General features: G+C 71.5%; 81 protein-coding genes and 3 tRNA genes (1 of these 84 running past the window's edge). 21 read left to right on the plus strand and 63 right to left on the minus strand.

Annotated elements, in window-relative coordinates:
* Window positions 1–449, minus strand: the 5' portion of a protein-coding gene (locus tag D0T12_RS12385; RefSeq protein ID WP_117399793.1) for an NAD(P)H-dependent glycerol-3-phosphate dehydrogenase. Its footprint begins 541 nt before the window's first position; the window shows 449 of its 990 coding nt (coding positions 1–449); its start codon is at window positions 447–449; its stop codon lies beyond the left edge, outside the window.
* Between the two features lie 17 nt (window positions 450–466).
* Window positions 467–1,330: a lysophospholipid acyltransferase family protein gene (locus D0T12_RS12390; protein WP_117399628.1), complete on the minus strand. Its 864-nt coding sequence runs from the start codon at window positions 1,328–1,330 to the stop codon at window positions 467–469.
* 84 nt (window positions 1,331–1,414) lie between these two features.
* Here D0T12_RS12390 and cofC point away from each other — a divergent pair, with 84 nt between their 5' ends.
* Window positions 1,415–2,065 carry a 2-phospho-L-lactate guanylyltransferase gene (gene cofC, locus D0T12_RS12395; RefSeq protein ID WP_117399629.1) on the plus strand — a complete coding sequence of 217 codons (651 nt, stop codon included), beginning with the start codon at window positions 1,415–1,417 and terminating at the stop codon, window positions 2,063–2,065.
* A 9-nt stretch (window positions 2,066–2,074) separates the two neighbouring features.
* Complete coding sequence (locus D0T12_RS12400; protein ID WP_117399630.1) at window positions 2,075–2,293, plus strand: hypothetical protein; 219 nt, start codon at window positions 2,075–2,077, stop codon at window positions 2,291–2,293.
* A 124-nt stretch (window positions 2,294–2,417) separates the two neighbouring features.
* Here D0T12_RS12400 and D0T12_RS12405 read toward each other — a convergent pair whose 3' ends face one another.
* The 4 genes from D0T12_RS12405 to leuC form a co-directional block, all read right to left on the minus strand.
* On the minus strand, window positions 2,418–2,696 hold the full coding sequence (locus D0T12_RS12405; protein ID WP_117399631.1) for an HU family DNA-binding protein: 279 nt from the start codon (window positions 2,694–2,696) through the stop codon (window positions 2,418–2,420).
* Between the two features lie 157 nt (window positions 2,697–2,853).
* Window positions 2,854–3,081 (minus strand): SCO5555 family protein, encoded by a 228-nt coding sequence (locus D0T12_RS12410; RefSeq protein ID WP_117399632.1) that lies wholly within the window; start codon window positions 3,079–3,081, stop codon window positions 2,854–2,856.
* 124 nt (window positions 3,082–3,205) lie between these two features.
* Window positions 3,206–3,793, minus strand: coding sequence for a 3-isopropylmalate dehydratase small subunit (gene leuD / locus D0T12_RS12415; protein ID WP_117399633.1), 588 nt, complete (start codon window positions 3,791–3,793; stop codon window positions 3,206–3,208).
* Window positions 3,794–3,801: 8 nt separating this feature from the next.
* A complete protein-coding gene (gene leuC, locus D0T12_RS12420; protein WP_117399634.1) occupies window positions 3,802–5,199 on the minus strand; it encodes a 3-isopropylmalate dehydratase large subunit in 1,398 nt (465 codons plus the stop codon).
* Between the two features lie 77 nt (window positions 5,200–5,276).
* On the opposite strand from leuC, the gene D0T12_RS12425 reads away from it, so the two are divergent.
* The 3 genes from D0T12_RS12425 to D0T12_RS12435 all read left to right on the plus strand — a co-directional run bounded on the left by D0T12_RS12425 (window position 5,277) and on the right by D0T12_RS12435 (window position 7,314).
* Window positions 5,277–5,996, plus strand: a complete 720-nt coding sequence (locus D0T12_RS12425) for an IclR family transcriptional regulator (RefSeq protein ID WP_117399635.1) — start codon at window positions 5,277–5,279, stop codon at window positions 5,994–5,996.
* A gap of 119 nt (window positions 5,997–6,115) precedes the next feature.
* Window positions 6,116–6,745, plus strand: a complete 630-nt coding sequence (locus tag D0T12_RS35320) for a MerR family transcriptional regulator (RefSeq protein WP_158581479.1) — start codon at window positions 6,116–6,118, stop codon at window positions 6,743–6,745.
* Between the two features lie 170 nt (window positions 6,746–6,915).
* Window positions 6,916–7,314 (plus strand): RidA family protein, encoded by a 399-nt coding sequence (locus D0T12_RS12435; protein WP_117399636.1) that lies wholly within the window; start codon window positions 6,916–6,918, stop codon window positions 7,312–7,314.
* Here the strand turns inward: D0T12_RS12435 and D0T12_RS12440 are convergent.
* On the minus strand, window positions 7,311–8,234 hold the full coding sequence (locus tag D0T12_RS12440) for a LysR family transcriptional regulator (RefSeq protein WP_199487410.1): 924 nt from the start codon (window positions 8,232–8,234) through the stop codon (window positions 7,311–7,313). The genes D0T12_RS12435 and D0T12_RS12440 overlap by 4 nt on opposite strands.
* A gap of 222 nt (window positions 8,235–8,456) precedes the next feature.
* On the opposite strand from D0T12_RS12440, the gene D0T12_RS12445 reads away from it, so the two are divergent.
* Together D0T12_RS12445 and D0T12_RS12450 are read left to right on the plus strand one after the other, a co-directional pair.
* Window positions 8,457–9,269 carry an SAM hydrolase/SAM-dependent halogenase family protein gene (locus tag D0T12_RS12445; protein ID WP_117399637.1) on the plus strand — a complete coding sequence of 271 codons (813 nt, stop codon included), beginning with the start codon at window positions 8,457–8,459 and terminating at the stop codon, window positions 9,267–9,269.
* A 99-nt stretch (window positions 9,270–9,368) separates the two neighbouring features.
* The gene (locus tag D0T12_RS12450; RefSeq protein ID WP_117399638.1) at window positions 9,369–10,238 is read left to right on the plus strand and encodes an MHYT domain-containing protein; all 870 of its coding nucleotides are present in this window, start codon (window positions 9,369–9,371) and stop codon (window positions 10,236–10,238) included.
* Window positions 10,239–10,249: 11 nt separating this feature from the next.
* Here D0T12_RS12450 and D0T12_RS12455 read toward each other — a convergent pair whose 3' ends face one another.
* From D0T12_RS12455 to D0T12_RS12495, 9 genes are all read right to left on the minus strand, one after another.
* Entirely contained in the window at window positions 10,250–11,626 is a 1,377-nt protein-coding gene (locus D0T12_RS12455; protein ID WP_117399639.1) for an NADH-quinone oxidoreductase subunit N, read from the minus strand.
* Window positions 11,626–13,113, minus strand: a complete 1,488-nt coding sequence (locus D0T12_RS12460) for a complex I subunit 4 family protein (RefSeq protein WP_117399640.1) — start codon at window positions 13,111–13,113, stop codon at window positions 11,626–11,628. Before D0T12_RS12460 ends, D0T12_RS12455 begins: the two co-directional genes overlap by 1 nt.
* A gap of 4 nt (window positions 13,114–13,117) precedes the next feature.
* Window positions 13,118–14,671, minus strand: a complete 1,554-nt coding sequence (locus tag D0T12_RS12465) for a proton-conducting transporter transmembrane domain-containing protein (protein ID WP_233525995.1) — start codon at window positions 14,669–14,671, stop codon at window positions 13,118–13,120.
* Window positions 14,672–14,721: 50 nt separating this feature from the next.
* Complete coding sequence (gene nuoK, locus D0T12_RS12470) at window positions 14,722–15,027, minus strand: NADH-quinone oxidoreductase subunit NuoK (RefSeq protein ID WP_117399795.1); 306 nt, start codon at window positions 15,025–15,027, stop codon at window positions 14,722–14,724.
* Window positions 15,017–15,532 carry an NADH-quinone oxidoreductase subunit J gene (locus D0T12_RS12475; RefSeq protein WP_117399642.1) on the minus strand — a complete coding sequence of 172 codons (516 nt, stop codon included), beginning with the start codon at window positions 15,530–15,532 and terminating at the stop codon, window positions 15,017–15,019. The genes nuoK and D0T12_RS12475 overlap by 11 nt, the downstream gene beginning before the upstream one ends.
* Before the next feature lie 15 nt (window positions 15,533–15,547).
* Window positions 15,548–16,411 carry a complex I subunit 1 family protein gene (locus D0T12_RS12480; protein WP_117399643.1) on the minus strand — a complete coding sequence of 288 codons (864 nt, stop codon included), beginning with the start codon at window positions 16,409–16,411 and terminating at the stop codon, window positions 15,548–15,550.
* The gene (locus D0T12_RS12485; protein WP_117399644.1) at window positions 16,404–17,252 is read right to left on the minus strand and encodes a hypothetical protein; all 849 of its coding nucleotides are present in this window, start codon (window positions 17,250–17,252) and stop codon (window positions 16,404–16,406) included. The genes D0T12_RS12480 and D0T12_RS12485 overlap by 8 nt, the downstream gene beginning before the upstream one ends.
* Window positions 17,243–17,590 (minus strand): NADH-quinone oxidoreductase subunit A, encoded by a 348-nt coding sequence (locus D0T12_RS12490; protein ID WP_117399645.1) that lies wholly within the window; start codon window positions 17,588–17,590, stop codon window positions 17,243–17,245. The genes D0T12_RS12485 and D0T12_RS12490 overlap by 10 nt, the downstream gene beginning before the upstream one ends.
* Before the next feature lie 79 nt (window positions 17,591–17,669).
* The gene (locus tag D0T12_RS12495; protein ID WP_147339486.1) at window positions 17,670–18,128 is read right to left on the minus strand and encodes an XRE family transcriptional regulator; all 459 of its coding nucleotides are present in this window, start codon (window positions 18,126–18,128) and stop codon (window positions 17,670–17,672) included.
* 193 nt (window positions 18,129–18,321) lie between these two features.
* Here D0T12_RS12495 and D0T12_RS12500 point away from each other — a divergent pair, with 193 nt between their 5' ends.
* On the plus strand, window positions 18,322–18,882 hold the full coding sequence (locus D0T12_RS12500) for an ArsR/SmtB family transcription factor (protein ID WP_117399647.1): 561 nt from the start codon (window positions 18,322–18,324) through the stop codon (window positions 18,880–18,882).
* A gap of 110 nt (window positions 18,883–18,992) precedes the next feature.
* Complete coding sequence (locus D0T12_RS12505) at window positions 18,993–21,062, plus strand: MMPL family transporter (protein ID WP_117399648.1); 2,070 nt, start codon at window positions 18,993–18,995, stop codon at window positions 21,060–21,062.
* Window positions 21,063–21,103: 41 nt separating this feature from the next.
* On the opposite strand, the gene D0T12_RS12510 is transcribed toward D0T12_RS12505, so the two are convergent.
* Complete coding sequence (locus D0T12_RS12510; protein ID WP_117399649.1) at window positions 21,104–21,502, minus strand: VOC family protein; 399 nt, start codon at window positions 21,500–21,502, stop codon at window positions 21,104–21,106.
* Window positions 21,503–21,606: 104 nt separating this feature from the next.
* Window positions 21,607–22,083: a MerR family transcriptional regulator gene (locus tag D0T12_RS12515; protein ID WP_117399650.1), complete on the minus strand. Its 477-nt coding sequence runs from the start codon at window positions 22,081–22,083 to the stop codon at window positions 21,607–21,609.
* A gap of 161 nt (window positions 22,084–22,244) precedes the next feature.
* On the opposite strand from D0T12_RS12515, the gene D0T12_RS12520 reads away from it, so the two are divergent.
* A complete protein-coding gene (locus tag D0T12_RS12520) occupies window positions 22,245–23,003 on the plus strand; it encodes a hypothetical protein (protein WP_117399651.1) in 759 nt (252 codons plus the stop codon).
* 17 nt (window positions 23,004–23,020) lie between these two features.
* On the opposite strand, the gene D0T12_RS12525 is transcribed toward D0T12_RS12520, so the two are convergent.
* From D0T12_RS12525 to D0T12_RS12630, 22 genes are all read right to left on the minus strand, one after another.
* Window positions 23,021–23,093: transfer RNA gene (locus tag D0T12_RS12525), tRNA-Glu, on the minus strand.
* A gap of 353 nt (window positions 23,094–23,446) precedes the next feature.
* Window positions 23,447–23,519, minus strand: a tRNA-Glu gene (locus D0T12_RS12530).
* A 24-nt stretch (window positions 23,520–23,543) separates the two neighbouring features.
* Window positions 23,544–23,615, minus strand: a tRNA-Gln gene (locus tag D0T12_RS12535).
* Between the two features lie 114 nt (window positions 23,616–23,729).
* A complete protein-coding gene (locus D0T12_RS12540) occupies window positions 23,730–24,365 on the minus strand; it encodes a DUF2461 domain-containing protein (RefSeq protein WP_117399652.1) in 636 nt (211 codons plus the stop codon).
* Between the two features lie 12 nt (window positions 24,366–24,377).
* A complete protein-coding gene (locus D0T12_RS12545; RefSeq protein ID WP_117399653.1) occupies window positions 24,378–25,145 on the minus strand; it encodes a fumarylacetoacetate hydrolase family protein in 768 nt (255 codons plus the stop codon).
* Between the two features lie 64 nt (window positions 25,146–25,209).
* Window positions 25,210–26,385: a cellulose binding domain-containing protein gene (locus tag D0T12_RS37005; protein WP_117399654.1), complete on the minus strand. Its 1,176-nt coding sequence runs from the start codon at window positions 26,383–26,385 to the stop codon at window positions 25,210–25,212.
* 79 nt (window positions 26,386–26,464) lie between these two features.
* Entirely contained in the window at window positions 26,465–26,836 is a 372-nt protein-coding gene (locus D0T12_RS12555; RefSeq protein WP_117399655.1) for a tetratricopeptide repeat protein, read from the minus strand.
* Between the two features lie 166 nt (window positions 26,837–27,002).
* A complete protein-coding gene (locus D0T12_RS12560) occupies window positions 27,003–27,284 on the minus strand; it encodes a GNAT family N-acetyltransferase (RefSeq protein WP_117399656.1) in 282 nt (93 codons plus the stop codon).
* Between the two features lie 43 nt (window positions 27,285–27,327).
* A complete protein-coding gene (cimA, locus tag D0T12_RS12565) occupies window positions 27,328–28,905 on the minus strand; it encodes a citramalate synthase (RefSeq protein ID WP_117399657.1) in 1,578 nt (525 codons plus the stop codon).
* Between the two features lie 241 nt (window positions 28,906–29,146).
* Entirely contained in the window at window positions 29,147–30,250 is a 1,104-nt protein-coding gene (locus D0T12_RS12570; RefSeq protein WP_117399658.1) for a branched-chain amino acid aminotransferase, read from the minus strand.
* Window positions 30,251–30,426: 176 nt separating this feature from the next.
* Complete coding sequence (locus D0T12_RS12575; RefSeq protein WP_117399659.1) at window positions 30,427–31,476, minus strand: 3-isopropylmalate dehydrogenase; 1,050 nt, start codon at window positions 31,474–31,476, stop codon at window positions 30,427–30,429.
* A 43-nt stretch (window positions 31,477–31,519) separates the two neighbouring features.
* Entirely contained in the window at window positions 31,520–32,194 is a 675-nt protein-coding gene (locus tag D0T12_RS12580) for a (2Fe-2S)-binding protein (RefSeq protein WP_117399660.1), read from the minus strand.
* Window positions 32,195–32,728: 534 nt separating this feature from the next.
* A complete protein-coding gene (gene serA / locus D0T12_RS12585; RefSeq protein WP_117399661.1) occupies window positions 32,729–34,315 on the minus strand; it encodes a phosphoglycerate dehydrogenase in 1,587 nt (528 codons plus the stop codon).
* Between the two features lie 271 nt (window positions 34,316–34,586).
* A complete protein-coding gene (locus D0T12_RS12590; protein ID WP_117399662.1) occupies window positions 34,587–35,225 on the minus strand; it encodes a thymidylate synthase family protein in 639 nt (212 codons plus the stop codon).
* Window positions 35,226–35,591: 366 nt separating this feature from the next.
* Window positions 35,592–37,118: a DUF2079 domain-containing protein gene (locus D0T12_RS12595; RefSeq protein ID WP_147339487.1), complete on the minus strand. Its 1,527-nt coding sequence runs from the start codon at window positions 37,116–37,118 to the stop codon at window positions 35,592–35,594.
* Window positions 37,119–37,216: 98 nt separating this feature from the next.
* Entirely contained in the window at window positions 37,217–39,199 is a 1,983-nt protein-coding gene (locus tag D0T12_RS12600; protein ID WP_117399664.1) for an FtsX-like permease family protein, read from the minus strand.
* A complete protein-coding gene (locus tag D0T12_RS12605) occupies window positions 39,196–39,912 on the minus strand; it encodes an ABC transporter ATP-binding protein (RefSeq protein ID WP_117399665.1) in 717 nt (238 codons plus the stop codon). The genes D0T12_RS12600 and D0T12_RS12605 overlap by 4 nt, the downstream gene beginning before the upstream one ends.
* Window positions 39,909–40,520 (minus strand): PadR family transcriptional regulator, encoded by a 612-nt coding sequence (locus D0T12_RS12610; protein ID WP_117399666.1) that lies wholly within the window; start codon window positions 40,518–40,520, stop codon window positions 39,909–39,911. Before D0T12_RS12610 ends, D0T12_RS12605 begins: the two co-directional genes overlap by 4 nt.
* Before the next feature lie 129 nt (window positions 40,521–40,649).
* On the minus strand, window positions 40,650–41,633 hold the full coding sequence (ilvC, locus tag D0T12_RS12615) for a ketol-acid reductoisomerase (RefSeq protein WP_117399667.1): 984 nt from the start codon (window positions 41,631–41,633) through the stop codon (window positions 40,650–40,652).
* A 52-nt stretch (window positions 41,634–41,685) separates the two neighbouring features.
* Entirely contained in the window at window positions 41,686–42,210 is a 525-nt protein-coding gene (ilvN, locus tag D0T12_RS12620) for an acetolactate synthase small subunit (protein ID WP_117399668.1), read from the minus strand.
* Between the two features lie 6 nt (window positions 42,211–42,216).
* Window positions 42,217–44,103 (minus strand): acetolactate synthase large subunit, encoded by a 1,887-nt coding sequence (locus D0T12_RS12625; RefSeq protein ID WP_267900396.1) that lies wholly within the window; start codon window positions 44,101–44,103, stop codon window positions 42,217–42,219.
* 115 nt (window positions 44,104–44,218) lie between these two features.
* Entirely contained in the window at window positions 44,219–47,083 is a 2,865-nt protein-coding gene (locus D0T12_RS12630; protein ID WP_117399670.1) for a putative bifunctional diguanylate cyclase/phosphodiesterase, read from the minus strand.
* Window positions 47,084–47,514: 431 nt separating this feature from the next.
* Between D0T12_RS12630 and D0T12_RS12635 the strand changes: the two genes are divergently transcribed.
* The gene (locus tag D0T12_RS12635) at window positions 47,515–48,612 is read left to right on the plus strand and encodes a PQQ-dependent sugar dehydrogenase (protein ID WP_117399671.1); all 1,098 of its coding nucleotides are present in this window, start codon (window positions 47,515–47,517) and stop codon (window positions 48,610–48,612) included.
* A gap of 4 nt (window positions 48,613–48,616) precedes the next feature.
* Here the strand turns inward: D0T12_RS12635 and gatB are convergent, their stop codons facing one another.
* From gatB to gatC, 5 genes are read right to left on the minus strand one after another with little or no spacing between them, the layout of a single operon-like run.
* Entirely contained in the window at window positions 48,617–50,101 is a 1,485-nt protein-coding gene (gene gatB / locus D0T12_RS12640; RefSeq protein WP_117399672.1) for an Asp-tRNA(Asn)/Glu-tRNA(Gln) amidotransferase subunit GatB, read from the minus strand.
* A 14-nt stretch (window positions 50,102–50,115) separates the two neighbouring features.
* On the minus strand, window positions 50,116–50,703 hold the full coding sequence (locus tag D0T12_RS12645) for a DUF4276 family protein (RefSeq protein ID WP_158581480.1): 588 nt from the start codon (window positions 50,701–50,703) through the stop codon (window positions 50,116–50,118).
* On the minus strand, window positions 50,700–51,929 hold the full coding sequence (locus D0T12_RS12650) for an AAA family ATPase (protein ID WP_117399674.1): 1,230 nt from the start codon (window positions 51,927–51,929) through the stop codon (window positions 50,700–50,702). Before D0T12_RS12650 ends, D0T12_RS12645 begins: the two co-directional genes overlap by 4 nt.
* 24 nt (window positions 51,930–51,953) lie before the next feature.
* Window positions 51,954–53,438: an Asp-tRNA(Asn)/Glu-tRNA(Gln) amidotransferase subunit GatA gene (gene gatA, locus D0T12_RS12655; protein WP_199487411.1), complete on the minus strand. Its 1,485-nt coding sequence runs from the start codon at window positions 53,436–53,438 to the stop codon at window positions 51,954–51,956.
* Window positions 53,438–53,737: an Asp-tRNA(Asn)/Glu-tRNA(Gln) amidotransferase subunit GatC gene (gene gatC / locus D0T12_RS12660; protein WP_117399675.1), complete on the minus strand. Its 300-nt coding sequence runs from the start codon at window positions 53,735–53,737 to the stop codon at window positions 53,438–53,440. The genes gatA and gatC overlap by 1 nt, the downstream gene beginning before the upstream one ends.
* A 154-nt stretch (window positions 53,738–53,891) precedes the next feature.
* On the opposite strand from gatC, the gene D0T12_RS12665 reads away from it, so the two are divergent.
* On the plus strand, window positions 53,892–54,134 hold the full coding sequence (locus D0T12_RS12665) for a DUF6458 family protein (RefSeq protein WP_117399676.1): 243 nt from the start codon (window positions 53,892–53,894) through the stop codon (window positions 54,132–54,134).
* A gap of 6 nt (window positions 54,135–54,140) precedes the next feature.
* On the opposite strand, the gene D0T12_RS12670 is transcribed toward D0T12_RS12665, so the two are convergent.
* The 5 genes from D0T12_RS12670 to mnmA form a co-directional block, all read right to left on the minus strand.
* A complete protein-coding gene (locus D0T12_RS12670; protein ID WP_147339488.1) occupies window positions 54,141–54,491 on the minus strand; it encodes a hypothetical protein in 351 nt (116 codons plus the stop codon).
* Window positions 54,492–54,537: 46 nt separating this feature from the next.
* Window positions 54,538–56,670 (minus strand): putative bifunctional diguanylate cyclase/phosphodiesterase, encoded by a 2,133-nt coding sequence (locus D0T12_RS12675; protein WP_117399678.1) that lies wholly within the window; start codon window positions 56,668–56,670, stop codon window positions 54,538–54,540.
* 257 nt (window positions 56,671–56,927) lie between these two features.
* A complete protein-coding gene (gene ligA / locus D0T12_RS12680; RefSeq protein ID WP_117399679.1) occupies window positions 56,928–59,096 on the minus strand; it encodes an NAD-dependent DNA ligase LigA in 2,169 nt (722 codons plus the stop codon).
* 51 nt (window positions 59,097–59,147) lie between these two features.
* Window positions 59,148–60,161 carry a methionine synthase gene (locus D0T12_RS12685; RefSeq protein ID WP_117399680.1) on the minus strand — a complete coding sequence of 338 codons (1,014 nt, stop codon included), beginning with the start codon at window positions 60,159–60,161 and terminating at the stop codon, window positions 59,148–59,150.
* 40 nt (window positions 60,162–60,201) lie between these two features.
* Window positions 60,202–61,278, minus strand: a complete 1,077-nt coding sequence (gene mnmA, locus D0T12_RS12690; RefSeq protein ID WP_117399681.1) for a tRNA 2-thiouridine(34) synthase MnmA — start codon at window positions 61,276–61,278, stop codon at window positions 60,202–60,204.
* A 230-nt stretch (window positions 61,279–61,508) separates the two neighbouring features.
* Between mnmA and D0T12_RS12695 the strand changes: the two genes are divergently transcribed.
* Window positions 61,509–62,660 carry a DUF695 domain-containing protein gene (locus D0T12_RS12695; RefSeq protein ID WP_233525996.1) on the plus strand — a complete coding sequence of 384 codons (1,152 nt, stop codon included), beginning with the start codon at window positions 61,509–61,511 and terminating at the stop codon, window positions 62,658–62,660.
* Window positions 62,661–62,690: 30 nt separating this feature from the next.
* Here the strand turns inward: D0T12_RS12695 and D0T12_RS12700 are convergent, their stop codons facing one another.
* Together D0T12_RS12700 and D0T12_RS12705 are read right to left on the minus strand one after the other, a co-directional pair.
* Window positions 62,691–63,455 carry a DUF1206 domain-containing protein gene (locus D0T12_RS12700; protein ID WP_233525997.1) on the minus strand — a complete coding sequence of 255 codons (765 nt, stop codon included), beginning with the start codon at window positions 63,453–63,455 and terminating at the stop codon, window positions 62,691–62,693.
* A 124-nt stretch (window positions 63,456–63,579) separates the two neighbouring features.
* A complete protein-coding gene (locus D0T12_RS12705) occupies window positions 63,580–64,749 on the minus strand; it encodes a cysteine desulfurase family protein (RefSeq protein WP_117399797.1) in 1,170 nt (389 codons plus the stop codon).
* A gap of 114 nt (window positions 64,750–64,863) precedes the next feature.
* On the opposite strand from D0T12_RS12705, the gene D0T12_RS12710 reads away from it, so the two are divergent.
* Window positions 64,864–65,397: a TetR/AcrR family transcriptional regulator gene (locus D0T12_RS12710; RefSeq protein ID WP_117399684.1), complete on the plus strand. Its 534-nt coding sequence runs from the start codon at window positions 64,864–64,866 to the stop codon at window positions 65,395–65,397.
* Window positions 65,398–65,473: 76 nt separating this feature from the next.
* Window positions 65,474–66,667, plus strand: a complete 1,194-nt coding sequence (locus D0T12_RS12715; protein ID WP_117399685.1) for an MFS transporter — start codon at window positions 65,474–65,476, stop codon at window positions 66,665–66,667.
* Window positions 66,668–66,707: 40 nt separating this feature from the next.
* Here D0T12_RS12715 and D0T12_RS12720 read toward each other — a convergent pair whose 3' ends face one another.
* The 8 genes from D0T12_RS12720 to D0T12_RS12755 all read right to left on the minus strand — a co-directional run bounded on the left by D0T12_RS12720 (window position 66,708) and on the right by D0T12_RS12755 (window position 75,553).
* The gene (locus D0T12_RS12720) at window positions 66,708–67,658 is read right to left on the minus strand and encodes an electron transfer flavoprotein subunit alpha/FixB family protein (protein ID WP_117399686.1); all 951 of its coding nucleotides are present in this window, start codon (window positions 67,656–67,658) and stop codon (window positions 66,708–66,710) included.
* A 23-nt stretch (window positions 67,659–67,681) separates the two neighbouring features.
* Window positions 67,682–68,461: an electron transfer flavoprotein subunit beta/FixA family protein gene (locus D0T12_RS12725; RefSeq protein ID WP_117399687.1), complete on the minus strand. Its 780-nt coding sequence runs from the start codon at window positions 68,459–68,461 to the stop codon at window positions 67,682–67,684.
* A 160-nt stretch (window positions 68,462–68,621) separates the two neighbouring features.
* Window positions 68,622–69,983 carry a protein kinase domain-containing protein gene (locus D0T12_RS12730; RefSeq protein ID WP_117399688.1) on the minus strand — a complete coding sequence of 454 codons (1,362 nt, stop codon included), beginning with the start codon at window positions 69,981–69,983 and terminating at the stop codon, window positions 68,622–68,624.
* Window positions 69,984–70,032: 49 nt separating this feature from the next.
* Window positions 70,033–71,946, minus strand: a complete 1,914-nt coding sequence (locus D0T12_RS12735) for a serine/threonine-protein kinase (RefSeq protein ID WP_158581481.1) — start codon at window positions 71,944–71,946, stop codon at window positions 70,033–70,035.
* Between the two features lie 64 nt (window positions 71,947–72,010).
* Window positions 72,011–72,835, minus strand: a complete 825-nt coding sequence (locus tag D0T12_RS12740) for a serine/threonine-protein kinase (protein WP_117399690.1) — start codon at window positions 72,833–72,835, stop codon at window positions 72,011–72,013.
* Between the two features lie 42 nt (window positions 72,836–72,877).
* The gene (locus D0T12_RS12745; protein ID WP_117399691.1) at window positions 72,878–73,828 is read right to left on the minus strand and encodes an acyl-ACP desaturase; all 951 of its coding nucleotides are present in this window, start codon (window positions 73,826–73,828) and stop codon (window positions 72,878–72,880) included.
* 207 nt (window positions 73,829–74,035) lie between these two features.
* Complete coding sequence (locus D0T12_RS12750; RefSeq protein ID WP_117399692.1) at window positions 74,036–74,803, minus strand: SDR family NAD(P)-dependent oxidoreductase; 768 nt, start codon at window positions 74,801–74,803, stop codon at window positions 74,036–74,038.
* A gap of 93 nt (window positions 74,804–74,896) precedes the next feature.
* Window positions 74,897–75,553 carry an NADPH-dependent F420 reductase gene (locus D0T12_RS12755; RefSeq protein WP_117399693.1) on the minus strand — a complete coding sequence of 219 codons (657 nt, stop codon included), beginning with the start codon at window positions 75,551–75,553 and terminating at the stop codon, window positions 74,897–74,899.
* Window positions 75,554–75,652: 99 nt separating this feature from the next.
* On the opposite strand from D0T12_RS12755, the gene D0T12_RS12760 reads away from it, so the two are divergent.
* Window positions 75,653–76,003: a winged helix-turn-helix transcriptional regulator gene (locus D0T12_RS12760; protein WP_117399694.1), complete on the plus strand. Its 351-nt coding sequence runs from the start codon at window positions 75,653–75,655 to the stop codon at window positions 76,001–76,003.
* Here D0T12_RS12760 and D0T12_RS12765 read toward each other — a convergent pair.
* Entirely contained in the window at window positions 75,990–76,772 is a 783-nt protein-coding gene (locus D0T12_RS12765) for an enoyl-CoA hydratase/isomerase family protein (protein ID WP_117399798.1), read from the minus strand. The two genes, D0T12_RS12760 and D0T12_RS12765, sit on opposite strands and share 14 nt — an antisense overlap.
* A 121-nt stretch (window positions 76,773–76,893) precedes the next feature.
* Here D0T12_RS12765 and D0T12_RS12770 point away from each other — a divergent pair, with 121 nt between their 5' ends.
* Together D0T12_RS12770 and D0T12_RS12775 are read left to right on the plus strand one after the other, a co-directional pair.
* Window positions 76,894–79,881 carry a DEAD/DEAH box helicase gene (locus D0T12_RS12770; protein ID WP_117399695.1) on the plus strand — a complete coding sequence of 996 codons (2,988 nt, stop codon included), beginning with the start codon at window positions 76,894–76,896 and terminating at the stop codon, window positions 79,879–79,881.
* A complete protein-coding gene (locus D0T12_RS12775) occupies window positions 79,881–80,660 on the plus strand; it encodes an SWIM zinc finger family protein (protein WP_117399696.1) in 780 nt (259 codons plus the stop codon). The genes D0T12_RS12770 and D0T12_RS12775 overlap by 1 nt, the downstream gene beginning before the upstream one ends.
* Before the next feature lie 15 nt (window positions 80,661–80,675).
* On the opposite strand, the gene D0T12_RS12780 is transcribed toward D0T12_RS12775, so the two are convergent.
* Window positions 80,676–83,246 carry a DUF4132 domain-containing protein gene (locus D0T12_RS12780; RefSeq protein ID WP_117399697.1) on the minus strand — a complete coding sequence of 857 codons (2,571 nt, stop codon included), beginning with the start codon at window positions 83,244–83,246 and terminating at the stop codon, window positions 80,676–80,678.
* A gap of 501 nt (window positions 83,247–83,747) precedes the next feature.
* Between D0T12_RS12780 and D0T12_RS12785 the strand changes: the two genes are divergently transcribed.
* Both D0T12_RS12785 and D0T12_RS12790 read left to right on the plus strand, forming a co-directional pair.
* Window positions 83,748–87,470 carry an ALF repeat-containing protein gene (locus D0T12_RS12785; RefSeq protein WP_117399698.1) on the plus strand — a complete coding sequence of 1,241 codons (3,723 nt, stop codon included), beginning with the start codon at window positions 83,748–83,750 and terminating at the stop codon, window positions 87,468–87,470.
* 18 nt (window positions 87,471–87,488) lie between these two features.
* Window positions 87,489–88,310: a hypothetical protein gene (locus tag D0T12_RS12790; protein ID WP_117399699.1), complete on the plus strand. Its 822-nt coding sequence runs from the start codon at window positions 87,489–87,491 to the stop codon at window positions 88,308–88,310.
* Window positions 88,311–88,390: 80 nt separating this feature from the next.
* On the opposite strand, the gene glgP is transcribed toward D0T12_RS12790, so the two are convergent.
* The gene (glgP, locus tag D0T12_RS12795; protein WP_117399700.1) at window positions 88,391–90,973 is read right to left on the minus strand and encodes an alpha-glucan family phosphorylase; all 2,583 of its coding nucleotides are present in this window, start codon (window positions 90,971–90,973) and stop codon (window positions 88,391–88,393) included.
* Between the two features lie 116 nt (window positions 90,974–91,089).
* On the opposite strand from glgP, the gene D0T12_RS12800 reads away from it, so the two are divergent.
* Window positions 91,090–91,815: maltotransferase domain-containing protein (locus tag D0T12_RS12800; RefSeq protein WP_117399799.1), on the plus strand; the 726-nt coding region annotated here is incomplete at its 3' end.

A 91,815-nucleotide genomic window follows, 5' to 3' on the forward strand; every position in this document is an offset into this window, starting at 1 on the left:
GCGCAGGCCGCGACGGCCGCGCCGGGCTCCCCGCCCGCGATCTCGCGGGCGAGGTTCGGCCCGCAGAACACGCCGACGCGGCCCTCGGGGACGTCCGCGACCTCCCGGACGACCTCCGACATCCGCCGGGACGTGCCGAGTTCCACGCCCTTCATCAGGCTGACGAGCACCGCGTCCGGCGGCAGCAGCGGCACCCACGCGGCGAGGTTCGTCCGGAGGGTCTGCGCCGGGACGGCCAGCGCGACGAAGTCGGCGCCCTTGAGCGCCTCGGCCGGGTCCAGGGTCGCGCGGAGCCCGTCGGGCAGGGGGACGCCGGGCAGGTAGTCGGGATTCTCGTGCCGCTCGTTGACCGCCTCGACGATCTCGGGGCGGCGGCCCCACAGGACGACGTCGCCGCCGGCGTCGTGCAGCAGTCTGCTGAACGTCGTCCCCCAGGACCCGGCACCCATCACCGCGGTGCGGTACGTCACGAGCCGTCCGCCTTCGGTTCGCGGGCCGTGGTTCGGGCCTCCGCCGGGGCCGAGGCGGCGCGGCGGCGCTCCTCCAGGACGCGGTGGTGGTCGTACCGTTCCCTCGGCGGCTCCTGGCCGCGCAGGTCCGCGAGCAGGCCGGTGATCGCGGCCATGATGTCGTCGGTGGCGGAGCGCAGGGTCTCCCGGCCGAGCGGGCGGCCCGCGTACCTCGACAGGTCGACGGGCGGCCCGGCGGCCACCCTCATCGTCTTGCGCGGGAACGGATGGAACCCCCTCTTCAGGGTGCCCGCGAGGCCCGTCGCCTCGCCCTTGCGGTACGGCATCAGCTCGTGCGCCCCCCAGTTCGCGACCGGGACGACCTTCGCGCCGGTCTTCAACGCCATCCGCGCCACGCCCGTCTGCCCGGTCATGGGCCACAGCTCGGGGTCGCGGGTGCAACTGCCCTCCGGGTAGAAGATCAGGCATTCGCCGTCCAGGAGGGCCCGCTCCGCGTCGTCCAGGGCGAGGGCCGCGTCGGCGCTGTCGCGGTGGACGGGGATCTGGCCGGTGCCGCGCACCACCCTCCCGACGAACCTGGCCTGGAAGAGCGTCGACTTGGCCAGGAAGACCGGATAGCGGCCGGACTCACACACGAAATGGGCGAGCGCGAGCGGGTCGGCCTCGGAGATGTGGTTCGCGGCGATGATGACGCCGCCCTCCGCGGGGACGTTCTCGCCGCCGCGCCAGTCGCGTTTCAGCAGGCCGGACAGGAGCGGGCGAAGGACGACGGTCGTGAACCTCCGCCAGCCCGGCGAATGACCGTGGCCCGTGCGGGCGCCCTGCGGGCCTCCCCCCGGCCCCCGGTTCGCTTCGCTCATGCCGGTCTCCCCCCGCCCTTTCCCCTGGGTGAACGCAAGGTGTCCCCAAGTGTCGCGGTTGCGTGCGCATAGTGTCGAGTTGCCATGTCTACCGCAGAGCACGTCTCCTGGTCGCTCGTCGTGCCGGTCAAGCCGCTGGCCCGGGCGAAGTCCCGCATGTCACCGCACGCGGGCCCGCACCGCGAGTCGCTCGCGCTCGCGGTGGCGACCGACACGGTCGCCGCCGCGTTGCGCTGTGACCGGGTTCGCACCGTGATCGTCGTCACCGACGACCCCCTTCCCGCCGCCGACCTGGCCGCGCTCGGCGCCCGGGTCGTGCCCGACGTCCCGGACGCGGGACTGAACCCGGCCCTGGTCTACGGCGCCGGCCGAAGCCGTGAATTCGCCGCCGACATGGGCGTGGGCGCACTTTCAGCCGATTTGCCCGCTTTGCGTCCTCTTGAACTCGCCCGGGTCCTCGACGCGGCCGCCGCGTCGCCCGAGGCGTTCGTCCCGGACGCGGCGGGCACCGGGACGACCCTGTACACGGCCCGTCCGGGCGTCCCGTTCGCCCCGGCGTTCGGCCCCGACTCCCGGGCCGCCCACCGGGCCCGTGGCGCCCGTGAGCTGCTGCTCCCCGGGACCGACTCCGTCCGGCGGGACGTCGACACCCTCGACGACCTCCGAACGGCCCTCGCGCTGGGCACCGGACCCCGCACCGCCGCCGTCGCGACCCGGCTGCCCGCGCTCGCCTAGAGTTCGGGTATGCAGGCGACGGTCAAGGAGTTCGACGCGGCGACCCGCGCGGGCAGCGTGCTGCTCGACGACGGAACGGAGCTGCCCTTCGACGCCGAGGCGTTCGCGGCCGGGGGGCTGCGGCTGCTGCGGTTCGGGCAGCGGGTGAACCTCGCTCTGGACGGCGACCGGATCTCGGTGGTGACGCTCTCGACGTTCCCGCTGCCCGACCCGCAGCGGCCGTCCTGAGCGTCCGCGAACATACCGGCCCAGCGAACATATCGGCCCAGCGAACGTACCGACACGGCGAGCGTGCCGACGCGAACAGCGCCCGGACCCGAGTCGCCGGGTCCGGGCGCTGTTCGTGGTGAGGCTACTTCTTGCCGGCCACCAGGTTCTTGAAGTCCGCGCCCGCCTTGAACTTCGGCACCGAGGTCGCGGGAACCTCGATGGTCTTGCCCGTTGCGGGGTTGCGGGCCGTGCGGGCAGGCCGGTCGGCCTTCTCGAACGAACCGAACCCGGTGATCGCGACCTTGTCGCCCTTGGCGACGGCGTTCTGGATCGCGTCCAGGATGGCGTCGACGGCCTCGGCTGCGGCCTTCTTGCTGCCCAGCCGGTCAGAGATGGCGTCGACCAGCTCACGCTTGTTCATGGGTTACTCCTCTAGTTCCCCCCTTGCCCGAACGAAACTAAGGGACCCTCAGCGTGGACACAATCACCTGCACGCACGAGTTGGCGTGTCGCTGGCGTTTTGTCGGCCTCGCCCCCGTCTCGACGGGTGACCGGACCTGATCCGGCCACTGCGCACGCTAACCGACGTCGGGCGTCTCGGAGAAATCGGCGAGGAAGGCTTCCAACCTGCGGGCGGCCAGTTCCGGGTCCCGTTTCGCCAGATCGGTGATCGCCAGGAGCTGGCGGATGAGCCGCCGCCGGGTCGACGGCGGCAGCGGCGCGACGGCCCGATGGGCGTCACGCAACTGCCGTGCGAGCTGGGTCAACGCGGGGTCGTCCCACTCCGGGCCGGTCCACTGGACCATGGCCAAGGCATGCCTCCGAACGGTCGAACGGGTCTTCGCACTAACGCGATTGTCCCCGCCGACCGTTCCAAGGCGTCCACCCGGGTACGGGATAGACCGGTCTTCCCCGCCGAACCGGCGGGCCTTACACCGTCGTGGGCAGCCAGTCGCGGCGGGCGGCCTCGTACTCGCTGACGGCGTCGGCGTGCCGGAGGGTGAGGCCGATGTCGTCCAGGCCCTCCATGAGACGCCAGCGCGTGTAGTCGTCGATCTCGAACGAGGCGGTGCCGCCGTCCCAGCGGACCTCGCGGCTCGCCAGATCGACGGTGATCTCCAGCGTGGGGTCCTTCTCGATCCGCGTCTGGAGCTCGTCGACCTGCTCCCCGGGGATGACGACGGGCAGCAGGCCCATCTTCGTGGAGTTGTTGCGGAAGATGTCCCCGAAGCGCGGCGCGATGACGACCCGGAAGCCGTACTGCTGGAGGGCCCACACGGCGTGCTCGCGGGACGATCCGGTGCCGAAGTCGGGCCCGGCTACGAGGATGCCCGCGCCGTCGTACCGCGGCTGGTTCAGGACGAACTCGGGGTCCTCTCGCCAGGCGGAGAACAGGCCCTTGTCGAACCCGGTGCGGCTGACCTGCTTCAGCCAGACGGCGGGGATGATCTGGTCGGTGTCGACGTTGCTGCGGCGCAGCGGCACGGCGCGCCCGGTGTAGGTGGTGAACGCTTCCATGACTTTCCTTACAGGTCGGCGGGGGCGGCGAGGCGGCCGGTGACTGCGGTGGCGGCGGCGACGGCGGGCGACACCAGGTGGGTGCGGCCGCCGGGGCCCTGCCTGCCCTCGAAGTTGCGGTTGGACGTGGACGCGCTGCGCTCGCCGGGCGTGAGCTTGTCGGGGTTCATCGCCAGGCACATGGAGCAGCCCGCCTCCCGCCACTCGGCCCCGGCGGCGGAGATGACCTCGTCCAGCCCCTCCTCCTCGGCCTGCTTCTTGACCTTCATGGAGCCGGGCACGACCAGCATCCGGACACCGTCCGCGACCTTCCGGTCGCGCAGGACCCCGGCGACGGCGCGCAGGTCCTCGATGCGGCCGTTGGTGCAGGAGCCGACGAAGACGGTGTCGACCGCGATGTCGCGCAGCGGCGTCCCGGCGGTGAGGCCCATGTACTCCAGGGCGCGTTCGGCGCTCTGCCGCTCGACCGGGTCGTCGAAGGACGCGGGGTCGGGCACGGAGTCGCCGAGCGGCAGGCCCTGGCCCGGGTTGGTGCCCCAGGTGACGAACGGGGTCAGCTCGGCCGCGTCGATCACGACCTCCTTGTCGAAGACCGCGTCGTCGTCGGTGCGCAGGGACGTCCAGTACTCGACGGCACGGTCCCAGTCGGCCCCGGACGGGGCGTGCGGGCGCCCCTTGAGGTAGGCGAACGTGGTCTCGTCCGGGGCGATCATCCCGGCGCGGGCCCCGGCCTCGATGGACATGTTGCAGACCGTCATGCGGCCCTCCATCGAAAGTGACCGGACGGCCTCACCCCGGTACTCGATGATGTGGCCCTGCCCGCCGCCGGTGCCGATCCGAGCGATCACCGCGAGGATGAGGTCCTTGGCGGTGACGCCCTCGGGCAGCGCGCCCTCGACGGTGACGGCCATCGTCTTCGGCTTCGTCTGCGGCAGCGTCTGCGTGGCGAGGACGTGCTCGACCTCACTGGTGCCGATGCCGAACGCGAGCGCGCCGAACGCGCCGTGCGTGGAGGTGTGCGAGTCGCCGCACACGACCGTCATGCCGGGCTGGGTCAGGCCGAGCTGCGGCCCGATGACGTGGACGATGCCCTGCCCGTCGTCGCCCATCGGGTGCAGGCGGATCCCGAAGTCGGAGCAGTTCTTGCGCAGGGTCTCGACCTGGGTGCGCGACACCGGGTCGGCGATGGGCTTGAGCAGGTCCGTGGTCGGGACGTTGTGGTCCTCGGTGGCGATGGTCAGGTCGGGACGGCGGACGGGACGGCCCGCCATGCGCAGCCCGTCGAACGCCTGGGGGCTGGTGACCTCGTGGACGAGGTGGAGATCGATGTAGAGCAGGTCCGGCTCACCCTCGGCACGCCGGACCACGTGCGCGTCGTACACCTTCTCGGCCAGTGTTCGGCCCATCACTCCCACCTCGTATGTTGGACGGCTCTGTTCGGACCCGACTTGCATCTCAAAATCCGAGACGGCAATATCAAGACATGGACAACTCTAGCGGAGTCGGCGTACTTGACAAAGCCGTTCTTGTTCTGAACGCCCTGGAGGCCGGTCCGGCTTCGCTCGCGCAGCTCGTCCAGGCGACCGGTCTGGCCCGTCCCACGGCGCACCGGCTGGCCGTCGCGCTGGAACACCACCGCCTCGTCCACCGCGACACGCAGGGGCGGTTCATTCTCGGCCCGCGGCTCGCCGAACTCGCCATCGCGGCCGGCGAGGACCGTCTCCTCGCGATCGCGCAGCCCATCCTCGCCCAGCTCCGCGACCACACCGGCGAGAGCGCCTCGCTGTTCCGCCGCCAGGGCGACGTGCGGGTGTGCGTGGCGGCGGCGGAGCGCGCCAGCGGCCTGCGCGACACCATCCCGGTCGGCGCGGCGCTCCCGATGACGGCGGGTTCGGCCGCGCAGATCCTGCTGGCCTGGGAGGAGCCGGACCGGCTGCACCGCGGGCTGCGCGGCGCCAAGTTCGAGGCCGCCACCCTGGCGTCGGTGCGCCGCCGCGGCTGGGCGCAGAGCGTCGGCGAGCGGGAGCAGGGCGTCGGCTCGGTCTCCGCCCCGGTCCGCGGCGCGGGCGGACGGGTGATCGCCGCCGTCTCGGTGTCCGGACCGCTGGAACGGCTGACCCGCTCCCCCGGCCGCCTGCACGCCGGACCGGTCGCGGCGGCCGCCGAAAAGATCACCGAGGGAATGCGCCGGACCGCGTCCTGACCCGGACCCGCGCCCTACTGGTCCCCCCTTACCCCCATAACTCGGACACCCTTTGGATAGTGCCGGTATCTAATCGGTCCCCCCGGATACCGTTAACCAACGGTAAAGGGGGTGCGACGGTGCAGATCTCCGAACTCAGTGATCGGAGCGGCCTGACGGTCCAGACGATCAAGTTCTATATCCGCGAGGGCCTGCTCCCCAAGGGCTCGGCGGTCAGCGCGACACGGTCCGAGTACGACGGGCGCCATCTGGAGCGGCTCCGGCTCATCAGCGCCCTCCGCGAGGTCGGCGACCTGCCCGTGTCGGCCATCCAACAGATCATCGCCGCCATCGAGGACGACCGGGTCAGCCTGCACGCGCTGTTCGCCACCACGCAGCACGCGATCGGCCCGCACGTCGCCGCGCCGCACGACCCCCACTGGCGGGCCGCCCGCGAGGACGTGGACGCCCTCGTCCGCGAACTCGGCTGGGACGTCGGCGACCGCGCGCCCGCCCGCGACCTGCTCGCGCACACGTTCGTGGCGTTGCGCCGCCTCGGCTTCCCGATCACCCTGCGCGACCTGCGGCCCTACGTGAAGGCGGCGACCGAGGTGGCCGACCACGAGATCGGCCGGGTCGCCGCCGGGACGCCGCGCGCCAGAACGGTCCACTCGCTGCTGGTCTCGACCGTCCTGTACGAGCAGGTCCTGACGGCCCTGCACCGGTTGGCGCAGGAGGACGCCTCGTCCCGCCGCTTCGGCAAGTCCTGACCTGCGCGTCCCCTACGGGCGGGCCGGCCGTTCCCTCCGCGCCGCGTAGATCACAGTCATGTCATGGACGCATGGCTGCCATGCGTAGTCTTCGCTGGTGTCATGGCACGGTCGCCGCATAGCGTTTCGTCACGCCAGCCAATGCAGGCCCTGTCAGGAGGAATCCAAGGATGCGCGTCACTTTCGGCAACCCCGAGACCGTCCCCCCGCCGCCGCGGCCCGTCTACTCCCACACCGCGCTGGTGACGGCGGGACCGCTCCTGTTCGTGTCGGGCCAGGTCGCCCTGGACGAGAACGGGAACATCGACGCGCCGGGCGACATGGCGCGCCAGACCGAGGTCACCTTCGGCTACATCGAGAAGATCCTCGCGGCGCACGGCGCCGGTTTCGCCGACGTCGTCAAGGTGCAGACGTTCCTCACCGACATGGACCTGCTGCCCGAGTACGCGGAGGCCCGCAAGCCGTTCCTGAAGGACAACCGCCCGGTGAGCACGGCCGTCGAGGTGTCGCGGCTGTTCCACCCGGACGCCCTGCTGGAGGTGGAGCTGGTCGCCGTCCCCGGCAGCTAGGCGGGCGGCCGGGGACGGAGTTCTTCGGCCACGTCACGCAGATCCGTCAGGAACGCGGTGACGGCCGGGGACCTGCGGGCGTGCCGTCCCATGGCGGCGTAGACGGTCCTGCGCGGCTGGTCGGGGGCCACGCCGCGCAGGACGACACCGTCCCGCGCCATGGCCGTGGCCGCCAGCGCCGGCACGAGCGCGACGCCGAACCCCTCCGCGACCAGCCCCAGCTTGGAGATCCACTCGGCGGCCCGCAGCGGCGTCTGCGGCACGAACCCGGCGCTCTCGCAGCGGGCCCGCATGGTGGCGATCGCCTCGGGGTTGTCGGCGACGATCCACGGCTCGTCCGCCAGATCGGCGAGGGAGACGCGGTCGTGGCCCGCGAGCCGGTGGGTGCTGGGGAGCGCGACGAGCAGCGCGTCGTCGGCGAGCGTCACCAGCTCGTCGGCGGCGATCGACGGGTGCTTGTGCGTGCTGACCACGGCGATGTCGAGTTCCCCGCCCTCCAGCATCGGCAGCAACCGCTCGGTCATCCCCTCCCGCAGCAACGGCCGGACGCCCGGATGCCGGGCCCGGAATCGGGCGAGGGCGCGCGGGACCAGCGCGGCGTTCGCCGTCGGGAACGCGCCGAGGCGCAGGGTGCCGGTGTCGAGCCTGCGGAGCCCGTCGAGCGCGCGGGCGGTGTCGGCCAGCCGGTCGAGGAGGCCGCGGGCGTGCGGCAGCAGGGACTCGCCGGCCGGTGTCGGGCGGACGCCCCGCGCGCCACGGGCGAACAGTTCGACGCCGCACACGTCCTCCAGCGCCGCGATCTGCCGCGACACGGCCGACTGCGTGTAGCCCTCCGCGGCCGCGGCGGCGGTGAACGAGCCGAGGTCGGCGACGGCGACGAACGTCCGCAGCAGGACGGGATCAAGGGCTTCGGCGCGCACTCCCGCAGCATACGAGCCGCGGGCGAGGTCACCGCCGCCCTGTCCCACCCCGTTCACCGGCTACCGGCCGCGTCCCGAGGAGACCGCCGAGGCCCGGGACGGCGACCGCCCCCAACGGGGCGAACGTGTCACCGCCGTCGTCCCCGGCCCGTCCGGCGTACCGACCGCCCCCATGTTCGAACGCCTTCAGCGGGGTCGCGCGGCGCCGGTAGTGTCGTTCGCATGCCGCAGCGCCGCGCGTTCGTCAGCTTCGCGACCGACTTCGGCTCCGCGTACACCGGCATCTGCGCGGGAGTCGTCCACACGATCGCCTCGGGCGCCACGGTGCTCGTCCTCTCCGACGAGATCACCCCGTACGCGGTCGTCGAGGGCGCGCTGCTGCTCCGGCAGGCGCTGCCGTACCTGCCGGTCGGCGTGCACGTCGGCATCGTCGACCCTGGGGTGGGCACGCCGCGCCGGCCCATCGTGATCGAGACCGGACGCGGGGACGCGCTGGTCGGCCCCGACAACGGTCTTCTGGTCCCGGCCGCGGAAGAACTCGACGGCGTGGTCCGGGCGCATGTGCTGGAGAATCCGGAGTACCGGCTGCCCTCCGTGTCGGCGTCGTTCCACGGACGCGACGTCTTCTCCCCCGCCGCCGCCCACATCGCCACCGGCGTTCCGGTGGCCGATCTCGGCGCGCCGGTCGATCCCGTGCCGCTGAACGTCGCGCCCCCCGTGGCGGGCGACGGCGAGCTGACCGCGCCGATCCTGTACACCGACCGCTTCGGCAGCCTGATCCTGAACGCGGGCCCCGACGATCTCGCCGCCGCGTTCGGCACGGTGGAGCACGGGACCCCGCTGGAGTTGTCCGGTCCCGGCCACGTCTCGCCGGTCACGTTCGAGGAGACGTTCGGCGCCGTCGCGCCCGGCGACCCGCTCCTGTGGGTCGACTCGTCCGGACAGCTGGGCCTCGCGGTCAATCAGGGCTCCGCGGCGGAGCGTTTCGGGCTGCGCGAACCGGCGGTCGTCACCCTCCGCACGGCACACTCCTGAGACGCAACCCGGTGGCCGTTTCCGGCAGCATGCTGGTGGTTTGTATGACTAAGTCGTATATGATCCCGCGCACCGCATCGCATAAGGCCGGGGGGTCGGATGTCAGAGGTCCACCACTTCTCCTATGGGCTGCTGACGCCCGTACTGGCCTACGTCATGTCCGTCATCGGCTCCCTGCTCGGACTGCTGTGCACGGCACGGGCTCGGGGCACGTCGGGCGGCTCCCGCGCGTCATGGCTCGTCCTCGCGGGGACGGCGATCGGCGGAACCGGCATCTGGGTGATGCACTTCATCGCGATGCTCGGCTTCAGCGTGCCGGGCACCGAGATCCGGTACAACGTGCCGCTCACCCTGCTGAGCTGCGCCATCGCCGTCGTCGTGGTGGCGAGCGGGCTGTTCGTCGTCGGCTTCGGCTCCACCGGCCCCATCAAGATCGTTGTGGGCGGCGTCGTCATGGGCGTCGGCGTGGCGAGCATGCACTACATGGGCATGGCGGCCATGAACATGGCCGGAGACGTCTCCTACCGGAGCGTGCTGGTGGCGCTGTCGGTACTGATCGCGGTGGTGGCGTCCTCCGTCGCGCTGCTGTTCGCGCTGAACATCCGCGGCGGGTGGGCCACCGCCGGTGCCGCGCTGATCATGGGCGTGGCGGTGACCGGCATGCACTACACCGGCATGGCGGCGATGCGGGTCACCGCGCACACCGAGCAGGCGACGCCCGCCGGCGCGACCGCCACCGACTTCCTGATGCCGCTCATCGGCGGGATGGGCGTGGTGTCGGTGGTCCTGCTGGCCATCATCGCGATGGCGCCGACCGAGGACGAGATGCGGATCGAAGCCGCCCTACAGGAGCGGGTCCGGGCCCGGCAGGACACGGTCGTGCCCCAGGCGGCGCCTCCGCCGTACGCGCCGACACGGCCGATCGAGCCGCCGCGAACCCGCTCCACCGGCGAGTGGTTCGACGGCTGACCGGGACATGATCAGGACGCGGTGAGAGCGATGCCGCTGCCGACGCCCAGCAGTACGGACAGCACTGCCGCCACGACCGCGACGGTCGAGGCGCCGCGTGCCGGACGGGGTGCCGGGCGGCCGGTTCGCCGTCCGAACAGCGGGATGATCCAGCGCAGATAGTAGAAGACACTCGCGACCGTGTTGACGGCGGCGACCACGGCGAGCCAGGCGTGACCGCCGTCCAGCGCGGCGCCGAACATCAGGACCTTGCCGACGAACACGGCGGTCGGCGGCGTTCCGACGAGGCCGAGCAGGCAGACGACCAGGGAGAGCCCGAGCAGCGGCGAGCGGCGCAGCAGGCCCGTGTATCCGGCGAGATCGTCGCGTCCGGCGGCGAGCACGACGGCGAAGGCGCCCACGTTGGTCACGGCGTAGGCGGCGAGGTAGTAGAGCACGGCGGGCTCCGCGAGGTCCGTCCGTCCGGCCATGGCGACCGGGACGAGCAGGTAGCCCGCCTGGCTGACCGTCGAGTACGCCAGCAGCCGCCGGACGTTGTCCTGCCCGAACGCGGCGAGGTTGCCCAGCGTCATCGTGACGGCGGCGATCACGGCGACGAGCACCGCCCAGCCGCCGGGCGACGTCTCGGCGCCGAACCGGTACAGGGCGGCGAACGCGCCGATCTTCGGGACGGTCGTGACGAAGGCGGCGACGGCCGGGGGCGCGCCCTCCGTGACGTCCGGGACCCAGAAGTGCCCCGGGACGGCGCCCGCCTTGAACAGCGGCCCGGCCAGCAGCGCGACGACGCCGACCGCGACGACCGCCGGCGACGCGTCCGCGAACCCCTCGCGCAGCATCGGATACGCCGTGCCTCGCCCGACCCCGAACAGCAGCGTGACGCCGCCGAGCATCACCACGCCGAGCAGCGCGCCCATCAGGTAGTACTTCAGCGCGGCCTCGGTGCCCGGCGCGTCCTTGCCGAACCCGGCGAGCGCGTACGCGGGGATGCTCGCCAGCAGGTACGCGGCGACCAGCACCAGCAGGTCGGACGTCGCGCCGAGCGCGACGGTCCCGAGCGCCGACAGCAGGATCAGTGTGTAATGCTCGCTCTCCCGCGGATGGTCGCGCACCTGCCCGGCGGCGAGGATCACGACGAGAAGGGTCGAGCCGAACACGACGATCCGGGTGACGTGCGTGACCGGGTCGATCTCGAACGCGTCGAACGCCATCAGGTCGGGGCGGGTCGCGGCGACGCCCGCTACGGCCAGCCCTGCGACGAGCCCGGCCGCGCAGATCACGGCGACCCGCCACTGCCGTGTCCGCGGCAGGAAAAGCCCGTTGACCAGGCCGAGCACGGCGGCGATGAGCACGCACAGCTCGGGCGCGAGGTCGGCGGGGTTCTCGTTCATCAGCGGCCCACGAGCGCGACGACCGCCGCGGACAGCGGTTCGATCGTGTCGAGCAGGACGCGCGGCGCGACACCGATCAGCAGGGACAGCGCGAGCAGCGGGACGAGCGCCGCCAGTTCGGGCCGTCGCACGTCGGTGACGCGCGGCGTCAGCTCGCCGGGCTGTCCGAGCACCACCAGGTGCAGGACGCGCAGGAACAGCGCCGCCGTGACGAGGATCCCCGCGACGGCGAGCGCACCGGTCACCGCCGTCGCCGCGGTGCCGGTCCCGATCGTTCCGGCGAAGATCTGGAACTCGGCGATGAAACCGGACAGGCCCGGCAGCCCCAGCGAGGCGAACGCGGCGACCGCGACGAGACCCGCGAAGACGGGGGCGCGGCGCGCGACGCCGCCGAACCGTCCGATGTCGTAGCTCCCGGCCCGGTCGTGGAGGACCCCGCAGAGCAGGAACAGCGCGCCGGTGACGAGGCCGTGGCTGACCATCTGCGTGACCGCTCCCGTGACCGCGAGCCGCCGGGCGTCGGTGTCACCGGCCGCGTACCCGGCCGCGCCCAGCGCGAGGACGATGTACCCCATGTGGTTGACGGACGTGTACGCGACGAGCCGTTTGACGTTGTCCTGCGCGAGCGCGACGAAGGCCCCGTACAGGACGCTGACGAGCCCGACGACGAGCATCACGAGGGCGTAGCGGCGCCAGGCGTCCGGCAGCAGCGGCATCGCGATCCGCACGAGCCCGTACGTCCCCATCTTCAGCATGACCCCGGCGAGGACCGCCGACCCGGCGGCGGGCGCGTCGGTGTGCGCGGGCGGCAGCCAGGTGTGGAACGGCACGACCGGCGTCTTGATCGCGAGGCCGGCGCCGACCGCGAGGAGCGTCAGCCCGGCGAGCCCGGGAGACCCGGCGAACGGCGGGGTGCGGGTCAGTTCGACCATGTCGAACGTGTGCGGGTCCGCGCCGAGATAGAGACCGATGAACCCGAGCAGCAGGACGAGCGACCCCAGGAACGTGTAGAGGAAGAACTTCAGCGCCGAGCGGGCCCGGTCCTCGTGTCCCCACAGCAGGATCACGAAGTACATGCCGACGATCGACAGGTCGAAGAACACGAAGAACAGCAGAAGGTCGAGCGCCGCGAACAGCCCGAGGCAGACCGTTTCCAGGAACAGGAACAGCATCGCGAACGCCCGCACCCGGTGCGTGTTCCGCAGCGAGTACACCGCGCACGTGGCGAACAGGACGGCCGTCAGCGCCAGGAGCGGCAGCGACAGACCGTCCACACCCACGTGGTACCCGGCTCGGACGGACGGGATCCATCGCGCGTCCGTCTCGAACGACGTCCCGCCGCCCGTCCCGTGCGCGGCCCACATCGCCGCGACGAGCGCCAGCTCGACGACGCTGACGCCGAGCCACGTCCATGGGACGGCGCGGCGCGGCACGCCCGGCAGCGCGAGCGCGACGGCCAGCGGCAGGAAGATGACCAGGGTCAGCATGGGCTCACCCGGCCAGGACGGCGACGAGGACGAGCACCGCGAGCACCACCGCCGCCTGCGCGAAGTACAGATGGACCTGCCCGGTCTGCGGGCGCCGGGCCAGGGCGGCGAGGCCCCGCGCGGCCCGCCCGACCGCACCGACGAGGCCGTCGACACGAAGCTCGACGCGGCGGCGGGCGAGCCCGGCCGTCCACCGTCCGCCCCGCGCGACGCCCTCCACGGCGCCGTCGACCACCCGATCGTCGAACCGCGCGAGGGCCCGCGCCACCGCGAACCCGGGTCGGACCACTCCTGCCAGCGCCGCCCGCTCCAGCCAGAACCACCGCAAGGCCCACGCCGGCTCCGGAACCCGGCGCACGGCCACCACGACCCCCACCGTCAGGACCGCGAACGCTCCGGCCAGCGCCGACTCCCAGGCCACGGGCCCGGCTTCGCCCAGAATTCCGGGCAGCCCGAGCACGCCGAGCCCGGCGCCCGCCACGGCCAGCCCCGCCAGCGGAATCCGCTGCGCCAACGGAACCGGGACCCGCTCGGCCGCCTGGAACAACCGCAGCAGCGCCTTACCGGCGTAGGCCGCCGAGAGCACGGACGCCGCGAACCCCACGGCGAGCAGTGCGGACGACCCGACGCCCGCCAGCACCTCGTCCTTGGTCACCCACAACGACAGCGGCGGAACACCGGCCAGCGCGACCGCGCCGATCCCGAACGCGACATCGACCACTCGGTGGGTGCCGCGCCTGGTCAGCCACACACCCGCGCACAGGAACAGCAGGCTCTTCACCGCGGCGTGCGCGATGAGATGCGCCGTCCCGCCGTCGACCGCTCCGGCTCCGGCGGCCAGCACCATGAAGCCGATCTGCGCGCACGTGGACGCCGCGAGCAGCTGCTTCAGGTCCCGCTGCGCGAGCGCGACCGCGCCGAGCAGCAGCGCGGTCAGCGCACCGGCCCAGCTCACGGTCGTGGCGGCCCATCCGGTGGCGTCCAGCAGCGGACGCAGGCGCAGCAGCAGGTAGGCCCCGGCGACCACCATCGCGGCCGAGTGCAGCAGCGCCGACACCGGGCTCGGGCCCGCCATGGCCCGCGACAGCCAGAACGAGAACGGCAGCTGCGCCGACTTGCCCAGCGCCGCGACCACGACACCGGCCGCGATCAGGTCCCGCCAAGGGGCGTTCGCCGTCGCGAGGTCGTCCAACTTCAGCGAGTGGGCACCGGCGACCGCGAACCCCGCCGCCGCGTAGAGGCCCATGTCGGCTGCCCGGGTCGTGAGGAACGCGACGTCCGCCGACCGGACGCGTTCCGGGTCCGACCAGACGTAGCCGATGAGCGCGTACGACATCGCGCCCATGACCTCCCAGCCCATCAACAGCAGCAGCAGGTCGGACGCGGTGACCGTGACGGCCATCGCCGCCGCGAACAGCAGCATCAACGCGTGGAACCGGACGCCGTAGCCGTCCGCCCAGGCATAGGCGAGCACCGCCACCAGCACCACGGCCAGGGTCACGAGCAGGAAGACGGACAACTCGTCCACCACCAGCCCGCTCCCCCATCCCGGGATCATCCCTGCCTTCTGTGGGGGGACGACCCCCCACACCCCCCGGAGCGCTGCGCTCATCCCTTGAGATCTCCCGCGTCATCCGTGAGATCCACGTCCCGCGCCCGGAACAGCGCGGTGACGACGGCGAAGCCCATCGCCATCTCCAGCGCCATGACGGTGATGGCCACGAGCACCAGGACCTGACCGTCCGCGGACCCCGGCGACACCCAGTGCCAGAACCCCGCCGCGGCGACCACCACACCGTTGATCATGAGTTCGAGGCCCATCATCAGCATCACGATCGACTGCTGGGACAGCGCGCCGAACAACCCGACGCAGAACAGCGCCGCCCCCAGCAGGAGGAAGGTCTCAAGCGTCATCGCGGCCCCGCTCATAGCGTCCACGGCTCGTCGCGAGCACCACGGACGCGATCATGGTGGCCAGGATGGCGACGCCGAGCACCATCATGACCAGCATCTTCGGCCCCATGATCGAGGCTCCGAGCGCGAACGTCGGGTCGGGCGGCGGGCGGCCCGCCCGCTCCGGCCACGGCGCCGCGAAGATCCCCGCCGCAAGCGCGGCGAACGCGCCGGCGGAGATGGCGAGCGCGCCCCGCGCGTTGTGCGTCATCGTCATCGGCATCAGCCCCGCCGGGTTCATCATGTACATGACCATGAACACGACCATCACCAGCATCTCCATGATCATCATCAGGACGATCAGTACGCCGAGGTAGCTCAGGCCGACCAGCAGCAGCTCGCCTCCGACGCAGAGGAAGGACGCGAGCAGCGCGAACGTCGCCCGCGCCATCGAGTCCACGACGAACACCGCGACGCCGAACCCGACGGCGGCGACCGCGAGCACCCAGAACCCGGCGTCCACCACGGCCCCGCTCCTCCCTCAGACCACGACGATTCCGACGACGAGCATCTGCAGCAGCGTGGCGGGGATCAGCACCGTCCACGCCACCGTCATGAACCGGTCCATGCGCAGTACCGGCAGCCGCCGCCGCGTCCAGACCAGGAACGTCAGGACGGCGCAGGTCTTCACCAGCGACCACGCCCACCCGGGCAGCACCGGTCCCGACCCGCCGCCGAGGAACAGCGGGACCGCGGCGCCCGCCGAGACCGTCAGCAGCCCGTACCGTCCCGCCGTGAGGACGAGCCGGTCCGGGCCGGACAGCTCCAGCGCCGCGCCGCCCGCGAGGTCGCCTGCGACCGGATGACCGAACGGCCCCCAGAACGCCATCGCGAGTGCGGAGAGCAGGTACACGACGAACGCGACCGGCATCCACACCGCGTACCAGAGCCCGTCCTGCGCGTCCCCGATGGTCCGCAGGTCGAGGGAGTGCGCGGCCAGCGCCGCCGTGATGAGCGCGAACATGTGCGGCAGCTCGTACGCGAGCCCCTGCGCGACGAACCGGTAGCCGCCGATGAGGGCGTACGCGGAGTTGACTCCCCATCCGGTTAGCCACACCGACGCCCACGCCACCACCTCCATGGCGTTGAACCAGACGACGCCGACCGCCGTGTCCACCGCGACGCGGTCACCGAACGGCACCACCAGCGCCGCGAGCGCCGCAGCCACCGGCAGCGACACGACCCCGATCCGCGTCAGCGGACGGTCGGCCCTGGCCGTGACGCGCCGCTGTGTGGTCAAAAGCCGTGCGACCTCGTGGAACGGTTCTGCGGGACGTCCCGCGAAGGCCCCGTTCAGACATGCGGCGGCGACCGCCAGCCCGCCGAGAACGACCACCTCAACCATCGGCCGACCCGAGGTCCGGATCGAGACCGGCGACGATCAGCCGCGCCTCCCCGAGATCAGCGCCTTCGAGGCGCGGAGGCAGGCCCGCCAAGACCTCCGGCCAGGGCTCACTCGGCCGACCGGCGGCAGGGCGTCCTTCGAGCGCGGCTCCGATGTCCCGCAACCACCCGTCGACGTCGGCCGCGTTCCGGGTCATCCAGCGCAGCACCCGCGACCGCCCGACCCTCCGGGCGAACCGGTGGAACCGCCGCGCCACGTCCGGGACGCCCTCCAGCGCCTCGTCCCTCAACAGGGCCGCCCGCTCGCCCGCCGCGTCCCAGCCCGCGACACGCAGCAACCGCGCCACGCCGTCGAGGCGGCGGGCCGCCCGCCGGCCCTCGTGCCAGAACGTCCCGTCCGCCGTGTCGACCGCGACGACCTCGGCGGCCTGCACGACGTCACCCTGCAAGGTCAGATCGACCCGCAGCCCGGCGGGCCAGTGGGCCAGCACGGGCCCGAGCGGGACATGCAGCACGTCGAGCCGCAGGCCGTCCCGATCGTCCGCCCGGTCGGCCATGCCGACCTCGTCCATCTCCAGCCGGGCCCGCGAATGATCACCGACCGTCACGAGGTCCGCGGACATCCGCGCACGCGGCTCCGGCATGTCCCGCCACACGACGTCGATGGCCCGCGCCAGTTCCGCCCCCGGGTTCCCGCAGACCACGAGCGTCCCCGTCTCCGTGGGGGACGAGGCGGCCCGCCACCCGCGCCGCCGCAGCTCGGCCTCGACCCGCAGCCGCTCGGCCGTCCCGTCCGCCGCCGACACCACGAACGGACGCGCGGCCGCGGCCCTCAGGCCCACCGCAGCGCCCCCTCGCGCCACGCGTACAGGACGCCGACCAGGATCAGCCCGAGGAAGAGGAACATCTCCACGACCGCCTTCACGCCCACGGACGCGACGACGAGCGCCCACGGATACATGAAGATCATCTCCATGTCGAAGGCGAGGAAGATCATCGAGACCGCGTACCAGCGCACGTGGTACCGCGACACCGCGTGCTCGACCGGCCGCGCCCCCGAGAGGAACGGCCCCGCCTCCAGAAGCCCCCGGGGCGCCATCGCCCAGGACGCCGCGTACACGGCGGCGATGAGCGCGCCGACCAGGCCCACCACCGAGAGGACGACGACGAACGGCGCCATTGCCCCTCCCGGGTACGGTTCCCTGACGCCGTGTCCCCTACCTGATCAGGCACCGGCAAAACATGGGGGCGCCGGTGGGCTACCCGTGCCCGCCGTGCCGTTCCCGGTCGGCGGCCGCGGCGCCGAGGATCATCTCGTCCACGACCCAGCGGGCCTCCGGGGACAGGTCGACGAGCGCCCGCAGCACCTCGGGCCGGATGACGCCGTTCTCGACGTCGCGGCGCAGTGCCTTGAGCGTCAGGTCCTCGCCGATCGGGTCCGACTCGCTCGGGAACCCGAAGAAGCCGATCGGGACACCGAAGAAAGTGGCGAGCGCGGTGAGCGTCTTGAGCTGCGGGTTCTCCTGCCGTCCGGTGCGCAGCTTCCACACGGTGGTGGACGAGATGTCCTCGCCGGTGGCGGCCGCGATGGCGGCGGCGGCGTCCACGTTGTTGCGCGGCGGCTCCGCGTCGGCGGGCCACAGGTTCCGGATCAGCCACTCGACCTTCTCGGCCAGCGACGCACCCGGCGACACCTCGTCCAAGCGATCCCGCATCATGCCTCCCACCCCGGATCCCAGTGCTTTTAGTTGACCACAGCGGCGCCCGTCAGCCAAGGACACGTACCCCTCCGGATCCTCGATCAGGAGGGTGAGCCGCCGCCTCCCTCTCAGGTCGCGGCCGCTCCTCCCCTCCGGTGAACTTTGCCAAGAACCCTTGCAAAGGCTCTTTGCAACTCCTACGGTCGCGGACATGAAGGAACAACCGCCGCCCGAGGCGATCACCGATCCGCAGCAGGTGCGCCTTCTGGCGCACCCACTCCGGAGACGGATCGCCGAGATCATGCGGCGCGGTCCGGTCTCGTCCACGAGTCTCGCCCGCGAACTCGGCCAGAGCACCGGCTCGACGAGCTATCACCTGCGGCAGCTCGCCAAGTACGGGTTCGTCGAGGAGGCGCCGGAGCTGGCGCGTGGGCGGGAACGCTGGTGGCGGGCGGTGCCCGGCGACCGCCGTCTCCCGCCGTACAGCCGGCAGTCCCCGGAGATGCGTGAGGCCGTCGAGGAGCTGACCCGCCTGGAGTTCGCGAACGAGCTCGACATGCTCGACCGGTTCCAGCGCGCACGCGACGGGCTGGGCCCGTGGGCGGACGCGCTGCTGTTCTCGTTCTCCACCGTCACGTTGACGCCGGACCAGGTGCGTCCCTTCTTCGAGGAGTACATCGCGCTCCTCTACCGCTACAAACGCGCCGACGACGATCCGCCGCCGGACGCGCGCACCCTCCACACCAGGTTCCTGGCTTTTCCGGAGCCGTAGGGCCCGGGCCGCCGAGTTGCCCCTCGGCGGCCCGGGCGGAGGCCCGCATCACCACGCCGACCGGCGTGTTTCGCACGCGACATCGAGCCCCACGGAAAGGAGAGCACCTCATGCTGCTCTCACGCAAACAGCCGCCCTCACGGGGCCGCCTGTTGAAATGGGCGGTCCTGCTGTTCTGGGTCGCGGTCACGGTCCTGGCCGTCCCGGCGGCGAGCCGCCTCGCGGACGTCGTCGAGGCGAAGGCGTCCGCCGAACTCCCGCGCGGCGCGCAGTCCACGAAGGTCGAGGAGCTGGCGCCGCGCTTCCCCGGCGGCGAACTCGCCCCGGGGATCATCGCCTACGTCCGGCCGTCCGGCGTCACCGCCGCCGACCGGGCGAAGGCGGAGGCCGACCGCCGCGCCCTCGCCGCCGTGGCGACGAAGCCGATCGCGCCGCCGCAGCCGTCCGCCGACGGGAAGGCGCTCATGCTGCACGTGCCGTTGACGGACGACGACACCCTCACCGACAAGGCCGAGAAGCTCCGCGACCAGTCTCAGGCGAACGCACCGGACGGCCTGGAGATTCGCCTCACCGGTCCCGCCGGCGGCGCGCTCGACGTCGGCGACGCCTTCGAGAACGTCGACAAGACGCTGCTCATCATCACGATCCTCGTCGTCACGGCCGTGCTGCTGCTCACCTACCGCAGCCCGGTCCTGTGGCTGCTGCCGATCGCGAGCGCGGCGATCGCGCTCCAGGTGTCGAACGCGGTCGTCTACCTCCTCGCCGAGCACGCCGGCCTGTACGTGGCGGACGGCATGGCGGCGATCCTGAACGCGCTGGTGTTCGGCATCTCGACCGACTACGCGCTGCTGCTTCTCGCCCGCTACCGGGAGGAGCTGCGCCGCCACCCCGACCGCCACCGGGCGATGGGAGTCGCGTTGCGCCGCGCCGCCGCCCCGATCGTCGCGTCCGCCGCGACGGTCTCCCTCGGCCTGCTCTGCCTCCTGGCCGCCGACATGGGCTTCAACTACGCGCTCGGCCCGATCGGCGCCATCGGCGTCCTCGCCGGACTGGTCGTCGTCATGACCTTCCTGCCCGCGCTGCTGGTCATCTTCGGACGCTGGGTGTTCTGGCCGCGCATTCCTCGTCCCGGCGACACGCCACCGGCACGTGGCGCCTGGGACCGCGTCGGCCACCGCGTCGCGGCCCGCCCTCGCCTGGTCTGGCTCGGCGGCCTCGCCGTCCTCGCCGCACTCGCGTCCGCCGCCCTCGGTATCAACACGGGCCTGGACCGCGCGAACTTCCTCACGACCACCCCCTCCTCCACCATCGGTGAACGCCTCCTCGCGGAGCACTACCCCGGCGGCCAGAGCCGCCCCCTCCAGGTCATCACCGACGCACCGGACGCGTCGCGCGTGACAACGGCCCTGCGAGAAGCCCCCGGCGTGGCCCGCGTCCAGGATCCGCAGCCCTCCAAGGACGGCGGCCTCACCCGAGTGGAGGTCGTCCTGGACGATCCGCCCGACAGCGCAGCGGCCAAGCTGACCGTTCGCCAACTACGCAGAACGATCCCCGACGCGACGATCGGAGCGAGCACCGCCAGCAGCATCGACGTGGCGGACGCGCAGGCCCATGATCGCAAGATCGTCATCCCGCTGGTGCTGGGCGTCGTCCTGCTCATCCTGATCGCCCTGCTCCGCGCCCTGATCGCGCCACTCCTGGTGATCGCGACCGTGGTGGCGTCGTACTTCGCGGCCCTCGGCGCGGCCTGGTTGCTGTTCCGCCACGCCTTCGACTTCCCGGCCCTCGACATCCAGGTCGCGCTGATGGGCTTCCTGTTCATGGTGGCGCTCGGCGTGGACTACAACCTGTTCCTCGTCTCCCGCGTCCGCGAGGAGGTGGGACGCGCCGACCACCGCACCGGCGTCCTGCGCGGCCTGGGCGTCACCGGCGGCGTCATCTCCAGCGCCGGCCTCGTCCTCGCCGCGACGTTCGGCGTCCTCGGCGTCATGCCGATCACGATGATGGTGCAGCTCGGAGTCCTGGTGTCTCTGGGCGTGCTCCTGGACACCTTCTTCGTCCGCTCCGTCATCGTCCCCGCCCTGGCCCTGGACCTCGGCCCCCGCTTCTGGTGGCCAGGCCGCCTGTCGACCCCCGAACCCGAGCCGAGCGCCACCCCGGCCGACCACGCCCGAACCTGACACACCCCTGCCGGAGGGACGAGCGGGGGCCGTCCCTCCGGCTACGCCTTCTCGGCCGTCACCATCACCGGATGTCCGTCAGGGTCAGCGACGTAGGCGATGCGTTCACCCCAAGGCGTGTCGGTGGGGGCGACGAGCACCGGATGACCAAGGGCCGCCAGTTCCTCGACCGAGGAGTCGACGTCGTCACAGTAGACGCACAACTCGAAAAAACGACCGGAGATCGGCCGCTGCGCAAGCCCATGAATCCCCGAACCCCCCTCCGGGACCACCCCCAGCCCTATAAGCGACCCTTCACCGAGGCGCAGGGCGACGAACGTCGTCACCCCACCCTCCTCGAACCGATAGGTCTCCTGGAAACCGAGCGCGTCACGGTAGAACTCAAGCGACCGCTGCAGGTCATCGCACGCCAACATGGGAAACGCAGACCGAAAAGCCATACCCCGACGCTACAAGCCACCACCGACGCTTCCCCGCGCCCGCCCGGGCGCCCAGGGGCGGGACGACGAACGCGACTCAGCAGCAGTCGCCGCAGCACGAGCCGTCACATGTCGGGTCCTCGCAGCACTCGCACATTCTTCCTCTCACCTCCTCTCGGGTCCGGAAGGCCGGTCGGGCACCAGGTGCCCGGCACCGGGCCGGGACAGTCGGGGCCGTCCATGCCGGCCAGCATCTCGACCAGCTCGGCGCGCATCGCCGCCAGCCGCGCCATCTCGGCGTCGATCTCGTCGACATGACGGCGAAGCAGCCCTTCGGCGGGCTCGCACGCGCACACGCCGGTCTCCCTGACGGCCACCAGCTCACGGATCTCCACCAGTCGCAGACCGAGACGCTGCGCGCCACGGATGAACAGCAACCGGTCAAGGTCACGCGGCCCGTAGCGCCGATGCTCGCCACCGGTGCGCGCGGGGACGGGCATCAGCCCTTCCCGCTCGTAGTACCGCACCGTGTCGGCGCGCACCCCCGCACGCGCCGCCAACTGCCCCACTGTCAACGCCTCACCGACCTGGCCAACGCTCATACCACAAGGCTAGGACTTGGACCCCACTCCAAATTCAACCCCTGAGGCGAACGAAATCCAGGCTCTGGGGGACGGCGTGATCGTGAAATAAGCTGGTTTCACCTCCACCGGGCCCCGGCCTCTCGCCGCCTCGATCGGCGAGCGACCTTGAGGAAGGACCCATGTCCGCAGTACTGCTCAATGTCCTGATCGGCCTGGTGACCAGCGTCCTGAGCGGCGGGGGCGTCTGGCTGCTGAACCATGTGAAGCAGGCGCGGAAGCTGCATCGCACGGCCGTGTTCTTCGGCCTCGAAGGGGGCGCGCCCTGTGTCGTGGTGATGAACGACAAGGCCGACAAACCCGGCAGCACGGCGCACGACGACGTCCACGCCCTGGTCGAGATCGCGATGCTCGGGCGGGAGCTGGGCAGCCCGGTCGTCATCCGCGGGGCACACGAGTTCCATGAGAGCAACGGCACCAGAACCGAGTTCTGCATCGGCGGACCTGAGGGCGGCTCCAATCCCCGCACCGGCGGTCATCTCGCCGCGCATCTGCCCGGTGTCACCCTCACGCCCTTCTCCGCCGACGTGGACCGCTTGGCCCTCGTGGTAGGCGGCGAAAGGTTCCGGTGCGCACGCGGCCAGCAGGAACGCGCGTTGGTGGCCAAGTTCCGTCCCGACCCCGCTTCGCGACCGGTCTTCCTCATCTGCGGGCATACGTCTCTGGCCAACCGCGCCGCCGTTCACTTCCTGAAAAGCCGACACAACGAACTGGCCGCCTCCGTGGAGAGCCTGGAACAGTTCTGTCTGATCATCAAGGTGGACGCGATCCCGACGTACGGTTTCCAGGCGGCCACCTTGGAACGGGACGTCACCCGCGCCGCGTTCGCCGCGATCGAACCGAGAAGGCCCCTGCCGCAAATACAAGAGCCGCAGACCTGAAGGCCTGCGGCTGCGTGTACCCCCGAGCGGATTCGAACCGCCGTTACCGCCTTGAGAGGGCGGCGTCCTAGGCCACTAGACGACGGGGGCAGGACCACATCCACACGATCTCCGTGCGGACGTCCCCCACCCTACCGGAGTTCGCCCACCACCTCGACCGCTTAACCCCACCCCCACAGCCGATACGCGACGTCACTCCAACAATTCGACTCCGCCCCCAGACCGAACCGCTGGTCACATCTCCCCAACCGACCTGCGAAAAAATGATCGCACCAATGTCCGAACCGGAAGAAGAACCCACCCGCACAAAACCCCAGGGCCTCAGCCACAGGGGGGCGTGGGGGGTGGAGCCCCCCACATCGGGGGTTCCAGGGGGTCGCCCCCTGGATAGACGCGAAAACCGGGCGAAGCCGACCAACGGTCGGCGAGCAGGCGGCGCCGAGTACCCCCGAGCGGATTCGAACCGCCGTTACCGCCTTGAGAGGGCGGCGTCCTAGGCCACTAGACGACGGGGGCGTGTGTCCGCGCTGGCGGACGCAGCTGGGGTACCAGGACTCGAACCTAGACTAAGTGAACCAGAATCACTCGTGCTGCCGATTACACCATACCCCAGTGAGGTACGGGCGCCCGGGCCGTTGGGCCGGGGTCGCTCGCGCCTCGATGAGAATACAGGACCTTGGGACCGCCACCAAAACGTTTGGCGCGGCGGGCCGTCGGGCGGCGTGTTCAGCGGGTGAGGTCGGGTGGGCCGATGTGCCGGTTGCCCCAGTCGACGAGGGGGCGCAGCCGCCGCCATGACGCGCGGACCCGCGTCACCACTTCGGGCGTTTCCATCCACGGGTCGGCGGGCCAGCCTTGGTGGGCGTAGAGGGAGCGGTGGCGAAGCAGTTCGAGTCGTGGGTGGTCGGGGGGCGTGCCGCGCGGCCGGGTCTTGAGCCGGTCTCCGCCGATCTCCAGTCCGGCGGCGCGCAGGTCGTCCACGATGGCCTGGAGTTCCGGGCCGTGGAGGTCGGAGCCGACGCCGTCCCGGTAGCGGCGGAGTTGCTCGGGTGTGGGCGCGTACATGCCACCGGCGACCATGAGCCCGTCCGCGTCGATCTGGAGGTAGAAGCCTTCGCTCGTGTGGCCGCCCTGATGCGTCTTGTAGGGCGACTTGTCCTTGCTGAACCGGACGTCACGGTACGGACGGAAGAGTTTGACCGCGCCGAACTCCTCTTCCAGTTCGGCGCACAGTTCCCTCAGGGGTTCGCGCACATGGCGTTCGTAGGTGTCCTTGTGGGCGGTCCAGTACGACTTGCTGTTGTCGGCCTGAAGCCCCTCGTAGAAGGAGAAGGCCTCGTCGGTGAAGCCGCCGAACGCCATGGCGCTCCCCTTTCAGTCTCGGGCCACGACGCGGTTGGTCAGGGCGCCGACGCCTTCGACGGTGACGGTCACCTCGTCCCCGATCTCCAGCGGTCCGACTCCGGCGGGCGTGCCGGTGAGGATCACGTCGCCGGGCAGCAGCGTCATGACCTGGCTGACGTATTCGACCAGGGTCGGCACGTCGTGCAGCAGCAGCGACGTGCGGGCGTCCTGCCGGACGTCGCCGTTGACGGTCGTGGTGATCGCCAGGTCGGCGGGGTCGGCCTCCGTCTCGATCCATGGGCCGAGGGGGCAGAACGTGTCGAAGCCCTTGGCGCGCGTCCACTGGCCGTCCTTGGCCTGGAGGTCGCGGGCGGTGACGTCGTTGGCGCAGGTGTAGCCGAGGATGACGTCGGCGGCGCGGGACGCGGGGACCTCGCGGCACATCCGGCCGATGACGACGGCCAGTTCGCCTTCGAAGTCGACCCGCTCGGACAGCTTCCGCGGGTAGGCGACGGCCTCTCCCGGGCCGATCACGGCGGTGGACGGCTTGGAGAACACCACCGGCTCGGCGGGCGGCTCGCCGCCGCCCATCTCGCTGACGTGGTCGGCGTAGTTCTTGCCGATCGCGATGACCTTGCTCGGCAGGATCGGCGCGAGCAGCCGAACGTCGGCGAGCGGGAGGCGCAGCCCGGTGAACGTGAGGTCACCGAACGGGTGGGCCGCGATGGCGGCGACGGTGTTCTCCTCCACCACGCCGAAGGACATGCCCTCGTCGGTGGAGAACCTGGCGATACGCATGGTCAAAAGCCTAGCCGTTGCCGGGGACACGCTCCGGATGTCCGTGAGGTCCCCCGACGTCCGGTCAGAAGCCGCAGGGGATGTCGTTGAGCCTGCACGCCTGCGGGGTGGTCGTCGCGCCGGCCGCGCCGAACTGGATCTCCCACGTTCCGCCGGGCGGGATCGCGGGGGCGCCGTCCAGGTTGCCGATCTCGGCGTTCTCACCGCCGCGGACGAGCCGTGCGCCCCAGATGTTCTTCACGTCCGCGCCGGGGACGCGGAAGGTCAGCCGCCAGGTCGGCATCGGACGGTCGGTGCGGTTGGTGATGACCATCCGGCCTTCGAAGTATCCCTCGTCCTGTTGGGCGAGTTGGTAGGTGATGCCGTCGCCCTCCACTACCGGGCCGATCGGCGCGGTCGACACGGCCGGTGCGGGGGACGCGGGCGGCTGAGCGGGTGTCCCGGCGGTCGGTTCTCCGCTGGGCCGCGGAGGCGTCGCGGGCGCTTCGCTGGGATTCGGTCCGCCGGGTGTCGCCGGGGCAGGGGCCTCCGGGGCGGGCGTGGACGCCCGCGGCGGCGATGTCTTCCCCTCCGTCTCGGAGCCGCGGGTGACCAGCAGCATCGCGACCGCGGCGGCGAGGAGCAGCGCCGCGCCGATCACCATGAGCAGCAGCGGACGCCGTGACCTCGACGGCGGTACTCCTCCCGACGGCGACGCGACGGGCGGCATGGCCGGGGCGGTGGCGTCGAACGGCGGCGGCACCGTCCCTTCGGCGGGACGCGGGGACGCTTCGGTTCCGCTGCTCGCCTGTTCGGCTCCGACGCCGAACTGTGCCGTCCAGGGCGCCTCCTCGTGCATGACCGCCTGGCCCGCCTCTTCGGGAATGGTGGCCTCGTCGGGCATGGTGGCCTCGTCGGGCAGCGTGGCCGGGTCGGTGGCGGGTTCCTCCGCGGGGAGGGGCTCGGACGCCGTCGCCTGCGGTGAGACGGCGAGGTCGGCGATGGTCACCGAGGGCCGGTCCTCCGGCTCGTCGCGGTCGTCGACCGGCGGGTCCTGGAGCGTGGCGTCCGGCGGGACGTCCTGGAGCGTCGCGTCGGAGTCGACGAGATCGTCCACGGGCTCGTCGACGACGGTCGACTCCGGTCCGGCTCCGGCGGCCCGCGTCCCGGGATCGGTGATCGTGTCGGGGACGTGGAACTCGGCGGTGGTCCTGTGGTCCGGGGGCGTGTACCCGGGCTCCTCGCGGCTCAACTCGTCCACCTCGCTGTTCGTCGACCTCAGAGAGTCCGACGACGATCGGGGTGGATCGGTTCGTGACGAACCGGGACGTATCAGAGCCTCAGGCGGTGGGCGCGGGTTCCACACCGCGGCGGGCGGCCTGCCGCAACTGCCGGTTGAGCAGGTCGGTGATCAGCTCGATGGCGTCGGGGGTGGTGGCGTCGTGGGCGCCGCTGAGCCAGCGGGTGGCCTCGGCCAGCAGGTCCTCGGCGGTGTCGGCGGCGGAACCCTCGTCCGCCAGCCGGCCGAGGACGTCGCCGAGCCGCATCGCCGCGTCGGCGCGGCCGGACTCGGCGGCCCGCCGGTACCAGTCCGCGGCCTGCTCCAGGTCGCCTTCGCGCTCGTAGGCCTCGCCCAGGACGAACGCCACGTCCGTCCACGTCCCGCCCGTCGGACGCCCCCGGTCCTCGGGGCTCCAGGGTCGGACAGACATGCGATCACTCCGGCGGTTCGGTCAACTGAGAAACGGCGCGGGTGGAACGTCACACGCGCCGTACCGGTCCATGGTGGCCGCTCCACACGAAATCCGCCACCCGTTTCGCAACTTTCAGCGAAAAATCCGCTTAGTCGCACCGTACCGCCGCAAAGACGACCGTTCGTCAGGCCGCGACGACGTCCTGGTAGTCGGGGTGCTTCTCGATCCACCTCTTGATGAACGGGCAGACCGGCACGGCCGACAGGCCCCGGGCGCGGAGGTCGTCCAGCACCCCGCGGGCCAGCGAACCGCCCACGCCCTTGCCCTCGTACGCGGAGTCGACCTCGGTGTGGATGAGGGCGACGGCGCCGTCCCCCGGCTCGTACTCGACGAACCCGGCGACCTCGCCGTCCAGCCTGATCTCGTAACGGTTCTGCTCTGCGACGTCGATGATCTCGGTGCTCATGCCCTCGATAATGCCCGCACGGCCGAGGTCATTCCCGCCGGGGCTAGCCCGCCTCGTATCCGGCGCGGAGCAGGCAGTAGGTGACGGCCTCCTCCAGCGCCTGCCAGGACGCGGCGATGACGTTGTCCTCGACGCCGACCGTCCCCCATTCGCGTTCGCCGTCGCTGGACTCGACGAGCACCCGCGTGCGGGCGTCGGTGCCGTGCGCGCCCTCCAGGATGCGGACCTTGTAGTCGACGAGCTCCAGCCGCGCCAGCTCCGGGTACAGCCGTCCCAGCGCGATGCGCAACGCGTTGTCGAGGGCGTTGACGGGACCGTTCCCCTCCCCCGTGGCGATGATCCGCTCGCCCTTGGCGTGCAGCTTCACGGTGGCCTCGCTGACCATGGAGCCGTCCGGGCGGCGCTCCACGATCGACCGCCACGACTCGACCTCGAAGTGCCGCTGCCGGACGCCGGTCAGCTCCTCGCGCAGCAGCAGCTCGAACGAGGCGTCCGCGGCCTCGAACGTGTAGCCGGTGGACTCCAGCTCCTTGACCCGGTCGACGACGGCCTTGGCCTTCTCGCCGGACAGGTCGTAGCCGAGTTCGCGGCCCTTCAGCTCCACGGACGCGCGCCCGGCCATGCTCGACACCAGCATCCGCATGTCGTTGCCGACGGCCGCCGGGTCGATGTGCTGGTACAGGTCCGGGTCGACCTTGACGGCGGACGCGTGCAGCCCCGCCTTGTGCGCGAACGCCGACACGCCCACGTAGGGCTGCTGCGAGCTGGGCGCGACGTTGGTGACCTCGGAGACGGCGTGCGCGATGCGGGTCATCTCGGCGAGCTGGGCGTCGGAGACCAGCGACATGCCGCGCTTGAGCTGGAGGTTCCCGACGACGGTGAACAGGTTGGCGTTGCCGCTGCGTTCGCCGTACCCGTTGGCGCAGCCCTGCACGTGGGTGGCCCCGGCCTTCACGGCGGCGAGGGTGTTCGCGACGGCGCAGCCGGAGTCGTCGTGGCAGTGGATGCCGACGCGGACGCCGAGGGACACGACGTCGTGGACGATGTCGGCCAGCTCGTCGGGGAGCATGCCGCCGTTGGTGTCGCACAGCGCGACGACGTCCGCGCCCGCCTCGGCGGCGGCGCGGACGGCCTCCAGCGCGTAGGCGCGGTTCGCGTGGTAGCCGTCGAAGAAGTGCTCGGCGTCCAGGAAGACTCGTTGGCCCTCCGCACGCAGGTGGGAGACCGTGTCGCGGATCATCGCGAGGTTCTCCTCCAGGGTGGTGCGGAGGGCCAGCTCGACGTGCCTGTCGTGACTCTTGGCGACAAGGGTCACGACGGACGCGCCGGAGTCGCGCAGCGCGGCAACCTGGGGGTCGTCGGCGGCCCGCACACCGGCCCGGCGGGTCGCGCCGAACGCGGTGAGCTGCGCGTGCGTCAGGTCGAGCTCTGTTCGAGCGCGCCTGAAGAATTCGGTGTCCTTCGGGTTGGCCCCGGGCCAGCCGCCCTCGATGAAGCCCACGCCGAGGTCGTCGAGGTGCCGCGCGATGGCGAGCTTGTCGGGCACGGAGAGGTTGAGCCCCTCCTGCTGCGAACCGTCGCGCAGAGTGGTGTCGTAGACGTGGAAAGCGTCGCCTTGCATGTGCTGGTACCCCCAAGGGCCTGCGCCAGGACACAAAAAAGACCCCTCACGGACGTGAGAGGTCTGCGCGCCGGCGCTGTCCTGTTAGCTGCTGCCGGCGCGCCAGCCGATAATCACGAGGCTGTGGCGCATGACGTACACAGTGTGCCACATGCTTTTCATGCTCGGGACATCCGTCCCGCATCCTGAGACGACGCGGCCCCGGGGCCCGGCGCGCCCGAGGCCCGCGTCGCCACCGCGATCAGACGATCTTGTGGACCCAGCCGTAGGGGTCGGGACGGGTGCCGTACTGGATGCCGACCAGCTCCTGGCGCAGCTTCATCGACACCTCACCGGGCTCGCCGTCACCGATCGTCCACTCGCGGTCGGCGCCCTTGACCCGGCCGACCGGGCTGATGATCGCGGCGGTGCCGCAGCCGAACACCTCGGTGATCTCCCCGGACTCGCACCCGGACTGCCAGTCCTCGATGCTGATCTTCCCTTCCTCGACGGGGATGCCGAGGTCGGGCGCCAGTTTGAGCATCGAGTCGCGGGTGACGCCCGCGAGGAGCGTCCCGGTGAGCGCTGGGGTGAGGAGCCGTGTCCGCGTCCCGGAGCCGTAGACGAACATGAGGTTCATCGACCCGACCTCCTCGACCCAGCGGTGCTCCACGGCGTCCAGCCAGACGACCTGGTCACAGCCCTGAGCGACGGCCTCCGCCTGACCGGCGAACGACGCGGCGTAGTTGCCGCCGGTCTTCGCCTCGCCGGTGCCGCCGGGGGCGGCGCGGGTGTAGTCCTGCGACAGCCACACCGAGACGGGCTTGATGCCCCGCGGGTAGTAGAGCCCGGACGGGGACGCGATGACCATGAAGAGGAACTCGTTCGCCGGGCTGTTGACGCCGAGCGCGCGGGTGGTCGCGAACATGAACGGGCGCAGGTACAGGCTGTGCCCCTCGGTGTCGGGCACCCAGTCCTTGTCGGTGCGGACGAGCAGCTCGATCGCCTCCACGAAGAGTTGCTCGGGGATCTCCGGCATCGCCATCCGCCGCGCCGACCGGTTCATCCGCGCGGCGTTCATGTGCGGCCGGAAGGTCACGATCGACCCGTCGGGCTGCTTGTAGGCCTTGAGGCCCTCGAAGAGCTCCTGCGCGTAGTGGAAGACCTGGCTGGCCGGATCCATCGGGATCGGGCCGTAGGGTTCCAGTCGCGCGTCATGCCATCCCCGGTCCGCCGAGTACCGGATCGTGATCATGTGGTCGGTGAAGTACCGGCCGAAGCCGGGGTCGGCCAGGACGCGCTCACGTTCGGCGGCGGTCGCGGGCCGCTCGGTACGCGTGATCTCGAAATCCAGGGTGCTGCTCATCGCGGTCTCGTCCTCTCGCGGATCGCCGGCGCGGCCTCATCGCCGCTTCGGCTTCCATAGTCCCTATTGTCCTACTTCGTCTAGACCCACTCCTCCGGGGCGCGGCGCACACAAAGAACCGGGCGCGCCGCGAGGGCACGCCCGGAGTTCCCTGGTTTCGGCAGAGAGGCGTGCCCTCAGCCGGATACTCGCTTGGCGATCGCGTCGCCGATCTGGGACGTGGACCGCTCACCGAAGGCGGCCCGTTCCGCGAGGTCGTCGGAGACGGCCCGCTCGACACGGCGGGCGGCGTCGCCCTCGCCGATGTGGTCGAGCAGCATGGCGACGGACAGGATGGTCGCGGTCGGGTCGGCCTTGCGCTGCCCCGCGATGTCGGGGGCGCTGCCGTGCACCGGCTCGAACATCGACGGCGCGGTCCGGTCGGGGTTGACGTTGCCGGACGCGGCGAGCCCGATGCCCCCGGCGACCGCGGCGCCGAGGTCGGTGATGATGTCGCCGAACAGGTTGTCGGTGACGATCACGTCGAACCGCCGCGGCTGCGACACGAAGAACATCGTGGCCGCGTCGACATGGCAGTAGGCGGTCGTGACCTGCGGGTACTCTTCCGCGACCCGCTTGAGGACGCGCTGGTACAGGTCACCCGCGAAGGTGAGGACGTTGTCCTTGTGGACGAGTGTCAGATGCTTGCGGGGCCGCGAGGCGGCGACTTCGAACGCGTACCGGATGACCCGCTCGACGCCGTAGGCGGTGTTGACGCTCTCCTGCGTGGCGACCTCGTGCCGGGTGCCCTTGCGCAGGACACCGCCGACACCGGTGTACGGACCCTCGGTGCCCTCCCGGACGACGACCATGTCGATGTCGTCCGTCGTCACGCCCGCCAGGGGCGTCGCGACGCCCGGAAACAGCTTCACCGGCCGCAGGTTGACGTAGTGGTCGAGCTCGAACCGGGCCCGCAGCAGCAGGCCGCGCTCCAGGGTTCCGCTCGGGACGGTCGGGTCACCAACCGCACCCAGCAGGATGACGTCCTGCTGACGCAGCTCCTCCAGCACCGAGTCGGGCAGCGTCTCACCGGTGCGATGCCAGCGGGCGGCGCCGAGGTCGTACTCGGTCCGCTCGAACGTGAGCTCACCGGACACGGCGTCGAGAACCTTCAGCCCTTCGGCGACGACCTCGGGACCGATCCCGTCACCGGGGATGACGGCCAGACGAACACTGCGGGAAACCATGCGCGCACTCTACTGCAAACGTCTCAGTGCCTGGGCTTTCATCTCACATCCCGGGACGCAGGCCACAATCGCCGCACATGCCCCCACCAGGCACACGGTAGTACAGGCAACAGTTGCGCCGGACGAACCCGTGCGGCCCCCACGTCCCCACCCCCGCCAGGGGCTCACGCGTGAGCAACTCCCGAACAAGACCGCGCCGCACACCGGCGCCCGGCCCGACGTTCAGACTTCCGACAAGCGCCGAGGCCGCGTTGCCCCACACCAACCCGTCCGCGAGGTTCACAAAGGTGAGCATCGACTCATACAACGGCCGAAGCAGCCCGTCCACGACCATGACGTGAAGACGTTCAGCGACCCACGCGAGATCGTCCGCCCGCCATCCCCGCGGCTCAACAAGCCCCACCCCGACCGGCTCGACCCGCCACCGAAGCCCACCCAAATCGGGCACGACTCCCAGAGACGCCGCAGCGACGACCGGCGACCACAAACGCGCCGCGAGCCCCTGGAAGAGCAACGAGGCCGCGACCCGCCGCTCCCCGGTCCCGAGCCGCTCGGCGTAATCACCGGTCAAGGCCGCGAGCCGAGCGGGATCGCCGGGAAACGGCTGCCACCCGCCCCCGCCGACCCCGTCACCCGTAAGGATCTCGAAGTACGGCCCGATCCGAGCGACATCCCGCAACACCCGAGCCACTTCCTCGGAACCGACATCGAGTGGCATACCCCGAGTGTCCCACCAGCCGCAGTGGAGATCCGGTGGAGACTAGTCGGCGCGGCGGTCCAGGGCGGTCTGCAGGGCGCGGGCCGCTTCTTCCTCGGCCTCGTCGGCGGGTGCGTTGGTCCAGGTTTCGTTCATGGGATTACTCCAGTTCGCTGAGCTGGTGGCCGTAGGGCCGCCGGGACGCCGTGGTTCGCACGGTCCGGCGAGGGAGATCGGACTAACGGCCAGGCAGAGCCTCCGCAGCGGGTGCCGGCCTGCCGATGATCAGGCCCCGCTGCGGCAGCGAAGGATTACTACGAAGCGCCGCATGACTATCACTGAGACTACCCAAGCCACGACCAACGTGTCCCGATCCGTGGCCGAATTTCTCACACTATGAGACGCCAGCCGTCACGTGAGCGCGCTACCTGCCCGGGGAGGCGACGCCGAAGGCGAGCCTCCCCGGGCAGATCGCGAAGCGATGTCGCGCTCACACATTCATGGTCAGGGGTGCGAGCCGCCAGGCGAGCACCCCTGGGCCGGGAATGCAATGAATCAGTCCAGGTCGACCCTGCGGCCCATGTCGGCGCCGACCTCGGCGCAGATGGCGTCGACGAGCTGCGGCGGGATGGCCGAGTCGACGGTGAGCGCGATGAGCGCCTTGCCGCCCTTGACGTCGCGGCCGACCTGCATGCCCGCGATGTTGACCTGCTCGTCGCCGAGGATCTTGCCGACGGCGCCGACGATGCCGGGGCGGTCGACGTAGGAGAAGAACGCCATGTGCTCGGTCGGGACGAGCTCCATGTCGTAGCCGTTGATCTCGACGATCCGTTCGGCGTGCTTGGGGCCGGTGAGCGTGCCGGAGACCGAGACGACGGAGCCGTCCGCCATGGTGCCGCGGACCTGCACGACGTTGCGCCAGTCGGGGCTGTCCTCGCTGGTGGTGAGGGTGACCTCGACGCCGCGGTCGCGGGCCAGCAGCGGCGCGTTGACGAAGGTCACGGTCTCTTCGATCACGTCGAGGAAGACGCCCTTGAGGGCGGCGAGTTCCAGGACCTTGACGTCGTGTTCGGCGATCTCGCCGCGGACGACGACGTCGAGGCGGACGGGGACGCCGCCCGCGAGGGAGGTGAAGATGCGGCCGAGCTTCTCGGCGAGCGGGAGGCCGGGCTTGACGTCCTCGGCGACGGCGCCGCCCTGGACGTTGACCGCGTCGGGGACGAACTCGCCGGAGAGCGCCAGCTTCACGGACCGGGCGACCTGCGTGCCCGCCTTCTCCTGGGCCTCGTGGGTGCTGGCGCCGAGGTGGGGGGTGACGACGACGTTGTCGTGGTGGAACAGGGGGCTGTCGGTGCAGGGCTCGGTGCGGAACACGTCGATGCCCGCGCCCGCGACCCGGCCGTCCTTGAGGGCGAGGTCGAGCGCCTCCTCGTCGACGATCCCGCCGCGGGCGGCGTTGACGATCCGGACGGTCGGCTTGACCTGGCGGAGTTCGCGGTCGCCGATGAGGCCGAGGGTCTCGGGGGTCTTCGGCAGGTGGACGGTGATGAAGTCGGACTCGCGGAGCAGTTCGTCCAGCGTGACGAGTTTCACGCCGAGCTGGGCGGCGCGGGCGGCCTGGACGTACGGGTCGTAGGCGATCACGTTCATGTCGAAGGCGGCGAGGCGCTGCGCGACGAGGACGCCGATGCGGCCGAGGCCGAGGACGCCGACGGTCTTGCCCTGGAGTTCGACGCCGGTGTACTTGGACCGTTTCCATTCGCCCTGCTTGAGGGCGGTGTGGCCCTGCGGAACGTTCCGGGCGGTGGCGAGCAGCAGCGCGATCGCGTGCTCGGCGGCGGTGACGATGTTGGAGGTGGGCGCGTTGACGACCATGACGCCGGCCTTGGTGGCGGCCTCGACGTCGACGTTGTCGAGGCCGACGCCCGCGCGGGCGACGACACGGAGCCTGGCGGCGTGGCGGCACACCTCGGCGGTGACCTTGGTGGCGCTGCGGACGATCAGCGCGTCGACGTCTGCCACGGCGGCCAGCAGCTGCTCGCGGTCGGCGCCGTCGACGTGGCGGACCTCGTAGTCGGCTTCCAGCACGGCGATGCCTGCCGGGGACAGTTCTTCTGCGACGAGGACGACGGGCTTGCTCAAGAGGAAACAGTCCTTCGGAGAATGTGGGTTTCGGGTGGTGTGCAGTGAAGTCGCGGGTCACCTCGTCGTGCCCTCGCCCCCGGACGCGAGTCTATCTCCCGGGGCGGGGCACGGCTCGCGGCGGGGAGACTCCGGCCCGGCCCTTTGTGGGGGGACGCCCCCGGCCCTCCCGGAACGGCACGTGATTCATGTTCGTCCGGTGCCGCGCGGGATGGCATCGGCCGCCCGGTTCTGGGCGTGCGGGATCGCCGGATGTCCCCGCCGGGTCCGCTCAGGCCGCGTTGGGCGCGGGCAGCGCGGTGAGGACGGCCGCGACCCGCTCCGCGTCGGCGACGTGGACGTGCGGGACGTCCACGAACAGCCGCAGCGGCCCGGCGGGCAGTCCGAGGTCGTCGGCGACCTGGATCTGCACCTCGCGGAGCGGGATGTAGGTCAGGTAGCCGCGGTGGACGTCCTGCGACCGGAACATCGCCGTCATGATCAGCCGGTAGCCGCGGATGCGGAAGGACAGGGCCGTCAGGGACGGCAGCCCCTCCGCCGGCTCGCCGGGGATCGTGAGCGAGATCCACGCGCTGGTCGTCCACGGCCGGGCCCGCAGCAGGTCGACGACCCAGCGGATCTGGTCGTTGCCCTCCAGGTCGTGCAGCCTCGGCCAGTACCGTCCGCGGACGGCGTGCCGTGTGCGCTCCTGGGCGCGCCGGACGATCCTCGCGTGGTCGCCGTACTCGCGGAGGATCGGGTCCTCCCAACTCAGTGAGGCGACCTCGAACAGCAGTGGCGGTCCCTCGATGATGGGGCCGCCGTCCTCCAAGCCCGCCTCACCGGCGGACCAGACGTGCCGCAGGACGCCGATCCACGCCTGCCCGCACGTGTCCCAGCGCTGAACCTCATTGTCCGCCTTCACCCGCACGGCACGATCTCCCCACCGTAATTCGCCCCGGGGGGCGCTTTGCGAATCCGGGAATTTTGTGCCGCGGGGATTGCCACGCTGAGAATATTCTCCGCTTCGCCTCCGGCCCGTGCCCCTTCGTCGTTTCTGACCAGCATCACACCACTCATGCTCTCCGCCGCCCCTGTGCCGTTCCGGCAGCGGTCGGACGAGTGTGAGCGCGGGGTGCCCGCGCCGGCCACGGCCGTCACGGCTTTCTTCAAGTATCAGGCAAAGACCGCCAAAAAGACAGGGGAATTTAGCCAGAAGGTGCCTTCACCGTGATTTTGACCACGGTCGGGATGATCGGTCACCCCGGCAATCCGCCCAAAGCACCGTGATTATGGCTCACCGCGGGCCCATGGACGTGCGATACAGCACGATGTAGCCGTCCTGACGGAAGACCTCGCGGTACCCCTCCGCCGCCAGCTCCTCGACCCGCCGCCGCTGGTCCGCGACGCTCCCGAACGGGAACTCCAGCCGAGCGACGTAGGCGACGACCCAGGGCGCGCCCCGGGAGCGCTGGTCCCACAGCATGACGCGGGCGCGGTGCGACAGGGCCGGGCCGACACCGTTGGCGGCCTCGACGAGCGCGCCGTCCGGGATCTTCGCGGCCGCCGCGGCCGCCGCGCGGGACCGTTCGTTCGGTTTCCACAGTGCGGGATCGGCCAGATGCCGGTACGCGAAGAACGGAACGCAGATGACCATCGCGGAAAGGATCGCGGCCGCCGGAAGAACGGACGGCGCCCGTTTCAGGGCGGGAACTCTGCCGCGCAGCCGCGCGGCCCCGTCCACCGCCGCCAGCACGAGTACCGCGACAATGAACGCGTTGTAGTGGTAATGCGGCTCCCACCAGTTACTGAAGCGACTGTTGAGCATCCGTTCGGCCAGTAGCGGCAGCGCGGCCAGGGTCAGTGGCGACGCCAGTGGCAGCAACAGCAGCGGCAGGACGACGAGCGCCATCGTCAGGAGCTTTCGCGGCGGGGTGCCGAGGACGGCGACGACGTCCCACGGGTGAGTCAACGCGTGGACGGCGGCGTGCGGCAGATCGGGGCCGAGCGATCCGTACGCCCAGTAGTAGTCGTTGTCACCGCCGAACGCGGCGATGAGCAGGCGGGAGGAAACCCACGTCGCGACCAGGCCGACGACGACATAGGCGAGCCCGGCACGCCGGTCGCCCCTCGGCAGCAGTTCCCGCAGCCGCCGGGGTCTCCCCCCGTCGCGGGCGAGCAGGTACAGGCCGAATCCCGCGAGCAGCAGGCCCATGTCCTCCTTGACCAGCAACAGGACGAACGCCGTGACGGCCGCCTGGCCCCGCCGTCCCGCGTCGTGCCGCTCCACCATCAGCGCCGACAGCGGCGGCACGAACGCGACCTCGTGGAAGTCGAACGCCAGCGCCTCGGCGATCGGCCACGACAGCGCGTAGGCCCCGGCGGCGCAGTACGCGGCGGCGGCGCCGAACCTGCGCTCGGTGAACCGCCAGATCGGGACGATCGCGAGCGCGAACAGCACGGCCTGGGCGAGCAGCAGCGATTCGGGCCCGTCGTGGATCCAGTACAGCGGCGCCAGCAGGGCGAGGATCGGGGAGAAGTGGTCACCCAGGACGGAGAAGTCGGGCCCGAAGCCGTTGTGGACGCCCTTGACCATGGCGACCGGCCGGTCGAACCGGCTGTAGGAGCGGATCGCCTGGTCGAAGATGACCAGGTCGTAGCTGCCGGCCCGGAACGCGCGCAGCCGCATCAGCGAGTACGCCGCGTACAGGACGGCGCTCGCCGCGATCATCGCCGCGATCGCCGTCCATCGGCGTCCGGACCGTTCCCACCGGTCCGCCAGGGGGCGTTCGACGCGCTCCTCCTCCGCCACCGCCTCAGCCACGCGCCGGACGCTACCAGCAGCGTCCGGCGCGTGGCCGGGGCCCCCGGCTCGGAGCCCTCAGGAAGAGTGCCCGAGAAGAGGCCTTTCTCCCGGGTTTCTCACGAGAGGGCGCGGCGGGTCAGAGAGACCCCGCCGCGGGAGAACGTCCCGGCGGCGAGGCCCGCGACGAGGGGGACGGCCACCCCGACGGCGAGCAGCAGCAGCCACGGGACGTCGACGATGGGGCCGTGCTCCGGAACGCCGGCCACTTCCGTCTGGTCGGTGAGCGGTCGCGTCACCGCGAGCCCGGGAACGAGCCCGCCCGCGATGCCGAGCCAGCAGCCGAGGACGGCGACGAACACGGCCTGGCCCATCGTCACCAGCCGCTTGGTGCGCGGCTTGGCGCCGACGCCCTCCAGGGTCGCGAGATCGGGCCGGGCGTCGGCCGCCGCGAGGCTCGTCGCGATCAGCGCGCCACCGAGCGCCAGGATGGCCGCGACCGCCGCCAGCAACAGCGCCGGCCCGCCGAACGACTCGGTGAAGCCCCGCTCCACGTAGACGACGTCGGCCCTGTCCTCGAAGGCGTGCATGGTCTCCTTCAGCCGCGCCTCCTCGGCCCTGGTGACGCGGTGGTCGGCGCGGTCGACGCCGAACGCCTCCGTCCGGACGGGCAGGCCGATCCGCTCGGCGAGCTTCGGCGGGACGATGGCCCGCACGGGCGCAACGGCGCTCGTGGCGGTGGCGGGCAGGTCCGTCACCTGCCTGAGCGTGCGTTCCCGGTCTTGGTCCCACACGACCACCTTGGCGGTCGTCTTCCCGTCCGCGGGCGGAGCCGTCCCGAACAGGACGATCCGGCCCGCGTCCAGGGCGGACGCCACGGCGGGATCGTCACGGCCGAGCAGCATGCGCGCCTCGCGGGAGCCGCCGACCACGTTGTCCGCGACGATGTTCGCGGTGATGTTCGCGGCGTCCCCGCTCTCGGCGGCGAAGGAAACGGAGGGACAGTCCGTCGTCTTCTCGCTCATGCAGACGCTGTCGCGACCGGGCAACGTCCGCAGGGTGAGAACGGGCACACCGGGCAGGTCGCGCCGGACGGCGCGCTCCGCCGCGTCCGCGTTGGCGTACGGCGCGTGGATCAGCGCGCTCCCCATGGGAATCGTCGCCCGATACTCGATCTGGTTCTGCCGGTGGTCGCTGGCGCCCCCGATGGCCAGCGCGGTGATCGCGGCGACGGCCGCCGTGATCGCGGCGATCGCGGGCGCGGTCCGGGCGCGGTTGCGGGCGCCGTCCCGGACGGCCAGGCGCAGCGGCAGCGGCAGGCGGGGCGCGATCCGCCCGGTCGCCCCGACGATCCACGGGCTCGCCAGCACGAGCCCGACGATGATCGCCACCGCGCCGAGCGCGGCCCCGGACTCGCGCAGGGACCGGACACCGACCAGCGACATCGCCGCTCCCCCGAGGACGAGGACGCCGCCGACGACCGGCCAGCCGCGCCGCGACCGGCCGGGCGGGTCGCGGCGCCCGGCGAGCGCGGCGCAGACGTCCATCCGGGCGGCCTGGCTCGCGGGCAGGAGCGCGGCCAGCACGCCGCTGCACGCGCCGAGCAGCGTCGTCAGGAGGACCTGGCCCCACGGCACGGTGAACGGTCCGAGCGGCTCGCCCTCCACGGCCTCGAGGATCGGCAGGGCGGCCGCCGCCGCGAGGACGCCGAGCGTCGCCCCGGCCAGCGCGGCGATCCCGCCGAAGAGCACACCGGAGGCGAGGACGACGGCTCGCAGGTGCCGGTCGCCGCCGCCCGACGCGGCGACGAGCGCGAGGACGCGGCGGCGCCTGCGGGCGTCCACCACGAACGCGGGTCCGGCCAGAAGGACGACCTCCAGCAGGATGAACGTGACCGCCAGGGCGGTCACGGCGTCCGCGGAGGAGTCCATCGCGGCCCCCTCTTCGGCCTGCACGGCCGCCTGGCCCGTCGCCCACAGGACGGCGAGCGCGACGATGACGGCGACCGGAAACCCGATCATGCACAGGAGCAGCGCGGTGCGGCCCTTGGCGCGCCGCGCGTCCTGCCGGGCGATGCGCAGGGCGAAGCGGTAACGGTTCACGGCGCCTCCTGGAGCAGGGCCTCCGGGCCGGAACGCCCTAGGGTGCCGTCCACGATCCGGCCGTCCCGCAGGAAGACGACCCGGTCCGCCCAGGCGGCGTGCCGCGACTCGTGCGTGACCATCAGGCAGGACGCGCCGGCGTCGCAGCGGGCGCGCAGGACGCGCATGACGTCCTCGCCGGTGTGGCTGTCGAGCGCGCCGGTCGGCTCGTCGGCGAGGACGAGACGGCGGTCGCCGACGAGGGCGCGGGCGATCGCGACGCGCTGCTGCTGGCCGCCGGACATCTCGTCGGGGAACCGGTCGGCCAAATCCTCCACGCCGACCTCGGCGAGCGCGTCCCGCGCCTCCCGGCGGGCCCGGCGGGCGCGGACGCCGTCGAGTTCGCGGGGGAGCATGACGTTCTCGGTGGCGGTCAGGCTCGGGATGAGGTTGAGGTCCTGGAACAGGTAGCCGACGAAGCGGCGGCGCAGCGCGGACCGTCCGGCGCGGCCGAGCGCGCCGAGGTCGGTCCCGGCGACGATCACCTGACCGGACGTGGGCGTGTCGAGGCCTCCGGCCAGGGTCAGCATCGTCGACTTGCCGGAGCCGGACGGCCCCATCACGGCGACGAACTCCCCGGCCGCGACGTGCAGGGTCACGCCCCGGAGGGCGTGGACGAGGCCGGGTCCGGCGCCGTGGTCGCGGGAGACGTCCCGCAGGGTCAGCAGGCTCATCGGCGCGCCTCTCCCTCGACCGGCCGGGCGGCCGCCCGGTCGGCCTCGGTCGGGGCGGCCGCCGAGGCGGACGGCGCCGCGTGCTCGGTGCGGGCCATGTAGGACTCGCAGTGGTCGAGCCAGCGGACCTCGGCCTCCGCCCGGAAGATCATGGATTCGAGGACCAGCCGCCACGCGCGGTCGCCCTGCTCGGTCGGGACCGACGGCGCGTCGGCCTTCAGCCGGGTGAGGTCCTGGAGGGAGCGGAGGGTGGCGGTGCGCTGGGTCTGGACGACCTGCGCGACGTCCACACCGGGTGTGGTGACGGCCATCGCCAGCTTGATCGCGAGTTCGTCGCGGGGCCGGTCGGAGCGGATGATCGGGGTGGCGAACCACCGTCGCACGTCCTGCTCGCCGTCCGGGGTGATGCGGTAGACGAAGCGGCCCTCCTCGTCGGCGCCGACCCGCGTGATCAGGTCGTCGCGTTCGAGGCGGGAGAGCGTGGAGTAGACCTGCCCGATGTTGAGCGGCCAGGTCGAGCCGGTGGACGACTCGAACTCGGCGCGGAGTTGGTAGCCGTAGCGGGGCCCCTGGGACAGCAGTGCCAGCAGGCCATGACGGATTGACATGCCTACCAAGTATGCATACGGGGTATGGTTCAGGCAATACCCCGTATGCAAACGGTGGGCATGGGGCACGAGCGAGGCGCGCCGTTCCAGGTCAGGTACCTGATCCAGAACGGCGCGCCGCGGCTGACGTCAGCCGTTGAGCCAGCTCATCATCGGGCGAAGCTCGGCGCCCGTCTTCTCGATCGGGTGCTCGGCGAGCTCCTCGCGGTACCGGCCGAACTGCTTCTGGCCGCCCTCGAACTCGTCCACCAGTTCCTTGGCGTACTGCCCGGACTGGATCTCGCCGAGGATCTTCTTCATCGCGGCCTTGGTCTCCGGCGTGATCACGCGCGGGCCGCGGCTGTAACCGCCGTACTCGGCGTTGTCGGACACCGACCAGTACATCTTCGACACGCCGCCCTCGTACATCAGGTCGACGATCAGCTTCATCTCGTGCAGGACCTCGAAGTAGGCGACCTCCGGCTGGTAGCCGGCCTCGGTCAGCACCTCGAACCCCGTCTTGATCAGCTCGGAGACGCCGCCGCACAGCACCGTCTGCTCACCGAACAGGTCGGTCTCGGTCTCCTCGGTGAACGTCGTCCTGATGCCGCCCGCGCGCAGGCCGCCGATCGCCTTTGCGTAGGAGAGGGCCAGCGGCCAGGCGTTGCCCGACGGGTCCTTCTCCACGGCGACGATCACCGGCACGCCGCGTCCGGCGACGAACTGGCGGCGGACCAGGTGCCCCGGCCCCTTCGGCGCGACCATCGCCACGTCCACGCCCTCCGGCGGCTGGACGAGCCCGTACCGGATGCTGAAGCCGTGGCCGAAGAACAGCGCGTCGCCCTCGACGAGCGCCGGCTTGATGTCCTTCTCGAAGATCTCCCGGTGGTGGTGGTCCGGGGCCAGCAGCATGATCAGGTCGGCCTCCTCGGCCGCCTCCGCCGGGGTGACGACGCGCAGCCCCTCGGCCTCGGCCTTCTCCCTGCTGGCCGACCCCTCGCGGAGCCCGACCCGCACGTCGACCCCGGAGTCGCGCAGCGAGAGCGCGTGCGCGTGTCCCTGGCTGCCGTAACCGATGATCGCCACATGCCGGCCCTGGATCACGCCCAGGTCGGCGGCGTCGTCGTAGAACATCTCAGCCACAGTGCTGTTGCCTTTCGTTGATCTGTTGGTTGAAGTTGCGCGGTCAGGCGCTGCGCTCGATGGCCCGCAGCGAGCGGTCGGTGATGGACCGGGCGCCGCGGCCGATGGCCACCATGCCGGACTGCACCAGCTCCTTGATGCCGAACGGCTCCAGGACCCGGATGAACGCGTCGAGCTTGTCGCGGTTGCCGGTCGCCTCGATGGTGACGGCGTCCGGCGCGACGTCCACCACCTTGGCGCGGAACAGCGTGACGGTCTCCAGCACCTGCGAGCGCGTCTCGGCGTCGGCGCGCACCTTGACCAGCACGAGCTCGCGCTGGACGGACGCCGACGGATCCAGCTCGACGATCTTCAGGACGTTGATCAGCTTGTTGAGCTGTTTCGTGACCTGTTCGAGCGGCAGATCCTCGACGTTCACCACGATCGTCATCCGGGAGATCTCCGGGTGCTCGGTGACGCCGACCGCGAGGGACTCGATGTTGAAGCCGCGCCGGGAGAACAGCGCCGCGACCCGGGCCAGGATGCCGGGCTTGTTCTCCACGAGCACCGACAAAGTGTGCAGGCTCATTGCGGGTCAGTCTCCGTTCTCCCACTCGGGCGCCAGGTCCCGCGCGATCTTGATGTCGTCGTTGGTGGTGCCGGCCGCGACCATCGGCCAGACCATGGCGTCCTTGTGCACCACGAAGTCGATCACGACGGGCGCGTCGTTGATCTCCATGGCCTTGGCGATGATCTCGTCCACGTCCTCGGCCTTCTCGCAGCGCAGGCCGACACAACCGTACGCCTCGGCCAGCTTCACGAAGTCGGGGATGCGCTTGGCGGCGTGCTCGGACTGCGTCTGCAGCGTCGTGTTCGAGTACCGCTCGTTGTAGAACAGGGTCTGCCACTGCCGGACCATGCCCAGGTTCCCGTTGTTGATCACGGCGATCTTGACGGGGATCCCCTCGATCGCGCAGGTCGCGAGCTCCTGGTTGGTCATCTGGAAGCAGCCGTCGCCGTCGATCGCCCAGACCGTCGAGCCGGGCGCGCCGACCTTGGCGCCCATCGCGGCGGGGACGGCGTACCCCATCGTCCCGGCACCGCCGGAGTTCAGGAACGCTCCCGGCCGCTCGTACTTGATGAACTGCGCGGCCCACATCTGGTGCTGGCCGACGCCCGCGACGTAGTAGGAGTCGGGCCCGGCGATCCGGCCGATGCGCTCGATCACGTACTGCGGCGACAGCGAACCGTCGTCGGGGACGTCGTAGCCCAGCGGGTACGTCTCGCGCCACGCGTCGAGCTGCCGCCACCAGGCGGAGTAGTCGCCCTTGCGGCCCGCCGCGTGCTCGTTCTGCACGGCGACGATCAGGTCGGCGATGACCTCGCGGGCGTCGCCGACGATCGGGACGTCGGCGTGCCGGTTCTTGGAGATCTCCGCCGGGTCGATGTCGGCGTGCACGACCTTGGCGCCGGGCGCGAACCCGTCCAGCTTCCCGGTGACGCGGTCGTCGAACCGGGCGCCGAGCGTGACCAGCAGGTCGGCCCGCTGGAGCGCGCCGACCGCGCCGACCGCGCCGTGCATGCCCGGCATGCCCATGTGCAGCGGATGGCTGTCGGGCAGCGCGCCCTTCGCCATCAGCGTGGTCACGACGGGCGCGCCGGTCAGCTCCGCCAGGACCTTCAGCTCGGCGGACGCGCCGGCCTTCAGCACGCCGCCGCCGACGTACAGGACCGGCCGCGCCGCCTGGACGATCAACCGCGCCGCCTCGCGGACCTGCTTGGAGTGCGGGCGGGTCACCGGCCGGTACCCGGGGAGCTGGAGCGGGACGGGCCACTCGAAGTCCACCGTGGCCTGGAGCGCGTCCTTGGCGATGTCGACGAGGACCGGTCCCGGACGGCCGGTGCCCGCGATGTGGAACGCCTCCGCGATCGTCCGGGCGATGTCCCCGGCCTGGGTCACGAGGAAGTTGTGCTTGGTGATGGGCATCGTGATGCCCGCGATGTCGGCCTCCTGGAAGCCGTCCGTGCCGATCAGCGAGGACGCCACCTGCCCGGTGATCGCCACGATCGGCACGGAGTCCATGTAGGCGTCGGAGATCGCCGTGACCAGGTTCGTCGCGCCCGGCCCGCTGGTGGCCATGCACACACCGACCTTGCCGGTCACCATCGCGTAGCCCTGGGCGGCGTGACCGGCGCCCTGCTCGTGCCGGACGAGGATGTGCCGCAGCTTCGCGGAGTCGAAGAGCGGGTCGTAGGCCGGGAGGATCGCACCGCCCGGAATGCCGAACACGGTGTCCACGCCCACGTTCTCCAGGGCGCGGACCAGCGCCTGGGCTCCCGTCATCTGTTCGGTCGTCATGATCTGCGTTCCTTGGGGAGAGGGTGAGGATTCTCGCCGGGCAACAAAAAACCCCCGCCGCCGTGGGGCGATCGAGGGGAGGCGCGCAGGTCGGAGAGCTTGGTCAGCCTGCGCGCCGACCAAGTACTACGAGAATGGCGAAGATGCTCTGCACGAGCCCCACTTTCGCCGATGTCGAGCCCCTGGTCAAATCCGTGGACACTTTGTCTCACTTTCTGAGACCACTCCTGGTCCGCGGTCAGCCCGGGAGCGGCAGCGGGACGTCGCCGGAGAGGTTCCGTCCCTCCAGATTCGTGCGGACCAGCGACTCGACCCGCTCCGCCGCCATCGGCCGCGCCACGAGGAAGCCCTGGCCGCGCGGGCAGCCCATCTCGCGGAGCAGTTGGAGCTGCTCGGGCCGTTCGATGCCCTCCGCCACCACGGTCAGCCCGAGGTCGCTGCCGAGTCGGACGATGGTCCGGGTCAGCAGCGTCAGCGTCTCGTCCGACCCGAGGCCCGCCACGAACGACGGGTCGATCTTGATGATGTCGACGGGCAGTTGGCCGAGGTAGGCGAGCGAGGCGTAACCGGTGCCGAAGTCGTCGATCGCGAGCCTGACGCCGAGGTCCCGCAGCTCCACGAGGCGCTCCACGTTCTGGCCCGCGTCCTCCCCGCCGGGCCTGTCGAGGAGGACCTCCTCCCGCACCTCCAGCGTCAGCGCGTGCGGCGGCAGGCCCGTCTCCTCCAGCGCCGCCGCGACCGACTCCACGAACCGGGGCGCGGCGATCTGCCGGGCGGTGAAGTTCACCGACAGGCCCACCGCCCACGAGTCACGGCGCCACCGGGCGACCTCCCGGCACGCCTCCCGCAGCACCCAGCCGCCGAGCGGGACCATCAGGCCGGACTCCTCCGCCGGGCCGATGAACTCCTCGGGCGGCACCGTCTCGTTCCCCCGCCGCCAGCGCAGCAGCGCCTCCACGCCGGTGACCCGGGACGTCGCGAGGTCCACGACCGGCTGGAACTCGATCGCGAACTGCTCCTCGACCATCGCGCGTTGCAGGTCGCTGCCGAGCTCCAGCCGTCGGACGACGTCGGCGTGCATGTCCGGCGCGTACACCTCGACGCGCCCGCCGCCGAGCTCCTTCGCGCGGGCCATCGCGAGGTCGCCGTTGCGCATCAGGTCGGCGGCGGTACGGCGAAGCCTGCGTCCCGCCTCCGCGTCGTCGCGAGCGCCCCTCGACGGCTCCTCGTCCCCGGCGAACGCGATGCCGACACTCGCCGTCAACACGATCTGTTTGTCACCAACCTGATATGGGTCGGCCGAAAGGACGCGGAGCAGGCGCCCGGCGAGCTCGACTGTGGCGCGTGTCTCACGGTCGTCCGGCGGCGGCTGGACGAGGACGGCGAACTCGTCGCCGCCCCACCGCGCCACCGTGTCCTCGGTGTGGACGTTCGCGCGCAGCCGCCGCGCCGCCTGGGCCAGCACCTGGTCGCCGGCGGCGTGCCCGTCGGAGTCGTTCACCGCGGTGAAGCCGTCCAGGTCGACGAACACGACCGCGACCTCGCCTGCGGACGGGTGCCGCGACAGCAGTTCCCTGGTGCGTTCCTCGAAGTAGGAGCGGTTCGGCAAGCCCGTCAGGCCGTCGTGGAACGTGAGATGGGCGACCTGCCGTTGCAGGGCCGCCTGCTCGCTGAGGTCCCGCGTGGTGACCAGCAGCCGGGCGGGCGCGCCGTCCGAGCCGCTGTAGCGGGAGATCGTGGACTCGGTGGGCAGCCAGGTGCCGTCCGCCGCGCGGACCCGGCACGATACGCGCAGCGCGTCCTGGAAACCGTCGTGGAAGGCGCCGTCCGCCTGGTCGTCGTCGAGGAACTCGGTGAACACGTCCTGGACGCGCGGCAGGTCCTCCGGGTGGATGAGGTCGCTCAGCGGACGTCCGAGGAGTTCGTCCGGCCCGTAGTGGTACGTGTGCAGCGCCCCGGCGCTGGCGTACTGGACGGTCGCGTCCAGGTCGCAGATGAGCACCGCGTCGTTGATGCTCTCCGTCAGGGCACGAAAGTGTTCCTCTCCGGTTCGTACCGCGTGGCGCAGCGACTCGTTCTCCCGCAGCAGGCCCGCCAGTCGCGCGATCAGCACCAGCGCCGCCGAGCCCGCGGTGATCGAGATGGCCGGTTCGAGTCCGTTGTCCCGGGTGAGCGAGTGCCCGGCGATGAACAGCCCGGCCGCGGCGGCGACCGCGGCGGGCGCCAGGCCGGGGCCGATCATGCGGCCGGTCTGCGCGTCCGCCGGAGCGGCGACGATCTCGCCCTCGGGGATGTCGTCGACGGGCTGCTCGGGTTCGGCGGCCGGGCCCGTCCACGGCACCAGCAGCAGGAGCAGGAGCCCGGCGAGGCGCAGGATGTCGGACGGGTCGTCGGCCGACCGGCCGCCGTCCAGCCGGATGAACGTCGTCACGATGTCGGCGACCGCGATGGCCGTCAGCGCGCCATACCCCATCCACGCGAGGCGGCGATGCCCGCGCGCCGCGCCGAGAACGAAGGGCAGCGCGCCGCAGATGAACACGATGTCGATCAGCGGATACAGCAGTTCCAGCAGGAACTCGGTGGGCGTCTCCCCCGACCGGTGGTAGAGCGTGCCGAACAGCGCGACCCAGCCCAGCACGAACAGCGCGGACGCGCAGACGTAGGTGTCGGCGGCGTAGCGCAGCCACGCCCCGGTGTCGCGGGGCAGGCTGATCGGCGCCACCAGGCCGACCACCAGGGCACCCAGGGCGAAAAGGTAGAAAAGGTCGGGTATCGAGAGTGACAGCGCGCTGCGGGCGTGACCGTCGGACAGGGCGCTGCCGAGGGCGCCCAGGAACCAGGACGCGGCGGCGATGCCGTACCACCGCCAGGACGTGCGCCACACGCCGCCCGGTCCGGTGTCGGCGGGAACGCCGTCCGGCAGCCGGGCCGACAGCAGCAGGGAGATCGCGGCGGCGCCCGCGGCGCCGACCTCCGCCCACTCGATGAAGGCGCGCCCGCCCCACCCCAGCAGGGAGCCGGTGGCGTACAGCACACCGACCACCGCGGCCATGGCGACCGGCAGCGCACGCGGCGGCACCCGCCTGGCGTTCTCGCCGCTCATCGCGCCATGTCCCTTCCTGCCCCGGAGTGGAGCGTTCGGTCCCTTCGTGCGCGGCAACGCGCCAGGGGAGATGTCGGGTTCACGACCCTCACCGCTCGGATAACGGTCGGAAGGCCCTGAATCGTGCCCCGCGCAGGGATCGGCGCGGGCCGGTGGCGAGCAACATCGGGCGTCGACCGCCGGGAGATCAGCGACGTTGCCGCACTACGGGATCACCGTGACGCTCAATGTACGTTCGGTAGGTCACGGAGCGATTGAGGCTGAGCGTCCTCCCGGCGACAAACGACCTAGTCGTCTCGCGGATTGGGATGCCCGAAAGCCGGACATCGCCCCAGCTCGACCCTCACCGGCAATACGCTGAGTGACCGAATCCGGAGGCGGCTGCCGGGAACGGCGGGCCCGGCCGGTCCGTACAGATCACGGGAGGCGCTATGAGACTTCACACCATCGCCCTGGCCGCGGCCGCGGTGCTCCTCGCGGCGTGCTCGTCGGACTCCTCCGGCGACGGGGAGGGCGGCGCGCACACCCCGCCGCCCCTGACGACCACCGCCACGTCCGGGTCCACGGCCCCCGGCGAGCCGCGCAAGGTCGCCGGCAACCTGAAGGCCCCGTGGGGGATGGCGTTCCTTCCCGGCGGCGACGCGCTCGTCACCGAACGCGACACGGCCAGGCTCGTGCGCGTCAAACCGTCCGGTGAACAGGAGCAGGTCGGCACGGTGCCGGGCGTGGACCCCGGCGGCGAGGGCGGCCTGATGGGCGTCGCCGTCTCCCCCACCTACGCCACCGACCGCCTCATCTACCTGTACTACACGGCCGAGGACGACAACCGGGTCGTCCGCGCCACCTTCGACCGCACCCTCACCGGCACGCCGCGGCCCATCGTCACCGGCATCCCGAAGGGCGGCATCCACAACGGCGGGCGCCTGAAGTTCGGCCCCGACAGGATGCTCTACATCACCACCGGCGAGACCGGCGAGACCGGCCTGTCGCAGGAGAAGGACTCCCTCGGCGGCAAGATCCTCCGCGTCACGCCCGACGGGAGACCCGCCCCCGGCAACCCGTTCGGCAACCTTGTCTGGTCGTACGGGCACCGCAACGTCCAGGGCCTCGCCTGGGACGACAAGGGCCGCCTCTACGCCACCGAGTTCGGCCAGGACCGCTTCGACGAGATCAACCTCATCGAGAGGGGCAAGAACTACGGCTGGCCCGAGGTGGAGGGCGTCGGTGACCGCGACGGCTTCACCGACCCCCTGCTCACCTGGACGACCAACGAGGCGTCGCCGTCCGGCCTCGCCTACGCGGGCGGCTCCCTGTGGGCCGCCGCCCTCCGCGGCGAACGCCTCTGGCAGATCCCCCTCGACAACGGCAGGACGGGCCGTCCCGTGGCGCGCTTCGACTCCGCCTACGGCCGGCTCCGCGTCGCGGCCACCGCCCCCGACGGCACCCTGTGGATCGCCACCAGCAACCACGACGGCCGGGGCGAGCCCGCCGCGGACGACGACCGCGTCTTCAGCGTCCCCGTCCGCTGACCCGTCAGGACGCGCCCAGCTTCTCCAGGATGAGTTCGCGGGCGCGTCCGGCGTCGGCCTGGCCGCGGGTGGCCTTCATCACGGCGCCGACGAGGGCGCCCGCGGCGGCGACCTTCCCCGCGCGGATCTTGTCGGCCACCGCGGCGTTGTCGGCGATCACCTGGTCCACCACGGACGCGAGCTCGCCCTCGTCGCTGACGACCTTGAGGCCCCGCGCGGCGACGACCTCGTCCGGCGTGCCCTCCCCGGCGAGGACGCCCTCGAAGACCTTGCGGGCCAGCTTGTCGTTCAGCTCACCCGCGACGATCATCGCCTGGACACGGGCGACCTGCTCCGGCGTGACCGGCAGATCCGCCAGCTCGACGCCCTGCTCGGTGGCGCGCCGCGACAGCTCGTTCATCCACCACTTGCGGGCGGCGGGCGCGTCGGCGCCGTGCGCGATCGTCGCCTCGATGAGATCGACGGCACCGGCGTTGACGACGTCCCGCAGCTCCAGGTCGGACAGGCCCCACTCCTGCTGGATGCGGCGGCGCCGGGCGGCCGGAAGCTCCGGCAGGGACGCCCGCAGCTCCTCCACCCACTCCCGCGACGGCGCCATCGGCACCAGGTCGGGTTCGGGGAAGTACCGGTAGTCCTGCGCCTCCTCCTTGCTGCGCCCGCTCGTGGTGCGGCCCGTGTCCTCGTGGAAGTGCCGCGTCTCCTGGACGACGCGTCCCCCGTCCGACAGCACGCCCGCCTGCCGCTCGATCTCCGACCGGACGGCCCGCTCCACCGACCGCAGCGAGTTGACGTTCTTCGTCTCGGTCCGCGTACCCCACTCGGCCGCGCCGCGCGGCATGAGCGACACGTTCACGTCGCAGCGCATCGACCCCTGCTCCATACGCACGTCCGACACGCCCAGCGACCGGACCAGCTCCCGCAGCTCCGTCGCGTACGCACGCGCCACCAGCGGCGCCTTCTCCCCGGTCGCGACGATCGGCTTCGTGACGATCTCGACCAGCGGGATGCCCGCCCGGTTGTAGTCGACCAGCGAGTACTCGGCGCCGTGGATGCGCCCGGTCGAACCGCCGACGTGCAGCGACTTGCCGGTGTCCTCCTCCATGTGCACGCGCTCGATCTCGATCCGGTACGTGTCGCCGTCGACGTCCACTACGAGGTGCCCGTCCACGCACAGCGGCTCGTCGTACTGCGAGATCTGGAAGTTCTTCGGCATGTCCGGGTAGAAGTAGTTCTTCCGGGCGAACCGGCACCAATCCACGATCTCGCAGTTCAACGCGAGGCCGATCTTGATGATCCCCTCGATCGCGGCCCGGTTCGTCACGGGCAACGACCCCGGCAGCCCCAGGCACACCGGACACACCTGCGTGTTCGGCTCCGCCCCGAACCCGGTCGGGCACCCGCAGAACATCTTCGACGCGGTCCCGAGCTCGATGTGCGTCTCGATCCCCAGCACCGGCTCGAACCGCGCCAGCGCCTCGTCATACTTCATCGGCGTTTCCACGCTCACAGGTAATGCAGTCCTTTCAACGCGTCCACCGTCCTGTCGTACCACCGCCTGTATGCGGGCACGGATTTCAGGACGTCCAGGCTGATGTCTTGTCCAAGCAACTCGAAGTAGTCGGCGGGCCTGTCCACCCCGGCCGGGCCCATGACCTTCTTCAGAAGCGCCTTCGGATCGTGTTCCTTCTCGACGTCGTTCGGCAGGCGGTCCGTCTCGGCTCCCCGCACGCGGCGGAAGGCCTCCCGGTCTGCCAGCAGCCAGGCCTCGGTCTCTCGCTTGGGGACCAAAATGACGGCGTGATGCGCGTTCTGCCTAATCGCGGCGGCCATCTCCTCAGCCTCATGGGCTTCGTGGTGATCCGCGTGGACGAAGACGAGCTGGCTTTGGCGGGCGAGCTTCGCGGCCTCCTCCCGGAACCTCTGCTTGCCGTGCTTCTTCACGCATACGGATCTGCGCGTGGGAAAAACGTCGTAGTCGGCCGCTGGGTTGGACAGCAGGATCTCGTTGAGCTGCCGATCGATGACGGGAAGCAGAAAGTCGCAGTCACTGTCACCCTCGGCGACCAGCCCGGGGCGTAGTGGTCGGCTCACGGCTCGCTCCACTGCACCGCCGACAGGAACTCCTCCACATCCCAGGGGCTGGTAAACGTCCCGGGCTCCCCGGTCTCGGCGACGGGGAGCGCCTTGGTGATCTTCGACCGGCGCTGTCGCTCGCCCTCGACGTGCGTGACCGACTCGGTGAACACCAAGCCGTCCGCCTGCTCCGGCCACAGCGCCGAGACCAGCGCGGGCGAGTGGGTGGTCAGCACCACCTGCTTCAGCGACCGAAGCGGCCCGGCCTCTCGGAAGTCCGGCAGGCCGCGGGTCAGCCGCCTCACCAGTTCGGCCACACGGCTCGGGTGGAGACCGTTCTCCACCTCCTCGATCACCAACGTTCCCTGCTGGAGTGGATCGTGGCGGGCCGCCAGCAGACCCATGGCCCGCAACGTCCCGTCCGAGAGCAGGCGGGGTTGAACCCTCCCCGAGCTCGCGAAGACGACGTCGAAGTCGTATTCCTGGCGGCGCTCGTCGAACAGCGGCTTGATCTCGGTCGCACCGGGAATCACGGCCGCGAGGTCGGCTTCGACCCGCCACAGCTCGTCCATCTCACCCAGCCGGTCAAGGACCGCGGCAAGGTTTCGGCCGTCGGCCTCCAGTGGTAGATGGTCCGGACCCGGCGCCGGTCGCCGCATACGTTCGGGCTCCAAGACCAGCGGGCGCCACCAGCGTACTTCGCGGAGAAGGTACTTCTCGAGCAAGGGGTTGCGAGACCCCCTCCTACTCCAGGGGAAACGGGTGCCGGTGGCACCCTCCCCCACGAACGCCGTACGCCCCTGCATCAACTGGCGGAGGGCACCGTCGGAGGCGCCCCATCGCTTCGGCCAGGACACCTCATCGATGTCGCTCACCGAAACGGTGAACTCGGTGACCATGGGCGTCCCCCTGGTCTGTTCCAAGACCACCGTGCAGCGCACCGGCACCGGCACCGGCGCCACCCCGGTCTCCGAGAAATCGATGACCATGTCGACGGTCATGGTCATGCTGCCGACGGAGTTCCCGTCGGCGAATCGATGGAACAGATCCGCGGCGCTCCCACGAGTTTGCCTGAGCAGCGCGCGTTCGGGCCCGTCCTCCACGATGGCGGCGACGAGGCTGAGAGCGTCGAGGAGGTTGGATTTGCCGCTGGCGTTGGGGCCGACGAGGGCGAGGAACGGCGGGACGTCCAGCTCGAAGTCCAGGAAGGACTTGAAGCCGTCGATCTCGATGCGGGTGATCATTGACGTACCGCCGTTCCCGGGCGCCTAGAGGGTGGGGGCCTGGGCCAGGAGGGGGCCGCCCCAGCGGTCTTCGAGGGCGCGTTCGACGGCGGCGCCGACGCGGTAGACGCGGTCGTCGCCGAGGACGGGGGCCATGATCTGGAGGCCGACGGGGAGGCCGTCGGACAGGCCGCACGGGACGGAGATCGCGGCGTTGCCCGTCATGTTGGCCGGGATCGTGCACAGGTCGGCCAGGTACATGGCGATCGGGTCGTCGGCGCGTTCGCCGATCGGGAACGCGGTGGTCGGCGTGGTCGGCGAGACCAGCACGTCCACCTGCTCGAAGGCCGACTCGAAGTCGCGCCTGATGAGGGTGCGGACCTGTTGGGCCTTGCCGTAGTAGGCGTCGTAGTAGCCGGACGACAGCGCGTACGTGCCGAGCATGATGCGCCGCTTGACCTCGGGGCCGAAGCCCTCGGCGCGGGTGAGGGCCATGACCTCCTCGGCGCTGCGGGTGCCGTCGTCACCGACGCGCAGGCCGTAGCGCATGGCGTCGAAGCGGGCCAGGTTGGACGAGCACTCCGACGGCGCGACCAGGTAGTAGGCGGGCAGCGCGTAGGTGAAGTGCGGGCAGGAGACCTCGACGACCTTCGCGCCGAGGGACTCCAGGAGCTCCACCGCCTCGTTGAAGCGGGCGGACACACCGGGCTGGTAGCCCTCGCCCGCGAACTCCTTGACGACGCCGACGCGCAGGCCGTTGACGTCGGCGCGGCGGGCGGCGTCCACGACCGGCGGGACGGGCTCGCCGATCGAGGTGGAGTCCATCGGGTCGTGGCCGCTGAACGCCTCGTGCAGGAGGGCCGCGTCCAGGACGGTGCGGGCGAACGGGCCGGGTGTGTCCAGGGACGAGGCGAACGCGATCACGCCGTAGCGGGACGAGCCGCCGTAGGTGGGCTTCATGCCGACGATGCCGGTGACCGAGGCGGGCTGCCGGATCGAACCGCCGGTGTCGGTGCCGGTGGACAGCGGCGCCTCGTAGGCGGCGACGGCCGCGGAGGAGCCGCCGGACGAGCCGCCGGGGACGCGGTCGAGGTCCCACGGGTTGCGGGTGACGCCGTAGGCGCTGTTCTCCGTGGACGAGCCCATCGCGAACTCGTCCATGTTCGTCTTGCCGAGGATGACCAGCCCCGCCTCGCGGAGCCGGGCCGTCACGGTCGCGTCGTACGGCGGCCGCCACCCCTCCAGGATCTTGGACCCGGCGGTGGTGGGCATGTCGTGGGTGGTGAAGACGTCCTTGTGGGCGATGGGCACCCCGGCGAGCGGGCCGAGGTCCTCGCCCGCGGCGCGGCGCTCGTCCACCCGGCGGGCCTGCGCCAGCGTCGTCTCGGCGTCGACGTGCAGGAACGCGTTCACGCGATCGTCCACGGCGGCGATGCGGTCGAGGTGGGCCCGCGCGACCTCGACGGCGGACGTCTCACCGGCGGCGAGGAGCTCGCCGAGCTCCGCCGCGCTCTTGCCGACCAGCTCCATCAGGCCTCCTCGTCCAGGATCCGCGGGACGCGGAAGCGCTGCTCCTCCGCGGCGGGCGCGCCGGTGAGGGCCTGCTCGGGCGTGAGGCACGGCCGGACCTCGTCGGTCCGGTAGACGTTGGTCAGCGGCAGCGCGTGCGAGGTGGGCGGGATGTCCTCCGCGGCGACCTCCTGCACCCGCGCGACCGCGGAGATGATCTGGTCGAGCTGGGCGGCGAGATGGTCGAGCTCATCGTCGCGGAGCGCCAGCCGGGACAGCCGGGCGAGATGCGACACCTCGGCACGGGTGATGGCGGACATGTGGGAAACCGTTCCTGCGGATCGTGTGGGTTCACGGCCATCCTATGGGCCGCGCCCGCGTCCACCCGAACCGTTTGCCGGGCCCCGGCGTTTCGATTCCTGGTGGGGGGAACGGATGTGTCGTCCACCCCCGGGACGACGAGAGGAGGCCGCCGTGACGATCGGCGGCAGTATCGCCCTCATCATCATCGGCGCGATCCTGGCCTACGCGGTCAACTACGAGTTCAGCGGCATCGACATCCGGCTGGTCGGCGTGATCCTGATGGTCGGCGGGCTGATCGGCTTGGTCGTCGGCCTCGTCCGGATCGCCTCCGCCCGCAGGACGGTCGAGCGCCGCCCGCCGCCGCGCGTGCGGGAGGAGTACTACGACGACTACGAGACCCGCCGCCCGTACTGAGCGACGTCAGGCCTTCGGGGGTTCCTGCGGCGGCGCCTGCTGACCGTACTGGTGAGGGGCGTACTGCTGCGGGACCCCGGGCTGCGGGTACGCCTGGGCCTGCGGCGGCACGGCGCCCGGGTGCGACGGGAACGTGACGGTCCTCGGCGGTTGCGACGAAGGCGTCATCCCTATCAGGGCCGCACCGGCGATGACCGCGCATGACAGCATTGTCAGGCCGAACGCCAGCGTGTTGGCCAGGTCCCAGAGTTTGAAGTCGTCCGATGGCCCGGTGAGTTCGGAGGCCATGGTGACGAACATCAGTCCGGCCCCCATGAGGGCGACGAGCATGATCGCTAAGCGTCCACCGTTGTTCATGGCGACTGATCATAGAGGGCGGGCTGACCGTAGGTCAGACCGTTCGTCAGGCCGCGGGTTCGGGGGCGCGTTGCATGTGGCGGCGGAGCCAGTCGGTGGCGGTGTCGGCGTCCATGGGACGGCCGAAGTGCCAGCCCTGGGCGGCGTCGCAGCCCATCTCGCGGAGCATGCGCGCGGTGGCCGGGTCCTCGACGCCCTCGGCGACCGACCGCAGGCCGAGGGTGCGGACGAGGTCGACGATGGAGCGGACGATGACGGCGTCCTCGGGTGATTCGGTGAGCCGGCCCACGAACGAGGAGTCGATCTTGATCTCCTCGACGGGCAGCCGGTTCAGCCGGACGAGCGAGGAGTAGCCGGTGCCGAAGTCGTCCAGGCTGAGCGGGATGCCGAGTTCGGCGAGCGCGCCGACGGTGTCGGACGCGTAGGCGGGCTCGTTCATCAGGATCCGCTCGGTGATCTCCAGTTGGAGGGCGGCGGCGGGCAGGCCGCGGGCGAGCAGGCCCTCCTCGATCGTCTCGGTGAGGCCGGTGTCGAACAGGTCGCGGCCGGAGGCGTTCACCGCGACCTGGACGGTGAGGTCCTCCCGCCACCAGGCGGCGGCCTGCGCGAGCGCGGCCTCCACGACATGGTGGGTGATGGAGCGCATCAGATACGTCTGCTCGGCGATCGACAGGAAGGCCTCGGGTTCGAGGATGCCCTTCTCTGGGTGACGCCAGCGCAGCAGCGCCTCCATGCCGACGAGCTGACCGTCCCGCAGGGACACCTTCGGCTGGTAGTGCAGCTCCAGTTCGGAGCGGTCGACGGCGCGGCGCAGGTCGCCGAGCATGCGGAGCCGGGCCGGGGAGTTGCGGTCCTTGCGGGAGGAGTAGATCTCGACGCCGGAGCGGGCCTCCTTGGCGTTGTACATGGCGACGTCGGCGCGCTGGAGGAGCAGTTCGAAGTCGGGCGCGTGGTCGGGGAACAGCGCGATGCCGACGCTGCCCTCCAGGTCGAACGACATGCCGTCCAGCCGGACGGGTTCGCTCAGCGCGGCGCGCAGGCGGGCGGCTACCTCGCGGGCGGCGGCCTCGTCGCGGACGGTCGGCAGCAGGACCGCGAACTCGTCGCCGCCGAGCCGCGCCACGAGGTCGCCGGGGCGGACGCTGTGGGTGAGGCGGTGCGCGACGAGCTGGAGGAGACGGTCGCCGGTGGGATGCCCGAGGGTGTCGTTGACCTCCTTGAACCGGTCGAGGTCGAGGAGGAAGAGTCCGGCGCGGTGCTTGGGCGGGTCGGCCTTGCGGCGGCGCGTGCCGAGGGCGGGGCGGGGGCCGCGTTTGTCGGCCTCCGATCGTCCGGCCTCCCGTTTCTCGGCGCTGCGCGCCTCGGCGAGGGCCTCCTCGGTCCGGACGATCAGCAGTTTGCGGTTCGGGAGGCCGGTCAGCCCGTCGTGCAGGGCCTGGTGCTCGCGCCGGACCGACGCCGACGCGTTCAGGTAGACGGCGATGAACGGCAGGACGATGAGCGGGACGAACGCGGCGGAGCGGTCCATGGCCACGACCATCAACGGGGCGAGGCCGAGCAGCGCCAGATGCACCAGGACCTGGTAGCCGAGGTCCCAGCGCAGCGCCTTGATCAGGGAGACCCGCTCGTGCAGCGCGACGGCGGAGCCGACGAGGGTGTCGTTGCAGACGAAGTAGACGGTGCCGGCGAGCGCGATGGCGGGCAGGTCGGTCCCGTCCGGGACCCACAGGTCGGTGGGGGTGGCGCGGGCGCCGAACAGCGCGAGGACGAGCTGCGCGGCGGCGAGGCTGAGGGTGTACTGCGCGACGTTGAAGGCGATGCGGTGCGGGGCGCGGCCCCGGAAGATCCCGCAGGTGATGACGGCGACGGCCTGGAGGGCGGCGGCGACCGGCAACCCCGCGTACAGCAGCGCGGCGAACGAGAACGTGGTGGACATGGTGGCGCCGTTGTTCTCGGTGGAGCCGGGCGTGATGATCGGCCGCAGTTCGCCGAAGATGATGAAGCAGGCGAGGATCCAGAACACGGGCGCCCCGGCGATCGCGTCCAGGTCGGCGCCGGTCAGCCCGGTGAACGTGACGGCGGAGGCGGCGACGCCGAGCAGGATGACGACGACGAAGTAGATCCACAACGGGGAGCCACGGCGTGGCGCCGTGTTCCGCGTGTTGTTCGGGTCCTTCATCACATCCTCGGGGGGTTCGGGGGGCCGTTCCCCCGGCACCGGGCGGCCCCGACCTCGGGGGACGCCCCCCGGGTGTTACGTCCGGAGATTCAGGTGTAGGTCGTGATGAGTGGGAGAGTACGGCCTTCGCTCAACTTCGCGAAACCATTTGGGCACGTTCCGTTATGCCCCGTCCATCCCCCGCCCCTCACCGTTGGGTAGTTGAAGTGTACCCCTGAGTAACGCGAACCTGGTGGTGAGGTTTTGACCACGTGGTGTTATTCGTCGGCGCGCACGGTCACGTTCTTGGCCGCATCCGGCCCCTCGTCCAGCAGAACGCGGAACCCCTCCTCCGCCAGGACAGGTACGCCCAGTTTGACGGCTTTGTCGTACTTAGAGCCTGGACTGTCGCCCACGACGACAAAGCCCGTCTTCTTCGACACCGACCCGGTCACCTTGCCGCCGAGCAGCTGCACCGCCTCGGTCGCCGAGTCCCGGCTGAACCCCTCCAGCGACCCGGTGATCACCACGGTGACGCCCTCCAGCGGCCGGGGACCCGCCGCGCCCTCGTCCTCCATCCGGACGCCCGCGGCCCGCCACTTCGCCACGATCTCGCGATGCCAGTCGACCTCGAACCACGCCCGGATCGAGGCCGCGATCGTCGCCCCGACCCCGTCGACCGCGGCCAGCTCCTCCTCGGACGCGTTCGCGATCGCGTCCATCGACCGCATCTCGCGGGCCAGGTCCTGCGCCGCAGACGGGCCCACATGCCGGATCGACAGCGCAACCAGCACCCGCCACAGCGGCTGCCGCTTCGCCTTCTCCAACTCCTCGAAGAGGACGTCCACGGTCTTCTTCGGCTCGCCCTCCTTGTTGGCGAAGAACGACACGACCTTCGGCTCGCCGGTGGCCGGGTCGATCTTGGGCGTGCCCGTCCGCTGGTCGAGGACGAGGCTTCTGATCGGCAGCAGTTGTTCCACGGTCAGGTGGAACAGGTCGCCCTCGTTCCTGACCGGCGGCTCGGCGGGCTCCAGCGGCTGTGTCAGAGCCGTCGCGCCGACATAGCCGAGCGCCTCGATGTCGAACGCGTTGCGGCTCGCGACGAAGAACAGGCGCTCGCGCAGCTGCCCCGGGCAGTACCGCGCGTTCGGGCACCGGATGTCGGCGGCGCCCTCCTTCTCGTACGCCAGCTCGGTGCCGCACTCCGGGCAGTGCGTGGGCATGACGAACTCGCGCTCGGAGCCGTCCCGCAGCCCGGTGACCGGCGCGACGATCTCGGGGATCACGTCGCCCGCCTTGCGCAGCACGACCGTGTCGCCGATCAGGACGCCCTTGCGCTTCACCTCGCCCTCGTTGTGCAGCGTGGCCCGCTCGACGGTGGATCCGGCGACCTTGACCGGCTCCATCACGCCGTAGGGGGTGACGCGCCCGGTCCGCCCGACGCCGACCTTGATGTCGAGGAGCCTGGTGTTGACCTCCTCCGGCGGGTACTTCCACGCGATCGCCCAGCGCGGCGCCCGGCTCGTGGACCCGAGCCGGCGCTGGAGCGAGAACTGGTCGACCTTGACGACCACCCCGTCGATCTCGTACTCGGTGGCGTGCCGGTTCTCGCCGTACCCGGCGATGTACGCGCGGACGGCGTCCATTCCGTCGAGGACCCTGTACCGGTCGCTGACCGGCAGCCCCCAGCTCCGCATCAGCTCGTAGGCGCCGGACTGGCTCTCCGGCTGCGTGCCGCCGCGCCAGGCGCCGAACCCGTGGACGAGCATGCCGAGCGGCCGCCGCGCGGTGATCCGCGGGTCCTTCTGGCGCAGCGACCCGGCCGCCGCGTTGCGCGGGTTGGCGAACGGCTCCTTGCCGGCCTCCACCTGCGCGGCGTTCACCTGCTCGAACCCCTTGACGGGCAGGAACACCTCGCCGCGGACCTCCAGGACGTCCGGCCAGCCCTCGCCCTCCAGGCGGGTCGGGACGTCGGCGATGGTGCGGACGTTGTTGGTGACGTCCTCGCCGGTGCGCCCGTCGCCGCGCGTGACGCCGCGGACCAGCCGCCCGTTCTCGTAGGTCAGCGCGATCGCCAACCCGTCGATCTTCAGCTCGCACAGGTAGCCGGCGACCTCGCCGACCTCCCGTACGACGCGCTCGTCCCACGCCTGGAGCTCGTCGTCGCTCATCGCGTTGTCGAGGCTCTGCATCCGCTCCAGATGCTGGACGGTGGCGAAGTCGGTGACGATGGGCGCGCCGACCCGCTGCGTCGGCGAGTCGGGGGTGACCAGCTCCGGATGACGCTCCTCCAGATCGCGGATCTCGCGCATCCGGGAGTCGTAGTCGGCGTCGGAGAGCGTCGGCTGATCGAGGACGTAGTAACGGTAGTTGGCCTCGTCGATCTCCTGGCTCAGCTCAAGGTGCCGCTGACGTGCCTCGGCGGGCACCCCGTCGCTCATGCTCATGCCCCTATTGTGGCCGCCGCCTCCGACATTGTGAGCCCGCCGCGCCCCAGGTCACTCGGCATCCTCAAAGATCATCCGGGCCGTTTCGCGGCATCGTCTCAGCGCGGCGCGGACGTGGCGCGGGGACGCCCCGGCCATCCCACAGGCCGGGGTGATCACGACCTGCCGCGCCAGTCGCGCGGGCGGGAAGCCGAGCCGCCGCCACAGCTCCTTCACCGGCTCCGCGGTCGCCCGCGGGGACGGCAGGACGGCGTCGGTCGCGGGCACCGCGCCGAGGAGAAGGCCCGTCCCGGCGTCGATCGTCTCCCCCACCGCGTCGTCGTCGCGCCTGGGGACCATGCGCAGGTCGACCGAGATCGCCTGAGCGCCCGCGCCGCGCAGCAGCGCGTACGGGACGTTCCGCGCGCAGCAGTGGACGATCGGGTACGCCGCGTCGTCCGCGGCGGCCGCGTCGATCACCGTTCGGAGGGTGTCCTCCGCGACGGGCTCCTCGATGGCCCGCAGCCGGGAGAACCCGCTGGCCGTCGGGACCGTCCCGGCGAGCGCGGCGGGCAGGCCCGGCTCGTCGAACTGGACGACGATCCGCGCGGCGGGCAGGCGGCGGCGCACGTCCGCGACATGCGCGGCGACGCCCTCGGCGAGCGAGGCGGCCAGGTCGCGTACGGCCCCGGCGTCCTTCAACGCCCGGTCGCCGTTGCGCAGCTCGATCGTCGCGGCCAGCGTCCACGGCCCGCACACCTGGATCTTGAACGGCCCGTCGTGGCCGCCCGCGATCTCCTCCAGGACGTCCAGGTCGCGTTCCAGGTGGTCGTGGGAGCGGAGCGTGTCACGGCCCGGCCGGTCGGAGAACCGCCACCCGGACGGCTCCACGCGCACCGGCATGTCGACCAGCAGTCCGGCCGTCCGGCCCGTCAGGTCGGCGCCGGGCCCGCGGGCGGGCAGCTCCGGCAGATGCGGCATCTCGGGCAGTTCACCGAGGACGATCCTTAGCGCCTCCGCCGGGTCGTCGCCCGGGTACGACCCGATGCCGGTCGCCGTCCCCTCCTGCCACGGATAACTGGTCACACCGCGAACCCTATCGGCGCGGCGATCACGGCGGTGAACGCTAGGCCAGGGCTTGGGCGGTCTCGGCGATCGTCGCGGACGCCAGGACACGGTCGCCGTCGTAGAGGACGGCGGCCTGCCCCGTGGCGACACCGCGGGCGGGGCTGGACAGGCGGACGCGCAGCACGTCGCCGTCCCGCTCGGCCGTGCAGCCGTAGACCTCCCCGTGCGCGCGGAGCTGGACGTGGCAGCCGAACGGCCCGTCCGGGGCGTCGCTCAGCCACACCGGGCGCTCGCCGACGATCTCGTCGACGTTCAAGGAGTCGCGCGGCCCGACGGTCACCGTGTTCGTCACGGGGGAGATGTCCAGGACGTAGCGCGGGCGGCCGTCCGGCGCGGGCGTGCCGATCCGCAGGCCCTTGCGCTGGCCGATCGTGTAGGCGTAGGCGCCGTCGTGCCGTCCGACCTCGTTGCCGTCGGTGTCGACGATCGGGCCGGGCGCCGTGCCGAGCCGCTCGGCGAGGAAGCCGCGGGTGTCGCCGTCGGCGATGAAGCAGATGTCGTGGCTGTCGGGCTTGTCGGCCACCCGGAGGCCGCGCCGCTCCGCCTCCCGCCGGATGTCGGCCTTGGTGGTGTCGCCGAGCGGGAACAGCGCGTGCGCGAGCTGCTCGGGCGTGCACACGGCCAGCACGTACGACTGGTCCTTGGCCTCGTCGACGCCGCGGCGCAGGACGCCGCCGTCCAGCCGCGCGTAGTGCCCGGTGCAGACGGCGTCGAACCCGAGCGCCATCGCCCGGTCCAGCAGCGCCGCGAACTTGATCTTCTCGTTGCAGCGCAGGCACGGGTTCGGGGTGCGTCCGGCCGCGTACTCGCTGACGAAGTCCTCCACGACGTCCTCGTGGAAGCGCTCGGCGAGATCCCACACGTAGAACGGGATGCCGATCACGTCGGCGGCCCGGCGGGCGTCCCGGGAGTCCTCCAGGGTGCAGCAGCCCCGGGCGCCCGTCCGGTACGACCGCGGATTGCTGGACAGGGCCATGTGAACGCCGGTGACCTCGTGCCCCGCCTCGGCGGCGCGGGCGGCGGCCACGGCGGAGTCGACGCCGCCCGACATGGCGGCAAGTACGCGCAGTGCCATAACCCTTCGAGGGTACGCGCCACGGCCCACTCCCCCGCCACCGTATTTCCCCCGCCGGGGCCGGTGCCGACGGGAAGCGCGGCGCCTCACGTAGGGTTTACCGGGACGGGCATGGCCTCGCCGGACCCGGCGGAGCCCCGCCATGCCGGGAAAAACATCCTCCAGCGACCTCATCGGCCCAGGTCATGAGGCGGTTCGGCCGCTTGACCACGACAAGGAAGAGACGACAGGTGGGAATCTTCCGTCGTCCGCGCGACGCGTCCGCGGTGACGCCGCCCGCGATCAGCGAGTTCTGGGAATGGTGGGCGCAGGCACGCCCGACGATCGAAGCGTCCCTGGCCGCCGGGCCCGACACGCCCGAAGCCGACCCGTCCGGACATGACGCGCACCCTGACGCGCACGGGGCGGACCACGCGGCCGATCCCGACGCCCCCGACCTCGGCCCGCCCGGCGGGGGGCTGTCCGCGGAGACGATGGAGGAGCTGTCGCGGCGCGTCCACAAGATCCATCCGGCACTGCTGTGGGAGATCGGCGGCGCGGAGGACCGGGCCCCGTTCCTCACCGTGACCGGCGGCGGGAACCCCGAGCTGCGCGGTATCACCGAGCGCTGGGTCCGGGCCGCGCCGACCGGGCCGGCGGCGGCCGGGTGGGTGTTCCATCCGGCGCGGCAGCCCGACCCGGAGATGCTCGGCCAGGACCTCATCCTCGGCGACCACGAGTTCGACCTGGAGTACGTCCGGCTCGGGATGCGCGCCGACGCCGACCGCGCCCGCGTGCATCTGACCGCCTACCATCCCGACTTCCTGTTCGTCGCCGAGGAGCAGCGCATCCAGGTCGCGTTGAACGTCCTGCACTGGGCGCTGGGCGAGGACGACGTCGCCCGCTGGGTCGGCGAGGTCTCGATCGCGACGGAGGCGCCGATCGACGCGCTGCCGCCGTCGATGCTGCCCTCGGTCATCGAGCAGATCTCCGAGCCGTTCGCCGAGCCCGCCTGGCTGACCGGCGAGGGCCGCACCCCGCGCGGCCATCCCGCCCGCCTCGGCGCCCGGTTCCCGCTGCACCGCCAGGACTATCCGCTCTGCGACCTGCACGTGGCGATCAGCGTCCCGTACGCCAACAGCAACCCCGACCGGCTGCCCGTGGAGCCGTCGTCGAGCGCGCTGCGCGCCTTCGAGAAGAAGCTCACGAGGCTGGGTGACCGGGCCGTGCTCGCCGTCCGCGAGACCGGCGACGGACTGCGCGTCTTCCACCTGTACGTCGATCCCGACTCGGGTGTCATCTCCGAGCTCGACCAGCTCGCCGCCGGATGGCCCGAGGGCAAGGCCAGGGTCGCCTCCACCAGTGACCCCGGCTGGAAGGCCCTGGCCCCCTACCAGCCCTGACGTCGGGGGCGTCCCGTCATCGCAACGGCCTCAGACGGGCCTCGTCGAGTCGACCTTGCGGTACCGGGCCTCCCCCAGGCTGTACAGGCCGAAGATGAGGACGCCCACGGCGACGGCGACGAGGCCCCAGGCTCCGGCCGGGGTGTCGGCGAACTCGCGGAGGGTGCCGTCCAGGCCCTTGGCCTTGTCGGGTTGGAAGGTGATGGCCGCGTAGGCGAGGAACGCTCCGGCGGCGGCGCCGACGAGCCCGCGGGCGGTGTTGCCGACGATGCCGAACGGCTGGAGGACACGCCGCGCGACCCGGCCCAGCTTCGCGGTTTCGAGGTCGTCCATGAACGTGCGGCGGACCGCCTGGACGACCACGACGACGCCCCAGACCACGAAGCCCGCGGCGATCGCCAGCACGAGCCAGCGCCCGCCGGGCTGGCCCATCAGGCGCGCGGTGAAGCTCTTCGACTGCTGGTCGCTGGACTCGCCCTGATGGCCGAGCATGAACAGCAGGGTGAACGCGCACCCGACCGCGTAGACGACGCCGCGTCCGGCGGAGGAGAGGCGTTTGGTGGGCTTGTCGCCGTCGGGCGTCGGGCGTCCGAACCCGGCTTCGGCGAACTGCCAGAGGGCCAGGGCCGCGAACCCGACGACCATCAGCACGATGACGACCGTGCCGCCGGGTTTGTCGGCGACGATCTGCAACGCTCCCTTGCGGTCGGCCTCCTGCCCGCCCCCGCCGAAGGCGACCTGAAGGGCCAGCCATCCGATGAGGAGGTAGAGGAGGCCGCGCGCCACCAGTCCCACGCGGGACACACCGTGAAACCAAGGGTGCCCCGCCACCCGTTCGAGTCCGTCGCTCACATCCGTCGTCGCCACGGAGACGCCGTCCCCGTTCAAGAGACGGTCAAACACCATCAAAGCCGGTCAGTCACCCGAAACCGGCGCGGCGGGCGCGTTCGACGACGGGGGCGAGCGCGTCGGCGAGCGCCTTGACGTCGTCCTCGGTGGAGGTGTGGCCGAGGGTGAAGCGCAGGGAGCCGCGGGCGTGCTCGGCGCCCATCGCCGTCAGGACGTGGCTCGGCTGCGACACCCCGGCCGAGCACGCCGAGCCGGTGGAGCAGGCGATGCCGCGGGCGTCCAGCAGCATGAGCAGCGCGTCGCCCTCGCAGCCGGGGAAGGAGAAGTGCGCGTTGCCGGGGAGCCGGTCGGCGGGGTCGCCGTTCAGGACCGCGTCCGGCACGGCGGCGCGGACGGCGTCGATCAGCAGGTCGCGCAGCTCGGTGAGACGGCGCGCCTCGGCCTCGCGGCGGGCCGTCGTGGCCTGGACGGCGGCGGCGAACCCGGCGATGGCAGGGGTGTCGAGCGTTCCGGACCGGACGTCGCGTTCCTGGCCGCCACCGTGCAGCAGCGGCACCGGGTCGAGGAAGACGGGCTCCTTGGGCTTGGCCAGCAACAGTGCCCCGACACCGATGGGACCGCCGATCTTGTGGCCGGTGACGGCCAGGGCCTGCGCACCGCTCGCCGCGAACGAGACGGGCAGCGCCCCAGCGGCCTGGACGGCGTCGGTGTGGAGGGGCACACCGCGCTCGCGGGCGACGGCGGCCAGTTCGGCGACCGGCTGGACGGTGCCGACCTCGTTGTTCGCCCACATCACCGTGACAAGGGCGACGTCCTCACCGGCGCCGAGCGCCTCCCGGAGAGCGTCGGGACGGACGCGTCCGGCGGAGTCGACGGGAATCCAGTCGACGCGGGCGCCCTCGTGGTCGGCGAGCCACCGCACGGCGTCCAGGACGGCGTGGTGCTCGACGGCGCCGGCCAGCACCCGGTCGCGGGCGCGATCGGCGGCGCGGCGGGCCCAGTAGAGGCCCTTGACGGCGAGGTTGTCGGCCTCGGTGCCGCCGGAGGTGAACACGACCTCGCTCGGACGGGCGTCGAACGCCTCCGCGATGACCTCGCGGGACTCCTCGACGACGCGGCGGGCGCGGCGCCCGGCCGCGTGCAGGGACGACGGGTTCCCCAGCTCGCGCAGTTCGGCCGTCATCGCCTCGATGGCCTCGGGCAGCATCGGGGTGGTCGCCGCATGGTCGAGGTAGGTCACCACGCGGACAACAGTAGCCGCGCCGCTGATGTTCCCTCCGGGCACCCGGGCGATGGCGGTCGCCGCCCTTCGGGCTGGTGGACTGTACCGTCCAGCCGGTACAGTAGGCGCGTCATGAAGAGAGAAGCCCTTCTGGACGCCGCCGAGACCGTCCTCTTCGAGCAGGGAACGCGGGCGCTGACGCTCACCGCGGTCGCCGAGCAGGCCGGCGTCAGCAAGGGAGGGCTGCTCTACCACTTCCCCACGAAGGAGGCGCTGGTCCGAGCCATGGTGGCGAGGACCATCGACGAGTTCGACGACCTGGTCGCCTCCTACATCGACTCCTACGGGGACGGCACCCCGGACGCCTACACCCGCGCGTACGTCGACGCCACGTTCGAGCTCCTGACCGGTGACGCCCGCACGCACCGGCGCTGGTCGGCCATCACGGCCGCCGCGGCCGACCCCGAGCAGGCGGCGCCGCTGAACGAGGCGATGCGGCGCTGGCACGGCCGTGACCCGGCGGAGGACACCGACCCCTGCACCGCGATGACCGTCCGGCTCGCGGTCGAGGGCCTCTGGGAGGTCATGAGCCACGATCCCGGGCTGTTCGACGAGGAGCAGCTCGCCGCGCTGCGACGGCGGCTCCTGGGGCTGCTGGACGGATGACGCCGGGCGCCCCGCCCACCGCTCCGTACTTGGAGCGTTCCATGACGATCTCGCCGAGCCGAGAGAGAGGTGAACCATGCTGCTTCGCGCCCGTTGGGGGACGTTCCTGACCTTCGCGCTGGCGGGCCTGCTGACCGGGGTGTGGGTGTCACGGATGCCCGCGCTGGTCGACAAGTTCGAGCTCAGCGAGGCCGAGGTCGGCATCGTCGTCCTCGTCTGGGGGCTCGGCGCGATCACCGCCATGCAGGCGCTGCGCGCCGTGATGTCCCGCGCCGGGAGCCGGGCCGCGCTGCGGGTCGCGCTGCCGCTGACGGCGCTCACCTACTCGGCCGTCGCGCTCGCGCCCGGCTACGGCGTGCTGCTCGCCGCCGTCGTGCTGTTCGGCATGGCGTTCGGGATCACCGACATCGCGATGAACGCGCAGGGCACCGCCGTCGAGCGGGCGTACAAGCGGCCCGTGATGAGCGGTCTGCACGCCGGATGGTCCGTCGGCGCGATGAGCGGCGGCATCCTCGGCGTCGTGACCGCGGCGGTCGGGCTCGGATTCACCGAGACGGTCCTCGCCGCCGCCGCGCTGACGCTCCCCGCCGGGCTCGCGCTCGGCCGCACCTACCTGCCCGACCCTCCGGCCGCCGCGTCCGCCGGGACGGGACGCCGGGCCCGCCGCATGCCGCCCGCGGTGTACCTGATCGGCGCCCTCTGCTTCATCGCGTTCATGACCGAGGGGTCGATCGCCGACTGGAGCGGGCTGCTGCTGCACGACGAGATGGACGCGAGCGAGGCCGTGGCCGCGGCCGGGCTCCCCATGTTCGAGGCGGCGATGCTGACCGGCCGGATCTTCGGCGACCGCGTCCGGGCCCATGTGGGCACCCGCAGGTTGCTGGCCGGGGCGGGCGTCGGCACCGCGCTCGGCATGACCGTCGTCGTGCTGTCGCCCGTGCCGGTCCTCGCCCTCGCCGGGTTCTTCGTCACGGGACTGATGGTCTGCACGGTCGTCCCGACGACGATGTCGCTGGCCGGGACCGCCGCGCCGGAGCGTCCGGGCGCGGCCGTCGCGCAGGTCAGCGCGATCGGCTACGGCGGGCTGCTGCTCGGCCCGGTCGTGGTCGGGTTCCTGTCGGACGCCACGTCGCTGCGGCTGGGGGTGGGCACGGTCGTCGTCCTGGCGCTGCTCATCGCCGCCGGTGCCCGGTTCGTCCCGGTGGACGGGGCGGTCGACGCCACGCCCGTCGACGTGACCGACCCCGGCCCCGAACCCGTCGCCGCCTGAGCGGGCCGGCGGCGGGTCCCGGCCGGGGTCCGCCCGCCGGTCACCTCCGCTTGGCGATCTCCTCGGTGAGCTGCGGCGCGACCTGGAACAGGTCGCCCACGACACCGAAGTCGACGAGCTCGAAGATCGGCGCCTCGGGGTCCTTGTTGATGGCGACGATGGTCTTCGACGTCTGCATCCCGGCCCGGTGCTGGATGGCGCCGGAGATGCCGACCGCGATGTACAGCTGCGGCGACACGGTCTTGCCGGTCTGGCCGACCTGGAACGTGTGCGGGTACCAGCCGGCGTCGGTCGCGGCGCGGGACGCGCCGACGGCGCCGCCGAGCGAGTCGGCCAGGCCCTCGATGATCGAGAAGTTCTCCGCCCCGCCGACACCGCGCCCGCCGGACACGACGATCGCGGCCTCGGTCAGGTCCGGGCGCTCGCCCTTCTCCTGCACGACCTTCTCCACGACCTTCGCGGCCCGGTCGGCGTCCGCCAGCTCGACGGTCACCGCCTCCTCCGCCGGGGTCGCCGGAGCGGGCTCGGGGGTCACCGAGTTGGGCCGGACGGCGATGATCGGCGTGCCGGTCCGCACGCGGGCGTGCGCGATGACGCCGCCGCCGAAGACGGAGTGCTCGGCGACGAAGCCGTCGGTGACGTCCACGACGTCGGTGAGCACGCCGGAGCCCGTCCGGACGGCGAGCCGCCCGGCGATCTCCTTGCCCTCGCCGGTCGCGGGTACCAGCACCGCGGCCGGGGACCGGTCGTTCACGAGCTTCGCGAGGAGCGCGGCCTTCGGCGCGACGACATAGGACGTCAGCTCCGGGTCGTCGGCGACGTAGACCTTGCCGGCGCCGTACTCGCCGAGCCTGTCCCTGGCGCCCTCGAAACCGGGGCCGACCCACACCGCCGCGGCCTCGCCGAGCCTGTTCGCCAGCGTCAGCAGTTCGAGCGTGACCTTCTTGACCTCACCGTCGACATGGTCGACGAGGACGAGAATCTCCGCCATGGTTCGCTAATCCCCTTCCCCGGTCAGACGAACTTCTTCGCGGCGAGGAACTCGGCGATCTTCGCGCCGCCGTCGCCCTCGTCGGTGACGATCTGGCCCTTCTCCCGCGGCGGCGCCTCGGCGAAGTCGACCACCTCGGTGGCCGCGTGCGCCAGGCCCACCCGCGCCGCCTCGATGCCCGCGTCGGCGAGGCCGAGCGTCTCCACCGGCTTCTTCTTGGCCGCCATGATCCCCTTGAACGAGGGGTAGCGCGGCTCGTTGATCTTCTCGACGACGCTGACGACCGCGGGCAGGGTCGCCTCCACGCGGTCGAAGCCGTAGTCGGTCTGCCGCTGCGCCTTGATGGACGTCCCGTCGATCTCGATCTTGTTGGCGAGGGACAGCTGCGCGACGCCGAGCCGCTCGGCGAGCATCGCGGCGAGCAGCCCGGTCCGCGCGTCGGTGGACTCCGAGCCGAGGATCACCAGGTCGAACCCGGTGCGGCCGAGGACCTGCTGGATCGCGTAGGACGTCTGGAGCGCGTCGGAACCGGCGAGGCCGTCGTCGACGAGGTGGACGGCCTTGTCGGCGCCCATGGCCAGGGCCTTGCGGATGGAGTCGGTGGCCTTGTCCGGCCCCATGGTCAGGACGGTCACCTCACCGTCGTGGGCCTCCTTGACCCGCAGCGCCTCCTCGATCGCGTACTCGTCGAGTTCGTTGATGACGCCGTCGGCGGCGGCACGGTCCAGCGTGCCGTCATCGGACTTCAGCTTGCGCGGGCTCTCCGTGTCGGGAACCTGCTTCACCAGGACGACGATGTTCATGGTGGGTGGCCGACCTCCCCTGCACTCCGTTGGCCGCTGAGGTCAGCGGCGGACTTCGATGTCACAGCCTGCCAAACACCCGAATGGGCTTCGGAACCGGGTCCCGACTTCGGCTGCGCACCCCTAGGTTACTCGCGGGTAGCGGCGTGGGTGACATTCCTCAGAAGCGGTTGACGCCCGTCTGCCACCGGTCCATCGTGCTCTCCAGCGAACTCTGGAGCCCGTACATGGGCGAGAAGCTCGGCGTCAGCGTCAGCGCGCCGACCACCGCCGCCAGCGCCAGCACACCGAGGACCACTCCCGCGGTCGCGATGCCCCTCGGCCGCCGCGCGACGGACACGAACATCCGCTCCAGCTGCCGTCGCGGGCCGCTGACGCCCGGCGCCGTCCACAGCACCGCCGCCCCGGCCCCGGCGCCGAACGCGCAGGCGCTGAGCGAGTCGATCTCGCCGCCGACCGCGGACACCGCGACGAGCCCGAGCGGCACCGCGACCGTGAACGCCGCCGCGTACGGGACGGTCAGCAGCGTCCGGCCGAAGGCCCACGCCCAGCCGCGCGCCGTCGTCCCCGCGACCCGCAACAGCGTCACCGCGCCCAGCGACACCGCCAGACCCACGATCGGCGCCATGATCACGACACTGACCGCGATGACCACGACCATGGCCGCGAGCAGCCGCGCCCAGCCGCGCGCCACGGCCAGCCCGTGCGCGTTCGCCGCCGACGCGGAGCCGGGCGCGGCCGAGGTGGCGACGGGGGCGGCGGGTGGCACAGCGGCCTGAGGAGCGCGCGGCGCTGGCGGAGCCGCCGGCGCGGGACGCGACTGTGTGGGAGGAGGCGGTATGGGAGGAGGCGGTGTGGGACGCGGTGGGGCGGGCGATTCGGGCAGGGGCAGCCGGGACGTCGCCTCCGCCAGTTCGGTCGCCGAGGGGCGGGCGCCGGGGTCGGGGTGGCAGGCCGCGGCGACCAGCGGGCGCAGCGGGCCGGGCAGGGCGTCGGCGACCACCTCGCCGGCTCCGGTGGCGGCGAACGCCACGGTGGCGGCCCAGGCCCGGACGTCCCCGGCGGCGTCGGCGGCGGTCAGCCCGAAGTCGACGACGATGGGAGCGCCGTCGACGACCAGGACCGTCGCGGGGCCGAGGTCACCGTGCGCGAGGCCGGCCCGGTGGATGGCGGCGAGCGCCTTGGCCAGCCCGAACGCCATGCGGCGCAGCGCGTCGCCCGACATCGGGCCGTGCTCGGCCACCGTCTCCGCCAGCGGCCGCCCCGGCACGAACCGGGACACGACATAGGGCGGGGACGCGGCGGCGCCGTCCAGGACGTCCACCACATAGGGGCTGAGCACCGCGCGCATCCGGGCGATGTCGGGCACCGCGCCCGGCGCGAGCAGCCTGATCGCCACGTCGCGACCATCGGGTCCGGTGGCCCGATGGACGGCTCCGGAGCCCGTGCCGTCGCCGCCGCCCAGCCTGGACAGCAGCCGGTACTGACCGATGTGCGCCTGCCGGTCGATGTCGCCGCTCATATGGCACGCCACCCTACCGATCGGAGGCGCCGCGGAGAGCCGCGTCCGCTCACATGCCCGGCACGTTGGACACGAGGTCGCGGACGTCGGCGCGCAGCGCCTCCAGGTCTCGGCTCATCCCGTCCAGCGGGGCGGTGTCGGGCGGTCGCTCCTGTGCCATCACGACCAGCACGGCGGCGAGCACCCCGACGACCAGCGCGCCCGCCACGGCCGCGCCCGAACGCGGGAACACCGCGCCCCAGATCCGGGCGAGCTGCCGCCGGGGAGCGCCGCTGCCGGGCGCGAGGCAGAGCAGTCCGATCACCGCCATGGCGGAGTAGGCGATGGCGTTCGAGGCGGTCATGCCGGCGGCGGCGAAGATCAGAACGCCGAGAATGATCAGCCCGGCGATCACGCTCAGCGAGGTCCACAGGACGGTGGCCATCAGGGCGCCCGGCAGGTGCAGCGGCGTCCGGAACGCGGCCGCCACGGCGTCACCGGTGCGCGGGCCCCGCCGGGTCTGCCGTCCCTCCATGCCCTTGGCGGCCTTGTCGCCCATCCGCAGGACGAGCACCCCGGCGATGGTGACGCCGACCGCGAACAGCGGCGCGATGTCGGCGAAGCCGAGCAGCGCGACCAGGACGAGGAAGCTGATCAGCCGGTACCAGCCGTAGGGCTTGCGACGGTCGCGTTCGGCGCGGGCGCGGGCGGCCACGTCGGCGCGCGCCCGGTCGGCGCGCTCAAGCTCGCCGCCGCGGGGACCCTCCGGTTCGGGCGGACGGCGCTGCAACGCGCCGCCCCGGCGCGGCTGGTCCTGCGGCTGGTTCGGTGGCGGCCCGTACTGCCGCGGGTCGTAGTACGGCGCGGGCCCCGGCGGCGGGACGGGCGGCGGCGCGGCCGGAGGGAGCTGCCCGACGAAGTCCTTCGGCTGTGCCGGGGCGGGCGCCGGCGCGGGCGGCGGAGGAGGACCTGGCGCCGGGATCGCGGTGGTCCCCGGCGTGCTCGACCGCGGCGGCGCGTCCTGCGGAGACGGCGCGGGCAGCGGCATGGAGAAGTTCCTGGAGTGGTCGGGCGCCGTCTCCTCGACCGGCGGGACCGTACCGGCCGACCGGGACCCGGTCGACCGGGAGGCGGACGACGGGTAGTGCCGGTCGACCATGGTCTGGTCGGTGATGGTGGCTTCGAGGTGGATGCGGCGGGTGAGCTGCACCAGCTTGACCGCGGTGGGACGTTCGGCCGGGTGCCGCGCCATCGCCGACCGCAGCACGGGCAGCAGCGCGTCGGGCACGCCGTCCAGGTCGGGCGTGCCCTGCATGATCTTGTAGAAGATCGACTCGAAGGTGCCGGAGCCGAACGGCGGGCGGCCGGTCGCGGCGTAGGCGACCGTCCCGGCCCAGGCGTGCACGTCCGAGGGCGGGCCCGCGTCCTCGCCCTCGATGAGCTCGGGGGCCAGGTAGCCGGGCGTGCCGATGACCATGCCGGTGGCGGTGAGCCGGGTCGCGTCGGCGGCCTGCGCGATACCGAAGTCGATCACGATGGGCTCGCCGTCCACGAGCATGACGTTGCCGGGTTTGAGGTCCCGGTGCACGATCCCGGCGCCGTGGATCGCCGACAGCGCGGTGCCCAGCCCGACCGCGAGCCGCTGGAGGCCCGGCCCGTAGATCGGCCCCGCCTCTTCGACGATCTCCTCCAGCGTCCGGCCGGGCACGTACTGGGTGACGATGTAGGGCTGGTCGGCGGTCACGTCGGCGTCGAGGATCTCCGCGACGTGCGGGCTGTGCACCCGGCGCATCGAGTCGACCTCGCGGGCCAGCCGGCGACGCGCCGTGGCGTCGCCCGCGACCGCGGGCCGCAGCACCTTGATGGCCACGTTGCGCCCCTCGGGGTCGGCGCCGAGGTAGACGACGCCCATTCCCCCTTCTCCCAGGGTCTGGAGCACGCTGTAGTGGCCGATTCGGTCCCCGGACGTGACAGCTCCCCTCATCGTTTCCGAAACCCTACCCCCGTCGATCGTCCTCGAAGTTCTCCGCATTGTCAGGCCGCCATCGTCAGGCCGCCGTCACACCGGCGCGGCCGATCGCGGTGCCGTCGCATGCCGCGAGCGCCCCGGCGAGCCAGCGGGCCGTCGGCCGGTTCGCCGGGTCGCGGTCGAACGCCCTCCGCAGCAGCGGGGCCAGCGGCTCCGGCACGCCGTCGAGGTCGGCCTGGCCGCGGAGGATCCGGAAGCACACGCCGTGCAGCGAGCCGCGCCCGAAAGGAGGACGTCCCGTCGCGGCGAACGCGACGGTCGCCGCCCACGAGAACACGTCCGAGGCGGGGGTGGCGCGTCCGCCCTCGATCAGTTCGGGCGCCAGGTAGGCGGGCGTCCCCACGACCATCCCGCGCCTGGTGAGCTGCGGGGCGCCGGTCTCGTGCGCGATGCCGAAGTCGATCAGCGTCGGCCGGTCGCCCATCACGATCACGTTGCCGGGCGCGACGTCCCGGTGCAGGACGCCCGCGTCGTGGACGTCCCCGAGCGCGAGCGCCAGCCGCCGCGCGAACCGGGAGAGCCGGTCACGGCGCAGCGGCCCGTACGCCGGGACCAGATCGCCGAGCGGGCAGCCCGGGACGTACTGCATGACCACATACGGCCGGTCCGCCGTGATGGCCCCGTCCACCAGGCGCGCGACGTACCTGCTGCGGACGCGCGACTGCGCGGACATCTCGCGGGCCAACCGGCTGATCGCCTCCGGCTCCCCCGCCACCTCGGGGGCGAGTCGCTTCACCGCGACCTCGCGGCCGCCGGGGTCCATCGCCAGGTACACCATCGCGGTGCTCCCCCGGCCGATCTCCCCCAGCAACCGATACGCCCCCAGTCGCCGATCATTCCCCATAACCCTTTTGACGCCATAAAACGGGCACTCGTTCCCGGCGCTTCACTCCTTCCGGGCGGCCTGGCGGGCGCGGCGCTCCTCGCGACGGGTCTCGAACCTGGTGGCCGCGGCGTCCAGCTGCGCCAGGAACTCGCCGAGTTCGTCCAGCGCCTTCGCGCCGTCGCCGGTCAGATCGGTGCGGTCGAAGACGTTCCACTTGCGCAGGACCGGGACGAGGACGTCGTCGTGGTGCAGCCGCAGGTCGTAGATGCCCGCGTTGGCGATCACGACGGACTTGCGCAGGAAGCCGTCGATGCTGTGCCCGGGCATCTGGAAGCCCTTGACGACGTCGGTGATCGCCCGCATCGTCTCGTTCGGCGCGGCCTCAAGCGCGGCGGCCAGCAGGTTCCGGTAGAAGATCATGTGGAGGTTCTCGTCGGCGGCGACGCGGGACAGCATCTGCTCGCACAGCGGGTCGCCGGACGCCATCCCGGTGTTGCGGTGCGACACCCGGGTCGCGAGTTCCTGGAACGACACGTACGCCGCCCCGTGCAGGAAAGAGTCGCCGTGGTCGGCCTCGTAGCCTGCCTCCATGTGGCGCATGCGGGCACGCTCCAGCGCGACCGGGTCGACCGCGCGGGTGGCGGTCAGGTAGTCGCGGATGACGATGCCGTGCCGGTTCTCCTCGGCCGTCCACCGGTTCACCCAGGTGCCCCAGGCGCCGTCGCGGCTGAACGCCGTGGAGATGGCGTTGTGGTAGCCGGGCAGGTTGTCCTCGGTGAGCAGGTTGACGATGAGCGACTCGCGCGCCTCCAGGCTCAGCTTCGACTGCTCGATCGACCACGGCTCGCCGCCCAGGGGTCCGTCGAAGTCACGGCCCTCACTCCAGGGCACGTACTGGTGGGGGAACCATTCCTTGGCCATCGACAGGTGCCGGTTCAGTTCCTTCTCGACCACCGGCTCGAGGTCGACCAGGAGAGCGGTCTGGAGCTTCTCTTCGGGGGTCACGGACATGCGGTTCCTTCGCTGGACGAGGGCGTTCTGGCCGGACGGTGCCACCGTGCTCGTGGCACCGGAGGGGCTGCCAGCAGGCGATACACAACCTACGCAACCGTAGGTTCGATCGTCGCCATTCCGCGCGCCCGTCGTCAAGCCACCCCCGTGACAAGCGCGGCGTGGCGAGTTTGTAGATCCGAGCAATAAGGCCGAGTGAGGCCTTAGTCACCAGGTGTCCGCCGCCTGGTGCCGCATCCGGTTCACCGCGGCCCGCAGCAGCGGCCTCGGCACGAGCCTCAACGCGGGGAACGCCGCCTTGTACTGCACGCCGGGGACGCACATGGCCCGTCCGGCCGCGACCGCGTCGAGCCCGGCCCGCGCCACGTCGTCCCGGCGCAGCCACAGCGGATGGGACGGCACGTCGTCGCGCGTGCGCGTGAACCCGGGGCAGAGGGCGGTCACATGGACGCCGCTGCCCGCCACCTCCGAGTGCAGGCTCTCCGAGAACGCCGCCACGTACGCCTTCGTCGCCCCGTAGGTGGCGCTGCCTGGCGACGGCGTGAACCCCGACATCGACGCCACGTTCAACACCCCGCCGCGGCCCCGCCCGACCATCCCGGGCAGGGCGGCGCGGGTGAGCCGGACCAGCGCGGTCACGTTCAGCTCGATCTGGGCGAGCTGCTCGTCCAGCGGCGCCTCCGCGAACGGTCCAAAAGCGCCGCGGCCCGCGTTGTTCACCAGAAGTTCCACCGGGTCGGCGCTCAGCCGTCCCTCCACCTCGGCGCGCTGGAAGGGATCGGTCAGATCGGCCGCCAGCACCTCCACGGCGACGCGGTACCGCTCCACCAGCTCGCGGGCCAGGACGTCCAGCCGTTCGGCCCGGCGCGCCACGATCACCAGATCGGTGCCGCGACCGGCGAGCAGCCGGGCGAAGCTCTCGCCGATCCCGCTGGACGCACCCGTCACGAGCGCGGTGCGATACGCGTGTCGCATGGCGCGAGATGCTATCGGCCGATCTTGGTGGGCCCGGGCGGCTCGCCCAAGAAACTCCCGAGATTCATCCGGCCGAGACCTGAGCGCCGGAATTCACGCGGAAGTGGGCAGCGGCTCACCGCCGGCGTGCTCGGGCGGCGGCAGCATGGCGGTCGGGTCCTGGCCCGCGAACCACAGCCCCACCACGAACGCCGCCGTCGCCTCCAGCAGCCCCGCCCGGTCCAGCCCGCCGGCGTCCATCGGCACGCACCCGAGATCGGTCACCAGCGCGCGGACCACCGCCAGCGCCTCCTCGTCGTCGCCGCACAACGGGACGCCGAGCGGCCGCCCGCCGAACACCGGCGGCGTCAGCCGCCACACGCTCTCGTGGCACAGGTTGAACGCCTTGACCACCCGCGCCCCGGTCGCGTCCGCGACCCGCCGCGCCGCCGACGGGCCCGCCCCCGTCTTCAACCCCTCGAACGGCGGCTCCATCGGGTTGGTGCAGTCGATCACCACCCGTCCCGTGAGCGGGCCCGCCTGGCGCAGCACGTCCTGGACGCCCTCGTACCAGACCGCGAGCAGCACCACCTCCCCGAACCGGGCCGCCTCCCGCAGCGTTCCGCCCACCGTCCGGCCACCCACGCGCTCCGCGAGCGCGACCGCCTTCGCGGGCGTCCGCGCCCCGATCCGAACGTCGTGTCCCCCGCGCGCCCACCGCGTGGCCAGCGCGTCCGCCATGTTCCCCGCGCCCAGCACTCCGATCCGCATGACAACCTCCCCGCTCGACTACCGTCGATCGGAAGGTAGAGGGTCCGTTCGGCACCATCCGGTGCGTATCGGGCACGGCAGAATGCGCGGGGAGCGCCCATGGACGACATCCGCTACGCAGCCGACTGCCAGACACGCCTCGCCCTCGACCTGCTGTCAGGAACCTGGACGGGTGTCGTGCTGTGGACGCTGCGGGACGGCCCGCTCCGTCCGCGCGAACTTCGGGATCGGATCGGCGGCATCAGCCACAAGGTGCTGAACCAGACGCTCCGCCGCCTCGAACGGGACGGCCTCGTCACCCGCCGCCGGTACGCCGAGGCGCCGCCGCGTGTCGAGTACGACCTGACCGACCCGGGACGCGGCATGCTGGAACCGCTGTTCGCGCTTGGTCGCTGGACGGAGCGTTATGCCGACGAGGTCCTGAACGCCCAGGCGCTCAGCGGCCGGTGAACTTCGCCTTTCCGGGGCCCTCTTCCATGAAGCTCCTCATGCCCGCCGCCTGGTCTTCGGTGGCGAACAGGGCGGCGAACTGCGTCCGTTCGATCTCCAGGCCGGTCTCCAGGTCGACCTCAAGGCCCGCGTCGATGGCCTGCTTGGCGGCCCGCAACGCGATCGCGGGACCGCCGACGAACGTGGCCGCCCACTCCCTGGCCGCCGTGTAGACGTCGGCGTCGGGGACGACGCGGTCGACGAGCCCGATCACGAGGGCCTCGTCCGCCGCGACATGCCGTCCGGAGAAGATCAGGTCCTTGGCCTTGGTCGGGCCGATCAGCCGGGACAGCCGTTGCGTGCCGCCCGCGCCGGGGATGATGCCGAGCTGGATCTCCGGCTGCCCCACCTTCGCGCCCTCGCCCGCGACGCGGAAGTCGGCCGTCAGCGCCACCTCCAGGCCGCCGCCCAGCGCGTATCCGGTGATCGCGGCGATCACCGGCTTCGGAATTCCGGCGAGGGCCCTGGCGAAGTCCTGGAGCAGCCGCGAGTGGCCCGCCGACATCTGCGCGTACGACATCGGGGCCATCTCCTTGATGTCGGCGCCCGCCGCGAACACCTTCTCGCCGCCGTAGAGGACGACCGCGCCGACCGCGTCGTCCTGCGTGACCTGGCGGGCCGCGTCGATCAGTTCCCGTTGCATCTGGGCGTTCAGGGCGTTCATCTTCGGACGGTCCAGCCTGATCGTCGCGATTCCGTCCTCGACCTCGACCCGTACGAACTCGCCCACGGCGACCCTCCTGTGCGATTCGGTGACGAACGCCACGAGCCTAACCAGATATGGGCCGGACGCGTTCCGGGGCCGCTGTGGCGGCGCGTGACGTCGGAGGCTGCTGGTAGCTTCGGGAACCATGCTCGTCGCCCACGCCACCTGGCATGGTGGTGCGCTCTGCCTGTGGGCCGAACGCACCGGGCCGCACGAACTCTCACCGGACGTCCACCCGTTCGCCACATGCGACTTCACCGGCACGTCGTACGAGCCGCTCGTGCGCACCGGGTTCCGCGTCGAACTGTCGATGTCGTTGCCCACCCTCGGCGACCATCCGCTGCCGTCCGCCGAGCTGGGCCCCGAGCCGGTGTCCGAGGAGCCCGAGCTGCGTCCCTGGCGGGTGCCCGCGCTCGTCCTGGAGCCGTTCCCCGCCATGGCCCTGCTCCAGGCCGCCGAGGACGCCGCCGACGTGATCCCCGGCACCGACCTGCGCTTCCTCTGCATGATCGCGGACGAGGCCGTCCATCTCACCGAGCGCGGCCAGGTGCTGCCCGCGCTGCTGCGCGAGGACGGCGACCTCGTGGCCCGCTGGCGGCCGGTGATCGACGACCCGGCGCGTCACCGGGCGCTGGCCCGCGCCATGCCCGCTGCCTGCCGCGCCGCCGACGGTGGACGGCCCGCCGCCGAGGTGCTGCGGGAGGCGCTGTCCGGTCTGGTCGACACGGCCGTCCGGGGAGTGGTGCCGCATCCGCTGCTGGTGTCGCGGCGCAAGGTCCCGGACCGGCTGCCCCTCGCCGAACGCTGGGTGGCGGCGCTGACCGGCCCGTCCCCGCGGGTGGCGCGGGAGCCCCGCGACGACCCGGACGACCTCATCGCCGAACTGGAGGCGTGGGCCGCCGCCGCGCGCCGCCCGTCGGGGCCCCTCCGCGTCTGCTTCCGCCTCGCCGAACCCGGCGCCTCCGAGGAGGAGGAGAAGACCGACCACGCGTGGCGGGTGGAGTTCGCCCTCCAAGGAACCGAAGACCCGAGTCTCTACGTCCCGGCCGCGCTCGTCTGGGACGGGGAGGCCACCTCGCTCGCGGACGCCGAGGAGACGCTTCTCACCGGGCTCGGCCGCGCGCTGCGCCTGTTCCCCGACCTGGCCCGCGCGCTGGACGGCCCGGAGCCGGCCGAGTTGCTCCTCGACACGGCGGGCGCGTTCCGTTTCCTCCGCGAGGCGGCTCCGATGCTGGCCGCGGCGGGTTTCGGCGTCCTGCTCCCGCAGTGGGCGGGCAGGGCGAAGCTCGGTATGCGGCTGACGACCAGGGACGACGACCCCGAGGCGTCGTCCGGGGCCGCCGCGTCCTCCGGCTTCGACCTGAAGGCCATGGTCGACTTCCGCTGGGACCTCGCGATCGGCGACGACGGCATCGACGAGGCCGAACTGGAGGAACTGGCCCGTCTCAAGACGCCGCTCGTCCGCCTGCGCGGCCGGTGGGTGGAGTTGGACGAGGAACAGTTGCGAGCCGCGCTCGACTTCCTCCGCCGTCCGCGCCAGGGCCGGATGACGGCCGCCGAGGCGATCCGCGCGGTCGTCCACGCGGGCGACGACACCCTTCCCCTCACCGGCGTGGACGCCTCCGGCGCCCTGGGCGATCTCCTCTCCGGCGAGGTCGACCGCCGTCTCACCCCCATGCGCACCCCCGAGGAGCTGGACGCCGAACTGCGCCCCTACCAGGAGCGCGGGCTCGCCTGGCTGACCTTCATGGACGGTCTGGGGCTCGGCGCCCTGCTCGCCGACGACATGGGCCTCGGCAAGACGATCTCCGTGCTGTCCCTGCTCGTCCACGAGCGGGCGAACGGCGCGGCGCCCGGCCCGACCCTGGCGATCCTTCCGATGTCGCTGGTGGGGAGCTGGCAGCGGGAGGCGGCCCGGTTCGCCCCGAAGCTGCGCGTCCACGTCCACCACGGGACGTCCCGGCACCGCGGCGACGATCTCGTCGAGGCCGTCGCGGGCGCCGACCTCGTCCTCACCACCTACGGGACGGCGACGCGGGACGCCGAGACCCTCGCCGGGATCGGCTGGGAACGGGTCGTCTGCGACGAGGCGCAGGCGCTCAAGAACAGCGGGACCCGGCAGGCCAGGGCGGTGCGGAGCATCCCGGCCCGCGCCCGCATCGCGCTCACCGGAACGCCGGTGGAGAACCATCTGACCGAACTCTGGTCGATCATGGAGTTCGCGAACCCCGGGCTGCTCGGCCCGCGCGCCGAGTTCCGGCGACGGTTCGCGATCCCGATCGAGCGGGAGGGCGACGAGCAGGCGGCGCTGGCGCTGCGGCGGGCGACCCAGCCGTTCGTCCTCCGCCGCCTCAAAACCGACAAGTCGATTATTTCGGACTTGCCGGAGAAGCAGGAGATCAAGGTCTACTGCAACCTCACCACCGAGCAGGCCTCCCTCTACCAGGCCACCGTGGAGGACATGCTCGCCCAGATCGCCGAGGCGGACGAGACGCAGCGCCGCGGGCTCGTCCTGGCGACCATGGCGAAGCTGAAACAGGTCTGCAACCATCCGGCGCAGCTGCTCAAGGACGGCTCGCGCCTCCCCGGCCGCTCCGGGAAGCTGGAGCGGCTTGAGGAGATCTGCGCCGAAGTCCTGGAGCAGGACGAGAAGGCGCTCGTCTTCACCCAGTACGCCGAGTTCGGCTCGATGCTCCAGCCCTACCTCGCGGCCCGTCTCGAACGACCCGTCCTGTGGCTGCACGGCGGCACGTCGAAACAGGCGCGCGACGATCTCGTCCAGCGCTTCCAGGACGACGCCGAGCCCGCGATCTTCCTGCTGTCCCTCAAGGCCGCCGGGACGGGCCTCACCCTCACGGCCGCCAACCACGTCGTGCACGTCGACCGCTGGTGGAACCCCGCCGTCGAGGACCAGGCCACCGACCGCGCGTTCCGGATCGGGCAGACCCGCAACGTCCAGGTCCGCAAGTTCATCTGCGTCGGGACGATGGAGGAGCGCGTCGACGAGATGATCGAACGCAAGAAGGCCCTCGCCGACTCCATCGTCGGCACCGGCGAGGAGTGGCTGACCGAACTGTCCGTCGCGGAACTGCGCGACGTCCTGCGCCTGTCCCCCGAGGCGGTGAGCGACTGATGGACGACGAGGGCTTCGAGGGCATCAGGGCCCGCACGAAACGCGGCTCGATCGGCTCCCAGTGGTGGTCGCGCCGCTTCATCGACCTGGTCGAGTCGTTCGCCGACAAGGGCCGACTCCAACGCGGCCGCGCCTACGCCCGCAAGGGCCACGTGTTCGACCTGAAGGTCGCCCCCTACGAGGTCACCGCGCGGGTTCACGGGTCGGCTCCCGACCCGTACGAGGTGGCGCTCGGCATCGAGGCGATCGACGCGGACGGCTGGCGCGCGGCGGAGCGGGAGCTGGCGTCCCGGGCCGTGTTCCGCGCCCGGCTGCTCGCCGGGGAGATGCCGCCGGAGATCGAATGGGTCTTCGCCGAACTGGGCCTCTCCCTGTTCCCCTACTCGGCCGAAGACCTGCACCTGATGTGCGACTGCCCCGACTGGGGCGACCCGTGCAAGCACGCCGCCGCCGTCCTGTACCTCCTGGCCGAGGCGTTCGACGACGACCCGTTCCTCATCCTCCAGTGGAACGGCCGAGGCAGACGGCAACTGCTGGCGGCACTGCGGCGCGGCGCGGAGACCGAACCCGACCCCTTCGATATGGAAGACGAGCCGCTCACCGCCTCCGGCTTCTGGACACCCCCGTCAGGCCTGGCCCGCCTCCGCGACCGTCCGGCGACCCCGCCCGTCCCGCCCGGCTTCGTCCTCCGGGTGGCCCCACCTCCCCCCATCAAGATCCGCCGCCGCCCGCTCACGGACGTCCTGACCCCCGTCTACGAGGCCCTCACCCCCGAATAGCGCGGCCACGCCCCATCAGTACGCGCTGCGCACGAGGTCGTGGACGGCCTCGCTCATCGTGACGGGGTCGACGTTCCCGAGCGGCACGGTGTCCTTCGGCGGACGCGCCGGGGCCGGTCCCGCCCACAGGGCGGTGATCTTCTGGTCGTGCCCCTCGCCGTACATGTAGTGGTCGATGCCGGGGGTCAGCTCCGCCACGACGTACAGGCCCGCCGGGTCGCGCCGGGCGAGCCAGGCGCCCGAGAACCTGCCGTCCGCGTCCACCGATTCCCAGCGCCCCTGGGAGTGGCCCATGGCCTTGCCGTAGGGCAGCGCGAGCCCCTCCACGCGGGTGAGCCGGCGCGCGGCGCGCTCGTCGCCGGTGAGGCGGTAGACGGGCCGTCCGAGTTGCTCGAACGGCTGAAGGATCTCGTAGTCGGCGAACACTTCGGCCCAGGCCTCAAGATCGTCCAACAGCACCGGATGAGCGATGGCGACCCGGGCGTCTGATGCAGGAGTGAACGGATCGTCGTCGACGTCGGCGTAGGTGCGGTCCTCGGCGACGCGGAAGGCGGTGCCGCCGTCGGTGATCCACACCAGGCGGCGGACGATGTGCCCCATCAGCGGGTGGGTGACGAACAGGGAGTGGAAGTCGTCCGGCGTCCAGGTCCGTCGGGTCGTCATGGCCAGTTCGAGGCGTTTGATCTCCCGGTCGGCGATCGTGCGCAGGTCCTTCTTGAGGCCGGTGAACAGGGCGTGCGCGGCCGGGTCTTCCCGCGGCCCTGGTTTCGGCGCGCTCTTGCGGACCCGCCCGTTCGGTTCCACGACCAGCGGGACGAGCCGCTCGTCGAACGTCACGGTGAACCGCCGCGGGCCGTAGTCGAGGACGAGCGTGCCCCGGGCGTCCAGACCGAAGTCGGGAACGGCACGGTCGGCGAGATCGTCCGCCGTGATGCCACGCGCGGCGGCGATCTCGTCGATCTTCCGGGCCGCCGTGGCCTTGAGCCCCTTGTACTTTCCCCTGCGGGTCAGTTCGAACAGGTGGGTGAGCGCGACGTCGGAGCCGATCCGGGCGAGGACGTCCAGCGCCGCCTTGGCCCGCGCGGTGCGCCCCTCGCCCGGCCACCGCCGGATCAGGGCGCTGAGCCGCCGCACCGTCGTGTCGTCGCCGATCAGGCCGAGCTGCGTGAGCGCCCATCTGTGCCGGGTGGACGCGCCGAGCGCGAACCACCGCTGGAAGAGCGCCCAGGAGAACTCGGCCAGCGAATGCCGGTCGCAGTGCTCGCGGACGTCCGCGACCTCGGGGGCGTCCTTGGCGAGCAGGGCCAGGAGGCACCGGGTCGCCCGCGCGGACAGCGCCCGGTCGCGGCCCCGCGTGAGGATCTGCGGAAGCAGCGTCGGGTCGGCCCAGTCGACCTTCGCGCCGCGCGGCGGCCTGCCGGTGAGCGCGCCGGGCAGGTCGTCGGCGTCCGGGACCGGTGGCCGCGGCCCCTCGAAGGCCGCCCCCGACGGCAGTTCCGCGACGAGGTCGGGCTCGGCGAACAGCAGCCCGCGCAGCAGCCCGGCCGCAACCATGCCCCGGGTCGTGTCGTCCCCGGCCGACGGTGCCAGCGCCCGAACGGCCTGCGCCGGGTACCGTTCGGTCGCCTCCTCCAACGCGGCGGGCACGTCCTTGCCGCCCACATGGTCGAGCAGGACGGGGAAGATCGCTTCGTCGGGGATCGCGAGAAGCCCCCGCAGCACGATCGGACGGTTCTCCTCGTCGTAGCCGAGTTGCCTGCGGAGCAGCGGAAGAGCGTCCGCGCCCAACCCGTCGAGCAACGTCCCGACCACGGCGGGCGTCACCACCATCCCGCCCACCTGGTCGATGTGCGCGGCCCTGGACAGCGAACAGAGCCGGTGTTCGTAGTCGAGAACTCCCGTGTACTCGTCGAGGCTCTCGTCCGCCCAGGCCTTCTCGGTGGGCACGAGATAGGTGGCCGTGGCGCGCCTGGCGCCGTCGCCGCGGTGCTCCGACAACCGCGCGACGGCGTCGCGGTACTCGGCCTCCGGAGCCGCCGCCAGCAGCGCGCGGAGCCGCTTGACCACCGAGTCCTCGGCGACCCACCGACCCGCGATCCGGTAGTCCCCGCGGGTCGGGCGCCGGATCTCCCCACGCCACCCCTTCGGCCCTTCTCCGACGTAGGCGATGAGGTGGACGACGTCGTTGGCATCTGTTCTCCGCGGGTGCGGCACCGGGCCCAGCTCGATGGCGGACGCCTCGGTGACCGCGCACGCGGCGAACGCCAGCCCGCGGTGGAGTACCCAGGCGTCCAGGAACGCCGCACCGTCGACGTCCCGGACGTATTGCACCGCGATCGAGGCGACGGCCGCCGCACCGACGGGGTCGGGTTCTCCGGCCAGCCATGCCCGAACGGCCTTGCCCAGCTCCGGGTCGGTGCGCTCGTGCTCCGCCATGTCCTCGGCGATCGGCCGCGCCGCACGCCACCACTCCCGCGCCCGCTCCGCCGCGTCCCCGTCCACCACGACCGTGGGCCCGGGAACACCACCGCGCCGGGGATGGATGTGCTCGCGCCACTCAGCCGGAACGTCCACCATCTTCACCATGCCCCGGAAACCTAACCCCCACCTCTGACACTTCCCCCGACCCCAGTCAGCGCGGGAGGCACCTCAACGTCGACGCGGTCGGCGGAATGCGCGCGGTGTTCCCAATTCCGGTGGCACAGAGTGCAGAGGTCAGCGCACTGTCCGCTAGGCGTACCTCGCAATGTCCGTTGTCACCCGAATACGCACGGCGATCTTTTTCCTCGCTGAGCGGCTTTTATCTGACACAGCACAGATCATCGATCTTTTGATTGGAGAAGTCGAAACCCGTAGCGGTGGCCACAGTCGGCCACGGGGTTCAGCCACCAAGGCTGATTCTTGACAATCCAGGTCAGTCGGCGGTTGATCCACTGTTGGTAAGCGACAGAATCCAGCGCGCTGACGATACGCGCTTGTCTGGAAGATCATTCCCAGTTTTACTCGGGACGTCGAGCACTCCCCGCACCGCCCGTAAGGGCGTGGTGTCCGATATCTCCCGCATCCACCGCCCCGGAGTTGAGTGCTGTGACCTTCCATCGGAGCCGCCTGCCCATCGACCCGGCCGACTCCCGGCTGATCCGAACGGTGGCGCTTTTCGTCGCGCTGACGATGATCGTCGGCCTAATGCCCGGCAATGCGGCCGCCCATGCCCGCCACGGTGACCCACCGGTCCCCGATCAACGCCGCCAGGTGGTCGAGTTACTCAAAACCGGTGGACCGGTGACTGCACGGCAGGCCGAGGCCGCTCTGCTCGGGACCGACGCCGACGTGGTCGCGTTCGTCGAGAACGGGGCCAGGACCTCCGCCGAAACCGATATGCGCACCAGCGTCGAGCAGGTCCTGGCGACCGGCGGCCGCAACGTGCGCCGCGCCGCACAGGCCGCCCTGGATGGTGGTCCCACCGAGGTCAAAGGGTTCCTGGACGGCGGTTGGAAGAACCCATGGGAGGAGGATGTCCGCCTCAAGATCGCCCAAATCCAGGCCGCGGCGACCGGTCGCCACGTCCGGGAAGCCGCCGGCAAGGCGATGGACGGCGACGCCGACGACCAGGAGAAGTTCCTGGAGTCCGGCTACCAGGAGGCCCAGGACAAGGACGACCGTCTGAAGGTCGCACAGTTGGCGGCCTCCGGCGGCCCGGCCGTCAAGGCGGCCGCCAGCCGGGCGATGGACGGCCCCATCGAGGACGTCCGCGAGTTCCTGCGCCAGGGCTTCGAGGTCGCGGCCGCCCGCGACGCCGAAACCGACGCCGTCGCGCAACTGGCCGCCCTCGCCGAAGACGCGGGCAAGCGTGCGGCGTTGCACACCGGCGCCGCGGAGGAGGCCGCCGACAGGGCGGTCCACGCGGCGAACCTCGCCAAGCAGTCCACCGACCGGGCCGCGCAGGACACCAAGAACGCGAAGAACTCGGCGGCCAAGGCCGCCGCCGCGTCCAAGCGCGCCGCGGACGCCGCCAAGCGCGCCGCCGCCGCCGCGAAGATCGCCCTGGACGCCGCCGCCGACGCCAATCGCGCCGCCCGCATCGCCGCCTCGGCCGCATCCCGCGCCGCGACCGCCGCATCCCTGGCCGGACAGGCCGCCGCCAAGGCCAATCAGGCCGCGCAGGCCGCCCATGCCGATGCCGGGCGTGCAGCCGATGCCCGCAGGGCCGCCGAACAGGCGCGCGACGTCGCGGCGGGGGCGCGCAGGGCCGCCCAGGCCGCGGGAGCGGCCGCTGCCGCCGCCCGCGCCGCGGGTGCCGCCGCGCAGGCCGCCGCCTCGGCGGGCGCTCATGCCAACCAGGCCGCCGACCTCTCCAATCAGGCGGGCGAGTACGCCCGTGAGGCGGGCGCCGAAGCACGGGACGCCCACAACGCCGCCAAGTACGCCGAACGCCGCGCGTCCGCGGCGATCAGGGCCGCCGACCGAGTGGTGGCACTGGCCAGAGAGGCCGAATCCCAGGCCAACCTCGCCAGGGATCACGCCAACAATTCGGCCCAGTACGCCGAGAAGGCCGCCAAGGCCGCGGATGACGCCGCCGCGCACGCAGGCGAGGCGAAGAACAACGCGCAGGTCGCCGCCCGACACGCCAACGAGGCGACCAAAGCCTCCGACCAGGCCGCCGCCGCCACCGACCAGGCCGCCAAAGTCCATGAACTGGCTCAGAAGGCCGACGCGGCACGCCTTGCGTCGTGGGAGGACCAGCACGTCGCCGAGGCAGAAGAAGCGCTGGAGGCCGACAACGAGCGCAAGGCCAAGGAGATATGGGCCGCTGGGGAGGCAGAGAGATTCCAGGCCGAGACCGACCGGCTGATAGCTGAGGCCCGTGCCGCGGGCACCCCCCGCGCCACCGTCGTGCTGAACGGACGCAAGGTCGCGATCCGGCTGATCGAAACCGGCGGTCCGCACGTCCAAGCCGCCGCCGAGGACGCCCTGGCCAACACCGACGACGATGTGATCGAGTTCGTCCGCACCGGCTTGGACGACGCGATCGAAAGTGATGACCGCGCCAGCCTCCGGCACATCACCGAGACCACCGACAACGCCGAACTCGAAGCCGCCGCGGCCAAGGCCGAGAAGGGCGCCCGCACCGAGGTGCGCGAGTTCCTCACCACGGGTCAGCACGTGGCGAGGATGGACGAGTACCGCATCGAGATCGGCCGCATCAGCGCCGACGGCGGACCGAAGGTCAAAAAAGCGGCCGGCGAGGCGTTGAAGGCCGACACCCCCGAGGCGCTGCGCGCCTTCCTGCGATTCGGGTTCTCCGCGGCCCAGGAGAACGACGACCGCATCGCCATCGGTCAGATGCAGGCCGACGCGGGTCCGGAGCTGAAGGCCGCATCCCAGGCCGCGCTCTCGGGTCCCGCCTCCCATGTCCGCGCCTTCGTGGAGATCGAGCAGCACAAGGCCCGGCAGCGGGACGCCGACGCCACCGCCCACGACGCCGAGATCAGCGCCTATATCGCCAACGCGCAGCGCACCACCGCCACCGCCCGCCAGAACGCCGCGCACGCGCAGGAGGTCGCGGCCCGCGCCAAGGGCGCCGCCGCCGAAGCCGACGCCGCCGCAAAACAGGCCAAAGCCTACGCCACCCAGGCCGCCGCCCACGCCGCCGGCGCACGCGCCTCCGCGGCGAAGGCCGACGAAGCGGCCGCCCGCGCCGCGCGGTCGGCCAAGAGCGCCATCGCCGCCGCCGAGTCCGCGGCCAAGGCGGCCCGAAGTTCGCGGGAGTCCGCCGCCCGCGCCGCGACCTCAGCCGACCAGGCCCGCGCATCCGCCTGGCAAGCCTACCGGGCGGCCATGCAGGCCCGTGCCGACGCCATTCAGGCCGGAAAGGACGCGGCAGCCGCGGCAAAGGCCGCGGCAGAAGCCGCAAGAATCGCCGAGCAGAAGCTGCGTGAGCAGGAGAAGCTTAAGCAAGAGGCGGACCAGAATCAGACCCCGACTCCGGGCGTGGGCGTCTACTACACCAATGACGAAATTCTTTACGAAGAGGGCGGGAAATCCCTCGTCAGCCAATACCGCAAGGCAGGAGCCGACAGCGGTCGAAGGCTGACCGACTATATCGTCTCCATCGGCGGGGAGATCGTTCTAGACGTCATCGGCTGGAACGACGCCGTCGCCTGCTTCACCAAAGGTGATATCGCGGGTTGCCTGTTCACCGCACTCAACGCTCTCGGACCACTCAAACTCGCGGCGGTGGCCGGAAAGCTACCGAAGATCGGTAAAGCCATTTGGCGCATCGGCGGCGGTGTCACCACCTTCCGCAAGGTGGTGAGCAGCGCACATTCGTTCCTGCGCACCTGGGACGGCTTCATCGTTCGCATCCGGCAGCAACTTGACGTCGCGTGTAGCACTCCGCCATCGACGAACCGGAATGCTCCACGGTGCCGCTTCATCGTCGATGGTCTCGGGAGAGTCCAGGACACGACGACAACTCCGCGTCATCTGGTCGGCCCGAGGCTCGTCCTGCGGATCAACAAGCTCGTCGGTGAGGCCTGGGAAAGGGAGGTGGCCGCGTTCTTGCGGGAACGTGGGCGAAAAGTGCTGATGGAGCAGGAGGATCGCGCGGCACTCACCTTCGAGGTTCCAGGGTTCGACGGACCGAGGCGACTTGATCTCGGCGTCTGGGACGAGAATACTGGTGAGCTTCTTGGATACATCGAGTGCAAAACGGGTCGCTCGCCGTACACTGCAGAACAGCAGGCCAAGGATGAGTGGCTCCGGAAAACGTATGGATTCAACATCATCGTCGTCCGGATGGCCGAGTAGGTTGGGAAGTTCGTCGTCATGCCCTACGGAATCAGGATCTTCTGTGTGTCTCATCACCTGGGCGCCGCAGAGATGCTGGATCGGGTTCTCAGCCGTTCCGCCTCGCAGGGAGCCCCGCTGCGGGCATTGGACGAGCATGCCGTCGGTGACTCTTATGCATCAGCTCAGGTCCTTCTCGCTGGACGGGAGCACAACACCGACTCCCTGCACCTGCAGATATATGCGGCCTCGTACTACTACACCTGGAGTACCATCCAGGACTATGGGGCCCATCTCGTACGACCTGGGACGGTGCCCGACGCCTATGCGTCGCTGACGTTCCCGTCGCACGAGCTTGACTGGGGTACGTTCGAAGCGATCTGGAGATCCTTCCAGTCGCTGTGGCCGGTCATTCTCCATGTCGACGGGTCGGGCTTCGATATCGACCCGGACGACCTGGACACCGAAGACCGGCCCATCACGACCTCCGGCGATATCGATATGGAGGGCCTCCTCAAGAGAGCTCGTGAAGCCGTACAAGATTTTCTTCTTCGGGGTGCGCGTGTTCCATTCGTTGTGACACTGACCCTCGACGCGGGCGGAGAACTCTCCTCACCTCGGCAGCTGGATCATCCTGATCCGAATATCGAAGAAGCCGTGAACGAGCTACGCGGCCGTCGCCGGGAGTTGCGAGGTTTGGCGGTGGCCGTGGTCGATGCGGACAGGGTCGAGACACATGTCGAAGTCAGTACAGGGCACGCGATGCGTAATGAAGCACGGTTTCTGGTGCGCGGCCACACCAGGCGGAGGGTCGTCTGGCCAGGTGCAGTCACCCGCCCCGCCACGGCGCTGTTGTGGTGACGGCGTCGGGTGAGCCCGCAGTGCTTTGGTCGTGCCCACCTTCCGCCCATCGGTGTCCCCTCCTGGCAGCCCGAGGACGGCTAGCGGAGGTCGCCGTTGGTCATGCCGGGAGGTGCGGGAGGGAGGGAGACCAGGCCCATGTCGGCGCGGCCGGTCAGCATCGGGTGGCCCGGGACGACGCGGACGCTGTAGCCGAAGGCGCCGCTGCGGTTCAGGGGGAGCTCGCCTATGTAGCGGACTCGACCGTTCTCTGCCGGTTCGTCTTCCTCCAGTTGCAGGTAGGCCGGGTCGATCAGGGCGTCGGAGTCGTCTACGCGGCCGTAGACCGCCTCTACGGCGACGTCGTTCGGGGTGAGGCCGCCTAGATCTACGACGACCCGGACGGAGAGGTGGGCGCCGACCTGGGGGCTTTCTGCGCCGTTCGACTCGATGTGTTCGACGGCGACGTCCGGCCAGGCTTTGCGGACGCGGCGCTTCCATGCCGCGAGTTCGCGGGCGCCCGCGAACTGGTCGGCGACCATGGCGCGTTCGGACGCGGCCGCGGGGGTGTACAGGTCCTCGACGTAGTCGCGCATCATCCGGGACGCCAGCACCTTCGGGCCGAGGGTGGCGATGGTGTGCTTGACCATTTCGAGCCAGCGGCGCGGCAGGCCCGCCGCGTCCCGGTCGTAGAACGTGACGGACACGTGGTCCTCGATCAGCTCGTACAGCGCGGCGGCCTCCAACTCGTCGCGCCGGTCCGGGGCGGCGAGGCCGTCGGCGGACGGGATCGCCCAGCCGTTCTGGCCGTCGTACCACTCGTCCCACCAGCCGTCGCGGATCGACAGGTTCAGCGCGCCGTTCAGGGCCGCCTTCATCCCGGACGTGCCGCACGCCTCCAGGGGACGCAACGGGTTGTTCATCCACACGTCGCAGCCCTGCACCATGAACTGCCCGAGCGCCATGTCGTAGTCGGGGAGGAACACGATCCGGTGCCGGACGTCCTCCGACTCGGTGAACCGCACGATCTCCTGGATCAGCCGTTTTCCGCCCTCATCCGCCGGGTGGGCCTTGCCCGCGATGACGATCTGCACCGGCCGTTCCTCGTTCAGGAGGATCGCGCGGAGCCGGTCCGGGTCGCTCGTCATCAGCGTGAGCCGCTTGTAGGACGGGACGCGCCGCGCGAACCCGATCGTGAGCACGTCCGGGTCGAGGGCGTGGTCGATCCAGGAGGTCTCCGCCTCGCTCGCGCCGCGCTGCCGCCACGACTCGCGGAGCCTGCGCCGGGCCTCCAGGACGAGCCGCCGCCGCAGGACGCCGCGGATCCGCCACAGTTCGGTGCCGGGGCGGGCACGCACTTCTTCCCAGCCCTTCCCGGACTCCAGGATGGACGGCACCTCCCGCGCGGCCAGCTCCAGGATCTCGCGCGCCACCCACGTGCCCGCGTGCACGCCGTTGGTGATCGACCCGACCGGGACCTCGGCGGTGTCGAAGCCGCCCCACAGCCCGCCGAACATCTCCCGGCTGACCCGCCCGTGCAGTTCGCTGACGCCGTTGACGCGCTGCGCCAGACGCATCCCCATCACGGCCATGTTGAACACGGTGCGGTCGCCGCCGGGGTAGTCCTCCGCGCCGAGCGCGAGGATCCGTTCGACCTTCTCGGCGGAACCGTCGAAGTACCGGCCGACCAGGTCACGGGGGAACCGGTCGATGCCCGCCGGGACGGGTGTGTGCGTGGTGAACACCGTGCCCGCGCGGGTCGCCTCCAACGCCTCGTCGAACGTCAGACCCTCCTCGGCGACGAGTTCGCGGATGCGTTCCACGCCGAGGAACCCGGCGTGGCCCTCGTTGGTGTGGAACACCTCCGGTTCCGGGTGCCCGGTGATGCGGCAGTACGCGCGGATCGCCCGGACGCCGCCGATGCCGAGCAGCATCTCCTGGAGCAGCCGGTGGTCGCCGCCGCCCCCGTACAGCCGGTCGGTGACGTCCCGCGCCGACTGGTCGTTCTCCTCGACGTCGGAGTCGAGCAGTAGTTGCGGGACGCGTCCGACCTGCGCGATCCACACCTGCGCGTGCAAGCCCCGGCCCTTCGGCAGGTCGAGGACGACGCGGACCGGTGACCCGTCCCGTTCGCGGAGGAGTACCAGCGGCAGCCCGTTCGGGTCGATCGGCGGGTAGCGCTCCAGTTGCCAACCGTCCGGCGAGAGTGACTGCGAAAAGTAGCCGTGCCGGTAGAGCAGCCCGACGGCGATGATCGGGACGCCGAGGTCGCTCGCCGTCTTGAGATGGTCCCCGGCCAGGATGCCGAGGCCGCCGGAGTACTGCGGCAGCGCGGCCGTGATGCCGTACTCGGGCGAGAAGTAGGCGATCGCGGACGGTCCTCCGGCGCGCGACTGGTACCAGCGGGGGGCGGTCAGGTATTCGTGCAGGTCGTCGGCGGTGTCCCGGAGGCGGCGCAGGAACCGCCGATCCTTGGCCAGCCGCGCCAGCCGGTCTGACGCGACCTCGCCGAGCAGCCGGACCGGGTCGTGGTGGACGGCCTTCCACAACGCCGGGTCGACGGCGCGGAACAGGTCGAGCGTCTCGTGGTGCCACGACCAGCGCAGGTTGAGGACAAGTTCCTCAAGCTGCCGGAGCGGCTCGGGAAGGACGGTACGGACTGTGAAACGTCGGATTGCCTTCACACAACGTCACGCTATGTGCTCCGGTCCGGTGGTGCGACAGGGGGGTGGAGGCACTTTGCCTGTCCCGTTCCCGCACATGGACGTTTTGGAAGGTTCGCACGGGTAGGGGACGGCACATGCACGTCGAGTCCGGGACGTCCGGCGGGACCGGGATTCCGCGGGTTGGTCGCATTCCGATTATTGATGTCGCGCCGGTGGTGGGGTGTGGTCGGTGGCCTGCCAAGGCGGTGGTGGGTGAGACGGTCGAGGTGTCGGCGACGGTGTTCCGTGAGGGGCACGAGCGGTTGGGCGCGGCGGTGGTGTTGCGCACGCCCGAGGGTGAGGAGTTGCCGGGGCGGCGGATGCGGGAGGTGGCTCCGGGAACCGACCGGTGGGCCGCGGAGGTGACGCCGACCGAGATGGGGTCGTGGTCGTTTCGGGTGGAGGCGTGGGGTGATCCGATCGCGCACTGGTGGCACGACGCCCAGATCAAGGTGCCGCGCGGTCAGGACGTCGACCTCATGCTCACCGAAGGATCACTGCTGTTCGCCCGCGCGGCCGAGGCCGTCCCCGGCAAGGACCGGCCGACCGTGGAACGGCTCGCCGACCTGTTGGGGGACGAGACCGTTCCGGTCACCGACCGGATGGAGGCGGTGACCGACCCGACCGTCCAGGACGTGTTGGAGCGTCATCCGTTGCGGGAGTTGTTGACCGTCAGCGACTGGTACCCCCTGGCCGTGCACCGCCAACGCGCCCTGTACGGCGCCTGGTACGAATTCTTCCCCCGCTCCGAAGGCGCCACCCTCGACCCCCTCGGCCGCCGCGGCCCGACCTCGGGAACCTTCCGCACCGCGATGAAACGC

The sequence above is a fragment of the Actinomadura spongiicola genome, from assembly GCF_003432485.1.
GTDB classification, from domain to species: Bacteria; Actinomycetota; Actinomycetes; order Streptosporangiales; family Streptosporangiaceae; genus Spirillospora; species Spirillospora spongiicola.

What these genes read in the sequence shown, in the direction of transcription:
- D0T12_RS12390 (WP_117399628.1), bottom strand. Translation starts at nt 1,330, where the DNA reads ATGAGCGAAGCGAACCGGGGGCCGGGGGGAGGCCCGCAGGGCGCCCGC.
- cofC (WP_117399629.1), top strand. Translation starts at nt 1,415, where the DNA reads ATGTCTACCGCAGAGCACGTCTCCTGGTCGCTCGTCGTGCCGGTCAAG.
- D0T12_RS12400 (WP_117399630.1), top strand. Translation starts at nt 2,075, where the DNA reads ATGCAGGCGACGGTCAAGGAGTTCGACGCGGCGACCCGCGCGGGCAGC.
- D0T12_RS12405 (WP_117399631.1), bottom strand. Translation starts at nt 2,696, where the DNA reads ATGAACAAGCGTGAGCTGGTCGACGCCATCTCTGACCGGCTGGGCAGC.
- D0T12_RS12410 (WP_117399632.1), bottom strand. Translation starts at nt 3,081, where the DNA reads ATGGTCCAGTGGACCGGCCCGGAGTGGGACGACCCCGCGTTGACCCAG.
- leuD (WP_117399633.1), bottom strand. Translation starts at nt 3,793, where the DNA reads ATGGAAGCGTTCACCACCTACACCGGGCGCGCCGTGCCGCTGCGCCGC.
- leuC (WP_117399634.1), bottom strand. Translation starts at nt 5,199, where the DNA reads ATGGGCCGAACACTGGCCGAGAAGGTGTACGACGCGCACGTGGTCCGG.
- D0T12_RS12425 (WP_117399635.1), top strand. Translation starts at nt 5,277, where the DNA reads ATGGACAACTCTAGCGGAGTCGGCGTACTTGACAAAGCCGTTCTTGTT.
- D0T12_RS12435 (WP_117399636.1), top strand. Translation starts at nt 6,916, where the DNA reads ATGCGCGTCACTTTCGGCAACCCCGAGACCGTCCCCCCGCCGCCGCGG.
- D0T12_RS12445 (WP_117399637.1), top strand. Translation starts at nt 8,457, where the DNA reads ATGCCGCAGCGCCGCGCGTTCGTCAGCTTCGCGACCGACTTCGGCTCC.
- D0T12_RS12450 (WP_117399638.1), top strand. Translation starts at nt 9,369, where the DNA reads ATGTCAGAGGTCCACCACTTCTCCTATGGGCTGCTGACGCCCGTACTG.
- D0T12_RS12455 (WP_117399639.1), bottom strand. Translation starts at nt 11,626, where the DNA reads ATGAACGAGAACCCCGCCGACCTCGCGCCCGAGCTGTGCGTGCTCATC.
- D0T12_RS12460 (WP_117399640.1), bottom strand. Translation starts at nt 13,113, where the DNA reads ATGCTGACCCTGGTCATCTTCCTGCCGCTGGCCGTCGCGCTCGCGCTG.
- D0T12_RS12465 (WP_233525995.1), bottom strand. Translation starts at nt 14,671, where the DNA reads ATGATCCCGGGATGGGGGAGCGGGCTGGTGGTGGACGAGTTGTCCGTC.
- nuoK (WP_117399795.1), bottom strand. Translation starts at nt 15,027, where the DNA reads ATGACGCTTGAGACCTTCCTCCTGCTGGGGGCGGCGCTGTTCTGCGTC.
- D0T12_RS12480 (WP_117399643.1), bottom strand. Translation starts at nt 16,411, where the DNA reads ATGGTTGAGGTGGTCGTTCTCGGCGGGCTGGCGGTCGCCGCCGCATGT.
- D0T12_RS12490 (WP_117399645.1), bottom strand. Translation starts at nt 17,590, where the DNA reads ATGGCGCCGTTCGTCGTCGTCCTCTCGGTGGTGGGCCTGGTCGGCGCG.
- D0T12_RS12495 (WP_147339486.1), bottom strand. Translation starts at nt 18,128, where the DNA reads ATGATGCGGGATCGCTTGGACGAGGTGTCGCCGGGTGCGTCGCTGGCC.
- D0T12_RS12500 (WP_117399647.1), top strand. Translation starts at nt 18,322, where the DNA reads ATGAAGGAACAACCGCCGCCCGAGGCGATCACCGATCCGCAGCAGGTG.
- D0T12_RS12505 (WP_117399648.1), top strand. Translation starts at nt 18,993, where the DNA reads ATGCTGCTCTCACGCAAACAGCCGCCCTCACGGGGCCGCCTGTTGAAA.
- D0T12_RS12510 (WP_117399649.1), bottom strand. Translation starts at nt 21,502, where the DNA reads ATGGCTTTTCGGTCTGCGTTTCCCATGTTGGCGTGCGATGACCTGCAG.
- D0T12_RS12515 (WP_117399650.1), bottom strand. Translation starts at nt 22,083, where the DNA reads ATGAGCGTTGGCCAGGTCGGTGAGGCGTTGACAGTGGGGCAGTTGGCG.
- D0T12_RS12520 (WP_117399651.1), top strand. Translation starts at nt 22,245, where the DNA reads ATGTCCGCAGTACTGCTCAATGTCCTGATCGGCCTGGTGACCAGCGTC.
- D0T12_RS12540 (WP_117399652.1), bottom strand. Translation starts at nt 24,365, where the DNA reads ATGGCGTTCGGCGGCTTCACCGACGAGGCCTTCTCCTTCTACGAGGGG.
- D0T12_RS12545 (WP_117399653.1), bottom strand. Translation starts at nt 25,145, where the DNA reads ATGCGTATCGCCAGGTTCTCCACCGACGAGGGCATGTCCTTCGGCGTG.
- D0T12_RS12555 (WP_117399655.1), bottom strand. Translation starts at nt 26,836, where the DNA reads ATGTCTGTCCGACCCTGGAGCCCCGAGGACCGGGGGCGTCCGACGGGC.
- D0T12_RS12560 (WP_117399656.1), bottom strand. Translation starts at nt 27,284, where the DNA reads ATGAGCACCGAGATCATCGACGTCGCAGAGCAGAACCGTTACGAGATC.
- cimA (WP_117399657.1), bottom strand. Translation starts at nt 28,905, where the DNA reads ATGCAAGGCGACGCTTTCCACGTCTACGACACCACTCTGCGCGACGGT.
- D0T12_RS12570 (WP_117399658.1), bottom strand. Translation starts at nt 30,250, where the DNA reads ATGAGCAGCACCCTGGATTTCGAGATCACGCGTACCGAGCGGCCCGCG.
- D0T12_RS12575 (WP_117399659.1), bottom strand. Translation starts at nt 31,476, where the DNA reads ATGGTTTCCCGCAGTGTTCGTCTGGCCGTCATCCCCGGTGACGGGATC.
- D0T12_RS12580 (WP_117399660.1), bottom strand. Translation starts at nt 32,194, where the DNA reads ATGCCACTCGATGTCGGTTCCGAGGAAGTGGCTCGGGTGTTGCGGGAT.
- D0T12_RS12605 (WP_117399665.1), bottom strand. Translation starts at nt 39,912, where the DNA reads ATGAGCCTGCTGACCCTGCGGGACGTCTCCCGCGACCACGGCGCCGGA.
- D0T12_RS12610 (WP_117399666.1), bottom strand. Translation starts at nt 40,520, where the DNA reads ATGTCAATCCGTCATGGCCTGCTGGCACTGCTGTCCCAGGGGCCCCGC.
- ilvC (WP_117399667.1), bottom strand. Translation starts at nt 41,633, where the DNA reads ATGTTCTACGACGACGCCGCCGACCTGGGCGTGATCCAGGGCCGGCAT.
- ilvN (WP_117399668.1), bottom strand. Translation starts at nt 42,210, where the DNA reads ATGAGCCTGCACACTTTGTCGGTGCTCGTGGAGAACAAGCCCGGCATC.
- D0T12_RS12630 (WP_117399670.1), bottom strand. Translation starts at nt 47,083, where the DNA reads ATGAGCGGCGAGAACGCCAGGCGGGTGCCGCCGCGTGCGCTGCCGGTC.
- D0T12_RS12635 (WP_117399671.1), top strand. Translation starts at nt 47,515, where the DNA reads ATGAGACTTCACACCATCGCCCTGGCCGCGGCCGCGGTGCTCCTCGCG.
- gatB (WP_117399672.1), bottom strand. Translation starts at nt 50,101, where the DNA reads ATGAAGTATGACGAGGCGCTGGCGCGGTTCGAGCCGGTGCTGGGGATC.
- D0T12_RS12650 (WP_117399674.1), bottom strand. Translation starts at nt 51,929, where the DNA reads ATGATCACCCGCATCGAGATCGACGGCTTCAAGTCCTTCCTGGACTTC.
- gatA (WP_199487411.1), bottom strand. Translation starts at nt 53,438, where the DNA reads ATGGAGCTGGTCGGCAAGAGCGCGGCGGAGCTCGGCGAGCTCCTCGCC.
- gatC (WP_117399675.1), bottom strand. Translation starts at nt 53,737, where the DNA reads ATGTCCGCCATCACCCGTGCCGAGGTGTCGCATCTCGCCCGGCTGTCC.
- D0T12_RS12670 (WP_147339488.1), bottom strand. Translation starts at nt 54,491, where the DNA reads ATGAACAACGGTGGACGCTTAGCGATCATGCTCGTCGCCCTCATGGGG.
- D0T12_RS12675 (WP_117399678.1), bottom strand. Translation starts at nt 56,670, where the DNA reads ATGAAGGACCCGAACAACACGCGGAACACGGCGCCACGCCGTGGCTCC.
- ligA (WP_117399679.1), bottom strand. Translation starts at nt 59,096, where the DNA reads ATGAGCATGAGCGACGGGGTGCCCGCCGAGGCACGTCAGCGGCACCTT.
- mnmA (WP_117399681.1), bottom strand. Translation starts at nt 61,278, where the DNA reads ATGGCACTGCGCGTACTTGCCGCCATGTCGGGCGGCGTCGACTCCGCC.
- D0T12_RS12710 (WP_117399684.1), top strand. Translation starts at nt 64,864, where the DNA reads ATGAAGAGAGAAGCCCTTCTGGACGCCGCCGAGACCGTCCTCTTCGAG.
- D0T12_RS12715 (WP_117399685.1), top strand. Translation starts at nt 65,474, where the DNA reads ATGCTGCTTCGCGCCCGTTGGGGGACGTTCCTGACCTTCGCGCTGGCG.
- D0T12_RS12720 (WP_117399686.1), bottom strand. Translation starts at nt 67,658, where the DNA reads ATGGCGGAGATTCTCGTCCTCGTCGACCATGTCGACGGTGAGGTCAAG.
- D0T12_RS12725 (WP_117399687.1), bottom strand. Translation starts at nt 68,461, where the DNA reads ATGAACATCGTCGTCCTGGTGAAGCAGGTTCCCGACACGGAGAGCCCG.
- D0T12_RS12730 (WP_117399688.1), bottom strand. Translation starts at nt 69,983, where the DNA reads ATGAGCGGCGACATCGACCGGCAGGCGCACATCGGTCAGTACCGGCTG.
- D0T12_RS12735 (WP_158581481.1), bottom strand. Translation starts at nt 71,946, where the DNA reads ATGAGGGGAGCTGTCACGTCCGGGGACCGAATCGGCCACTACAGCGTG.
- D0T12_RS12740 (WP_117399690.1), bottom strand. Translation starts at nt 72,835, where the DNA reads ATGGGGAATGATCGGCGACTGGGGGCGTATCGGTTGCTGGGGGAGATC.
- D0T12_RS12745 (WP_117399691.1), bottom strand. Translation starts at nt 73,828, where the DNA reads ATGTCCGTGACCCCCGAAGAGAAGCTCCAGACCGCTCTCCTGGTCGAC.
- D0T12_RS12750 (WP_117399692.1), bottom strand. Translation starts at nt 74,803, where the DNA reads ATGCGACACGCGTATCGCACCGCGCTCGTGACGGGTGCGTCCAGCGGG.
- D0T12_RS12755 (WP_117399693.1), bottom strand. Translation starts at nt 75,553, where the DNA reads ATGCGGATCGGAGTGCTGGGCGCGGGGAACATGGCGGACGCGCTGGCC.
- D0T12_RS12760 (WP_117399694.1), top strand. Translation starts at nt 75,653, where the DNA reads ATGGACGACATCCGCTACGCAGCCGACTGCCAGACACGCCTCGCCCTC.
- D0T12_RS12770 (WP_117399695.1), top strand. Translation starts at nt 76,894, where the DNA reads ATGCTCGTCGCCCACGCCACCTGGCATGGTGGTGCGCTCTGCCTGTGG.
- D0T12_RS12775 (WP_117399696.1), top strand. Translation starts at nt 79,881, where the DNA reads ATGGACGACGAGGGCTTCGAGGGCATCAGGGCCCGCACGAAACGCGGC.
- D0T12_RS12780 (WP_117399697.1), bottom strand. Translation starts at nt 83,246, where the DNA reads ATGGTGAAGATGGTGGACGTTCCGGCTGAGTGGCGCGAGCACATCCAT.
- D0T12_RS12790 (WP_117399699.1), top strand. Translation starts at nt 87,489, where the DNA reads ATGCCCTACGGAATCAGGATCTTCTGTGTGTCTCATCACCTGGGCGCC.